The sequence below is a fragment of the Thiosulfatihalobacter marinus genome (assembly GCF_016019955.1).
GTDB classification, from domain to species: domain Bacteria; phylum Pseudomonadota; class Alphaproteobacteria; order Rhodobacterales; family Rhodobacteraceae; genus Shimia; species Shimia marinus_A.
Genome location: NZ_JAECRZ010000001.1, coordinates 228,476 through 341,193, shown reverse-complemented (window position 1 = coordinate 341,193; position 112,718 = coordinate 228,476). Strand labels below are relative to the sequence as shown.

116 protein-coding genes and 1 riboswitch (2 of these 117 running past the window's edge) are annotated in these 112,718 nt (G+C 63.7%); of the genes, 45 read left to right on the top strand and 71 right to left on the bottom strand.

The annotated features are described in order from the left end of the window. The 5 genes from lpdA to I3253_RS01635 all read right to left on the bottom strand — a co-directional run. Positions 1-1,297, bottom strand: partial view of a dihydrolipoyl dehydrogenase gene (gene lpdA, locus I3253_RS01655; RefSeq protein ID WP_197915879.1) — the 5' portion only. The gene continues 98 nt to the left of window position 1, outside the view; only the first 1,297 of its 1,395 coding nucleotides appear in the window; its start codon is at positions 1,295-1,297; its stop codon lies beyond the left edge, outside the window. Between the two features lie 279 nt (positions 1,298-1,576). Further along, positions 1,577-2,158 (bottom strand): DUF924 family protein, encoded by a 582-nt coding sequence (locus I3253_RS01650; protein ID WP_197915878.1) that lies wholly within the window; start codon positions 2,156-2,158, stop codon positions 1,577-1,579. Between the two features lie 113 nt (positions 2,159-2,271). Next, positions 2,272-3,531, bottom strand: a complete 1,260-nt coding sequence (locus I3253_RS01645) for an MFS transporter (RefSeq protein ID WP_197915877.1) — start codon at positions 3,529-3,531, stop codon at positions 2,272-2,274. 176 nt (positions 3,532-3,707) lie between these two features. Next, entirely contained in the window at positions 3,708-4,754 is a 1,047-nt protein-coding gene (gene queA / locus I3253_RS01640; protein ID WP_197915876.1) for a tRNA preQ1(34) S-adenosylmethionine ribosyltransferase-isomerase QueA, read from the bottom strand. 7 nt (positions 4,755-4,761) lie between these two features. Then, the gene (locus I3253_RS01635; protein WP_197915875.1) at positions 4,762-7,968 is read right to left on the bottom strand and encodes a YhdP family protein; all 3,207 of its coding nucleotides are present in this window, start codon (positions 7,966-7,968) and stop codon (positions 4,762-4,764) included. 175 nt (positions 7,969-8,143) lie between these two features. Here I3253_RS01635 and I3253_RS01630 point away from each other — a divergent pair, with 175 nt between their 5' ends. The 4 genes from I3253_RS01630 to I3253_RS01615 all read left to right on the top strand — a co-directional run bounded on the left by I3253_RS01630 (position 8,144) and on the right by I3253_RS01615 (position 11,426). Then, entirely contained in the window at positions 8,144-8,605 is a 462-nt protein-coding gene (locus I3253_RS01630) for a peroxiredoxin (RefSeq protein ID WP_197915874.1), read from the top strand. Positions 8,606-8,625: 20 nt separating this feature from the next. Continuing rightward, positions 8,626-9,435, top strand: coding sequence for a ferritin-like domain-containing protein (locus I3253_RS01625; RefSeq protein ID WP_197916159.1), 810 nt, complete (start codon positions 8,626-8,628; stop codon positions 9,433-9,435). Positions 9,436-9,613: 178 nt separating this feature from the next. Further along, the gene (locus I3253_RS01620) at positions 9,614-10,927 is read left to right on the top strand and encodes a DUF5930 domain-containing protein (protein ID WP_197915873.1); all 1,314 of its coding nucleotides are present in this window, start codon (positions 9,614-9,616) and stop codon (positions 10,925-10,927) included. Continuing rightward, entirely contained in the window at positions 10,917-11,426 is a 510-nt protein-coding gene (locus I3253_RS01615) for a bactofilin family protein (RefSeq protein WP_197915872.1), read from the top strand. Before I3253_RS01620 ends, I3253_RS01615 begins: the two co-directional genes overlap by 11 nt. Before the next feature lie 66 nt (positions 11,427-11,492). Here the strand turns inward: I3253_RS01615 and I3253_RS01610 are convergent, their stop codons facing one another. The 4 genes from I3253_RS01610 to I3253_RS01595 all read right to left on the bottom strand — a co-directional run bounded on the left by I3253_RS01610 (position 11,493) and on the right by I3253_RS01595 (position 14,933). Then, a complete protein-coding gene (locus I3253_RS01610) occupies positions 11,493-12,476 on the bottom strand; it encodes a Hint domain-containing protein (RefSeq protein ID WP_197915871.1) in 984 nt (327 codons plus the stop codon). A 146-nt stretch (positions 12,477-12,622) separates the two neighbouring features. Next, positions 12,623-13,591, bottom strand: coding sequence for a DUF3179 domain-containing protein (locus I3253_RS01605; protein ID WP_197915870.1), 969 nt, complete (start codon positions 13,589-13,591; stop codon positions 12,623-12,625). A gap of 288 nt (positions 13,592-13,879) precedes the next feature. After that, entirely contained in the window at positions 13,880-14,428 is a 549-nt protein-coding gene (locus tag I3253_RS01600; protein ID WP_197916158.1) for a peptidylprolyl isomerase, read from the bottom strand. After that, complete coding sequence (locus I3253_RS01595; RefSeq protein ID WP_197915869.1) at positions 14,421-14,933, bottom strand: peptidylprolyl isomerase; 513 nt, start codon at positions 14,931-14,933, stop codon at positions 14,421-14,423. The genes I3253_RS01600 and I3253_RS01595 overlap by 8 nt, the downstream gene beginning before the upstream one ends. Before the next feature lie 129 nt (positions 14,934-15,062). Here I3253_RS01595 and I3253_RS01590 point away from each other — a divergent pair, with 129 nt between their 5' ends. Both I3253_RS01590 and I3253_RS01585 read left to right on the top strand, forming a co-directional pair. Then, positions 15,063-16,253, top strand: a complete 1,191-nt coding sequence (locus tag I3253_RS01590; RefSeq protein ID WP_197915868.1) for a phosphoglycerate kinase — start codon at positions 15,063-15,065, stop codon at positions 16,251-16,253. A 214-nt stretch (positions 16,254-16,467) separates the two neighbouring features. After that, positions 16,468-17,361: a fructose bisphosphate aldolase gene (locus I3253_RS01585; protein ID WP_197915867.1), complete on the top strand. Its 894-nt coding sequence runs from the start codon at positions 16,468-16,470 to the stop codon at positions 17,359-17,361. Positions 17,362-17,585: 224 nt separating this feature from the next. On the opposite strand, the gene I3253_RS01580 is transcribed toward I3253_RS01585, so the two are convergent. After that, positions 17,586-19,226 carry an acyl-CoA dehydrogenase family protein gene (locus I3253_RS01580; protein ID WP_197915866.1) on the bottom strand — a complete coding sequence of 547 codons (1,641 nt, stop codon included), beginning with the start codon at positions 19,224-19,226 and terminating at the stop codon, positions 17,586-17,588. A 163-nt stretch (positions 19,227-19,389) separates the two neighbouring features. Here I3253_RS01580 and I3253_RS01575 point away from each other — a divergent pair, with 163 nt between their 5' ends. From I3253_RS01575 to I3253_RS01550, 6 genes are all read left to right on the top strand, one after another. Continuing rightward, complete coding sequence (locus tag I3253_RS01575; protein WP_197915865.1) at positions 19,390-19,692, top strand: FtsB family cell division protein; 303 nt, start codon at positions 19,390-19,392, stop codon at positions 19,690-19,692. Between the two features lie 119 nt (positions 19,693-19,811). Then, complete coding sequence (pdhA, locus tag I3253_RS01570; protein WP_197915864.1) at positions 19,812-20,810, top strand: pyruvate dehydrogenase (acetyl-transferring) E1 component subunit alpha; 999 nt, start codon at positions 19,812-19,814, stop codon at positions 20,808-20,810. A gap of 1 nt (position 20,811) precedes the next feature. After that, on the top strand, positions 20,812-21,201 hold the full coding sequence (locus tag I3253_RS01565) for a VOC family protein (protein WP_232272101.1): 390 nt from the start codon (positions 20,812-20,814) through the stop codon (positions 21,199-21,201). A gap of 1 nt (position 21,202) precedes the next feature. Next, a complete protein-coding gene (locus I3253_RS01560; RefSeq protein WP_197915862.1) occupies positions 21,203-22,567 on the top strand; it encodes a pyruvate dehydrogenase complex E1 component subunit beta in 1,365 nt (454 codons plus the stop codon). Positions 22,568-22,579: 12 nt separating this feature from the next. Next, positions 22,580-23,881, top strand: a complete 1,302-nt coding sequence (locus tag I3253_RS01555; protein WP_197915861.1) for a pyruvate dehydrogenase complex dihydrolipoamide acetyltransferase — start codon at positions 22,580-22,582, stop codon at positions 23,879-23,881. A 93-nt stretch (positions 23,882-23,974) separates the two neighbouring features. Continuing rightward, positions 23,975-24,490, top strand: coding sequence for a potassium channel family protein (locus I3253_RS01550; RefSeq protein WP_197915860.1), 516 nt, complete (start codon positions 23,975-23,977; stop codon positions 24,488-24,490). Between the two features lie 224 nt (positions 24,491-24,714). Here the strand turns inward: I3253_RS01550 and cysE are convergent, their stop codons facing one another. Then, positions 24,715-25,518, bottom strand: coding sequence for a serine O-acetyltransferase (gene cysE / locus I3253_RS01545; protein ID WP_197915859.1), 804 nt, complete (start codon positions 25,516-25,518; stop codon positions 24,715-24,717). A gap of 82 nt (positions 25,519-25,600) precedes the next feature. Between cysE and I3253_RS01540 the strand changes: the two genes are divergently transcribed. Continuing rightward, on the top strand, positions 25,601-25,930 hold the full coding sequence (locus I3253_RS01540; RefSeq protein ID WP_197915858.1) for a TraR/DksA family transcriptional regulator: 330 nt from the start codon (positions 25,601-25,603) through the stop codon (positions 25,928-25,930). Here I3253_RS01540 and I3253_RS01535 read toward each other — a convergent pair. The 24 genes from I3253_RS01535 to I3253_RS01420 all read right to left on the bottom strand — a co-directional run bounded on the left by I3253_RS01535 (position 25,920) and on the right by I3253_RS01420 (position 46,855). Next, positions 25,920-26,216, bottom strand: coding sequence for a DUF7742 family protein (locus I3253_RS01535; protein ID WP_197915857.1), 297 nt, complete (start codon positions 26,214-26,216; stop codon positions 25,920-25,922). The two genes, I3253_RS01540 and I3253_RS01535, sit on opposite strands and share 11 nt — an antisense overlap. Further along, positions 26,216-30,136, bottom strand: coding sequence for a baseplate multidomain protein megatron (locus I3253_RS01530; RefSeq protein WP_197915856.1), 3,921 nt, complete (start codon positions 30,134-30,136; stop codon positions 26,216-26,218). The genes I3253_RS01535 and I3253_RS01530 overlap by 1 nt, the downstream gene beginning before the upstream one ends. 3 nt (positions 30,137-30,139) lie before the next feature. Continuing rightward, positions 30,140-30,580, bottom strand: a complete 441-nt coding sequence (locus I3253_RS01525; protein ID WP_197915855.1) for an NlpC/P60 family protein — start codon at positions 30,578-30,580, stop codon at positions 30,140-30,142. Beyond that, positions 30,580-31,467 carry a DUF2163 domain-containing protein gene (locus I3253_RS01520; RefSeq protein WP_197915854.1) on the bottom strand — a complete coding sequence of 296 codons (888 nt, stop codon included), beginning with the start codon at positions 31,465-31,467 and terminating at the stop codon, positions 30,580-30,582. Before I3253_RS01520 ends, I3253_RS01525 begins: the two co-directional genes overlap by 1 nt. Beyond that, positions 31,467-32,099, bottom strand: coding sequence for a DUF2460 domain-containing protein (locus I3253_RS01515; RefSeq protein WP_197915853.1), 633 nt, complete (start codon positions 32,097-32,099; stop codon positions 31,467-31,469). Before I3253_RS01515 ends, I3253_RS01520 begins: the two co-directional genes overlap by 1 nt. Positions 32,100-32,112: 13 nt before the next feature. Further along, on the bottom strand, positions 32,113-32,772 hold the full coding sequence (locus I3253_RS01510) for a phage tail tape measure protein (RefSeq protein ID WP_197915852.1): 660 nt from the start codon (positions 32,770-32,772) through the stop codon (positions 32,113-32,115). After that, on the bottom strand, positions 32,759-32,968 hold the full coding sequence (locus I3253_RS01505) for a rcc01693 family protein (protein WP_197915851.1): 210 nt from the start codon (positions 32,966-32,968) through the stop codon (positions 32,759-32,761). The genes I3253_RS01510 and I3253_RS01505 overlap by 14 nt, the downstream gene beginning before the upstream one ends. Further along, entirely contained in the window at positions 32,955-33,290 is a 336-nt protein-coding gene (locus I3253_RS01500) for a gene transfer agent family protein (protein WP_197915850.1), read from the bottom strand. The genes I3253_RS01505 and I3253_RS01500 overlap by 14 nt, the downstream gene beginning before the upstream one ends. A gap of 1 nt (position 33,291) precedes the next feature. After that, on the bottom strand, positions 33,292-33,705 hold the full coding sequence (locus tag I3253_RS01495) for a phage major tail protein, TP901-1 family (RefSeq protein ID WP_197915849.1): 414 nt from the start codon (positions 33,703-33,705) through the stop codon (positions 33,292-33,294). A 16-nt stretch (positions 33,706-33,721) separates the two neighbouring features. Further along, positions 33,722-34,138 carry a DUF3168 domain-containing protein gene (locus I3253_RS01490; protein WP_197915848.1) on the bottom strand — a complete coding sequence of 139 codons (417 nt, stop codon included), beginning with the start codon at positions 34,136-34,138 and terminating at the stop codon, positions 33,722-33,724. Continuing rightward, the gene (locus I3253_RS01485) at positions 34,135-34,473 is read right to left on the bottom strand and encodes a head-tail adaptor protein (RefSeq protein ID WP_197915847.1); all 339 of its coding nucleotides are present in this window, start codon (positions 34,471-34,473) and stop codon (positions 34,135-34,137) included. Before I3253_RS01485 ends, I3253_RS01490 begins: the two co-directional genes overlap by 4 nt. Next, the gene (locus tag I3253_RS01480; protein ID WP_197915846.1) at positions 34,470-35,069 is read right to left on the bottom strand and encodes a head-tail connector protein; all 600 of its coding nucleotides are present in this window, start codon (positions 35,067-35,069) and stop codon (positions 34,470-34,472) included. The genes I3253_RS01485 and I3253_RS01480 overlap by 4 nt, the downstream gene beginning before the upstream one ends. 140 nt (positions 35,070-35,209) lie before the next feature. After that, positions 35,210-36,391 carry a phage major capsid protein gene (locus I3253_RS01475; protein ID WP_197915845.1) on the bottom strand — a complete coding sequence of 394 codons (1,182 nt, stop codon included), beginning with the start codon at positions 36,389-36,391 and terminating at the stop codon, positions 35,210-35,212. Between the two features lie 31 nt (positions 36,392-36,422). After that, complete coding sequence (locus tag I3253_RS01470; RefSeq protein ID WP_197915844.1) at positions 36,423-36,980, bottom strand: HK97 family phage prohead protease; 558 nt, start codon at positions 36,978-36,980, stop codon at positions 36,423-36,425. Between the two features lie 22 nt (positions 36,981-37,002). Continuing rightward, positions 37,003-37,230, bottom strand: a complete 228-nt coding sequence (locus I3253_RS01465; RefSeq protein WP_197915843.1) for a GTA head formation protein, RCAP_rcc01685 family — start codon at positions 37,228-37,230, stop codon at positions 37,003-37,005. Beyond that, positions 37,223-38,404 carry a phage portal protein gene (locus I3253_RS01460; RefSeq protein WP_197915842.1) on the bottom strand — a complete coding sequence of 394 codons (1,182 nt, stop codon included), beginning with the start codon at positions 38,402-38,404 and terminating at the stop codon, positions 37,223-37,225. The genes I3253_RS01465 and I3253_RS01460 overlap by 8 nt, the downstream gene beginning before the upstream one ends. A gap of 140 nt (positions 38,405-38,544) precedes the next feature. Then, the gene (locus I3253_RS01455; protein ID WP_456300818.1) at positions 38,545-39,867 is read right to left on the bottom strand and encodes a DNA-packaging protein; all 1,323 of its coding nucleotides are present in this window, start codon (positions 39,865-39,867) and stop codon (positions 38,545-38,547) included. A gap of 503 nt (positions 39,868-40,370) precedes the next feature. After that, entirely contained in the window at positions 40,371-41,522 is a 1,152-nt protein-coding gene (gene mltG, locus I3253_RS01450) for an endolytic transglycosylase MltG (protein ID WP_197915841.1), read from the bottom strand. Continuing rightward, on the bottom strand, positions 41,522-42,787 hold the full coding sequence (gene fabF / locus I3253_RS01445; RefSeq protein WP_197915840.1) for a beta-ketoacyl-ACP synthase II: 1,266 nt from the start codon (positions 42,785-42,787) through the stop codon (positions 41,522-41,524). Before fabF ends, mltG begins: the two co-directional genes overlap by 1 nt. 163 nt (positions 42,788-42,950) lie before the next feature. Further along, on the bottom strand, positions 42,951-43,697 hold the full coding sequence (locus tag I3253_RS01440; protein ID WP_197915839.1) for a 1-(5-phosphoribosyl)-5-[(5-phosphoribosylamino)methylideneamino]imidazole-4-carboxamide isomerase: 747 nt from the start codon (positions 43,695-43,697) through the stop codon (positions 42,951-42,953). 240 nt (positions 43,698-43,937) lie between these two features. Next, on the bottom strand, positions 43,938-44,171 hold the full coding sequence (locus I3253_RS01435) for an acyl carrier protein (protein ID WP_093094441.1): 234 nt from the start codon (positions 44,169-44,171) through the stop codon (positions 43,938-43,940). A gap of 227 nt (positions 44,172-44,398) precedes the next feature. After that, on the bottom strand, positions 44,399-45,136 hold the full coding sequence (fabG, locus tag I3253_RS01430; RefSeq protein ID WP_197915838.1) for a 3-oxoacyl-[acyl-carrier-protein] reductase: 738 nt from the start codon (positions 45,134-45,136) through the stop codon (positions 44,399-44,401). Positions 45,137-45,213: 77 nt separating this feature from the next. Further along, positions 45,214-46,155 carry an ACP S-malonyltransferase gene (gene fabD, locus I3253_RS01425; RefSeq protein ID WP_197915837.1) on the bottom strand — a complete coding sequence of 314 codons (942 nt, stop codon included), beginning with the start codon at positions 46,153-46,155 and terminating at the stop codon, positions 45,214-45,216. 154 nt (positions 46,156-46,309) lie between these two features. Further along, positions 46,310-46,855: a hypothetical protein gene (locus I3253_RS01420; protein ID WP_197915836.1), complete on the bottom strand. Its 546-nt coding sequence runs from the start codon at positions 46,853-46,855 to the stop codon at positions 46,310-46,312. Between the two features lie 226 nt (positions 46,856-47,081). On the opposite strand from I3253_RS01420, the gene rpsF reads away from it, so the two are divergent. The 5 genes from rpsF to I3253_RS01395 all read left to right on the top strand — a co-directional run bounded on the left by rpsF (position 47,082) and on the right by I3253_RS01395 (position 49,938). Then, on the top strand, positions 47,082-47,435 hold the full coding sequence (rpsF, locus tag I3253_RS01415) for a 30S ribosomal protein S6 (RefSeq protein WP_197915835.1): 354 nt from the start codon (positions 47,082-47,084) through the stop codon (positions 47,433-47,435). A 26-nt stretch (positions 47,436-47,461) separates the two neighbouring features. Next, complete coding sequence (gene rpsR / locus I3253_RS01410; RefSeq protein ID WP_197915834.1) at positions 47,462-47,689, top strand: 30S ribosomal protein S18; 228 nt, start codon at positions 47,462-47,464, stop codon at positions 47,687-47,689. A 13-nt stretch (positions 47,690-47,702) separates the two neighbouring features. Beyond that, positions 47,703-48,338, top strand: coding sequence for a 50S ribosomal protein L9 (gene rplI, locus I3253_RS01405; RefSeq protein ID WP_197915833.1), 636 nt, complete (start codon positions 47,703-47,705; stop codon positions 48,336-48,338). A 132-nt stretch (positions 48,339-48,470) separates the two neighbouring features. Then, on the top strand, positions 48,471-49,466 hold the full coding sequence (locus tag I3253_RS01400) for a hypothetical protein (RefSeq protein WP_197915832.1): 996 nt from the start codon (positions 48,471-48,473) through the stop codon (positions 49,464-49,466). Then, the gene (locus tag I3253_RS01395) at positions 49,459-49,938 is read left to right on the top strand and encodes a lytic transglycosylase domain-containing protein (RefSeq protein ID WP_197915831.1); all 480 of its coding nucleotides are present in this window, start codon (positions 49,459-49,461) and stop codon (positions 49,936-49,938) included. Before I3253_RS01400 ends, I3253_RS01395 begins: the two co-directional genes overlap by 8 nt. 377 nt (positions 49,939-50,315) lie before the next feature. Here I3253_RS01395 and tig read toward each other — a convergent pair whose 3' ends face one another. From tig to ychF, 7 genes are all read right to left on the bottom strand, one after another. Next, positions 50,316-51,650, bottom strand: coding sequence for a trigger factor (gene tig, locus I3253_RS01390; protein ID WP_197915830.1), 1,335 nt, complete (start codon positions 51,648-51,650; stop codon positions 50,316-50,318). A gap of 141 nt (positions 51,651-51,791) precedes the next feature. Further along, positions 51,792-52,892 (bottom strand): porin family protein, encoded by a 1,101-nt coding sequence (locus I3253_RS01385; protein WP_197915829.1) that lies wholly within the window; start codon positions 52,890-52,892, stop codon positions 51,792-51,794. Positions 52,893-53,127: 235 nt separating this feature from the next. After that, positions 53,128-53,817 (bottom strand): ABC transporter ATP-binding protein, encoded by a 690-nt coding sequence (locus I3253_RS01380; protein WP_197915828.1) that lies wholly within the window; start codon positions 53,815-53,817, stop codon positions 53,128-53,130. Continuing rightward, complete coding sequence (locus tag I3253_RS01375; protein ID WP_197915827.1) at positions 53,814-54,569, bottom strand: ABC transporter ATP-binding protein; 756 nt, start codon at positions 54,567-54,569, stop codon at positions 53,814-53,816. The genes I3253_RS01380 and I3253_RS01375 overlap by 4 nt, the downstream gene beginning before the upstream one ends. Next, a complete protein-coding gene (locus I3253_RS01370; RefSeq protein ID WP_197915826.1) occupies positions 54,562-55,545 on the bottom strand; it encodes a branched-chain amino acid ABC transporter permease in 984 nt (327 codons plus the stop codon). Before I3253_RS01370 ends, I3253_RS01375 begins: the two co-directional genes overlap by 8 nt. Then, positions 55,535-56,464, bottom strand: a complete 930-nt coding sequence (locus tag I3253_RS01365; protein ID WP_197915825.1) for a branched-chain amino acid ABC transporter permease — start codon at positions 56,462-56,464, stop codon at positions 55,535-55,537. Before I3253_RS01365 ends, I3253_RS01370 begins: the two co-directional genes overlap by 11 nt. Before the next feature lie 179 nt (positions 56,465-56,643). Further along, positions 56,644-57,741 carry a redox-regulated ATPase YchF gene (ychF, locus tag I3253_RS01360; protein ID WP_197915824.1) on the bottom strand — a complete coding sequence of 366 codons (1,098 nt, stop codon included), beginning with the start codon at positions 57,739-57,741 and terminating at the stop codon, positions 56,644-56,646. 92 nt (positions 57,742-57,833) lie between these two features. Between ychF and I3253_RS01355 the strand changes: the two genes are divergently transcribed. The 7 genes from I3253_RS01355 to I3253_RS01325 all read left to right on the top strand — a co-directional run bounded on the left by I3253_RS01355 (position 57,834) and on the right by I3253_RS01325 (position 64,338). Further along, entirely contained in the window at positions 57,834-58,238 is a 405-nt protein-coding gene (locus tag I3253_RS01355) for a VOC family protein (RefSeq protein WP_197915823.1), read from the top strand. 99 nt (positions 58,239-58,337) lie between these two features. Next, positions 58,338-58,835, top strand: coding sequence for an acyloxyacyl hydrolase (locus tag I3253_RS01350; RefSeq protein ID WP_197915822.1), 498 nt, complete (start codon positions 58,338-58,340; stop codon positions 58,833-58,835). An 84-nt stretch (positions 58,836-58,919) separates the two neighbouring features. Beyond that, on the top strand, positions 58,920-59,711 hold the full coding sequence (trpA, locus tag I3253_RS01345) for a tryptophan synthase subunit alpha (RefSeq protein ID WP_197915821.1): 792 nt from the start codon (positions 58,920-58,922) through the stop codon (positions 59,709-59,711). A gap of 299 nt (positions 59,712-60,010) precedes the next feature. Then, positions 60,011-61,582 carry a trimethylamine methyltransferase family protein gene (locus I3253_RS01340; protein ID WP_197915820.1) on the top strand — a complete coding sequence of 524 codons (1,572 nt, stop codon included), beginning with the start codon at positions 60,011-60,013 and terminating at the stop codon, positions 61,580-61,582. Positions 61,583-61,709: 127 nt separating this feature from the next. Then, the gene (locus I3253_RS01335) at positions 61,710-62,873 is read left to right on the top strand and encodes an alpha-hydroxy acid oxidase (protein WP_197915819.1); all 1,164 of its coding nucleotides are present in this window, start codon (positions 61,710-61,712) and stop codon (positions 62,871-62,873) included. A 73-nt stretch (positions 62,874-62,946) separates the two neighbouring features. Continuing rightward, entirely contained in the window at positions 62,947-63,570 is a 624-nt protein-coding gene (locus tag I3253_RS01330; RefSeq protein ID WP_197915818.1) for a hypothetical protein, read from the top strand. A gap of 126 nt (positions 63,571-63,696) precedes the next feature. Continuing rightward, on the top strand, positions 63,697-64,338 hold the full coding sequence (locus I3253_RS01325; RefSeq protein ID WP_197915817.1) for a 50S ribosomal protein L25/general stress protein Ctc: 642 nt from the start codon (positions 63,697-63,699) through the stop codon (positions 64,336-64,338). Between the two features lie 259 nt (positions 64,339-64,597). Here I3253_RS01325 and I3253_RS01320 read toward each other — a convergent pair whose 3' ends face one another. Next, entirely contained in the window at positions 64,598-65,287 is a 690-nt protein-coding gene (locus I3253_RS01320; protein WP_197915816.1) for an FkbM family methyltransferase, read from the bottom strand. A gap of 87 nt (positions 65,288-65,374) precedes the next feature. On the opposite strand from I3253_RS01320, the gene pth reads away from it, so the two are divergent. From pth to I3253_RS01305, 3 genes are all read left to right on the top strand, one after another. Further along, positions 65,375-66,061, top strand: coding sequence for an aminoacyl-tRNA hydrolase (gene pth, locus I3253_RS01315; RefSeq protein WP_197915815.1), 687 nt, complete (start codon positions 65,375-65,377; stop codon positions 66,059-66,061). Then, complete coding sequence (locus I3253_RS01310; protein WP_197915814.1) at positions 66,058-67,101, top strand: DUF2332 domain-containing protein; 1,044 nt, start codon at positions 66,058-66,060, stop codon at positions 67,099-67,101. Before pth ends, I3253_RS01310 begins: the two co-directional genes overlap by 4 nt. 66 nt (positions 67,102-67,167) lie before the next feature. Further along, the gene (locus I3253_RS01305) at positions 67,168-68,334 is read left to right on the top strand and encodes a serine hydrolase domain-containing protein (RefSeq protein WP_197915813.1); all 1,167 of its coding nucleotides are present in this window, start codon (positions 67,168-67,170) and stop codon (positions 68,332-68,334) included. A gap of 51 nt (positions 68,335-68,385) precedes the next feature. Here the strand turns inward: I3253_RS01305 and I3253_RS01300 are convergent, their stop codons facing one another. Beyond that, positions 68,386-69,750 (bottom strand): FAD-dependent oxidoreductase, encoded by a 1,365-nt coding sequence (locus tag I3253_RS01300; RefSeq protein WP_197915812.1) that lies wholly within the window; start codon positions 69,748-69,750, stop codon positions 68,386-68,388. Positions 69,751-69,913: 163 nt separating this feature from the next. On the opposite strand from I3253_RS01300, the gene I3253_RS01295 reads away from it, so the two are divergent. Next, positions 69,914-70,330 carry a VOC family protein gene (locus I3253_RS01295; RefSeq protein WP_197915811.1) on the top strand — a complete coding sequence of 139 codons (417 nt, stop codon included), beginning with the start codon at positions 69,914-69,916 and terminating at the stop codon, positions 70,328-70,330. A 132-nt stretch (positions 70,331-70,462) separates the two neighbouring features. After that, a complete protein-coding gene (locus I3253_RS01290; RefSeq protein WP_197915810.1) occupies positions 70,463-70,846 on the top strand; it encodes a DUF2237 family protein in 384 nt (127 codons plus the stop codon). Here I3253_RS01290 and I3253_RS01285 read toward each other — a convergent pair. The 7 genes from I3253_RS01285 to ihfB all read right to left on the bottom strand — a co-directional run bounded on the left by I3253_RS01285 (position 70,843) and on the right by ihfB (position 75,569). Further along, positions 70,843-71,355 (bottom strand): helix-turn-helix transcriptional regulator, encoded by a 513-nt coding sequence (locus tag I3253_RS01285; protein WP_332255656.1) that lies wholly within the window; start codon positions 71,353-71,355, stop codon positions 70,843-70,845. The two genes, I3253_RS01290 and I3253_RS01285, sit on opposite strands and share 4 nt — an antisense overlap. A 30-nt stretch (positions 71,356-71,385) precedes the next feature. Further along, positions 71,386-71,922, bottom strand: a complete 537-nt coding sequence (locus I3253_RS01280) for a PepSY domain-containing protein (RefSeq protein ID WP_197915809.1) — start codon at positions 71,920-71,922, stop codon at positions 71,386-71,388. Between the two features lie 134 nt (positions 71,923-72,056). After that, the gene (locus I3253_RS01275; protein WP_197915808.1) at positions 72,057-72,578 is read right to left on the bottom strand and encodes a PepSY domain-containing protein; all 522 of its coding nucleotides are present in this window, start codon (positions 72,576-72,578) and stop codon (positions 72,057-72,059) included. A 247-nt stretch (positions 72,579-72,825) separates the two neighbouring features. After that, positions 72,826-74,079, bottom strand: coding sequence for a tryptophan synthase subunit beta (gene trpB / locus I3253_RS01270; protein ID WP_197915807.1), 1,254 nt, complete (start codon positions 74,077-74,079; stop codon positions 72,826-72,828). A gap of 117 nt (positions 74,080-74,196) precedes the next feature. Continuing rightward, a complete protein-coding gene (locus I3253_RS01265; protein WP_197915806.1) occupies positions 74,197-74,856 on the bottom strand; it encodes a phosphoribosylanthranilate isomerase in 660 nt (219 codons plus the stop codon). A 77-nt stretch (positions 74,857-74,933) separates the two neighbouring features. Beyond that, complete coding sequence (locus I3253_RS01260; protein WP_197915805.1) at positions 74,934-75,284, bottom strand: lipopolysaccharide assembly protein LapA domain-containing protein; 351 nt, start codon at positions 75,282-75,284, stop codon at positions 74,934-74,936. A 3-nt stretch (positions 75,285-75,287) separates the two neighbouring features. Further along, entirely contained in the window at positions 75,288-75,569 is a 282-nt protein-coding gene (gene ihfB / locus I3253_RS01255; RefSeq protein ID WP_114511370.1) for an integration host factor subunit beta, read from the bottom strand. A 360-nt stretch (positions 75,570-75,929) separates the two neighbouring features. On the opposite strand from ihfB, the gene I3253_RS01250 reads away from it, so the two are divergent. Beyond that, a complete protein-coding gene (locus I3253_RS01250; RefSeq protein WP_197915804.1) occupies positions 75,930-76,259 on the top strand; it encodes a hypothetical protein in 330 nt (109 codons plus the stop codon). A 92-nt stretch (positions 76,260-76,351) separates the two neighbouring features. On the opposite strand, the gene rpsA is transcribed toward I3253_RS01250, so the two are convergent. Beyond that, complete coding sequence (gene rpsA, locus I3253_RS01245) at positions 76,352-78,043, bottom strand: 30S ribosomal protein S1 (protein ID WP_197915803.1); 1,692 nt, start codon at positions 78,041-78,043, stop codon at positions 76,352-76,354. A 408-nt stretch (positions 78,044-78,451) separates the two neighbouring features. Between rpsA and I3253_RS01240 the strand changes: the two genes are divergently transcribed. Continuing rightward, positions 78,452-80,005: an AMP-binding protein gene (locus tag I3253_RS01240; RefSeq protein ID WP_197915802.1), complete on the top strand. Its 1,554-nt coding sequence runs from the start codon at positions 78,452-78,454 to the stop codon at positions 80,003-80,005. 159 nt (positions 80,006-80,164) lie between these two features. Here the strand turns inward: I3253_RS01240 and I3253_RS01235 are convergent, their stop codons facing one another. From I3253_RS01235 to ybeY, 12 genes are all read right to left on the bottom strand, one after another. Further along, complete coding sequence (locus I3253_RS01235) at positions 80,165-81,163, bottom strand: aldo/keto reductase (protein WP_197915801.1); 999 nt, start codon at positions 81,161-81,163, stop codon at positions 80,165-80,167. Then, entirely contained in the window at positions 81,160-81,780 is a 621-nt protein-coding gene (locus I3253_RS01230; RefSeq protein ID WP_197915800.1) for a (d)CMP kinase, read from the bottom strand. Before I3253_RS01230 ends, I3253_RS01235 begins: the two co-directional genes overlap by 4 nt. A gap of 59 nt (positions 81,781-81,839) precedes the next feature. Then, complete coding sequence (locus I3253_RS01225; protein ID WP_197915799.1) at positions 81,840-82,343, bottom strand: hypothetical protein; 504 nt, start codon at positions 82,341-82,343, stop codon at positions 81,840-81,842. A 20-nt stretch (positions 82,344-82,363) separates the two neighbouring features. Further along, on the bottom strand, positions 82,364-82,897 hold the full coding sequence (locus tag I3253_RS01220) for a hypothetical protein (RefSeq protein ID WP_197915798.1): 534 nt from the start codon (positions 82,895-82,897) through the stop codon (positions 82,364-82,366). Continuing rightward, a complete protein-coding gene (gene aroA, locus I3253_RS01215) occupies positions 82,894-84,246 on the bottom strand; it encodes a 3-phosphoshikimate 1-carboxyvinyltransferase (RefSeq protein WP_197915797.1) in 1,353 nt (450 codons plus the stop codon). The genes I3253_RS01220 and aroA overlap by 4 nt, the downstream gene beginning before the upstream one ends. Positions 84,247-84,331: 85 nt before the next feature. Beyond that, the gene (locus tag I3253_RS01210; RefSeq protein WP_197915796.1) at positions 84,332-85,396 is read right to left on the bottom strand and encodes an amidohydrolase family protein; all 1,065 of its coding nucleotides are present in this window, start codon (positions 85,394-85,396) and stop codon (positions 84,332-84,334) included. Positions 85,397-85,452: 56 nt separating this feature from the next. Then, positions 85,453-86,178 (bottom strand): tRNA (guanine(46)-N(7))-methyltransferase TrmB, encoded by a 726-nt coding sequence (gene trmB / locus I3253_RS01205; protein ID WP_197915795.1) that lies wholly within the window; start codon positions 86,176-86,178, stop codon positions 85,453-85,455. A 51-nt stretch (positions 86,179-86,229) separates the two neighbouring features. Beyond that, positions 86,230-87,090 (bottom strand): bile acid:sodium symporter family protein, encoded by an 861-nt coding sequence (locus I3253_RS01200; protein WP_197915794.1) that lies wholly within the window; start codon positions 87,088-87,090, stop codon positions 86,230-86,232. Positions 87,091-87,217: 127 nt separating this feature from the next. Further along, positions 87,218-88,399, bottom strand: coding sequence for a methionine adenosyltransferase (gene metK / locus I3253_RS01195; protein ID WP_197915793.1), 1,182 nt, complete (start codon positions 88,397-88,399; stop codon positions 87,218-87,220). A 4-nt stretch (positions 88,400-88,403) separates the two neighbouring features. Next, positions 88,404-88,453, bottom strand: a riboswitch (SAM-SAH riboswitch). Positions 88,454-88,489: 36 nt separating this feature from the next. Further along, complete coding sequence (gene lnt / locus I3253_RS01190) at positions 88,490-90,007, bottom strand: apolipoprotein N-acyltransferase (RefSeq protein WP_197915792.1); 1,518 nt, start codon at positions 90,005-90,007, stop codon at positions 88,490-88,492. Further along, on the bottom strand, positions 90,000-90,887 hold the full coding sequence (locus tag I3253_RS01185) for a hemolysin family protein (protein WP_197915791.1): 888 nt from the start codon (positions 90,885-90,887) through the stop codon (positions 90,000-90,002). The genes lnt and I3253_RS01185 overlap by 8 nt, the downstream gene beginning before the upstream one ends. A gap of 32 nt (positions 90,888-90,919) precedes the next feature. Continuing rightward, a complete protein-coding gene (ybeY, locus tag I3253_RS01180; RefSeq protein ID WP_197915790.1) occupies positions 90,920-91,420 on the bottom strand; it encodes an rRNA maturation RNase YbeY in 501 nt (166 codons plus the stop codon). Between the two features lie 109 nt (positions 91,421-91,529). On the opposite strand from ybeY, the gene I3253_RS01175 reads away from it, so the two are divergent. Then, positions 91,530-92,348 carry a hypothetical protein gene (locus I3253_RS01175; RefSeq protein ID WP_197915789.1) on the top strand — a complete coding sequence of 273 codons (819 nt, stop codon included), beginning with the start codon at positions 91,530-91,532 and terminating at the stop codon, positions 92,346-92,348. After that, positions 92,348-92,992, top strand: coding sequence for a Fe2+-dependent dioxygenase (locus tag I3253_RS01170; protein ID WP_197915788.1), 645 nt, complete (start codon positions 92,348-92,350; stop codon positions 92,990-92,992). Before I3253_RS01175 ends, I3253_RS01170 begins: the two co-directional genes overlap by 1 nt. Before the next feature lie 87 nt (positions 92,993-93,079). Here the strand turns inward: I3253_RS01170 and I3253_RS01165 are convergent, their stop codons facing one another. From I3253_RS01165 to miaB, 4 genes are all read right to left on the bottom strand, one after another. Then, positions 93,080-94,120: a PhoH family protein gene (locus I3253_RS01165; RefSeq protein WP_197915787.1), complete on the bottom strand. Its 1,041-nt coding sequence runs from the start codon at positions 94,118-94,120 to the stop codon at positions 93,080-93,082. Between the two features lie 157 nt (positions 94,121-94,277). Beyond that, on the bottom strand, positions 94,278-94,574 hold the full coding sequence (locus I3253_RS01160) for a hypothetical protein (RefSeq protein WP_197915786.1): 297 nt from the start codon (positions 94,572-94,574) through the stop codon (positions 94,278-94,280). Positions 94,575-94,585: 11 nt separating this feature from the next. Continuing rightward, on the bottom strand, positions 94,586-95,101 hold the full coding sequence (locus I3253_RS01155; protein WP_197915785.1) for an OmpA family protein: 516 nt from the start codon (positions 95,099-95,101) through the stop codon (positions 94,586-94,588). Between the two features lie 291 nt (positions 95,102-95,392). Beyond that, positions 95,393-96,718, bottom strand: coding sequence for a tRNA (N6-isopentenyl adenosine(37)-C2)-methylthiotransferase MiaB (gene miaB / locus I3253_RS01150; RefSeq protein WP_197915784.1), 1,326 nt, complete (start codon positions 96,716-96,718; stop codon positions 95,393-95,395). A gap of 111 nt (positions 96,719-96,829) precedes the next feature. On the opposite strand from miaB, the gene I3253_RS01145 reads away from it, so the two are divergent. Beyond that, positions 96,830-97,699: a hypothetical protein gene (locus tag I3253_RS01145; protein ID WP_197915783.1), complete on the top strand. Its 870-nt coding sequence runs from the start codon at positions 96,830-96,832 to the stop codon at positions 97,697-97,699. 69 nt (positions 97,700-97,768) lie between these two features. Here I3253_RS01145 and I3253_RS01140 read toward each other — a convergent pair whose 3' ends face one another. Then, a complete protein-coding gene (locus I3253_RS01140) occupies positions 97,769-98,755 on the bottom strand; it encodes an NADPH:quinone reductase (protein WP_197915782.1) in 987 nt (328 codons plus the stop codon). A 57-nt stretch (positions 98,756-98,812) separates the two neighbouring features. Continuing rightward, positions 98,813-99,229 (bottom strand): iron response transcriptional regulator IrrA, encoded by a 417-nt coding sequence (irrA, locus tag I3253_RS01135; protein ID WP_197916155.1) that lies wholly within the window; start codon positions 99,227-99,229, stop codon positions 98,813-98,815. A gap of 169 nt (positions 99,230-99,398) precedes the next feature. On the opposite strand from irrA, the gene fabA reads away from it, so the two are divergent. Continuing rightward, complete coding sequence (gene fabA, locus I3253_RS01130; protein WP_197915781.1) at positions 99,399-99,908, top strand: bifunctional 3-hydroxydecanoyl-ACP dehydratase/trans-2-decenoyl-ACP isomerase; 510 nt, start codon at positions 99,399-99,401, stop codon at positions 99,906-99,908. Between the two features lie 150 nt (positions 99,909-100,058). Here the strand turns inward: fabA and I3253_RS01125 are convergent, their stop codons facing one another. After that, positions 100,059-100,775, bottom strand: coding sequence for a response regulator transcription factor (locus I3253_RS01125; protein ID WP_197915780.1), 717 nt, complete (start codon positions 100,773-100,775; stop codon positions 100,059-100,061). 67 nt (positions 100,776-100,842) lie between these two features. Between I3253_RS01125 and I3253_RS01120 the strand changes: the two genes are divergently transcribed. From I3253_RS01120 to fabB, 9 genes are all read left to right on the top strand, one after another. After that, positions 100,843-103,047 (top strand): hybrid sensor histidine kinase/response regulator, encoded by a 2,205-nt coding sequence (locus I3253_RS01120; protein WP_197915779.1) that lies wholly within the window; start codon positions 100,843-100,845, stop codon positions 103,045-103,047. A 102-nt stretch (positions 103,048-103,149) separates the two neighbouring features. Continuing rightward, positions 103,150-103,494, top strand: a complete 345-nt coding sequence (locus tag I3253_RS01115) for a hypothetical protein (RefSeq protein WP_197915778.1) — start codon at positions 103,150-103,152, stop codon at positions 103,492-103,494. Further along, on the top strand, positions 103,491-104,567 hold the full coding sequence (locus tag I3253_RS01110; RefSeq protein ID WP_232236855.1) for a cytochrome-c peroxidase: 1,077 nt from the start codon (positions 103,491-103,493) through the stop codon (positions 104,565-104,567). Before I3253_RS01115 ends, I3253_RS01110 begins: the two co-directional genes overlap by 4 nt. A gap of 14 nt (positions 104,568-104,581) precedes the next feature. Continuing rightward, a complete protein-coding gene (locus I3253_RS01105; RefSeq protein WP_197915777.1) occupies positions 104,582-105,703 on the top strand; it encodes a cytochrome-c peroxidase in 1,122 nt (373 codons plus the stop codon). A gap of 14 nt (positions 105,704-105,717) precedes the next feature. Further along, positions 105,718-106,305 (top strand): arsenate reductase (azurin) small subunit, encoded by a 588-nt coding sequence (locus I3253_RS01100; protein ID WP_197915776.1) that lies wholly within the window; start codon positions 105,718-105,720, stop codon positions 106,303-106,305. 12 nt (positions 106,306-106,317) lie between these two features. After that, a complete protein-coding gene (locus tag I3253_RS01095; protein ID WP_197915775.1) occupies positions 106,318-108,993 on the top strand; it encodes an arsenate reductase (azurin) large subunit in 2,676 nt (891 codons plus the stop codon). Positions 108,994-109,062: 69 nt separating this feature from the next. Further along, on the top strand, positions 109,063-111,201 hold the full coding sequence (locus I3253_RS01090; RefSeq protein ID WP_197915774.1) for a HEAT repeat domain-containing protein: 2,139 nt from the start codon (positions 109,063-109,065) through the stop codon (positions 111,199-111,201). Positions 111,202-111,220: 19 nt separating this feature from the next. Further along, the gene (locus tag I3253_RS01085; RefSeq protein ID WP_197915773.1) at positions 111,221-111,739 is read left to right on the top strand and encodes a DUF2478 domain-containing protein; all 519 of its coding nucleotides are present in this window, start codon (positions 111,221-111,223) and stop codon (positions 111,737-111,739) included. Between the two features lie 161 nt (positions 111,740-111,900). Beyond that, positions 111,901-112,718, top strand: partial view of a beta-ketoacyl-ACP synthase I gene (gene fabB, locus I3253_RS01080; RefSeq protein WP_197915772.1) — the 5' portion only. Its footprint extends 412 nt past the window's final position; the window shows 818 of its 1,230 coding nt (coding positions 1-818); its start codon is at positions 111,901-111,903; its stop codon lies off the right edge, out of view.

The following is a 112,718-nucleotide window of genomic DNA, read 5'->3' as shown; positions in this document are numbered from 1 at the left end:
CCGTGGTTTCCAACTGCCGCCCGATCACATAGCCCTGGATCATCTCCGTTACTTCGGCGCCCACCATATGCGCGCCCAGCAACGCGCCGGTCTTGGCGTCAAACACCGTCTTGACCAGCCCCTCCGGCTCGCCCAGCGCAATCGCCTTGCCATTGCCGATGAACGGAAAGCGGCCAACCTTGATGTCATGGCCCAGCTCTCTGGCCCTGGCCTCGCTATAGCCCACCGACGCCACCTGCGGATGACAATAGGTGCAGCCCGCGATGCTTTCGGGCCTGACCGGATGCACCTTCCTGCCTGCGATCAACTCGGCCACCATCACGCCTTCATGGCTTGCCTTGTGCGCCAGCCAGGGCGCGCCCGCGATATCACCAATGGCAAACAGCCCGTCCACGCCGGTGCGGCAAAACTCATCCGTCACCACATGCGTCCGCTCCACCTTCACGCCCAGATTTTCCAACCCCAGCCCCTCGACATTGCCAACGATCCCGACAGCGGAAATCACCGTGTCAAATTCGGCCTTCGTCACCTTGCCGCCAGTCTCGATATGGGCCGTCACCTTGTCCTTGCCGCGGTCAAGCTGCCTGACCATGGCCTTTTCCATGATCGTCATGCCCTGTTTCTGAAACGCCTTGCGGGCAAAGGCGCTGATCTCGGCATCCTCCACCGGCAGAATACGGTCCATCACTTCCACAACCGTCGTGTCCGCGCCCAACGTGTTGTAAAAACTCGCGAACTCGATCCCGATAGCACCAGACCCGATCACCAGCAGCTTTTGCGGCATATGCGGCGGCACCAGCGCGTGCTTGTAGGTCCACACCCGCTTGCCATCCGCCTCCAGCCCCGGCAATTCGCGTGCCCGCGCGCCGGTCGCCAGAACGATATGCCGGGCGCTGAGATCTTCGCTGCCCTTGTCGGTCTTGACCTGCACCTTGCCCCTGGCGGGCAGCGTGGCCTCGCCCATGAACACCGTGACCTTGTTCTTTTTCATCAGGTGCCCGATGCCGGCGTTAAGCTGTTTGGCCACCCCGCGCGACCGTTTCACCACCGCGTCCAGATCATAGCCGATCTTCTCGGCCTTCAGGCCAAACTCCCCGGCCCGCTCCATCAGATGAAACACCTCCGAACTGCGCAACAGCGCCTTGGTCGGAATACAGCCCCAGTTCAGGCAGATACCCCCCATATGCTCGCGCTCGACAATCGCAACCTTCAGCCCCAGCTGGGCACCCCGGATCGCCGCGACATAGCCCCCCGGCCCCGCCCCGATCACGATCATGTCAAAGCCTTGCGCCGCCATGGCATCCCTCCTCCAACGCATTTTTCCCGAGCCTAGTGGAACTCTCCCGACCCCGCAACGCGCCAGAATCCGGGTGTCAGGCCACCATTTCCCTGGCATTCTCCGGCTGTTTCAAGGCGCCCGCCCCATCCCGGACTCAGCCTGCCCGCGCAAACCCCGGACCGGCTGATGACCGTGGCCATCAACCAATCGTCCACCCGCATCATGAACGGAATCTATCGGCTGCGCGGCTGCACCGCGCCGTCGGAACCGGTTTCCCCGGATCTGCCCAGGGGCTGATCAGCCCGCCGCCGCCTGCAATTCGCGCACGGTCTCGCCATAGCCGCCATCCGCCACATAGGCGATTTCCGGCTGGGTGGAACTGCGCGCCAACGCGGCGTTGCGATAGGGGAAACGGCCAAACCTGCGGATAATTTCGCGATGCGCCCGCGCATGAAGCAGATTGCCGGCGCCGCTTTCGGGCATCCGCTCCAGGAACATGCGAATGCACCGTTCCTGATCGCACAGGTTTTCCGAATGCATCAGCGGCATGTAGAAAAACTGCCGTGCCGGTTCGTCGATCTTCGTATCCCACGCCTTGTCGATGGCAATCTTGGCCACCGCCAGCGCCAGCCGGTCCGACCGAAACGCCTTGTGGCTGCCCCGGAACATGTTGCGGGAGAACTGATCGTTCAACACTATATAGGCCAGCGCGCCGCTGGGATAGGTCAGCCACTGGGCGAAACTTCCCTCTTGCGCACGGTCCCAAGTCTCTTCGAACCGGTCGCGGATCGTCTGATCCAGTTCCTCTGAAACGTCATACCACCCGGATGGACCTACCTCGTCCAGCCAGAACTCAAGAATTTCATCGGGCCCCACCATTGCCCCAATCTCCTCGTTTCAAAACTCCCCCCCGGGAGGCGCTTCATTCAAAAAGGTTACACTCAAATTGATCTATTTCCACAGTAACAAATTACAACAAAAGGACACATAAGTCACTGTTGTCCTTCCTCTTCTTCCTGTTGCGTTTCGATGGCGTATTCCTGGGCCACCTCTACCGCGACGGGCGACGCCGTGGGCATGACGGGTGCGTAGACGCTGGTGTCCTCGACCGATGGCGAGGCCCGCCGCGTCGTGCGATAGGCCGCATAGCCGCCCGTCGCCACCAGGATCAACGTCAGGAACCCGAAATAGCCCGGTGGTCCGAAGACCTCCATCATCCAACCGGTCGCCACCGGCCCCGCAATCGCGCCAAGCCCGTTCACGAACACCAGCCCGCCCGAGGCCGCGGCCATGTCGTCGGTCTCCAGAAAGTCATTCGTATGGGCGATCAGCAGGGAATATAGCGGGTTGGTCGTGCCCCCGACGATCACTGCCGCCAACAGCAACATCGGATAGCTGTCCCCGAATATCCAGCCGATCACCGCGCCCGCGCCGCCGCCCACGGCGACGAACATGATCAACACACGTCGATCCATCCGGTCGGAAATCCAGCCCAGCGGGTATTGGAATACCGTAGCACCCACGTAAAAGCTGGCCACGAAAATCGCCAATTCGCGCAGGCTCAGCCCGGCCTTGCTCGCATAGACCGCCGACATGCCGAACTGCGCCGCAAAGATCCCGCCCAGCAGCACCATGCCCACCATGCCCAAAGGCGAAATATGATACAGTTCGCGCAGGCTCATGGGTTTGGTTGTTTCAAAGGCCGGTGTGGGCGAAATCGACAAGAGGATCGGTGCAAAGGAAATCGACACCAGAACCGACGGGATCACAAACAGGACATATCCCGACGGGTCCGCCACCATCAACAGCCCCTGTGCCGACACGATGCCGATCATCTGCACCATCATGTACAACGACAGCGCCTGTCCGCGGCTCTCGTTCGTGGCCGCATTGTTCAGCCAGCTTTCCGCCGTCACATACACGCCCGAGAAACAGAACCCGATCAACACCCGCCCCAGCACCCAGGCCCAGGGTTCCGCCAGCGTCGGGTACAGGATCAGCACCGCCGAAATGAAACTGGCCAACGCCGCGAAAACCCGCACATGGCCAACCCTGCGGATCATTTCAGGAGCCAGACGCGACCCGCCCAGGAAACCCACGAAATAGGCCGACATCACGAACGACATTTCGTAGGTCGAAAACCCCTCGATCTCGCCGCGAATACCAAGCAACGTGCCCTGCATCCCATTGCCGACCATCAACAACATCATGCCCAACAAAAGGGCCCAGGCACTTTTCAGAAAATGAAACATTTCAGGACTTTCGCACGTTTCTCCCTGAATGCGAAACCATGATCTTCCCTGCCAGTCCGTTTGCGGCAAAGACAGGCAGGTTTACGCCCTCGTGCCAGGATGGCGTCTTACCGCAAGGAAAACGCCCGCAAAAGGCGCCTTTTGCGGGCCGGAATGCGTGTCGCATTCCGGTACCCTCACGGAATCAGCAGCGAGGCATCCCCATAGGAAAAGAATCGGTACCGCGCACGCACGGCATGACCATAGATCTCGCGCACCCGATCCTGGCCCATCAGCGCCGAAACCAGCATCATCAGCGTCGATTTCGGCAGGTGGAAATTGGTCATCAGGGCATCCGTCACCCGGAATTTGTACCCCGGGTAGATGAAAATGTCGGTCGGGCCTTCCCAGGGCGCGATCGCCCCGCCGGCCGCCGCGCTCTCGATCAGGCGCAGCGCGGTCGTGCCCACCGGAATCACCCGCCCGCCAGCCGCGCGCGTCCCGGCGATTTCCGCTGCCGCCTGCGGCGTCACGCGGCCCCATTCGGCGTGCATCCTGTGCTCTTTGACATTCTCCACCTTGACCGGCAGGAACGTGCCCGCGCCCACATGCAGCGTGACATGGGTAAATGCCACCCCCCGTTCCGCCAGCATCGCCAGCAACGGTGCGTCGAAATGCAACGAGGCCGTGGGCGCCGCAACCGCGCCGGAATGGCGCGCCCAGACAGTCTGGTAATCGGTCTTGTCGCGGTCATCCGCCGCGCGTTTTGCGGCGATATAAGGCGGCAGCGGCATCGCGCCGGCCTCGGCCAGCGCCGCATCGAAATCCGCCCCCTCCAGATCGAACGCCAGCACGCCCTGCCCGGCTTCGCGCGCCTCCAGAACCGCCGTCAGACCGGCGCCAAAGACAATCCGTTCGCCGTCGCGGATCTTCTTGAGCGGTTTGACCAGCGCCGCCCAGCGCCCGCCGGCGCGCGGCTCCAAAAGCGTCACCTCGATCCGCGCCCGGGTCTCGCCCCCGGGCCCTGACCGCGCACGATAGCCCGCAAGCCGCGCCGGGATCACCCTTGTGTCGTTCAGAACCAACCGGTCGCCCGGGCGCAGCCAGTCCACCAGATCGGTCACATGCGCATCGGTAATCCGGTCCGGCCCGGCCACCAGCAGGCGCGCGCTGCTGCGTGGCTCTGCGGGACGGGTGGCAATCAGGTCGTCGGGCAGATCGAAATCGAAATCGGAAAGCTGCATCAGAGGCTCAGTTGTTCAGGTCCGGGGGACGGCGGCGGAAAATCTCCCGGAAAAACCCCGGCGTCAAGGCCGATAGCGGGTTTACACTGAACTCCGGGCGCTCTGTCGTGCCGCGCATCGTGTAATTGAACCCGATCAGCCCCTCGCCCCGTTTTGAAATCGGACGCCCGATGAAGTTCACCGCATAAATCGGCGACACCGCCCCCTGGATATCGAACCGCGCCCCGTCATAGGTATAAGTGCCATCCGCCGAGATCCCCAGCGACGGTCCCACCGCGCTGGCCTCGCCAATCAACATCTGCTCCGGCGTCAGGCGAAACCGCGAATAGACTTCCGTAAACAGGATGCCCGGCCCGTCCAACTGCTCGATCAGCCCGATCACGGAAATCGCGTTCAGCAATTCCGCAATCACCGGCACGCGTTGTACCTTGATATTGGCGATCTTGAGCACCCCGTCATACACACCGCGTGTCTTGTGCGGCACCAGCGACAACTCCAGCTCGCCCCGTGTCGCCGCCCTGACCACCCCCATCGCCGCCGCCAGTTGTCCGCCCCTGGGCGAGGTCACTTCCACGGCGGTGCCGTTCTCATGCGGGATCAACCTGCCACTGACCGGCGCCACCCCCTTGAGCGCGCCGGCAAACTGGCCCGACATGCCCAGCCCCTGATCGGTCATTTCCGCCTGAACCCCGGTCAGGTAAAGGCTGTCCGTCACCTGCACCCGGTCCAGCCGCGCGGTGATCGGCCCCGAGTCGCCCCCCGCGCCCGGCCTGTCCAACGATCGCGGCATGTGACGCATGTCGAACCAGCCTGAATACATCTCGACGGCAGGCGCGCGTCCCGGCCCGCGCCCCCGCAACGCCCCAGTACCCTGCAACCACTCCCCCACGGCAAAGGAGCTCAGCCGCATCACGTCCAGCCCCCCCTCCGGGCTCAGCGAGATGTCGCCCTCGGCCGTCAGCCCATCCGCCTTCAGGCGCAGGCCGTCCACCACCGGCGGGCTGGTCAGATCGGCCGTCAACCCCAGCGCCCCCGTGGTCGCTGCGCGCTTGCGCCAGCCAAGCGGGGCGGCCGTCAATTCCACGCCCCGCAAGTCGGAAGACAGGGTCAGGCGCGGCGGCCGGTCCCGGGCCAGCGCGATTTCGAACCGCGCCGTCCCCCGCCCCGAAACCGATCCATCCGGCAGCCCGATATCGAACTCGTCCACCGCCCGCTGGCTCAGCTCCGCGGTGCCCTCGATCCAGCTTTCACCCGCGGTCTTCTGACCCAAAGGCGCGTGCCAGCGCCCCTCGACCGGCAAGGCGCCCACCGTGGCCGCGCCGGAAATCTCCACCTGCGCATTGTCGGCCGTCACGTGCAGGCTGTCTGCGCGAATCTCCTTGCCCTCGATGAACTGCGTCGTGCGCACATCCAACAGATGACCGGCAGCGTCGAACCGCACCTCCTCTGGCAACAGTTTCGGCTTCATCCTGAAACGCACATTGCCCTGAGCCTCAACCCGACCGTCGGCCAGGTCCACCGGCAGCCGGGCCTTGGTGAACACCCGCAGCGGCTCGCGATCCAGCAACGACGCCGCCGCGGTCGCCGTGCCGCTCAGCCTGACCCTGGCCAGCGCCGGGGATTGCTTCTGCGTCGTATCCAGTGCGATGAAACCGGTCCCGGACACATCCACGTCGCCGCCCTGATCGGCGGTGATGCGCCCACTTTCCGCCGCCACGCGGAACTGGTTTCGGATCAGACTGGCATAGCCGCTGGCCCCGCGCACCGGCGGCATGGTCTTCAGCACCTTCAGATCCGCATCGCGATACTGGAAATCCACATAAACATCGGGCGGCCCGCCCCCCGTACTGCGTACCGCGAGGTTGATGTCGTCCAGCGTAATCCGCTGGATATTCTCGTCGATCCATTTGCGCAGATTGGGTTTGAGCGCATCCGGCCAGATATCCAGCACCTGCCCCACATCCAACCCGTCCGAGCGCCCGTCGATCGCATAATCCCATCGCGGCCCCCTGGTGCGCAACGCGCCGCTCAGCTGCATCCGGTTGCCTTGCAGGCGGATCACCATCTGGCCCAGATCCAACTCGAACGGGTCCAGCTTCAGCCGAAAATCCGCAAACGAGCGGTCCAGCACCATCGGCACATCGTCCAGTTCCTTGGGATTCACTTCGAACCGGCTCAGCTCAAGCTGCCCAAGCAACGTGTTTGGCAGGCCCCGCTCCAGATCCCGCAACAAGGCCTGCCCCGAGGCCGACGCCTTGATCCACTTGCTGTCCAGCGACAGGTCGGCAAAGGTGATCACCTGGCGCGCCGGATCAAAGGTCAAATGGCTGCTCAGCCCGTCAAACGGCACCGGTTGCACATCATCATCCGGTTGCAACAGCCCCTCCGCCACCCGCAGCGCCACATTGACCGGGCCCAATCCTCCGCTGGCGTCGGTTTGCCCGCGCATCGACCCAGAGATCGGCGCGCGCAGGATGTCCAGCCAGGCCAGCGCCGCCGATTGCGAGGCGATGTCGCCTGACGGCATGTCTTCAAAGCGCACCCCGAATTCGGTTTCCGACGTGCCGAACCGCGTCTTCAGGAAGGCTTCGATACTGGTCACGTAATCGCGTCCACCCAACAACGACATCTGGGTCGAGATCGTCACGTCGTCGCCATTGCGCGCCAGCCGCATCTGCCCGCTGTCCACTGTCCAGCCACGGCGCGCGCGCACATCCTCGTAGCGCAGCGTCACATCCACCAGCCGGAACACATCAAGCCGCGCCAGCAACGGCAGGTCCAGATAGCCTTCCACCTGATCGCCCAGCCGGGTCAGTTCCGTGGCCTGTCCGAACGCGCCCGCACCCGCGCCATCCCCAACAGAAATATTGAACGTGCCGTCGCCCTGCCGGATGATCCGCATAAATACCCCGGCCACGCGAATCTCGCGGGGCGCCACCTGTCCTTCGAGCAACGCGCCGAACGCCAGGCGCGCGTCCACCCGCGCGAGTGTCACGCTGCCGGTGTTGTCGGGCGCGCGCAGCACAAGGTTGCGCACCCGCAGACGCGGGTCCCAATTGTCCTCGACGATCAGCGAAACTTCGCCCATCGTCACGTCCAAACCCTTCAGCTGACGGTTCAATTCCGCTTCCAGCCGGTCATGCAGCCAGCCTGGCGCCACCAGCGGCTTGCCCACCGCCATCACCACGGCCCCCGCCAACAGCGCGGCCGGCAAGACCAGGCTGATCAGCGCAAAAAGCCCAATGCGCCTTGCCCTTCGGGGCCTGCGCCTTTGGTCTGGCGCCATGTCGGGCTGGTCACTCAGGGTTGATGCCTCGGATTGATCTGTTATCGGTTGCCCGCCCGTGCCAACTATACACCCAACCCGTTGCCGACCCAAGGAGTCTGACATGCTTGCCGCCCAGGATATGGCCCCCGATTTCACCCTGCCCTCGACCCGGGGCGGCCCTGTCACCCTGTCCGCCCTGCGCCCGGCCCCGGTTGTGCTGTTTTTCTACCCGCGCGACAACACTTCGGGATGCACCAGGGAAAACCAGCAATTCTCTGCCCTCCTGCCAGAGTTCAGCGCTGCGGGCGCGCAGGTGTTCGGCATCTCCAGGGATGACATGAAAAGCCACGCCAGGTTCATCGAGAAACAGGGCCTGACCGTGCCGCTCCTGTCGGACGCACAAGGCGATGCCTGCGAACGGTTCGGCGTCTGGGCCGAGAAAAAGATGTATGGCAAGACCTTTATGGGCATCGTGCGGTCCACTTTCCTGATCGACGGCACGGGGCGCATCGCGCGCGCCTGGCCCAAGGTCAGGGTAGACGGCCACGCCGCCCAAGTGCTGGACGCGGTGAAGGCCCTGTGAGCGCGCGCGACCTTGCCCAAATGGCGGTCGAGGTGCTGACCACCGCCGATGGCCACGCCAAAACCGCCTTGTCACGGCGCAACGCCGCCGCCTGGTTCGCCGCGCGCGACGCCGGCGCCCCCCTGCCGATTGGCCACGCCACCCCGCCCGATCGCCCCGCCCGCCCGCAGAAACCGGACCTGCTTGATCCGCGCGACGTGCCCCGCCGCCGCCCCGGCAGCGAACAGGGGCGGCTGGCAATGCTGCACGCCGTCGCCCATATCGAACTGAACGCCGTCGATCTGCACTGGGACATCATCGCCCGCTTTACCGACACCGACATGCCGCTGGGCTTTTATGACGACTGGGTGAAATCCGCTGACGAGGAATCCCGCCATTTCAACATGATCTGCGACAGTCTTGAGGCAAAGCACAGCTTTTATGGCGCCCTGCCCGCCCATGCCGGAATGTGGCGCGCCGCCGAAGATACCGCCGACAACCTGCTGGGCCGCCTCGCGGTGGTGCCCATGGTGCTCGAAGCGCGCGGGCTGGATGTCACACCCGGCATGATCGCGCTGTTTGAAAAGGCCGGCGACATGCAAACGGTCGAGGCGCTCAGGGTGATCTATGCCGAAGAGGTCGGCCATGTCGCCTATGGCGCCAAATGGTTCAACTTCCTCTGCGGCCGGGACGCGCTGGATCCCAAGGCCACGTTTCATGCACAGGTGCGCCGCTATTTCCACGGCGCCCTCAAACCCCCTTTCAACGAGGAAAAACGTGCAGAGGCCGGACTGCCCCCGGATTTCTACTGGCCCTTGTCCGACCAGACACCGCCGCCCTATGCGCGCTGACCAGCCGCCACCGGGGGCGGATCGGCAATTCCCCGCCCAAATCCGGCCTTCACGCCAGACAGAAGCGTATGGAAATGGGTCAATTTCCTTGCCCGATCAGTAACCTGTCGTTAAGACCATGCCGCGAGGCGCCCCCGACCGGGGCGCCGACCATGGGGATGAGACAAGGAACGGCAAGGTGAGATCACGGTTCGCAATTCGAATTCACACGCTGCTGGAACGGTTTTTTCCGGAACGGCGGCTGTTTCTCAGGTCCGATACCGACACCCGCTTCATCCGCCTCAAACCCTCGACCCAGCTGTTTGCCTTTGTCGGCGCCACCGGGATCGTGGCCTGGACAATCGTCGCCACCGCGATCCTGCTGATGGATTCCATCGGCGCGGGCAATTTCCGCGAACAGGCCCGGCGCGACCAGCAAACCTACGAACAACGCCTTAACGAAATGTCCGCCGAACGCGATGCCCGCACAGAAGAGGCGCTGGCGGCGCAAAAACGGTTCAACACGGCGCTGCAACAGGTCTCGGTCATGCAGTCACAGCTGTTGGAAAGCGAAACCCGACGGCGCGAACTGGAAACCGGGATCGAGGTGATCCAGGCGACCTTGCGCCGCACCATGCAGGAACGCGAGACCGCGCTGGCCGAACTGGATCGCCTGAATGACGGCCAGAAAGACCCCAACACAAGACTTGCGGCGAATTCATCCTTGGGCAAAGAAATGCTTGGCGCCTTGTCCCGGGCACTGGCCGAAACGGCCGAAGAGCGCGACACGATCATCGCCAATGCGCGCACGGCCCTGAAAGAGGCCGAAGAGGCGCGGCTGGACCTGGCCCTGATGGCCGAAAAGAACGATCAGATTTTCAGCCAGCTCGAAGACGCCATGACAGTGTCCGTCGAACCGTTGACCAAGATGTTCGAGGCGGCCGGCCTGGATACCAAGAAACTGATGGAAGAGGTGCGCCGCGGCTATAGCGGCCAGGGTGGCCCGCTGATGCCGATCAGCCTGTCCACGAAGGGCGACGAAAGCATTCCCGAAGCAGCGCGCGCCAACGCCCTGTTGGACAAGATGGACCAGATCAACATCTATCGCATTGCCGCCGAAACCCTGCCTTTTGACAATCCGCTCAAGTCCGCCTACCGCCTGACTTCAAGCTACGGGCCGCGCTGGGGCCGGACGCACAAGGGCACCGATATGGCCGCCCCCAACGGTACGGCGATCTATGCGCCGGCCGACGGAGTCGTCACATATGCCGGGTGGTCTTCGGGCTATGGCCGCCTGACCAAGATCAAACATGCGTCCGGGATCGAGACCCGATATGCCCATCAGGCGAAAATCCGCGTAAAAGTCGGGCAAAGGGTCTCGCGCGGCGATCGGATTGGTGATATTGGCAACTCCGGACGTTCGACCGGCCCGCACCTGCACTATGAAATCCGTGTGGGTGACCGGGCGGTGAACGCGATGACATTTATCAAGGCTGGAAGAGATGTTTTCTAAGAGCAAAATCAACGAACCTGCGCCGAAATCCACCGATCCGGCCAAGCCCGCCGCGCCAGACGCCTCCGCCATTCCGGCGGCACCTGCCAAAGGCAGCGAATTCAAGGCATCGGCCCCAAAGGCCAAACCACCCGCCTCGGTTCTGTCCTCGGACCTGCACATCACCGGCAACCTCAAGACCACGGGCGATATCCAGGTCGAAGGTACCGTCGAAGGCGATATTCGCGCCCATCTTCTGACCGTCGGCGAAAGCGCCACCATCAAGGGCGAAGTGATTGCCGATGATGTCGTGGTCAACGGCCGCATCGTGGGCCGCGTGCGGGGCCTGAAAGTCCGCCTCACATCGACGGCCCGTGTCGAAGGCGACATTATCCACAAGACCATCGCCATCGAGAGCGGCGCGCATTTCGAAGGCTCGGTTCAGCGGCAGGATGATCCGCTGACCAAGAAAGGCGATGCCCCGGCTCTCAAGAAACCGGCCCCTGCGCCGCAAGCCTGAACCGACCGAACCTGCTGATTGACGAACGCCGCCCGGAAGGGTGGCGTTTTTCTTTCAGCCCCGGGTCTAGGCAACCATCAACTTGCACAGCAGATCGGCCTCGTGCGGCTTCAGACACACCCGCGCCGCCTGTGAAAATGCGTGCTCCTGCGCCGCCGCCAGTTCCGGAAACAGGTTCAGGACTTCGGCCCGTGTCGCCTCTTCCAGAACGTTCATCGCCTGTGGTCCGGGCAAGAAGCTTTCGCTGGGCGCGCCATTGGCGAAAAGAATCTCGTGGCGGTCGAACAGGACATGCACATAGGTCACCCGGCCGGGACGGACCCGACGCACCCCTTTCATGCGCAGCAACCCCTTCGCCGTCACCAGCACTTCGGGTTCCTGGAAATACATCTCCGAACTGGGCGGACGGATCAACATCCGGTGGTTTGGCGACACCATCAACGCCCCGTGCGTGCCCAAAACATTCTCGCCGATCAGGATCGGCGCGGTTTTCCGGGTGGCCTGTACCGTCTTCTGCCCGATCCAGCGCACCGGCTGAAATCCGTTGTCGCGCGTCAGAACCTTGTCGCCCTTGCGCAGGGTCTCGATCTGTTTCTGCCCCTGGTCGGTCACGATCAGCGTCCCGGCGGTGAAACACACCACCAGATCGTCATAGTCCACGGCGCCGTCGGTGTTGAACGTGCCGAACGTATAGGTCACGCCCGGATCCAGCGGGAAATCGGAAACGATCAGCGGGCCGTAATTCGATTGCCCGTTTGTCGCCAGGAAATACACCGTGCCGCTGGACCCGTCCGATCCGGTCACGGTGTATTTGTAGCGCAGATCCACCCGGTCCCCGACGCTGATCCCCGCAACATCCGACGCCACCACATCCTGGTCCGGCACATCCGATCCGCCGGTATGGGTATAGTCGCCGAACTCAGCGTCGCGAAACCCGTTTGAATCATCTATGGAAATCTGGCCGGCATCGCCGATGGTGAAATTGCCGAAATGGGGATATGTACTGTCCCCTCCCGTGATCCGGTAAACCTGTACTGTCTCGATCGCCATGAACCCGCCTTGAAAAATCACACACGTCCCCGCGCCCGTGGCGGGGTTAACCAGGGTTCAGGCTAAACAGACATTCTGTCGAAAATTGGAACGGTTCGGGGCGGTTTGCGGGTCCGTCCGCATTGCCGCCCCGTCAGGGCCGGCGCCTATCGCGCGTCCAGCATCCATTCCCCGTCGGGCCAGAAGGCGTGAAACGCAAAGGCAAACAACAGGTCATGCGGCACATCCTGCCCCTGGGCGTCGCGCACGCGGATGGTGCCCACATCCCTGCCGCGCCCGATCGTGCTTGTGTCCAGCGCCGAGGCCTGCCCCGACTGCCAGCTGATCTCGACACCCGCCTCCGTCAATGTCCCGACCCGGGCCAAACGCTCCAGCGGCCAGGCCCGATCGCCCACGCGCACCACCCGCGCCAGCGGCGAAATACCATGTGGCGGCATCTCGCCATTATAAAGGAAAGGGCGCTGTGCGCTGTCATATTGCCTGTAGGGATTGCTGCCATAGCTGCGCCCATAGGCCGGCTCCGCCATCACCAGCCCATCCGGGTTGCGCGCCTTGAACTGCGCCCAGCCTTCCATCCAGGTCGGCAAGACCTCCAGCTCAACCCCCGTCATCTCGCCCACGATGCCCGTGCCAAGCGCCTGCTGCCACCAGCTTTCGGTTTCACGGTCATACATCACAAGACCGGAATTGCGCAGCTTGCCTGTCACGCCAAATGTCAGCGTTCGCCCCCCGATCCGCCGATCAAACGTGATCGCGGAATTGCACAACGGACAATATGTCACCGCGATCGGTATCCCGCCCACCGTGTCATTCACGATTTCATGCCAGATCAGGTAGCGGATCGGATAGGCACGCGGTTCGGCCCCCTTGATCTGTACGGTCATGACAGGTTCGGTTGGCAGGATATCCGTATCATCCACGGCGCGAATGAACTGCGGATCGCTCAGCGCGGGGATGCCGTCCCTTGGCGGTCCACCCGACAGGATCTCGACCCAGTTCGAAATCGATGTCTTGCTGAAATCCGTGTTGGGCCATTCATATTTCCAGAAGTCCGGGTTGGCCGATACCGGCGCGGCCAGCGCAATCAGCGCGGTGGCGGAAAGTGCTTTGATCATGGCGTGGTCCTCCCGATTTGATCCTGCGCCGCCGCTCGCCCCGCGCAAAACCAAACCTGATCACAAGCCCGTCACTCCCGTTTCAGAACCGCCACAAACGCCGCGCCAACGCGCTCGATCCGCGCACCATGGGCAGGGATCACCCGCCGCCGCGCAATTGCAGACCCGTGGCGCGGGGGAAAACGCCAGCCCCCAAAACCAAGTTCGCCGGGCCATCGACAATCAATGGCCCGGCGCAATCTGTCCTGGCATGTTCACCGGCTCATGTGCGGTGGCACGCGCCACGGCTCAGTCAATCACGGTGACTTTTTTCATCAGGTCGGGCTGGCCGATCACCTCGCCATTGCGGCCCTTGCCGCGCTTGATCGCGTCCACCACATCTTGCCCGGACGTGACCTTGCCCACCACGGTATATTGCCCGTTCAGATGCGGGGCCGGGCCGAACATGATGAAGAACTGCGAATTGGCAGAGTTCGGATTCTGTGACCGCGCCATGCCGACAACGCCTTTTTCAAAGTCGATATCGGAAAACTCCGCCGGCAGGTCCGGGCGCGAGGAACCGCCCATTCCGGCCCGGCGCATATCCGCCCCCATCCTGCCGAACTGAACGTCGCCCGTCTGTGCCATGAACCCGTCGATCACCCGATGAAACACCACCCCGTCATAGGCGCCTTCGGCGGCCAGCGCGGTGATCTGTTCCACATGCCTGGGCGCGACATCCTCGAACAGGTCGATGGTGACGGTGCCATTGGCGCCCTCGCCTTCGATCTCGATCTCCAGCCCCGTTGCCCAGGCCGGCGCGGCCAGCAACGCAAAGGCGGCGGCAAACTTAAGCATCGACATCGGCGGCCACCTTCACGCTGATCATCCGGTCCGGCTCGGCGGGCGGTTCGCCGCGCGTGATGGCGTCCACATGCTCCAGGCCACCGATCACCCGGCCATAAACCGTGTACTGGCCATTCAGGAAATGGTTGTCCTTGAAGTTGATGAAGAACTGGCTGTTCGCGCTGTCAGGCATCTGGCTGCGCGCCGCGCCCAACGTGCCGCGATCATGCGGAATGCGGCTGAACTCGGCTTTCAGGTCCGGCAGATCGCTGCCGCCCGTGCCGGCCATGCGCAGGTTGAAATCCTTCTCCATGTTGCCGTTGGACACGTCACCCGTCTGGGCCATGAACCCGTCGATCACCCGATGGAAACACACGTTGTCATAGGCGCCGGCCCGCGCCAGCTCTTTCATGCGGTCGCTGTGGCCCGGTGCGATATCGGGCATCAGCTCGATCACGACGGTGCCGCCCTTCAGCTCCATCAGGATGGTGTTCTCGGGATCTTTGATCTCGGCCATGGGGCCCTCCTCTGAAATACGTTCCGCGCTAGTTAATCATCCCGCCCCGGAAAGCCAATAGAGCGCATTGACCGCGCCGGACATTCCGCTAGGAAAGGCGCAACGGATTTGCATATGGAGATTGGGAACATGGCCTGGAAAACCCTCGACCAGATGGACCTGGCAGGAAAGCGCGTCCTGACACGTGTGGACATCAACGTACCCGTGGTTGACGGCGCCGTCACCGACGCCACCCGCATCACCCGCATCGTACCCACCGTGCGCGATATCCTTGCCGCCGGGGGCAAGCCGATCCTGCTGGCGCATTTCGGCCGTCCCGGGGGCAAGCGGGTGGACAACCTGTCGCTGCAACAGCTTGTGCCCACGCTGGAACAGGCCCTCGGCGCGCCGGTGCTGTTTGCCGCCGATTGCGTCGGCCCGGCCGCGCAGGCCGCCGTGGACGCGTTGCAGGACGGGCAGGTGCTGCTTCTTGAAAACACCCGCTTTCACAAGGGCGAAACCAAAAACGATCCCGATCTGACCGCGCAAATGGCCGCCTTGGGCGACGTGTTCTGCTCCGACGCCTTCTCCGCCGCACACCGCGCGCATTGCTCCACCACCGGGCTCGCCGCGCTCCTGCCCTCCTGCGCGGGGCGCCTGATGCAGGCCGAACTGTCCGCGCTGGAAAGTGCCCTGGGCAATCCCCGCCGCCCGGTCACGGCGGTCGTGGGCGGCGCCAAGGTCTCGACCAAGCTCGAACTGCTCTCCAACCTCGTCGAAAAAGTCGATACGCTGGTGATCGGTGGCGGCATGGCCAACACCTTCCTTGCCGCGCAGGGCAAGCCGATCGGCACATCGCTGGCCGAACGGCTGATGATCGACACCGCGAACGGGATCATGACCAAGGCCGAAGGACTGAACTGCACCATCCTTCTGCCGCGCGACGTTGTCGTGGCGCGCAGGTTCGAGGCCAATGCCCCCCACGAAACCGTGCCGGCCGATCAATGCCCCGAGGATGCGATGATTCTGGATGCCGGTCCCGAAAGCGTGGCCGCCATCGATGCCGTGTTCCAGGACAGCAAGACCCTGATCTGGAACGGCCCGCTGGGCGCTTTTGAAATCGAGCCCTTCGATGCCGCCACCAACGCCGCCGCCCTCAAGGCCGCCGCGCGCACCGCGTCGGGCGACCTGATCTCGGTGGCCGGCGGGGGCGATACCGTGGCAGCGCTCAACGCCTCCGGTGCCGCCAGGGACTTTACCTATATTTCCACCGCCGGCGGCGCGTTCCTGGAATGGATGGAAGGCAAGACCCTGCCCGGCGTGGCGGCACTCGAAGCCTGACCCGGCCGGATTTCGGCGCGAAATCCGCTCCCAAATCCGACGCGGATTTGATCCACCCTTTTTCCGCGTCGGAAAAATCCGCGAATTGCGCGCCGCAATTCGCCCCTTCCCGGCGTTAGCGCCACCAACATTGCAAGGCGCCCCACTGTGAACTAGAAGCACCCCAACGGGCGCGCGCCTTCCTCAATCTCTTCATTTTCAAGCGGAAACCGATATGTCGAAACAATCTCAAGCCGAAAGAATTTCCTCCGGTCAGGGCTTTATCGCCGCGCTCGATCAATCCGGCGGCTCCACCCCCAAGGCGCTGCGCCTTTACGGGATCGAGGAAGACGCCTATGGCAACGACGCCGAAATGTTCGACCTGATCCATGACATGCGCGCCCGCATCGCCAGGGCCCCCGCCTTTGCCGGTGACAAGGTGGTCGGCGCCATCCTGTTCGAGATGACCATGGACCGCGACATCGACGGCACCCCTTCCGCCACCTACCTGTGGGAAAACCGGGGCGTGGTCCCCTTTCTCAAGGTCGACAAGGGGCTGGAGGCCGAGGCCAAGGGCGTGCAACTGATGAAACCGATGCCCGACCTGGACACGCTGTGCGAACGCGCCGTGGCCAAGGGCGTCTTCGGCACCAAGATGCGCTCGGTCGTCAATTCCGCCAATCCCGACGGCATCACCGCCATCGTCGCCCAGCAATTCATGATCGGTGAACAGATCCTGCGCCACGGGCTGGTGCCGATCATCGAACCCGAGGTGAATATCAACGCCCCCGACAAGGCCCAGGCCGAAGACCTGCTGCTGGCCGAACTCCAGGCCGCGCTCGATGCCCTGCCCGCCGATCAGCAGGTCATGCTGAAACTCACCCTGCCCGAGGCCGACAACCTCTATCTGCCGCTGGTCCGGCATCCGCGCGTGATGAAGGTGGTCGCCCTGTCCGGCGGCTATACCCGGGACGAGGCCAATGCCCGTCTGTCGCGCCAATCCGGCATGATCGCCAGCTTCTCGCGCGCCCTGACCGAAGGTCTCAGCGCGCAACAGGACGACACCGCCTTCAATGCCAGGATCGCGGACTCGATCGAAAGCATCTACCAGGCGTCCGTCGCCGGCTGATCCTCTCTCGCTTCGCCAGACAAGGGGCGTCCAACCGGGCGCCCTTTTGCGTGTCCTGCCCCGGCCCCAAGGCTGGTCCGGCAACGTGAACGCTCTGTTCGCAATCCTTGCCAAACCCTTGCGCGCGCTGCCGTAACACCCGGCCGCGCCCACGCCCCCACCGACGCAATACCGACATTATACCGACGCGCCGCCGAGGCCCATTTCCCCGCAAATAAAGGCCGTTAACCAGAATCGCCCGTTTCCGGCGCCAACCGGTGCAGAATCGCATCCACATCAATGCCGGAAATCGCACCATGCACCGACCCGCGCGCGCCCTCCACGCGCGAAGTCACATAGCCATCCGCCACTGCCTCCGGTGCACTGCGGATCAACGCCGCCGCCGTCAGCAACGTCGCCAGGCTCTCGGTAAACCACCGCGCCTCCGCCTCCGGCGGCACCCCCGGCCAGCGCGCCAGATGCGCCTTCAGCGCCGCATCATAGCGCCGGTCCGCCCCGCTCACGCCATGCAGCACCGCCAACAGCGCCTCGCCTGTCTTCGGCTCGCGCAGCAGTGCCCGCATCACGTCCAGGCAGATCACATTGCCCGATCCTTCCCAGATCGAATTCAACGGCGCCTCGCGATACAGCATCGGCATCGGCGTTTCCTCGACATAGCCAACCCCGCCCAGCACTTCCATCGCTTCGCCGACCACGGCGATACAACGCTTGTTGTTCAGATACTTGGCCAGCGCCACCCCGATCCGTGCAAAGGCCCGGCTCTCGTCGTCGTCCCGGTCAAACGCGCCCGCCACGAACATCCCCGCCGCCAGCGCGCCCTCCGCATCCAGCGCCAGATCCGCCAGCACGGTGCGCATCAGCGGCTGGTCGATCAGCCGCCTCTGAAACGCCGAGCGCCCGCTGACCCACCACTGTGCCTCGCTCAATGCCGCCCGCATCAGCCCCGCCGGCGCCATGGCCGTGTCCAGCCGCGTATGGTGCACCATCTCGATAATGGTCTTCACCCCGGCGCCTTCCTCGCCCAGCCGGAAGGCCAGCGCGTTTACATATTCGATCTCCGAACTGGCATTGGCCTGATTGCCCAGCTTGTCTTTCAGCCGCTGGATACGGAACCCGTTGCGCTCGCCCTCCAACCAGCGCGGCACCAGGAAACAGGTCAGCCCGCCCCCGGCCTGGGCCAACGTCAGAAACCCGTCACACATCGGCGCCGAGCAAAACCATTTATGCCCGTTCAACCGGTAGGCATCGCCGTCCCGCACCGCCCGCGTGGTGTTGGCCCGCACGTCTGATCCGCCTTGTTTCTCGGTCATCGCCATACCCATCGTCGCCCCGCGCTTTTGCGCAACCGGAGTTGTCGACGGATCGTAAATACCTGACGTCAAACGCGAAACCCATGTCTCCTCCAGCCCCGGATCAGCCCGAAGCGCAGGCACGGCGGCATAGGTCATGGTCATCGGACAGGCCACCCCCGGCTCGACCTGTGCCTGGTAATAAACCAGCGCCGCGTGGCTTGCATGTCCCCCCGGCGCCCCGTCCCAGGCACAGGCGGCATAGCCTTCCTCCAGCCCGGCCTGCATCAGCGCGTGATACCCCGGATGGAACTCCACCTCGTCCACGCGACGACCGGCCCGGTCAAACATTTTCAGCCTTGGAAGATCGCGTCGCGCATCCTCACCGGCCTGCAACATCTCTGCCGCGCCCAACCGCACCCCGGCTCGCGCCAATGCCCGCTCGCGGGCGCCGGACGCGCGCGCATGATCCCGCAACGCCCTGTCCGTTGCCCACAAATCGCGCCCCCCGCGCGGCTGTGGCTGGTTGAATACCTCATGTGTGCCCAACAGGCTGACCGGATGCGATTGCGTCATGGTGGCTCCTCCCGCCTCCAGCCTGCCGCAGCCCGCGCGCCACGCCAACCGGGCCGTTGCGTCACAAATTCAGGGACCGAACGCCGGTTTAGGGGATTCACATGGCGAATCAGGTATGTCATACTGACCGAACACGCCCCGGCAGAGGGCGGCAGAGGCAGACATGACGACACAAAAGGCAAAACCGGCAATGGGCGCGCTCGTATTTTTCGGGCTGGCCTTCGCACTGTCTTCCTATTTCACCTTTGCCGCCGTACAGGGCGACTATGGGCTGTTTCGCCGGGTCGAAATTCTGGACGAGAAAGAGCGGCTGGAGACAGAGCTGGCCGCCGTTCAGCGCGATCTGGAACGTATGGAAAACCTGACATTGCGGCTCAGCGACGACTTTCTGGATCTGGACCTTCTGGACCAACAGGCGCGCGATGTGTTGGGGATGATCCGTTCTGACGAAATCGTCATTCGCTGACCTTCCTAAACTACTGAAATTATTGCCATTTTTACGCTCGCCTCAGCGGCGTGTCTGGGCTACGATTTCTCTCAGCATAGTTTAACACTAAACTACCCAAACTTTCGGGAGGAAGTGCAATGGCGGCACGGCGCAGCACGAAGAAGACAAACGTCTCCGGCGATGAACTGAAGCAATACTACAGCGACATGTTGTTGATCCGCCGGTTCGAGGAAAAGGCCGGCCAGCTTTACGGCATGGGTCTGATCGGGGGGTTCTGCCATCTCTATATCGGACAAGAGGCCGTCGTGGTGGGGCTGGAAGCCGCCGCCGAGGAGGGCGACAAGCGCATCACCTCCTACCGCGATCACGGTCACATGCTGGCCTGTGGCATGGACCCTAACGGGGTTATGGCCGAACTCACCGGCCGCATCGGGGGCTACTCCAAGGGCAAGGGCGGCTCGATGCACATGTTCTCCAAGGAGAAGCATTTTTACGGCGGTCACGGCATCGTCGCCGCCCAGGTTCCACTGGGCGCCGGGCTGGCCTTTGCCGACAAATACAAGGGCAATGGCCGCGTTACCTTCACCTATTTCGGCGATGGCGCCGCCAATCAGGGACAGGTCTACGAGACTTTCAACATGGCCGCACTTTGGGAGCTGCCGGTGATTTTTGTCATTGAAAACAACCAATACGCCATGGGCACCGCGCAGCGACGCTCGACCTCGACACCGGATATCCACACCCGTGGCGCGGCGTTCGGCATTCCCGGAGAGGCTGTTGACGGAATGGATGTCCTTGCCGTCAAGGACGCCGGCGAACGCGCGGTGGCGCATTGCCGCAAGGGCAAGGGGCCGTATATCCTGGAAGTGAAAACCTATCGTTATCGCGGCCATTCGATGTCGGACCCGGCCAAATACCGCACCCGCGAGGAAGTCCAGAAAATGCGCGAAGAACGCGACGCCATCGAACATGTCCGCCACCTGCTTCTGGACGGCAAACACGCCACCGAGGACGATCTCAAGGCCATCGACAAGAACATCAAGGCCGTGGTGAATGCCAGCGCGGAGTTTGCCAAGGAAAGCCCCCTGCCAGATCCGTCCGAACTGTGGACCGACATCTATGCGGAGGCCAACTGACATGCCGCATTTCGAGATACACGCAACCGACGTTGACCGCGCCAAGGCGTTTTATTCCGGCCTGTTCGGATGGCGGTTCCAACCGATGCCGGGCGGAGAGGATGTTGGATATCACCTGATCGAAGGCCGTGACATCGGCATGGACCACGGGCTGACCGGCGGTCTGATGCAACGCATGGACGCCGCGCCCCCATCGGGATCGCCGATCCGGGGCGGTACGATGACATTCGACGTGACCGATTGCGACGAACGCTATGCCTGGGCGCTGGCCAATGGCGGGGCCGAGGCCCTGCCCCCCACGGATTTCCCGGGCGTGGGCCGATGTGCCTATGTCGAGGACGGGCAAGGCAATGTCGTTGGGATGATCGCGTCCGCAGAAGGGGAGCAATAACATGGCAAGCGAAATCCTGATGCCCGCCCTCTCGCCGACAATGGAAGAGGGCACGCTGGCCAAATGGCTGGTGAAAGAAGGCGATACCGTCGCTTCAGGTGACATCATCGCCGAGATCGAGACCGACAAGGCCACGATGGAATTCGAGGCCGTGGACGAAGGCGTGATCGGCAGGATCCTGATCCGGGAAGGCACCGAAGGGGTCAAGGTGAACACCGCCATCGCCATTCTGGTCGAAGATGGCGAGGATGTGCCGGAGGCGTCCGCCGACGCGGGCGCAAAGGCGGCTCCTGCAAGGAGCCCCGAGGCGACCGCCCCCGCCCCGGCAGTCCCCGTCGTCTCCCCGAGGCCCGACAGCAGCCCCGACTGGCCCGACGGGACGGCGATGAAACAACAAACCGTGCGCGAAGCCCTGCGCGACGCCATGGCCGAGGAAATGCGGCGCGACGAAAGCGTTTTCCTCATGGGCGAGGAGGTCGCCGAATACCAGGGCGCCTACAAGGTCAGCCAGGGGCTACTGGACGAGTTCGGTTCGAAACGCGTGATCGACACGCCGATCACCGAGCATGGTTTTGCCGGGATCGGCGTTGGCGCCGCCTTTGGCGGTTTGCGCCCGATCGTTGAATTCATGACATTCAACTTTGCCATGCAAGCTGTTGACCAGATTATCAATTCCGCGGCCAAAACGCTTTATATGTCCGGCGGTCAGATGGGCGCGCCGATGGTGTTCCGCGGCCCAAACGGCGCCGCGGCCCGCGTGGGCGCGCAACACTCTCAGGATTATGCCGCCTGGTATGCGATGATCCCTGGCCTGAAGGTCGCGATGCCCTATTCGGCCTCCGATTACAAAGGCTTGATGAAAACCGCGATCCGCGACCCCAACCCGGTGATCTTTCTGGAAAACGAAATCCTCTATGGGCGGTCCTTCGATGTGCCGGATCTGGAGGATTTCACCATTCCCTTCGGCAAGGCCCGCATCTGGCGCCAGGGAGAGGACGTGACCATCGTAAGCTTTGGCATCGGGATGCAATACGCGCTGGAAGCCGCTGAAAAACTTGCAGAAGATGGCATCAATGCCGAAGTGATTGACCTGCGCACCCTGCGTCCGATCGATTATGACACGGTATTGGCCTCGGTGATGAAGACCAACCGCTGCGTGACCGTGGAAGAGGGGTTCCCGGTCGGCGCGATCGGCAATCACCTGTCCGCGACAATCATGGAACGGGCCTTCGATTACCTCGACGCGCCGGTGATCAACTGCACCGGCAAGGATGTTCCGATGCCCTACGCGGCAAATCTCGAAAAACTGGCGCTGACCACCACCGACGAGGTGATCGCAGCCGTCAAACACGTCACCTATCGCTGAGGAGGACCAGACATGCCCACAGAAATCCTCATGCCCGCCCTGTCCCCCACGATGGAGGAAGGCACGCTGGCCAAATGGCTTGTGAAAGAAGGCGACACGGTGGCCTCTGGCGACATCATCGCCGAGATCGAAACCGACAAGGCCACGATGGAATTCGAGGCCGTCGACGAGGGCGTGATCGGCAAGATCCTGATCGGGGAAGGCAGCGAAGGGGTCAAGGTCAACACGCCCATCGCCGTGTTGCTGGAGGATGGCGAAACCGCTGACGACATCCCCATGCCGCCCCAACCGGCACCAGATGCCGCCTCTGCGGCCGACACGGGCAAGGAAGCCGCACCTGCAAGGCGCTCTGACGCGCCCGCCGCCCCGCCTGCACCGATAGCCGCGACAGGCGACCGGATATTCGCGTCGCCCCTTGCCCGCCGGATCGCGGCCTCCAAGGGTATTGATCTGGCGTCCCTGAAAGGCTCCGGCCCGCGTGGTCGGATCGTCAAGGCCGATGTGGAAACGGCCCTGGCGGGCGGGCCAATAGCGCCACAGGCCGAACCGGAGGCCCCGAAATCGTCGCCAGTCCCCACGCCTTCGGCGGATGCCGGAGCAGTCGCCAGGATGTATCAGGATCGCGAATACGCAGAAATCCCGCTGGACGGGATGCGCAAGACCATCGCGGCCCGGCTGACCGAAGCGAAACAGCAGATTCCGCATTTTTATCTGCGCCGCGATATTCGGCTGGATGCCTTGCTCAAATTCCGCAGCGAGTTGAACGCGCAATTGGCGGATCGCGGCATCAAGCTCTCGGTCAATGATTTCATCATCAAGGCCTGTGCGAACGCGCTGCAACAGGTGCCCGATGCTAACGCGGTCTGGGCCGGAGATCGGATTTTGAGGCTGAAACCCTCGGATGTCGCGGTGGCGGTTGCAATCGAAGGAGGGTTGTTCACGCCCGTGCTCAGAGACAGCGACAAGAAATCCCTGTCGACACTGTCCGCCGAGATGAAAGACCTCGCTACCCGCGCCCGCGACCGCAAGCTGGCACCGCACGAATATCAGGGCGGCAGCTTTGCAATTTCCAACCTTGGCATGTTCGGCATCGACAACTTTGACGCCGTCATCAACCCCCCCCATGGGGCCATCCTCGCGGTCGGCGCGGGAGTCAGAAAACCCGTGGTCGGCAAGGATGGCGACCTGACGGTGGCCACTGTGATGTCCGTCACGCTATCGGTGGATCACCGGGTAATCGACGGCGCGCTGGGGGCAGAATTGTTGCAGGCCATCGTCGACAATCTGGAAAATCCCCTGACGATGCTGGCATAAGGGACAGGGACGCCGCAGCACCATATCTGGCCGACAATCGTCAACTGTCTGGCGCCGGCCTGTTTCCTGTGTCTGGCGGCGCTGTTTGCGGGATTGGGGGCGGAATACATCCTGTCCAACCGGATTCTGGGTGTTCCGGCGATCTACCTCGGGCTTGCGCTGATCTGCGTTGCGTTGTTCTCGATCTTCCGGTCGCATTTCAACCATTGGGTGGACGACAGGCTGGTCTGGCTGGCGATCTTTGTCAGCGGCATCGCATTGATCCTGTTTTTTGCGCTTCTGTACCGGACCGAGGGCATTTTGTGCACCGCCCCGCTGTGTCCGGGAACCAGCACGGTGATGCTGTCGGACCCAAGGTTCCTGACACCGATCGGAACGGCGCATTCCGGCGACTGGCTGCCCGTGACGCCCGGATCAGGGGGCGTGCAACTGGATCAGGGCTTTGTCAGCGGCCTTTATTACTCGACCGTCACCTTCACCACGCTCGGTTATGGGGATTTCCAGCCGGTCGTGCGCATGCGGACCATCGCCGGAATCGAGGCGCTGATCGGATACGGGTTTCTCGGGATGGTGGTCGGCTTGCTGATTGATCTGGGCAACAGGCGCTAAGGGGCGCCCTGCCTTCAGCCCAGAATGGCCGCTTGGGCCAGCACCAGAAGGCCAAGGAAAGAGATACCGGTCAGAGCGGCATTCACTTTGTACTTCTGAATGGCTTGGCGAAAACTCATGGTATCCTCCTTTCTTCGTCCACCGATATATAGCGGGGATGTGAAGCATTTGCAAATGATGCATAGGATGTGATCAGGCGGAACAAATGTCCGCCTGACGGGGGTTTACCCCTTGAACCGCTGATCCATATTGACCGAGGGCTGGTCACACCCCGCCTCGCCCACGATCCTCGCCGGCACTCCGGCCACGGTCTTGCAGGGGGGAACGTCTTCCAACACTACCGATCCGGCGGCAATGCGGCTGCAATGGCCCACGCGGATATTGCCCAGCACCTTGGCACCGGCCCCGATCAACACGCCATCCTCGATCTTGGGATGGCGGTCTTCCTCTTCCTTGCCAGTTCCGCCCAGCGTCACCGAATGCAACATCGAGACATTGTCGCCCACCACCGCCGTTTCCCCGATCACGATGGAATGGGCATGGTCGATCATGATCCCCTTGCCGATCCGGGCGGCGGGATGGATGTCGATGCCGAAAATCTCTGACGTGCGCATCTGCACGAAATAGGCCAGATCATAGCGTCCCTGATTCCACAGCCAGTGGCCGATCCGATAGGCCTGCACCGCCTGATAGCCCTTGAAATAAAGGATGGGCTGCAAAAGCCGGTGGCAGGCCGGGTCGCGTTCATAGACCGCCACAAGATCCGCCCGCGCGGCTTCCAAAAGGGACGGATCGGCGGCAAAGGCCTCATCCGCGATCTCGCGCAGGATGACCATCGACATCTCGTTCGAATTCAGCTTGGCCGCAAAGCGGTAGGACAACGCCCGTTCCATCGTCTTGTGATGCAGCACACAGGCGTGAACAAGCCCGCCCATCAAGGGCTCTTCCCTCACCGCCTCTTCGGCCTCGGTGGAAATCCGTTGCCAGACGGGATCAACTTGCGTCAGTTTCGCGCGTGTTTCTGCCATGGGGTCATCCTCTCTTGCCCGGAACTGTACTACATAGTCAGATACAGGCCAATTCAAACCCTTTGAAGGGACCATCACGAAAATGAATGCGGACAGGTTTCAGGAGTTGATCGCGCAAATGCTCGCCGAACTTGACCGCGAGGATGCGCGCGGTCAGGACGGGCAGTCGGTCGTGACGCTGGATCAACAGGCGGTCGGGCGCCTCAGCCGTATGGACGCGCTGCAATCACAGGCCATGGCCAAAGCACAGCAATCCAGACGGGACGCGCGCCGAACCGCCCTGAAATCAGCCTTGCGCCGGATCGACGATGGCGAATTCGGCTGGTGCGAAGATTGCGGGGACGCGATGGATGAACAACGGCTGTTGCTCAATCCTACGGTTGTCAGATGCGTCAGCTGCATCAAGGGCTAAAGCCACGCCGCCGCCAGGCATCCAGAGACAGCAGCACAATAGCAGTTGCCCGGCAATACTCGGTATTGCCATATCCCGGCTCAGCTCCCAGCCTTACCCGCGAAAAGACCGCCTGAAGCGAGCCATTTCCCCATCGCCCGTGGGCGCGGCCGAACCGCTTGAAATATTTGTGGGCGGCATGTGCCCGCTCGAACGTCACCATGCAATAATCGGCACGCGCACCGCCTGGAACGTCAAGCAACGCGCAAGCCAGCGCGACGATATCTCCGGGCAGTACGCGACGCATCACACGATTTCGATCGCGCGATAGTCTCCCGGCCCGAAACGTGCCGAAACTTGTGCAATCTCCACGCTGAAGGGTAACTCGACTGCATCGTCTTCCTGATCTGACGCCTGATAAATCCATTCGGGCGACGTAACCGTGACTTCGCGAAGAACTTTCCCCTGTTCAAGAACGCGAATTTGATAGGTTTCGCTTTCTTCCCCCAACGGCACCTCGGCCAGATCCCACCCATCGCCCTCGATACGCGTGCGGCGCACCCAGTCAAACCGGATATCTCCATTGCCCAGCGTTTCGGCACCAAGGTGAACCGGCGCATAGGGCTTGAGACCCACGCCGGGAAACGCGCTGATCAGGTGGCGATAGGAACTGTCCTCCAGCCCCCGTCGCGCCGGGCCGATCCGATAGTGGCGGGCGACATTGCGAGTACTGGCCGGCAGGTCGACCTGCTCGACATTGCTGTCCAAAATCACCACCCAGCTTCCCGCCGGCCAGGCATCCGGGATCACCGTGTCAGAGCCAAGCTGCCCGCGCAGCCGGGTTTTCAGAAGGTAGGTAGACTCGTCCACCAAATCCGCCTGCTGGAACTGGAACAATTCCCACCGGTCGGCAGCGCCGTCGCCAATAGCCGCAAGGTTGCCACCGGCCAAAAGCCGCTCCCACGAGATACTTTGCAGGTTTCCGGCCACAAGCTTGACCTGCAAACCGTCTCCCCGATCAACCAAACCCGGACGCGCCCTGAACAAGGGTGTTTGAGTGACACCCACCGTTGCACGCCCGCCCATCAGCTTATTCAGCGTATAGTCCTCGTCCTGGGGCGCGTCATACACGGCCACGGATCCCGGCCAAGGGCGACCGGTCACAGCCAGGTGCGGCGCGTGCGCAATCTCGTCGCCCGTCAACAACGGCAAGTCCAGGAAAAGCGGTTGCACCGGCACAGGCGCGGCAAAGCTCTTGTAGGTGGGCAGTTGGTCAATGGTAAGGCTGGCGTCATAGGCCGACGGTTCCACGGCGACGCCTTCCAGAAGCTGCATCTCCCCCTGCTCGACCCGCTCAACACGGATCGTACGCGGTTCTACCGCCTCCTCCTGCAACAACACGACATCCCCCGCCCCGACCCAAAGCCGGGACGGCGGAAGCGCAAAACGCACCCCGTTTCGGGCCTCACGCGCTTCGGCCAGCCACCGTTGCGCAACATGGCGGCCTTCGCCGCGCAGCAGGGCCAGCGGCATTTCACTTTGCGCCACCGAATGTGTGCTCTGCGTGGGATGAATGGCCTCTTCGGCAACCATCTCGAAATCCGCTCCGGCCTCGACGAAATTCAGCCGGATACGCCCGGCTATCTCGGCATTCGGCTCCCGGGATTTTTCCAGAATGTTGTCCGTTTCACTGGAAACCGCGCAGGTTTCCAACGCCAGTTCGACGGTTTTCTGCCCCTTGCGCATCCGAAATTCAAGCGTGCCGTCGCGCTCCAGCGCATCGAACCCATAGGCCACCATCAATGGCTGAAGCGCGGCCCTCCCGTCAGACACATCCTCCTGAACATAGCCGCGCACCACGCCTTCCAGCCCCGATACGTCGAAATGCGCCACACCCGAGCGCGCACAAATCTCCGCCACCACAGATTGCAATGACCGGTTCGAACTGCGCCCGTTGATCCAATGACCGGTGACATAATTTTCACCGTCGCTCCAGACATCCTGACTGTTGGGAAATGCCGGAAACGGGCGGGCATCCCATGCCCAGACATACATCTGCGACACATCGATCATGCGTCCGTCATAGTCCGCCGCCACCGGATTGTTGTCCGCGTCGCCCCAATAGTCCTGCAACGTTTGCAGATATCTCTGCTGAATGAAGTCGTCGCGCGCGCCCGAGGAGAAGTGAGGCACCGCTGATTCACTGGATTTCGGATCGCGAAACTTGTTGGGCTGATTGGTGCCCTTGTCGATCGCGCCACATCCGATTTCAGTGAACCAGATCGGCTTGCTGCCCGGCACCCAGGCGGTGGGTGTTTCCGAACGCACGCCCGCGACACGTTCGTGGTGGGAATTGGACCACCAGCCCCGCACATCCTTGTACCGGAAAACCCATGGCTCCTGATGCGCGCCGTCAGTGATCGGTGTTCGTATCTGTGCCGCGCGTGCCTCCGGTGAATAGTAATACCAATCAAACCCCTCTCCACCCTCGACATTGGCGGCAAGGTAGTCCCGGTCATAGATCGAAGCGGCAATTTTCCCGTCCAGGTGATCCGGGTCATCGCGCCAATCGGACAAGGGCATGTAATTGTCGATCCCGACAAAATCGATATTGGCATCCGCCCACAATGGGTCGAGGTGGAAATACACATCCCCCGATCCGTCCTGCGGATGAAATCCGAAATACTCGCTCCAGTCCGCGGCATATCCCAGCCTGGTTTCTGCCCCCAAAAGCTGGCGCACCTCCCGGGCCAGATCGATCAGCGCCTGAACGGCAGGAAATCCGTTTTCACCCTTGATTTGCGTCAGGCCACGCATTTCCGAGCCAATGCAAAACGCATCGACCCCACCCGCCGCCGCGCACAGGGCCGCATAATGCAGAACGAACCGGCGATAGCCCCAGTCTTGCGGACCCGTATATGTGACCTCCCCGTTCTGAACGCTGAAATCAGCCGCCGAAGCCGTTCCAAAGAACGCCGCCACTTCCTGATCGGCCAGGACGGTCCCGGAAGGAGAGCCTTCCTGCCCCAATGCCCTGGACAGGGTAATCCGGCCGCGCCACGGCAATACCGGCTGATCTTCCGCGTCGCTCCAGGGATCCGCCAATCCGTTCCCGGCCATCTGTTCCATCAGAATGAACGGGTAGAACGTGACGCGTTTGTCACGTGCCCGCAATTCCGTGATCGCTTCTATCACCGACGCGTCGCAAGGCGTGCCGCCATAAACCGGTCTGTCATCCAGCCTGGCCACCGCTTCTGCCGCCCCCCGGGCAACGCCGCTCACCACCCAGGGCATGGTGTCACCGTCCAGTTCGGTTTGCTCCACCTTGGGGCGCAATTCGCATTGTGCGGCGCGCAGATCATTGCCAAACCAGCTGACGACAAGCGAGGCGGAACCGCAATTGGGCAGTTCCGCCTCGATCGCATCGACAGAGGTTACAAAATCGGTCTTGCCGGACGGGGTGTGTTCGTTGGTGGCCTGAAAATGTCCCGGCCCCACCTGCAAGCGCACCGGGGTCGTGGCCAGCGCGTATTCACCCGTCCCGGGCATCAGGGCGACAGCCTGTACGCTGCGGCCCATGTCCGATCCGGCATCCACGACGCCTTCGGGCGTCCCGCGCACAATCTCGAAATTGAACCGGGGTACCCTGTTGCCAAATGGCTCCAGCGCCAGATCCTCGAACACGACATAGGCCGTGCCGCGATGGGCGGGTACGTTCCCCGCCCCCTCGATGGCCTCCATCTTGGGGTCCGGCAACTGATCCGCGCTGCCGGTATAGACCCGCATGTTCAAATCGGATCTGGACAGCTCGATCCCATCCGCCCAGACACGCCCCACGTCCCGGATCTCACCTTCACACAAGGCAATCGCAAGCGAAACGGAATAGCTGTAGGATCGCGTCTTGGGCTGGGTCGGCGCCCCCTTGCCACCACCCGAAACCGAGACAGTCTCCATGAACTGCGAGGCCCATATCACCTGCCCGGCAACCCGCATCCGGCCATAAACCCGCGACACGGCGGCGCCCTCGGCGGATCCCGTCAGGCGAAACCGGTCAATCCTGCCGGTTTCCACCACATTCGAGCCGTTGCCCAGAATGGCCTGATCGATCAACCGGCCGGCCGTTGCGCCCACAAGCCGCCCGATCGCAACCGACGAGACCCCGGCAATTCCGCCGCCCAGCCCGCCGCCAATCGCGGCGCCAGCCGCCGCCAAAACTACAGTTGCCATTGTTCAACTCCTTGGAAATTCGAAACAGGCGACCACGCGCCGACGCCACGGCGCGCTCATTGGGCTTTCCACCACTCCGTGGCCCGAATAGGCGTGCACAAAGCTCGCATTGGCGCCGGTCTGCGCCACCACACCCAGGTGTTTGGCCACGCAACCGGCCTTCATGCGGAACAACACCACGCCTCCCGGCGCCAGCGTGTCCAATGGGCGCGCCAGCAAATGCCGCCGCGCCGCGGCCCAAAGCCGTTCGTCACCCTGCGGCTCCGACCAGTCCCGACTATAGGCCGGAGCCCGCTCGGGTTCTTCGCCGTAAAGATGCCGCCACACGCCCCGTATCAGGCCAAGGCAATCCGTGCCCGCCCCCTTTCGGGCGGCCTGATGCACATAGGGCGTTCCGATCCAGCTGCGCGCCTCGGCCACCACACGCGCGGAAAATTCATCCATCAGCGGCGACTCCCGCCTGAATTGTCGCCCGCCCGCACCGGGTAGCTGGTCAACCAATCCTCCCCGGGGATATCCGGGAATCCCTGAAAGTTCAGCGCATTGGAAAACTTCAACCGGCAGGTTTCGAACCGCTTGTCACACCCGGCCACCAGGTGGACCCTGTCGCCGGGCTGCACCGCGGCGCGGATCGGTTCCCACAATTCCAGGATCCGCCTGCCCTCGCCATCCACATAGTCGCGCTTGACGGTTCCCGACAGCCCCTGCGCCGCGCCGGTTTCGATGGTCGTGAACCCGTTGGTGAACCAGCCCGGCTCAAAATCGCCCAGCCCGACCCAGCGAAAGATCCGGTTGTCCTCCAACTCTGCGACATCCAGCCGCGCAAAATACCCGCCCTGCGCCGTGTCGAACCGGCACTGTGCATCCCCCAGAACCGCCGTACACGGCTTTTGGTAAACCCGGCCCATGGGCTGGTTCAAGGCTTCCGACAGCCCGCGCAATTCGGCACGAAACGCCCCGCCCGACCGCCGGATTTCACCGATGCCGCCGCGAAAAAGCAAGCTGCGCTCGCGCACATCGGCCCAGTTCACCAGCCAGGCCACCACCTGCGCGCCGTCATACCGGCCCGCATCGATATCTTCTTCCCTGATCGACAAATCGCTCAGCACGCCCAGCGCCTCGGTATTGTCGATCGACAGGCCAGAGCTTTGCTCCAGCGCGCCGGCCGACAATCCGCTTTGCGCGCGAAATGTCAGCCCCTCAAAGGTCAGATCCCGATCATGGTCGGTAAACCCGAACGCCTCGCCGTCCGCGCGCGTGATCCCCCAGGCGCGCGCCACCGTGGTCAGCCCGGTCTCCAGATGGGTGCGCAATGCGTCTTGGAAAGCCATCAGACACGCACCTCCACCACCGGCACATTCGGCACGTCCCCGGCCCGGAAGCTGGCAACGCTGGTCTGAATGCGATCCGTGTCAAACCGCACCGGCACGTCAAATTCGAATCCGGCGGTGATCTGGGTTTCGGCCCCGGCCGGCTCCGCCAGGGTGATGATCCCGTTTTCGGCATTCACCTCATAGTGCACACCCTCCTGCAACGGGTCCCCCGACAGCCCGAGCCGGACCGATCCGGCCACGGGTTTCACGATGGGACGCTCATAGGTGAACGCGCCAGAGCGATAGGTCTTGACCAAAGGATACTGCGTGGTCGTATCGTCGCCGGTTCCGATAACCTGGTCGCGATATCCCACCTCGCCGGTGGCGCGGCAGGATTTGTAATCGGACCAGTCCTTCCAGCGGAACGCGTACATCTGCCCGCGCCGCGCCTCGAAAAACGCGATCAGCGTTTCAATATCGTCCAATGACCGCATCCCGATACCCGCGTCATAACGGCGGCGCGAATGCGCCCAGGGGGTGTTGCGCTCTTCAAAACCGTTGGCCAGCGTCACCACATCCGTGCGCCGCTCGGGTCCGCCGATCGAGCCGAAACTCAAGTTGGCGGGAAACCTGACTTCATGAAATCCCATTGCTTTCCCTCCGTTACCGGTTGCGTTGTCCACGCGCGATCACGCGGCTCATCTGGGCGGCGATCTGGCCCTGGGACCGGCGAAACCCGTCCGCATCCGGGGTCGAGATATTCATCACGACATTGACCGATCCACCGCCATTGCCGCGCACGCCCAGCTTGCCATCCGCGCCTCGCGCCAGCGGCATGATCGCCTCTGGCCCGGCCTCGCCCATCAACCCGGTGCCGCCGCGCATCGGAAAGGTCACTGGACCCGATACAACGCCACCATTGGCAAAAGGCATCACCCGCCCCTGCGCGAACCCGGCGCCATCCGCAAAGGGCAACAACCCCTCGACCAGCCCGCCAACTCCGTTTGCAAGCGCACCGCCCAGCTGATCCGCCACCGGGTTCAGCGCAGCGCGGTAGGTGGCATCGATCATCGAACGCGCCACCGTTTCAAGCGCATCCGACAGCTTCATCCCGTCAAAGATCACGCCATCAAACGCCTTGCGCAGCCCCCGGCTCATGCCCTTTTCCAGCGTGGCCACATCCTGACCCGTCGCCGAAAGCGACTCGCGCATCCGGGCCAGTTCGCTGTCAAACCCGGCCGCCACGGCCACCGTCTGACCCAGGCTCACTTCCAGCGCATCCACCTGGGTTTCCAGGTCGTCCAAACCTTCAATCTCTGTCATCTCGCACTCCATTGCGTTCATCGGGATACATGCGCAGCAGATCGTCCAGCCCGCCGCGGGTCAGGGGCGCCGCCGACGCCCCCTCGCCCAGCATCAGCGCGAATTCCGCCGGGGTCAGGGCCCAGAATGCCTCGGGTGACAGGCGCAGCCCCTGAAACGCGGCGCGCATCAACACCGGCCAGTCAAAGCTGCGCATCCGCCCCCCGCCCCGGCACGACAAAGGCCCGCGCCAGCAATTGCGCCGCAACCTGAGCGGCCTGCATCGGGCCGCCCTCGATATCGGCCTGCATCAGGTCGTTCGCGCGCCCCTGCCATCCGCCGCCGCGCAGCCCGGCCACGATCAGGGCCAGCACGTCGCGCGACGAAAACCCACCGGCCTCGAACCGCTCGACCAGAGCCACCAGCGTGTCGGCCCCTAGCCCGGCTTCCAGCTCGGCCAGCGCCCCAAGCGTCAGCTTGAGCCTGCGGCGCTCGCCGTCGATCACCAGTTCGGCCTCGCCTGCCCAGGGATTGGCCATCTCAAAGCGCCGAGAAGGTCAACGCGCCCGCCGACGCCATCGACAGCTCATAGGTTGCCTCGCCGTTATGCGTGCCCGCATAGTCGATCGACGTCACCTGAAAGCCGCCTTCCACGGTCCCGAAATCCGGGATGATCACCTGGAAATCCGGCGTTTCGCCATCAAAGAAGATCTGGCGCGCGCGTTCGTCGGTGCTTGCGTCCTTGAACACGCCCGACCCCGAAATCGCCGCCGATTTCACCCCGGCGCCACTCAGCAACTCGCGCCATCCGCCCTGGCTCTCCAGCGACGTGACATCCACACTCTCCGCGTTAAAGCTGATCCGCGTGGCACGCAGCCCCGCGATTGTCTCGAACTGACCGTCGCCGGTCAGGTCCACCTTGATCAAAAGATCCTTGCCGTTCTGAGCACCCATGTCGTGCCTCCAATGGTTAGGGTTGGTCGTTTTCCACGCGCGCGCGGAATCGCAGGTCGATACGGCGCTGGCCGGCGGTTGTGTCCCGCTTGGCCACGGCCCGTTCGAAATTCAGATAGATCAGCCGCCCCTGACTGAGCGGCAGATCGGCGTGATGCAGCGCGGCGCTCACCGCCACGGCGGCGCGTTTGGCATTGGCAAAGCCGCTGGCCGAGGAGTGCACCGACACTACGAAACGGTGTTCCGCCCCCTCGCCATCCATGTCCGAGCGGTCAATCACGGTTTCCGGCCCCAGCATCACATAGGTTTCAGGCAAGGCCCCGGCGGGTAACGCATCATGCACCGCCCCCTGGACCACGGCATTCAGGCCGGCATCTCCCGACAGGCGTGCAAAGACCGCCGCCTGCAACGCATCCGCAAGCGCATAGCTCATGTCACATGCTCCTCTGTCGCCCGGCACAACAGGTAGCGCCCCGCCGCGTCTGCCTCGGCCACGTGCTCTATCCGAAAAACCCGGCTGCCCTCGACCAGGCGCTGCCCGGCCTTCGGGCGCGACGGGGCACCAACCGGAGCGCCGCGAACCACGATCCGATAGCCCACCGAACTCACCGCCGTTTCTCCCACGCGCCGCGACCGCGCCGTGCGGCGTGTCACTTCGGCCCATATCGTTCCCAGCTCCTGCCAGCCGGTTGTCCTCCCGCCCAGCCCGTCATCAGACGTGACCGGCGCCTCCAGCACCAGTTTTCGGGTCAGGTTATGTGTCTTCACAGCCCCGCCCCCATATGCAGCCGCACCGGGCGATAGCGTTCCAACAGGCTGGTCACGCCGAACGGCATACAGCCGCTGCTCAACGAGGTTTCATGCCGGTACTCATAGTAATGCGCCGCCAGCATCAGCACCGCCTGGCGCAGATCGGCGGGCACGTCGCTCCACGCCGCACCAAAGCCCGCGACAAACCCGATCACGACACTGCCCTGATCGGGAACGCCCGGCAGGCAACTGCCAAGCGGGCGCAGCGCCGGGCGCTGGTGATCCTGCACCAGCCGGTAGGCGCTGGGGGCAACGGTCACGGCATCTCCCTGCCGATCCACCAGCGTCACGCCCGTCACCTGTGTCACCGGCGCCACCGGCAACCCCTGCATCTGCGCATTGCGCCAATGGGACAGGGTCCAGGAAAACGCGCGCTCGATCAGGACTTTCCCGGTACGGGCTTCGATGGCGCTCATCGCCGCCAGCAAAAAGCTTTCCAGAACGCCGTCCTGAAGGCTTTCATCGGAAAATCCGCTGCCCAATCTCAAATGGGCCTTGAATTCATCGACCGGCAGGGCCGATGGCGGCACCGAGGTCTCTTCGACTAACATCATGGAAAAACTCCAAAATCTGCCCCTCTTGGGGATTGGCGCGCGCCCCTGCGTCGCTCTGTCGGAGGGGAACGGCTGGACAACGCAAGGCTTGTGGCGCGCGCCTGGACACGGGCGGTTTCCCGCCCGGTCCGCCCGGCCCCTTACGAGACCGAGAAGCGCAAGAACTTGATCGCGGCAAAGTCGCTCACGTCGCCGCCGATACGCTTGGTGGCATAAAACAGCACATGCGGTTTGGCGCTGAACGGATCGCGCAGCACCCGCAGGTCCGGGCGTTCCACCACCGTGTAACCGGTGTTGAAATCGCCAAAGGCAATCGCATCCGCACCCGAAGCAATGTCCGGCATGTCCTCGGCAATCAGCACCGGATAGCCCAGCAGGCGCGCAGGTTCGCCCGCCGCCAGACCGTCCGACCACAGGAAACGGCCATCCGCGTCCTTGAGCTTGCGCACCGCGCCTGCGGTCTTCGAATTCATCACGAAGGTACCGTTCGCGCGATATTGAGCCCCCAGCGCATAGACCAGGTCGATCAGCGCCTCGCCGCCGTCGAAATCGCCGTCCACACCGGTGGCCACATAGCCGATATTGCCCCAGCTCCAGGCCGCGTCATCCACGGTCGGGTGAGTCATGATACCGGTCGGCTTGTCCACGCCGTCGCCATTGATAAAGGCCGCCGCCTCGGCGCGGGCAAACTTGTCGGCAATGCGGCCCGCCAGCCAGGCTTCGATGTCAAATGCGCTGTCATCCAACAGCCGCTGCGAGGCCTTGGGCAGCGCCGACAGCTCGTGCAGCGCGATGGTGATCCGCTCGATCGTGGGCGTGCCGGTCTCGCCGCGCGCAGAGGTCTCATCCGCCCAGCCGGCGCCCGCCTCGGTCGAGTCGATCAGAACGTCATAGGATCCCGCCTCGACATTCACCACATTGGCGATCGCCCGGATCGACGCCGTCGCGTTGAGCACCGATTTGATGCTGTCGGCGGTCTGCGGATCCACCAGATAGCCACCATCGCTGTTCACTGCGCTCGACATGGACTTGCCGTCAAGTTCCAGGCCGCGCAGCCCGTCATCCTCGCCCGACCGCAGATAGGCGTTGAACGCCTTCTGATGGGGGGCGTCAAAATCGGCGCTCGCGGCCAGAACCGGGCGCGCGGTGGTCAGAGATTTACGTTCAAGCTTGGTCATACGCTCTTCCTGTTTCTTCAGTCGGTCATCAACATCGTTCGAAAAGTTTTTGAAATCGGTCATGAAACCCGCCACGGCAGACTTCACATCGGCCACCGGAGACAGATCTCCCCCGGTCCGAGCCTTCGTCTCGGTCTTACTCATCCATTGATCCTTGTTTGAGTTTCTGCCGGCGCTAGTCGCGCGCCAGCTCCCGGCGGGCGTCCTCAAAGGCCGCCGCCAATTCACGCAAGACGGCATCGGTTTCCGGGGTCTCCCCCTTGGCCGCCACCCGCGCACTGGGCAGCATCGGGAATGTCACCAGCGACACTTCCCACAGCTCCAGTTCCTTCAAGAGCCGCTGGCCCTTGTCATTCTTTGCCGCCTTCACCGTGCGATAGCCGATGGACAAGCCGTCAATCGCACCGGCCTCGATCAGCCGGGCGGCCTCGCGCCCCTTCTCGACATCGGTCAGCAGCCGCCCCTTCACCCACAGCCCCCTGGCATCCTCGCGCACTTCGTCCCAGATGCCGATGGGCTGCGCAGGGTCATGCTGCCACAGCATCTTCACCCGCCGCCCCTGGGCCTTCAACGTGCCCAGCGATCCGGCATAGGCGCCCTTCTGCACCACGTCGCCACCCTGATCGACCGCGCCAAACACCGAGGCATAGCCCGCGATCACCGCGCCATCCTGCACGCTCAGCGCGTCGCCAAATCGCGCGAATTTCCGTTCCAGTCCGGTATCCATATCCATATCCGATCCTTTCCCGTGCCGCTCAGGGCACCGCGTTCAACAAGCTCTGAAACGCTTGCGCCAGAATTACACCCACCACGCCGTAAACCGTCAGCCACAGCCGCCGCTCCAGCCGCTCCATCAACTCTTCGAACTTGTCCAGCCGCCGGTTCAGGCTGTCGAATTGCAGCTTCGTGACCCGCTCCTGCGCCTCCAGCCGAAGCGCGGGGGCACAATCGAACGGTTCAAAGCCCATTCGCTGATCAATCATGCGCATCACCGTCCGCCTGCGCCGGCAACCCCAGCAAGGCGCGCTTCTCGCCCGTGCTCAGGAAATCCGCCGAGACCACCCGCGCCCATTGCGCATCGCGTTCGGCGGCCAGCGCGGGCACCTGATCCAGATCCGGCTTCAGCGTCACCTTCTCACCCGCGAACCCGCTCAGCCAAGTGCCAATGGCGGCCGCGACCCGCGTCGCCAGCGGCAGCACCGTCAGCCGGTAAAAGGCCCGGTTGGCCTCCTGGTAATTGGCATAGGTCGCATCCCCCTGAATGCCGATCAGCATCGGCGGCACCCCGAAGGCCAGCGCAATCTCGCGCGCGGCGGCTTCCTTGGTTTTCTGGAATTCCATGTCGCTGGGGCTGAACCCCATGGGCTTCCAGTCCAGCCCGCCTTCCAGCAGCATCGGCCGCCCGGCATTGCGCGCGCCCTGATGCTGGCTTTCCATCTCGCTTACCAGCCGATCATACTGATCCGGGCTCAGACTGGCCTGCCCCTCGCCCCCGCTGTAAACAATCGCCCCCGACGGGCGCGCCGCGTTGTCCAGCAGCGCCTTGGACCAGCGCGAGGCACTGTTGTGCACGTCCAGCGCCATGGCCGCCGCCTGCATCGGCGAAAACCCGTAATGATCGTCCTGCGGATGGAAATTCCTCACATGGCAGATTGGCGACAGCCCGCTGGCGTCAAACCGGTGCTTGCGCCCGCCCACCGCGTATTCATAGCCCACCGGCCAGCCATCGGCGCCCGGCACCACGCTCATCCGGTCCGAGCGCAGCACATGCAGCTCCAGCGGCAGGCCACGATCGGCCCCCACCGCCTCGACATAGCCGTTACCGGTCAGCAATAGCTGCCCATAGAGCGCCTCGAACAGCTCTGCCCGTCCCTGCGCCGCATTCGGCGCGCTGACCAGCGACAGCATTGGATGCGTGTCATAACGCTGCTCGGTATCCTGCAACACCAATGGCAGCGCGGCTGCGGCCTCGGCGATCAGCTTGACCGACCGATACCCCACCGGATTGCCCGCAAAGCCTGTCCGCGTCAGAGACACGGTATCGCGCGGGCTCCAGGCCACGCGGCCCGCGCTGTGCCAGGCCACGACCGGTCCGGTCGCGCTTGCCTTTTGCTCGGGCACCTCTGCCGCTCCCCGCCGAAAGAAATCAAATACCATCGTCTGAAGCTCCTACGTTCTGCGATACCGGTCCGGCCCTTGCCGCCCCGGCCTGTTGCCTTGCCCGCCTTGGACAAGACCCGTTATCGCGGGATTGTCTTAAATCGTCGCAAGCCCACCGCGCGGTGGGTGTTGCGCCTCTAAAGCGCGCGAAATCGGGGGCGGCGCCACTTGGCGGCCGGTTCCACGATCAGCTCGGTCAACGCCCAGACCAGCGCGTCCACCCGGTCCGGGCTGCCGGTGCCTTCGAACCCCTGCATGGTCATGGCGCACATCTGGTCTTCCAGCACGTCCAGCCCGGCCATGTGGCGTACCCGGCCCTGCTCGTACAGCGCCGCCACCGGCTCGGCCCGCGCCACTTTCCCGCGCGAGGCCCGCACCGCCTTGAACGGCACCAGCGGGTCGACCTGCCGCAACACCGCCTGAACCATGTCGCCGCCCTGGTTAACCTCGGCCACCAGCTTGTCCGCCCCCCAGCTTTCCATGGCGGCTATGGCCACGCGCGCCCAGTTGTCCGGGCTGGCCGCCCGTACCGACACGTCGTCCAGCACCACCGCCGTCCAGTCCCTGACTGCGCCCTGCATGCACACGCCCACAACCACGATGCCGCATTCGTCCGATCCCGCGTGGCCCGTCACCGGCGGATCCACCGCCACCACGATACGATCCAGATCCGGCGCCTTCTTCAACCGCCGCGCATCCAGATGCTCGCGTTTCCACAATGCCCCTTCCAGATCATCCAGCAGCACCCCGTCCAGTTCCTGCCGCCCCAGATGCGATCCCGCATAGCGCGCGCGCACCTCTTCCAGAAAACTTCCGGCCAGGTTGGCGCGGTTGGCTTCGGTCGGCGCCGAGGTCTGCACCGTGCTGGGCGCCTTCAGCAGATCCTTGAGCACCGCCACATTGCGCGGCGTCGTGGTCACGCATTGGCGCGGATTCTCCCCCAGCCGCAGCCCGAACTGCAACATGTCCCAGGTCGCCTGCGCATTGCGCCACTTGGCCAGCTCATCCACCCAGGCCGCATCGAATTGCGGCCCGCGCAACCCTTCCGGATCATGCGCCGAAAACGCCTGCGCGATGGCGCCGTTGGGCCAGACCAGCCGCTTGCGCCCGGCCTCCCAGACCGGCGTGCGGTCGGGTGGCGAGCAGGCAATGATGCCGCTTTCGCCCATCACCATCACCTCGCGCACCTGATCGATGGTTTCCCCCACCAGCGCCACGCGCCGCGCCTGCCCTGCGTCCAGCGGCCCCGATCCCTCGACCATCATGCGCACCCATTCCGCCCCGGCGCGGGTCTTGCCCGCGCCGCGCCCGCCCAGGATCACCCAGGTCTTCCAGTCTCCCTCGGGCGGAAGCTGGTGCGGCAGCGCCCAGAAGTCGAACAGAAAAGGGAGAGCCAGAAGCTCTCCCTCACTCAGACTGTCCAGGAAATCCGCCTGCACCCCGGCAGGTTCGGAGGCGATCCAGTCGGCACCGGATCGAAGCGCGTGCCCCTTCAAGATCAAGGGCTGTGGCGCGGGTACATCCCGCTTGCGTTCGGGTTCTGTTGTCAAAGCGTGTCTCCGTTTCAATGGCCAGCCGGACACAGGCACGCACCTGGTCCAGCAAATGTTTCGCCTCGGCCAGCGCCCGGTGTTCCGGGCGCAAGACCGTTTCGTCACATTGCACGAGGTTTGTGCAAACCACCTGCAACGCGTCGCGCAGCTCTTCGATCCGTCGGGTCAGTTCCGTGGCGCCCTCAGGCGGGGAAGTCAGGGTCATATGTGCTCATTGCCTCTCATGCGCGGTTGCCCCCTCCGCACAAGCAACACATGAAAAAGGCCCGCGGGGGCGCTTGCCCCGGGGCCTGTTCACATGTCTGCCAGCATGACACAATCTCTACCCGAAAGCGTACGCCGGGTCAAGTTTTACCGTATTATCATAAGGTTAACGCACAGATCGCCCATATTGCCTCCGCCGGGCACGCCTATTGGTTGGCGCGCTCGGCTTCGATCTGGCGCCACTTGGCGACATTGCGGTTATGCTCGGCCAGAGTGGCCGCAAAGGCATGTCCGCCGGTGCCATCCGCCACAAAGAATATCAGATCCGTGGTCTCGGGATTGGCCGCCGCCTCCAGGCTGGCCCGGCCCGGATTGGCAATCGGCGTGGGCGGTAATCCGGAAATCACATAGGTATTCCACGGCGTTTCCCGCCGCAATTCGCTCTGGCGCAACCCGCGCCCCAGCACGCCCTCGCCCTTGGTGACACCATAAATCACCGTCGGGTCGGTTTGCAGCCGCATCCCGCGCTTGAGCCGGTTGACGAACACGCTGGCCACCGTTCCGCGTTCTTCCGGCACACCGGTTTCCTTCTCGATGATCGAGGCAAGGATCAACAACTCCTGCGGCGTTGAGAGCGGCACCGCATCCGACCGCCCTTCCCAGGCCGCTTCCAGCAACACGCGCTGCGCGTCCTGCATCCGCTCGATAACGCTGGCCCGTGTATCCCCGGCGCGCACCTCATAGCTGTCCGGCGCCAGCGATCCTTCCTCGGGCCGCTCAATCTCGCCCGTCAGCAGATCGATGCCGTGCAAGGCATCCATCACCTGCCAGCTGGTCACACCCTCGGCCACGGAAATCCGATAGCGCGTATCGGGCTGCCCGCGCACTTGCGTATAGCTCTGCGGGAATTCTTCCGCCTTGGGATCAAACGCCGCCACCTCGACAAATTTTGTCGTCGCCGGATCCAGTTCGCGCACCTGCACCGATTGTTGCGTTACCCCGATGCGATACACCACCTCGGTGCCGCATGTGCTGGCGCCGCCACGGGTCACGATATCGGTGATATCGGCCATCGTGGCCCCGGCGGGGATCAGGAAACTGCCGGCCTTGAGCGCCCCGGACTTGTCCGAATACTCGGCCCCCAGCCGGAACAGCGTGCCATTGGTAATCGCGCCCTTCCCCTCAAGATCGCGGGAAACCCGGCTCATGTTCGAACCGCGCTCCACCCGCAAACAGATCGCCTCTTCCAGCGGTCCCTCGGCCTTGTACTGCGACTGGCCGAACAGAACGATACCACCCAACAGGAAAAGCCCCACGATCAACAGCGTGATCGCGTTCGAGGCAATCGCGCGCCACATCAGTCAACCTTTCCGAAGATCACCGATGCGTTGGTGCCGCCAAAGCCAAAGGAATTCGACAAGGCCACGTTTATGTCGCGTTCACGCTTGGCATTCGGGGCCAGGTCCACAGGCGATTCCACCGCCGGATTGTCCAGGTTGATGGTGGGCGGCGCCACCTGATCGCGGATCGCCAGGATCGAGAATATCGCCTCGATTGCCCCGGCCGCGCCCAGCAGGTGGCCGGTCATCGACTTGGTCGAAGACATAGTGATCTTGCCCGCCGCATCGCCCATCAGCCGCTCTACCGCGCCAAGCTCGATCGTGTCCGCCATGGTCGATGTGCCATGCGCGTTCACATAATCCAGATCCGCAGGTTCCAGCCCGGCATTGCGCAGCGCCGCCCGCATCGAGCGTTCGGCCCCGTCGCCATCCTCGGACGGCGCGGTAATGTGATAAGCGTCGCCCGACAGGCCATAGCCCAGCACCTCGGCATAGATTTTCGCCCCGCGCGCCTTGGCGTGCTCATAGTCTTCCAGCACCACAACGCCCGCGCCTTCGCCCATCACGAACCCGTCGCGATCACCGTCATAGGGACGGCTCGCCGCCTGTGGATTGTCGGCATATTTTGTCGACAGCGCCTTGCAGGCGTTGAACCCGGCAATGCCGATCTCGCAGATACAGGCTTCGCCCCCGCCCGCGATCATCACATCCGCATCGCCCGATTTGATCATCCGGCTGGCATCGCCAATCGCATGGGCGCCGGTGGAACAGGCCGTCACCACCGAATGGTTCGGCCCCTTGAAGCCGAACCGGATCGACACCTGCCCCGAGGCCAGGTTGATCAGCGCCCCCGGAATAAAGAACGGCGACACCCGGCGCGGCCCGCGCTCCTTGATCAGGTTCGCGGTTTGCGCAATCGAGCCAAGACCACCGATGCCCGACCCGATCATCACGCCGGTGCGAAGGCGCGCCTCTTCGTCTTCGGGCAACCAGTCCGCATCGCGACAGGCCATCTCGGCCGCGGCGATGGAATAAAGGATGAAATCCTCGATCTTGCGCTGTTCCTTGGGCGGCATCCAGTCATCGGGATTGAACGTGCCATTGCTGCCGTCACCGCGCGGCACTTCACAGGCATAGGTCGTGGCCACGCCCGATGCCTCGGCATCGAACCGCGTAATCGGCCCGGCCCCCGATTGCCCATCCAAAATCCGCGACCAGCTTTCTTCGACACCGCTGGCAAGCGGCGTAACGAGCCCCAGCCCAGTAACAACAACACGACGCATGATGATGTGCCCTTCCTCAGAAGTCTTTTTTTGCTCATACCCCGCATCACCCCCGATGGGCAAGAGCACGGGGCAGGAAACCGCGCAGCAAAAGACGCGGCCCCCAGCCGCGTTACCTGCCATCGCGGCGGCGGCGGCCCGGTTGTGGCAACCGGTTTCGCGTTCAGATGAACTCTGCCTTTGCGCCTGTGTCGGGCCGGGCCAGCTTCAGCGCGTCTTCCAAAGTCACGTCACGTGAAAACAGCGCCCGGCCAATGATCGTTCCGGCGATTCCCGGCACGTAATTCAGCCGCGATACGTCGTCGGGCCCGCGCACGGTGCCCCGCGCGATCACCGGATGGCGCGTGTGGTCCGCCAGCCCGGCAATCACCCCGATCTGCCCGTCACCATCCATGATGTCGCTGTCGATATCGGTCACGATCACCCCGGCCAGCGGCGCGCCGTCAAAGGCGCTCAGCACGTCTTCGGGGCGCATCGCGCTGGCTTCCTGCCAGCCATGGGTCATCAGCTGCCCCTGGAAAATATCGATCGCCAGCACAATCTGGTCGGGGTGATACTTGGCCAGTTCCAGCACCAGTGACGGATCGCGAATCGCCGCCGTTCCGATCACCACGCGCCCGGCGCCCTTGTCGATCCATTGCTCGACCCGCTCGCGCGCCCGGAATCCGCCGCCCAGCTGTACCGGGATACCCGCCGCACGAATGATTTCCTCGATCAGCGGACCGTTGTCATGGTCACTCCCCGCCACCCCGTCCAGATCGGTGACATGCATCCAGCTGGCCCCGGCCTGAGCGAATCCCCGCGCTGTCTCTACCGGGTCGACATGCCAGATCGACGGCTCGCTCAGCCTCCCGCGCGTCAGCGAAACGCATTTCCCGCCCATCAGCTCGATTGTTGGATAGATGATCATGGCTGTCCTCCCAACTGCCGTTCGACCAGGCTCTGGTCAAATGGATCCTTCACCGTTCCGCCACACGGGGATATCGCCAAATCGGCAAATCCACGGCGGAAACCGTCATGTCGGTCACGAACACTCTATCACAACACCCCCCCAATCGGCGCGGGAATCGAAAACGCCCGCCGCGCAAGGCGCAGGCGGGCGTTTCAATCTCTCAGGCGCCCCGCTTGACCGCAGGGCAACCCGGTACGCTCAGGCGGCTTCCGAGATGAACTTGACCGCGTCGCCGAAGGTCTGGATGGTTTCGGCCGCGTCATCCGGGATCTCGATGCCGAACTCTTCTTCAAAGGCCATCACCAGCTCCACGGTGTCCAGGCTGTCTGCACCCAGATCGTCAATGAACGAGGCGTTCTCGACAACCTTGTCCTCTTCCACACCCAGGTGCTCTACAACGATCTTTTTCACGCGGTCTGCGACGTCGCTCATGTCATTTCCTCATCTTCATGGCCAGCTGGCCCGTTGAATTCCCACCCTGACGGCAGGCTCTGGTTTTTGCCCCACGAGGGCGGTTCTTGTCCGGCTGCCCGGTCTGCCCCAAGCCTGCCCTGTAGGCACCCCGGGAAAATCTTCGCCGCCTATAGCACATCCACCCAACAAGGCAAACGCTTTCGGCACGTGATCCGCGACCCACCCGGTTACGGGCGGTGACAGGTTCACAACATGGCCATGCCGCCATTCACATGCAAGGTGGTCCCCGTCACATACCCGGCCTCGGCACTGGCCAGATACAGCACGGCGGCCGCAATCTCTTCCGGCGTGCCCATTCGGTTGGCCGGGATCTGGGCGTTGATCTTGCCCTTCTGGTCGTCGGTCAGCTTGTCGGTCATCGCCGTGGCAATGAACCCCGGCGCCACCGCGTTCACGGTGATGTTGCGGCTGGCCACCTCATAGGCGATGGATTTGGTCAACCCCACCATCCCGGCCTTGGAGGCCGCATAATTCGCCTGCCCGGCATTGCCCGTGGCGCCCACGATCGAGCTGATATTCACGATACGCCCCCAGCGCGCCTTCATCATCGGGCGCATCACGCCCCGGCACAGACGCATGGTCGAGGTCAGGTTCACGTCCAGAACACTCTGCCATTCCTCATCCGACATGCGCATGAAAATCTGGTCGCGGGTGATCCCCGCATTGTTGACCAGGATATCCACCGCGCCCATCGCCGCGATGGCCTGCTTTGGCAGCGCATCCACGGCCGCGCCGTCGCCAAGATCGCACGGCATGACATGCGCCCTCTCACCCAGCTCCGCCGCCAACGCTTCCAGCGGCTCGACACGCGTGCCCGACAGGCCCACTGTCGCGCCCGCACCATGCAACGCCTTGGCAATCGCCCCGCCAATACCGCCAGACGCGCCTGTCACCAACGCCGCTTTTCCAGTCAGATCAAACATTTCCCTATCCTTTGTTCACCGCACCATTTTCTTGCAAAGAAAATGCGCAAGAATTTTCCAAAATTCTTGACCCCGCCTCAGCCGTTCAGGCTGCCCGCGGCGGCCTTCACATCCTCGGGCGTGCCCACAGACCTGCACGTGATCGACCGGTCAATCCGCCGGATCATGCCTGACAGCGCCTTGCCTGCCCCAATCTCCCAGGCTTCGCTGACCCCGTGCTGCGCCATCCAAAGAACCGATTCGCGCCACCGCACCGATCCCGTCACCTGATCCACCAGCAGCGACCGGATTGTCGCCGGATCATTGATCGCCTCGGCCACCACATTGGCCACCACCGGCACGGCAGGGCGCTCGATATTCACATGGCTCAGCGCCTCGGCCATGGCCTCTGCCGCCGGACGCATCAGGGCGCAATGGAACGGCGCACTCACCGGCAGCAACACCGCGCGCTTGGCGCCATGTTCCCGTGCCAGCTCCACCGCGCGCTCAACCGCACCCTTGTGGCCCGACACAACCACCTGCCCCGGATCGTTATCATTTGCCGCCTGGCAGATCTCGCCCTCCGCCGCCACCTTGGCCACATCACGCGCTTTTTCGAAATCCAGCCCCAGCAGGGCCGCCATGGCGCCTTGCCCAACGGGAACGGCCTTCTGCATCGCCTCGCCGCGCTTGCGCAACAGCCTCGCTGCATCCGTGATCGTCAGCGCCCCCGCCGCCGCCAGTGCCGAATACTCACCCAGCGAATGTCCCGCTACATAAGAGGCCGCTGCAATCGTGACACCCTCGGCCTCCAGCGCCTTCATCGCCGCCAGAGAGGTCGCCATCAACGCAGGCTGCGCATTATGCGTCAGCGTCAGATCGTCCTGCGAGCCCTCCCAGATCAGCGTGCTCAGCTTTTCACCCAAAGCGTCGTCCACTTCATCAAACACGGCCCGCGCCGCCGGATAGGCCTCGGCCAATGCCTTGCCCATACCGATGGTCTGTGCGCCCTGCCCGGGAAAAACGAATGCGCGGCTCATGGACCGTCCTCCTTGTTCATCTTTTGCCGGGAATACCGCGCCCGGACCAGAGGCGCAACGACCTTGGGTCAAGCTGTTCAACAAACATGTGCGGAAAGACCGACGGATCTCCGTCGGCCTTTTTCATGATTGATGACCTGGCCGTGCCCCCGGATCAGCCGGGAAAGATGGCCTGGCTGCGCAGTTGCGCAATGGCGTCCAGCCGCGCATGTGGCCCGTCCAGCGTCATCGCCACCAGTTCCCGTCCGGAATCATCATGCACCTGCAACAACGTGTCCGTTACGTTGACACGCGCAATGTCCTCGTAATTGATTGCCCGCGTCACATGCTTTCGACCGCGCGGCAGCGATTCATAAACCAGAAGCTGACGGTTGCGCGCATCGAAATGCAGTTCCATGCGCGGCTTTTCCGTGGCGATCTGGGTCATGCCCACACCGGCTGTCACCATCAGGATCGACAGGCCCATCTTGGCCAGCAGGACGCCGGGCGTCATGTCCAGCCCCGGCACCAGCCAAAGCCCGGTTCCGGCCCAGATGAACCCGAACCCGAAAATCACCGAGGCCGCGCGCACCGGCATCGAATGGCCCTTGCCTTCGACCGTCGCCACCCGCGAGCGCGCCTCTTCCATGAAATTGGTCAGCGCAACCATGTCCTGATCTCCTTGCTGGCCCGATGTCATTTGCGTTGCCACCATCCTCATTGCGAATTCCGGCAAGAATGGGGCATCAGTTGGGAAATCGCCGCTGGCCGCGCCCCATTTCGGGGGTTTTCCGCGCATGTTTTCCACGGGGTTGCACACCGCCGGATTTCGGCTATACAGCGCCATCCTTTCGCAAAGATATGAACCGCGCAGTCTCTCGTGGGTGGGGCGCGAAAGGCCGGATGCCCCACGCTTTGAAATGCGCCTGAAAATGAATGGAGAGCACATGCCGCTTTACGAGCATGTTTTCATCTCGCGCCAGGATCTGTCCAACGCGCAAGCAGAAAGCCTCATCGAACATTTTGGCACCGTTCTGGCTGACAATGGCGGCAACGTCATCGACAGCGAGTACTGGGGCGTCAAGACGATGGCCTACAAGATCAACAAGAACCGCAAGGGCCACTATGCCTTCCTGAAATCCGACGCCCCCGCGCCGGCTGTTCAGGAAATGGAACGCCTGATGCGCCTGCATGACGACGTGATGCGCGTCCTGACCATCAAGGTCGACGAGCACGCCGAGGGTCCCTCGATCCAGATGCAGAAACGTGACGACCGCGACACCCGTCGCGAGCGCCGCTGATCAGCTTGAAGAAAGGACACTAAGTCATGGCTGCAAAACCGTTTTTCCGCCGCCGCAAGGTCTGCCCCTTCTCGGGCGACAACGCACCCAGGATCGACTACAAAGACACGAAACTGCTTCAGCGCTACATCTCCGAGCGCGGCAAGATCGTGCCGTCCCGCATCACCGCCGTATCGGCCAAGAAGCAGCGTGAACTGGCCCGTGCCATCAAACGCGCCCGCTTCCTCGCCCTGCTGCCCTACGCCGTGAAATAAGGAGACCTGACAGATGCAAGTTATCCTTCTTGAACGCGTTGCCAAGCTGGGCCAGATGGGCGACGTTGTCGACGTCAAGGCCGGCTTCGCGCGCAACTTCCTGCTGCCCCAGGGCAAGGCTCTCACCGCGTCGGATGCCAACATCGCGTCCTTCGAGGCCCAGAAAGCGCAGTTCGAAGCGCGCAACCTGGAAACCAGGAAAGAGGCCGAAGCTCTGGGCGAACGCCTGTCCGGTCAGCAGTTCATCGTGATTCGCTCCGCCTCCGACGCGGGCGCGCTCTACGGCTCCGTCACCCCGCGTGACGCCGCCGATGCCGCCACCGCCGGTGGGTTCTCGGTCGACAAGAAACAGGTCGCACTGGCCAAGCCGATCAAGGAACTGGGCCTGCATGACGTGCACGTGCTGCTGCACCCCGAGGTCGATGTCACGATCCAGTTGAACGTCGCCCGCTCGGAAGAAGAAGCCGAGCTTCAGGCGTCGGGCAAGTCGATCCAGGAACTGGCCGCCGAGGCCGAGGCCGAGGCAGAATTCGAAATCGCCGAACTGTTCGACGATATCGGGGCCGCCGCCGCGGATGACGACGACATGATCCCGGCATCCGATGACGGTGCCACGGACAACACCGAAGAGACCGCCGAAGAGAAATAGGCCTCTCTCAGGCAAGTTTTCGCAGGCCGCGCCCGGCAATTCCGGGCGCGGCCTTTCTTATTGCACGCGCCGCTGCCATACTCGCGTCAACCGCCCGTACAGGGGCAAAGAGCAACCAGATCGGGGCCATGTATGAGCGGGCTGGTCATTCTTCATAAAGTCAGCCCCCATATCGGCTGGGCACCCATCAACCACTTGATATCCCTGGCTTGTTCAGAGCTGGACGCCACCGCCATGCGCGCGCCCGGCGACGGGTCCGGCTTCGCCCGCCACCTCGCCCGCCTGCGCCGCCGCCGGCCCGTTGCGGGCAAGCCGCATGTGCTGTTCATCGCCATGACAGCCGCCGATCTGCGCTTTGCGCTGACCACGCCGGGCTGGCGTGACGGCTATGACCGCGCCGCCGCCTGGATCATCGACAGTTTCCACACCGATCACGCCAACCGGCGCGATCTTGCCGGGCAGTTCGACCACCTCTTTGTCACCCGGCCCAACGATGCCGCCGCCTTTGCCGCCATCTCCGGCCTGCCCACCACCATCCTGCCCTGGGGCAGCGACGTGCTGACCCTGGGCAGCGGCACGCCCGAGCGCGATCTTGATCTTCTGCGGGTCGGGCGCCAGCCGCCCGTGTGGGAAGACGACGCCGCCGCCGCCGCCGATTGTGCCGCGCGCGGCATCCTCTTTCACGGCCGCCCGCCCATGGGCAAGGCCGACGACGAGATGGCGCATCTGTTTTCCTGGTACAAACGTGCGAGATTCGTGCTGGCCTCATCCAACCTCGTGTCCCCCGCGCCCTATGTCCACAAGACCGAAGAATATATCACCGCCCGCTGGACCGATTCTCTGGCCGCCGGCGCCGTGGTTGCCGGTGTCCCGCCCCGTGGGGACGCATCCTTCGCCAGCCTGCTCTGGCCCGAGGCCGTGCTCGACATCCCGCTCTTTTCGCGGGCCGAAGGGCTCGACGTGATCCGCGAAGCGTTGGACCGCTGGACACCGGACCTCGCCCATCACAACCACGTGCAGGCACGCAAACGGCTTGACTGGCGCCACCGCCTCACGCTGATCGCCGAACATTTCTCGCTGTCCGCGCCCCGGCTCGAAGCGTCCCTGCAAAGGCTTTCGCATGACTGACCACCGCCCGCTGCCCCGCCGCCGCCTGGTTGCGTTCCTGCTCTCGGCACCGCTGCTCTCGGCCTGTGGGTCGCGCCGGGAACCTGACCGTAACGCGCCGCCGCTCTACCCCAATGAAACCCCCGAACTGCGCCGCCTGATCAACCAATACGCCGATCTTTACGACGTGCCCCGATCGCTCGTGCACCGCGTGATCATCCGCGAAAGCACCCACCGCCCGCGCGCGCGCAACGGCCCCAATCTGGGCCTGATGCAGATCCAGCTGCCCACCGCCCGCACCATGGGCTATCGCGGCGATGCCGCCGGGTTGCTGGATGCCGAAACCAATCTCAAATACGCGGTCAAATACCTGCGTGGCGCTAATCTCGTGGCCGGCGGCGATCCCGACAAGGCGGTGCAATGGTATGCGCGCGGCTATTATTACGAGGCCAAGCGGCTGGGATTGTTGCAGGAAACCGGCCTGCGCCCCTGACCCGCACCTATGCCCCGAAATCCCCGCTGGCCTTCATAGGCATCATGCGGATCAGGCGGCTGTCTTCCACTGCGGCCTGCCTCAGCGTTTCGCGCGCTCCGCCAAGATCCGCCGGGTCAGGTTTTCGCGGAACGCTTCAGGTTCAGCATCCGGATCGGGCCGTCCCGATCATTGGCGCGGAACGCATCATGGGCCTGCTTGCCGAATGCCTTGAAATCCATGGCAACCCCTTCGGCTGGCGCCAAATCCAACCAGCCCAAAGATGGCACCCAAACAGCACGGCACGACACGAAACCGATACGCATGACGCGCCCAAGAAAAAGGCCCAGAGCCTCATGGGCTCCGGGCCAATCCCGGTCAGGCATTACGCCCGATCTTTATTCTTCGTCCAGCTCTTCGATCGCTTTTTGCAGATCGTCCTTGGACACGTCCTTGTCGGTCACCGTGGCCAGTTCGAACACATAATCGACAACCTTGTCTTCAAAGATCGGCGCGCGCAGCTGTTGCTGCATCTGGGCGTTCTGCTGCACGAATTCAAAGAACTGGCGCTCCTGGCCCGGATACTGGCGTGCCTGGTTCATGATCGCCTGCGTCATTTCCGCGTCAGACACCTCCACCTCGGCCTTCTGGCCCAGTTCGGCCAGCAGCAGCCCCAGACGCACACGGCGCTCTGCCAGCTTGGTGTGCTCTTCGGTCGGCTCGACTTCGGGGTGATCATGGCCTTCCACGTCCGGGTTTTCGTCATGCCACAGCTGATGGGCGATCTGGCCGGCTTCCGCCTCCACCAGCGTCGGCGGCAGATCGAACGACACCATTTCGTCCAGCTTGTCCAGCAACGCGCGCTTCATCACCGCGCGGGCGGCTCCGGCATATTCCGATTCCAGACGCTCGGTGATCTGGGCCTTCAGCCCGGCCAGATCCTCGGCCCCGAATTTCTGGGCCAGATCGTCATTGATTTCGGCGGCGGTCGGTTCTTTCACCTCTTTGATGGTGCACGAGAACACGGCCTCTTTCCCGGCCAGATGCTCGGCCTGGTACTCTTCCGGGAAGGTGACGGTCACGTCTTTTTCTTCCTCGGCCTTCACACCCACAAGCTGTTCTTCAAAGCCGGGGATGAACTGGTTCGAGCCAAGCACCAGCGGGAAATCTTCCGCCGATCCGCCCTCAAACGCCTCGCCGTCAACCTTGCCGACAAAATCCATCACCACCTGGTCGCCGTCCTTGGCCTTGGACCCCTTGCGGCGCGCCTTGAAATCCTGCGCGCTCTCGGCCAGGTTGCCCAGCGCCTCTTCCACGGCGGCCTCATCGGCCTTGACCACCATTTTCTCCAGGCTGACCGATTTCAGATCGACCTCGGGAATTTCAGGCAGCGCCTCATAAGACATCTCGACTTCCACGTCGGCGCCCGGCTTCCACTCTTCGCCGTTCTTCATCTCGACCTTGGGCTGAAGCGCCGGCTTTTCGCCCGACTCTTCGAAATGCCGGGTCATGGCGCCATCGATCGCTTCCTGCATGGCTTCGCCCAGCAGGCGCTCGCCGAACTGCTTTCTCAACAGCGGCATCGGCACCTTGCCCTTGCGGAACCCCTTCATCTCGATTTCGGGCTGCGCTTCGACCAGCTTTTCGTTGACTTTCTCGTCCAGTTCCGCGGCGGACACGACAATATTGTAGCCGCGCTTCAGACCTTCGTTCAGCGTTTCGGTGACCTGCATCAGGATTCCCCATAAGTAGCAGCGCGCGGGACGACCCCCGCGCGCAATCAAAAAAATCTGGCTTCTTCTAGAGTCCCTCACCGCCCGGTGCAAGGGGCATCTGCCCAGTTTCGCGCCCACCGGGCAGCGAATTGCGCAAGGTCAGAACCGGAACCGCGCACCAAGCATGTAGTGCTCGGCATCGCGATAGGCCACCGCCCCCGTGGTGTCGGTCAGACTGTAGGTCCGATATCCGAAATAGGCTTCAATGTTCTGCTTGTCGAACTTCTGCACAATCCCGAATCCAACCGCATCCCCACGTTCACCAACGACGAAATCGCTGCTCTCGTAATAATCGACAGATACAGCCGTCGATCCGACCGAAAGCCAGTTCCGGATGACGCCGACCTTGGCATAAAGGTAGTCGCCGCCGCCATCCACGGCACCGGCGGAAAACGCGCCGTTCAGGCCGCTATCCTTGTGCAACACGGCCACCGATCCTGTGGTCTGACGGCTTGTGCCCGTCGTCGCGTCCGTCCAGGCCGTGCCAAGCGCGGCGCTCACCGCCACCGCGTCGCTGCCCCCGGAATAGGTGGCCGCAATGTCGTAATAGGTATTGTCGTTGCCCGTTGCCAGAACCTCTTCACCAATCGCCGCCGACAGCTTGAACCCCGAGAATTCCGGCGTGTCATAGCGCAGGCGTGCACGCCGCGCACCGTCCAGATCCTTGAAATTGTCCTTCACCTGACGCGTCGTCAGCACCCCGGCGGCATTGCGGAACATGAAAGACCCGGCGGAATCGGGGATCGCCGAATAATTGACAAGCGTGGTCCCCGACATGTCCTTCTGGGACGCGCCATCGGTCGCCATGCTGCCCTGACCCACATAAACCTTGCCCCAGCTGCCGCCATAAGACAGATCGACCTTCCGAAGCTTGGTTTCGTCCCATGTCCAGTCCGGCGTGTTGGTCTGCGAAGTCGCGCTGGACGACGGCAGGCCAAGCGCGGTTTCAAAGTTGAAATCCAGCCCCTCGACACCCAGAATCCCCCGCGCCCACATGCCGATCCGCGTATTGGAATGATCGTTGTCCGTCAGGATGTCGGTGCTGCTCACGCCATCGTCAAACGACAGGAACGTGGGGTTGATCTGGCCATAGAAATCCACAGCGGCACTTTCCTGCGCCGCTGCCGTCGTTGCCAGCAGCCCCGCAACCCCGGCCAATGCTGCCTTGGTGCCAATACGATTGATGCGACGGACTTTCATGTTCTCACTCCAGGGATTTACAGTGCCTCGGGCTGGATATCAGCCGACTCGGCACAATCATTACACGAACAATGATGCCACATCCCGCGCGTCTCGTCACGGCAAGCCACGAAAAAACATCAGGAAAAATTCCATCTGTAGCGCAATGGCCATGACCCCACGTCACCCGTCCCGCCGCCACGCCCAACCTGCGCGATACCGCGCAAGTCAGGCGGGCACGCCCGCGCCGCCGGCCCTACACACCCAGATACCGGTCCGTCACATCCGGCGTCAGCGCCGCCAGCGGCCCGGTCCAGACACTCACACCCTTTTCCAGGATCACCGCCCGGTCGGCGACCGCCGCCAGTTCCCGGATCGACTTGTCGATCACCAGGATCGCCATCCCGGATTCCGCCTTCAGCCGCCCGATTGCCGCCCAGATTTCCTGGCGCACCACCGGCGCCAGCCCCTCTGTGGCCTCGTCCAGGATCAGCAGGCGCGGGTTGGTCATCAGCGCCCGCCCGATCGCCAGCATCTGCTGTTCGCCGCCGGAAAGCGAGGCCGCCCCCTGGTCGCGCCGCTCGCCCAGGCGCGGGAAAAGATCGCTCACCGCCGCAAAATCCCACGGTCCCGGCCGCGCCGCCGCGATCAGGTTCTCGAACACGCTCAGTGTGGCGAAACAGCGCCGCCCCTCGGGCACCAGCCCGATCCCCGCCCTTGCGGCGCGAAACGCCGGCAACCGCCCGATGTCACGCCCGTCAAACGCGACCGTGCCGTCACGATGCTTCAACAGACGGCAGATCACTTTCACCGTGGTTGACTTGCCCATGCCATTGCGCCCCATCAGCGCCACCACCTCGCCGGGCTGCACCGTCAGCGACACATCAAACAGCGCCTGGCTCGGCCCGTAAAAGGCCGACACACCCGACAGGTCCAACAGGCTCATGGCGCGCCCTCCTCGCCCAGATAGGCCCGGCGCACCTCGGGATCGCCGCGCACCTCCTGCACGCTGCCGCTGGCGATGATCCCGCCATAAACCAGCACGCTGATCCGGTCGGCCAGCGCGAAAACCGCGTCCATGTCATGTTCCACCAGCAGGATCGGCGCCTGCGTCTTCAGCCTGCGCAGGAAAGCCGTCATCGCGCGCGTGCCCTCTGCGCCCAGCCCCGCCATCGGCTCGTCCATCAGAAAGGCGCGCGGGCGCAGCGTCAGCGCCACCGCCACTTCCAGCTGGCGCCGCTGCCCATGGCTCAACTCAGCGGTGCGCACCCGCTCCACTCCGGCCAGCCCAACCTGCTCCAGCGCCGCGCGCGCCGCTTTCAGCAAGGCCGCGTCCCGCATTACGGGACGGAAGAACCTGAACACGCCGCCCCGCCGCCCCAGCGCCCCCAGCACAGCGTTCTGCAACACCGTGTATTCCATCGCCAGCGACGAGATCTGGAACGTCCGCCCCAGCCCCAGCCGCGCCCGCGCCGCCGTGCTCAGCGCGGTCACGTCGCGCCCGTCAAACAGCACCCGCCCGCGATCCGGTGCCAGCCCCCCGGCAATCTGCTGGATCAGCGTCGATTTTCCGGCCCCGTTCGGCCCGATCAGCGCGTGGATCTCTCCGGGACGCAGGTCCAGCCAGATATCGCGGCTCGCCTCCAGCGCGCCAAACGCCTTGCTCAGCCCCTCCACCTTCAGGATCGGCTCAGTCATGCGCCACCTCCCGGCCCGCGATCAGCCCGTAAAGCCCGCCCCGCGCAAACAGCACCACCCCCAGCAGGATCGCCCCCAGATACACCAGCCAGAACTCGCTGACACCGCCCAGAAGATGCTCCAGCAAAATGAACAGCGCCGCCCCCGCAACCGGGCCAAAAACCCGCCCGACACCGCCCAGAATGACAAACACCATGATCTCGCCGCTGGTCTGCCAGCTGAACATCGTCGGGCTGACAAACCGGTTCAGATCGGCAAACAGCGCCCCGGCCAACCCGGTGATCGCGCCCGAAATGGTAAAGGCCACAAGATAAAGCCGATAGGGCACCTGCCCCACCGCCTGCACCCGCGCCGCGTTCTGGCGCGCCGCGCTCAGCGCCAGCCCGAACGGCGCGCGCGCCGCGCGCGACACCACGAACAGAACCACCACCAGCCAGCCATAGCTGATCGCATAAAACGTGATCGGATCCATCGTGTTCAGCCCGAACAGGCCATTGCGCACATAGATCGAAAGCCCGTCCTCGCCGCCATAACTGGGCCAGCTGATCGTGAAGAAATAGAACATCTGCGCAAAGGCCAGCGTGATCATGATGAAATACACACCCGTCGTGCGCAACGACAGCGCCCCGATGCCCAGCGCCGCCAGCCCCGAGGCCATGATCGCCACCGCCCAGATCACCGGCATCGCCTTGCTGCCCTCGATCAGCAGCGGCCATTCCATCAACGGCGTATAGGTTTGCGCGTGATAGGCCAGGATGCCCATCGCATAGCCCCCGATCCCGAAAAACGCCGCGTGGCCCAGGCTCACCAGCCCGCCCAGCCCCAGCGCGAAATTCAGCCCCACCCCGGCAATGGCAAAGATCACCGCCCGCGTGCTCAGCGTGATCAGAAACGGCTCATCCGCGCTCCACGCCCATAGCGGAAAGACCAGCAAAACCGCCATCAACGCCATGTTCAGACTGCGCTCACGCCGCATCCCGGGCCCTCCCGAACAGGCCCGAAGGCCGAAAGATCAGCACCCCGGCCATCAGGATATAGATCGCCATGGACGACAACGACGCCCCCACCGACATCGCCGCCGACGGCGCCATCACCAGCCCGAAAAGCTGCGGCAACAGCAACCGGCCCAGCGTGTCGGTCAGCCCCACCAGCAACGCGCCCACCAGCGCCCCCTTGATCGATCCGATACCCCCGATCACGATCACCACGAAGGCCAGGATCAGCACCGGCTCGCCCATGCCCACCTGCACCGACTGGATCGCGCCGATCATCGCGCCCGCAATCCCGGCCAGCGCCGCGCCCAGCGCAAAGACCAGCGTGTAAAGCCGCGCGATATTCACCCCCAGCGCCCCGATCATCTCGCGATCGTTCTCGCCGGCGCGGATCTGGATGCCGATCCGCGTGCGCGCGATCATCCAGAACAACCCGGCAGCCACCACCAGCCCCGCCCCGATGATCGACAGCCGGTACAGGGAATACTCGATGCCAAAAGGCAGCATCACCGTCCCCGCAAGCCAGTCAGGCCGGTCCAGGAACAGCGGGAACGAGCCGAATACCCAGCGCGTGCCTTCCGAAAAAATCAGGATCAGCGCGAATGTCGCCAGCACCTGATCCAGATGATCCCGGTCATACAGTCGCCGGATCACCGTCATCTCCACCACAACACCCGCAAGGGCCGCCGCCACAAGGCTCGCCGCCAGCGCCAACAGGAACGATCCCGTCGCCCCCGCCACCGCGGCGGCGGCAAAGGCGCCCACCATGTACAGCGATCCATGCGCCAGGTTGATCAGCCCCATGACCCCGAAGATCAGCGTCAGCCCCGCCGCCATCAGGAACAGCATCATCCCGAATTGCAGCCCGTTCAGCGTCTGTTCGATCAAAAGCACCGTGCTCACGGCTGTCCATCCCCCCCGGACCCGCGCGTCGCATCGCGCCCTGATATCAGTCTCTCCCGGTTCTGCGGGTTTTCGCGCGGATTTCAACTCTCCAGGCCGATCCCCGGCGCAAAAGCCCCGCAACCTGTGGCATTTTCAAACAAAAAGGGCGCCAACCGGCGCCCTCTTGACCGCGCGGTTCAGGTGTTGAACAGGAAATGCAGAACATCCCCGTCCTTCACCTCGTATCCCTTGCCCTCGGCGCGCATCCTGCCCGCTTCCTTGGCGCCCTGTTCGCCGTTGCAGGCGATAAAATCGTCATAGGCGATGGTCTCGGCCCGGATGAAACCCTTTTCGAAATCACCATGGATCACACCCGCCGCCTGCGGCGCCAGCGTGCCCTGCCGGATGGTCCAGGCGCGCGCCTCCTTGGGACCGACGGTGAAATAGGTCTCCAGGTGCAACAGCTCGTATCCGGCCCGGATCAACCGGTCCAGCCCGGCCTCCTCCAGCCCCATTTCCTCCAGGAACATCGCCGCCTCATCGTCTTCCAGCTGGCTGATCTCTTCCTCGATCTGGGCCGAGATGATCACATGGGAATTGCCCTGCGCCGCGGCCATTTCCGCCACCCTGGCGGAATATGCGTTGCCCTGCGCCGCCTCGGATTCACCGACATTGCAGACATACAGCACCGGCTTGGTGGTCAGCAGCTGCAACAGCTTCCACGCCTTGGCGTCTTCCGCGTTCACCTCGACAACCCGCGCGGGCTGGCCATCTTCCAGCACCGCCTGCGCCGCCGCCAGCAACCGGTCCTGCTGCTGGGCCTCCTTGTCATTGCCCTTCAGCTTGCGCACCAGATTGGCGCGCCGCTTCTCGATGCTTTCCAGATCGGCCAGCATCAGCTCGGTCTCGATCGTGTCCGCATCGGCCACCGGATCGACGCGCCCCTCCACATGGGTCACATCGCCATCCTCGAAACAGCGCAGCACATGGGCAATCGCGTCCACCTCGCGGATATTGGCCAGAAACTGGTTGCCCAGCCCCTCGCCCTTGCTGGCGCCCTTCACCAGCCCGGCGATATCCACGAATGTCATCCGCGTCGGGATCACCTGTTTGGACTTGGCAATCGCCGCCAGCCTGTCCAGCCGCGCATCAGGCACGCCCACTTCGCCCACATTCGGCTCGATCGTGCAGAACGGGAAATTCGCCGCCTGCGCCGCCGCCGTCCGCGTCAGCGCATTGAAAAGGGTCGACTTGCCCACATTGGGCAGCCCCACGATCCCCATCTTGAAACCCATCCCGGCCTCCTGTCACAAACTCGTCGTGGCAATAGGCAAAGTTTGGAGGGGGCGCAAGCCGCGTGTTACCCTGGTTTCAGGAGGACCAGCCCATGACATTCGCGCCCTTTCTTCGCTTTGACGGAAACGCCGCCGAGGCCATGACCTTTTATGCCGACCTGTTCGGCGCCGACGAAATCCAGATCCTGCGCTTCTCGGATGCCCCGCCCGAGGCAAACCTGCCCCCGTCGGACGCGGTGATGTATTCGCATATCATGCTGGGCGCGCACGCGCTCATGGCCTCGGACTCCATGCCGGGCCAGCCATTCCAGCCGCAAATGTCGGTTAGCGTGAATCATTCCGTCGCCACCCCCGAGGAAGGCCAGGCCATATTCGACCGTCTGGCCGAGGGCGGCGACGTGACCATGCCCTATGGGCCGGTCTTCTTTGCCCCGGCATTCGGCATGGTGCGTGACCGCTTTGGCACCAACTGGATGATCGGCGTCGCCCCCACCTAGGCCCACTTGACGCTTTGCCGCCTCCCTCTTGCCATACGCGCAATTCATGCGCATCCTTCCCGCCATGACATCGGTTTTGACAGGCAAGGGAGTCACACCATGAAGAATACCCTGCTCTGCGGTCTCGCCGCGCTCGGCCTTGCCGCCACCGCCGCCCCCGCCCCCGCCCAGGAGGTGATCGTCGGGCTGGGCTATTCCGACTTCTCGCTGGGCAACGCCATCGACAGCGCCGCCATCGAACTGGAATACCAAAGTGCCCCGTTCTACAGTGTCGGCAACCTGTCGGTCAGCTGGGGCGCGGTTCTGGGAACCGATCTTGAAGGCGATGCCTTTGTCGGGGCGGGGATCGTCAACAAGTACAATTTCGATGACCGCTGGTTTGCCGAGCTGAGCCTGATGCCCGGCGCCTATTTCGAAGGTCCGGCGGTGAACGATCTGGGCGACACGCTGGAATTCCGCACCCTGCTGGGGCTGGGCTATACCCTGAAGAACAACGCCGCCCTGTCGCTGGCCTTCGTGCATAAATCCAACGCCGGCATCTCCACCACCAATCCCGGGGTAAACACCGTGCTGCTGCGGTATCACTACCGGTTCTGAACCCTCCCGGTGCGAATGCGGGCGGGATTGATTTCCCCTGCCGGTTCCGGCACATGGGAACCGATCAGCAAAAGGGACCAGGTGATGACTCGCATCGACGCCAAATTCGCAGAGCTCCGGGCCGCCGGGAAAAAGGCTTTCGTGGCCTATGTCATGGCCGGCGATCCCGATTACGAAACCTCGCTGGACATCGTGCGGGGCCTGCCCGGCGCCGGGGTCGACGTGATCGAACTGGGCCTGCCCTTCACCGATCCCATGGCCGACGGCCCGACCATCCAACTGGCCGGTCAGCGCGCGCTCGACGCGGGCATGACCCTGCAAAAAACACTCGATCTGGCGACCGAGTTCCGCAAGACCGATACCACCACCCCGATCGTGCTGATGGGCTATTACAATCCGATCTATTCGCGCGGCGTCGAGAAGTTCCTGTCCGATGCCAGGGCGGCCGGGATCGACGGGCTGATCGTGGTCGATCTGCCCCCCGAGGAAGATGACGAACTGTGCATCCCGGCCCAGGCCGCCGGCATGAATTTCATCCGCCTGGCAACCCCAACCACCGATGACCGGCGCCTGCCCAAGGTGATGCAGAACACCTCCGGCTTTGTCTATTACGTGTCGATCACCGGCATCACCGGATCCGCCGAGGCCGAGGCGGGCGATGTCGGCCCCGAAGTGGCGCGTATCAAGGCGGCAACCGACCTGCCGGTGATCGTCGGTTTCGGCATCAACACGCCGGAAAAATCCCGCGCCATCGCCTCTGTCGCGGACGGTGCCGTGGTTGGCTCGGCCATCGTCGGCCAGATCGGCGCAGGCAAGCCTGTGTCCGAAGTGCTGGAGTTTGTAAAAACCCTCTCCGACGGCGCGCATTCGGCCTGAGGTTTGTGCCGGGCAGCGCCCGACCGGGGTGGGCGCAAACACCCTCTGAACGAAGCGCTTTATCCATCCAATATCTACCATGTTGGAGCCTGGCTCCAACCTCACAAAAGCGCCCGCCCATGGGGCGGTCGGGCGCTGCCCGGCGGCGTGCAGAGCACGCCTTTATTCCGGGCCTTCACTCCCACAAATCTCTTGATCCATTTCCCGCCCCTGCTACGCTTCGGTCGCTCAAGTCGGCAGGCAGTGAGCTTTAATCGGTGTGTGCCATTTCCGCGTTTTTCATCTCCGGAGGACCCGAAATGGAGCAGAACACCACCCCCCGCAAACGTCGCGGCCGCAAGAACCCACCCGTCAGCCGGGCCGGCGCCGATGCCTTTTCGCTGGATCACATCATCGCCCCGCGCGCAGGGTTCGGCTTTCTCGACGACACCCGCCTTGAAACACTGAAACAGCGTGTCCACACCCTGCTCGAAGATTACGGCATGACCATCGTGCACCCCGCCGCCCAGGAGGCGCTGCGCAAGGCCGGTGCCACCGAAGCCGCCGAGGCCGGGCGCTTCCGCCTGCCCCGCGCGCTGGTCAACGAGGCGCTCGCCGCCACGCCCAAATCCTGCACCCTCGCGGGCAAGACCCGTCCCTTCGACATGAACGTGCCGCGCGGCGACAAGGGCTTCATCCTGCGCACCGGCACCGGCGGGCATGGCTATGTCGATCCGCGCGATGCCTCATACCGCAACATGGATCTCACCGCCGCGGGCGAGATCGCCGCCGTGGCCGACACGCTTGATCAGGTCGGCTTCATCGCCCATCCCTTCGTGCATGGCGTGCCCGAAGTCACGTCCGACATCCATTCCTATGCCCGCATCACCAGCCACACCAACAAACATGTCTGGATGCAGCCCTACCAGAAGGAAAACGTCGACTACCTGCTGAAAATCGCCGCCATCGCCGCCGGGGGCGAAGACGCCCTGCGCGCATATCCGTCCACCAGCACCATCACCTGTTCCTTCTCGCCGCTGGAATTTAAACACATGGACACCGAGGTGATCATCGCCTGCGGCAAATACGGCGTCCCGGTCCATGCCTGCTCGCTGCCCAGCGCCGGCGGCACCGCGCCGCTGTCGCCCGCCGCGCTGGCGCTGATGGCCGTGGCCGAGATCGTCGGCATGGTGACAATGGCCCATGTGCTCTCGCCCGGCCTGCCGGTGATCGCCACGCCGCTGATGTTCGCGCTCGACATGCGCACCGGCTCGGCCCTGCAATCCAGCGTCGAGGCGCTTCAGGCCGCCGCCCTCTCGATCCAGATGGTCAAACAGGGCTATGGGCTCATGGCCCACACCTATGGCTCCGGCTCGGACACGCCCGACGCCGATCACCAGTCGATGGCCGAACGCGCGCTCCTGATGCAAACCGTGGCCCTGTCAGGCGCCGACATCCTTGGCGGCATCGGCCAGCTGGAATGCGCCACCGTGTTCAGCCCGGTGCAGGCCGTTCTGGACAACGAGATCGGCGCCATGACGCGCCGCTTCATCCGCACCCCCGACATCACTGACGAGGCGCTCAATTTCGATGAAATGATGCGCGTCGCCCAGGGCGGCCACTTCCTTGACAGCGACCACACCGTCGCCGGGTGCCGCGATCAGCACATCCCGCGCGTGTTTCAGCGCATGGGGCGCGACGATTACGAATCCTGCGGCCGCCGCGCGGCCTTTGATGTCGCCCGCGATCAGGCGCTGGCCGCGATCAGCGCCCAGCCCAAAGGCGGTGTGCTGTCGCAGGATCAGCGCCGCGAAATCGCCGCCCTTGCCAAAGCCGCCGACAAGCATATCGTCGAGGTTTATTCCGGCGCCGGCGCGGTCGACACGATCTGACCGACCCATTCGCGCGAACTCACGTCCCGCTATCGCAGTGCCGCCGCCCCTGCGGCCAATTTCCCGTTGCGTCAATCAGGCCTCATTGGTAAAGAACATTTACCAATATGAGGGAAAGTGAGCCATTATGCCCGTCATCACCTGCATCGACGATCTCAAACGCCTCTATCACCGCCGCGTGCCGCGCATGTTCTACGACTACGCCGAATCCGGCAGCTGGACGGAACAGACCTTTCGCGAGAACAGCTCGGATTTTGACAGGATCTACCTGAAACAGCGCGTCGCCGTGGACATGACCAACCGGTCCACCGCAACCCGGATGATCGGTCAGGACGTGGCCATGCCCGTCGCCCTTGCGCCCGTGGGCCTCACAGGGATGCAATGCGCCGATGGCGAGATCAAGGCCGCCCGCGCCGCCGAGAAATTCGGCGTGCCCTTCACGCTGTCCACCATGTCGATCAACTCGATCGAAGAGGTTGCCGAGGCCACCACCAAACCCTTCTGGTTTCAGCTCTATACCATGCGTGACACCGATTATGTCAGCCGCCTGATCCAGCGTGCCAGGGATGCCAAATGTTCGGCTCTGGTGATCACGCTGGATCTGCAAATTCTGGGCCAGCGCCACAAGGATCTGAAAAACGGCCTCTCCGCCCCGCCCAAACTGACGCCGTCGACCATTGCCAACCTGATGACGAAATGGTCCTGGGGCATCGAGATGCTGGGCGCCAAACGGCGCAATTTCGGCAATATCGTCGGCCATGTCGACGGCATCTCGGATGCGGCCGATCTGGGCGCCTGGACCCGCGAGAGCTTTGACCACTCGCTGGATTGGGACAAGGTGCGCAAGCTCAAGGAAGAATGGGGCGGCAAGGTCATCCTCAAGGGCATTCTGGATGCCGAGGATGCCAGGATGGCCCTGTCGGTGGGGGCCGACGCCATCATCGTGTCCAACCATGGCGGGCGCCAGCTTGACGGCGCGCTGTCCTCGATCCGCGCCCTGCCCGCGATCCTGGATGCGGTGGGCGACAAGATCGAAGTCCATCTCGACAGCGGCATCCGCTCGGGCCAGGACGTGCTCAAGGCCATGGCGATGGGCGCCAAGGGCACCTATATCGGGCGCGCCTTTGTCTACGGGCTTGGCGCCATGGGCCAGAAGGGTGTCGAAGAGGCGCTGCGCGTGATCCACAACGAGATGGACATCTCCATGGCGCTGTGCGGGCATCGCCGCATTGACGAGGTGAACCGCGACATCCTTCTGATCCCGGAAGATTTCGAAGGCCGCTGGCAATAGGCCACGCCCTGGCAACTGGACAGCCCCCGCCCGGCGCGCAATAGTGTCGCCGGGCATATCAGGGGCAGGTCATTTGCTGGTCTTTTTCAAACAGAATCTCGCGTTTCTTTCCGTGCCGAAAACCGGCACCACCGCCTACGAGCTTGCCCTGCGCCCCGCCGCCGACATCGTGTTCACCAAGGCCACCAAACACATGACCGTGGGCAAGTTCCACGCACGCTTTGCGCCCTTTCTCGAACAAACCTACGGTCTCAGGCCCGAACGTATCGCGGTGATGCGCGATCCCGTCGATGTGATCCGCAGCTGGTACAGATACCGCAGCCCGGATCGCATGGGCGACAACAAGCATTGCCACGGCGGGGTCAGCTTTGACGACTACGTGCTTGACGTGATCTCGGACAAGCCGTCCAGGCCCGCCGGGATCGGCAACCAGCACAGCTTTCTCACGCTTGCGGGGCGCGGCCTGCCGATCCACCACCTCTTTGCCTATGACCGCCAGCGCCTGCTGCGCGATTTCCTGGCCGAACGTTTCGGACGCGAAGTCGAACCCAGGCAAAAGAATGTCTCGCCCGAAATCCCCGCCCCCCTTTCGCCCGATGTCGAGGCGAAACTGCGCGCCGCCCGCGCCGCCGAATTCGCGCTTTATGACCGTATTCAACAGGCCGATGGCGTGCTGCGCGCCTATTGTGAGCGATAGCGCCGAAAAACCGCCGCTCCGGGGCCAAAACCCCCTTTGCAACCGGGCGAATCCGCGTTAAGGACGCGGCTTCACGCGGGGTGACAGCCTTGGAGGCACCCTGCCCTATCTATTGGAGTATTCAACATGGCTGGTCAGATTCCTGATCTTCACGCCGAAGCACGCACGGGGACAGGCAAGGGCGCCGCTCGTCAGGCGCGTCGCGACGGTTACGTTCCCGGTGTCGTCTATGGTGGCGAGGCCGATCCGCTGCCGATCAAGGTGCCGTTCAACGTCCTGCTCAAGCAACTGAAAGCAGGCCGCTTCCTGTCGACCCTGTTCAACCTCAAGGTTGAAGGCCAGGAAGACGTGCGCGTGATCTGCCGCAACGTCCAGCGTGACGTGGTCAAGGACCTTCCCACGCATCTCGATCTGCTGCGCCTGCGCCGCACCTCGAAAATCAGCCTCTTCATCCATGTCGATTTCATCAATGAAGACATCGCACCCGGCATCAAGAAGGGCGGCGTGCTGACGATCGTGCGTCCCGAAGTGGAACTGAACGTGACCGCGGGCGACATCCCCGAAAGCATCACGGTCGATCTGGCCAACCTGGATATCGGCGACATCGTGCACATCTCGGACGTGACCCTGCCCGAAGGCGCCAAGCCCACGATCGATCGTGACTTCGTGATCGCCAACATCTCCGCCCCGTCGAGCCTGCGCTCCTCGGATAACGAAGATGACGAGGCCGAAGGCGACGAGGCCGAGGCAGAAGCCACCGAAGAATAAGACCTGTTCGGGCTATCCCGACGGTTTTGAAAACGGCGCTCCATCGGGGCGCCGTTTTTTGTCGGGTGGCAGACATGGCCCGGACAGCCAACTCACGCCATGGCGCGGACCTGCCCGAACAAGCGGCACCACCTGCCCGGCACCGGGAACGGCCGGCCCCTGACAGGGCTGCGCGCCGTCGCGCGCAAAGCCAACCCCGACGGCAGGCACATCCGGCGCGCCATCATCGATCCAACGCGCCGAACCCGGCGATTGCGCCCTACCCCCGCCCCCTGGCCACCCGCATGAATCCCAACGTGCGCCCGTTGCTCATCACCGGGTCATAGGTCAGGCCCGATTTCGACATACAGTCCACCATCTTGCGGAGCACCCGGTTGCTCTCATACCGGCTGGGATGGATCTCCATCACCACATGTTTCACGCAGCGCGGCCAAGGCCGCTCGAACAATTGCGCCTCGGCCCCCTCGATATCCATCATCACGAATTTCGGCTCATAGATCGCCAACAGATGCGACATCGGCAGCGCGGGCACCTCGACCATGTCATCATGGTGCTTGCCCTCTGCCACGATCGACCCGCCCCAGAACAGCTTGCCCGCGCGGAACGTCACCGTTTCCCCGGTGTGATCATCCCCCACCACCGCGCCATGCAACAAGGTCACATCGCCAAACCCGTTGCGCTCCAGATTGGCGCGCACCGGGTCCAGCATCCGAGGATTGGCCTCTACGCTGATCACGTTTTCGGCCCCCACCACCGAGGCACAGACCGAGCTGACAAAGCCCAGCCCGGCGCCAAGCTCCAGCACAGTCCAGCCCTTGCGCAACCGCTTCAGCGCCGCGTCGCTTTCCTTGCTCTCATAGTCCCCGGCGCGGATCTTGTCCTCGATCGCGGTGCCCACCAGCCAATCGGGCAACCCGATCCCGACCCCTTTGAGTGTGTAAACCGTCACGCCGCCCGCTCTCCTGCCTTGCCCTGATTGATTCCTAAGCCCGCGCCACCTATAGAGCAACCACCACCTGCGAACGGGACTTGCGCCATGAAACTCTTTGTCGGCCTTGGAAATCCGGGTCCGAAATACGCCGCCAACCGCCACAATATCGGCTTCATGGCGCTGGACAGGATCGCCGCCGATCACGGCTTTTCACCGTGGAAGGGCAAATTCCAGGGCGCCATCGCCGAAGGCAGGCTGGGGCGCAACAAGATCCTGCTGCTCAAGCCCGAAACCTTCATGAATCTCTCCGGCCAGTCCGTGGGCGAGGCGATGCGCTTTTACAAGCTCGACAGCACCGACATCACCGTGTTCCACGACGAACTTGACCTCGCGCCGGGCAAATGCCGGGTGAAATCCGGCGGCGGCCATGCCGGGCATAATGGCCTGCGCTCGATCCATCAGCATATCGGCCCGCATTATGACCGCGTGCGCCTCGGGATCGGCCATCCGGGCCACAAGAACGCGGTCTCGGGCTATGTGCTGCGCGATTTTCCCAAGGCCGATGCCAACTGGCTGGACGACCTCTTGCGCGGCCTTTCCGACGGCGCGCCACATCTGGCGGACGGGGACAGCGGCAAGTTCATGAACGCGGTCGCGCTGCGCGTGAACCCGCCGCGCGCCTCGAACAAACCTGCCCCCAGGGCCGCCGATCCCGCGCCCGAACCGGCCCCGGACGCCGCTCCACAGGACGGCCGCTCCAAGCTGCAAAAGCTGATGGACAAGTTCAAATGACCGAGACCCTCAGCGCCGCCTTTCGCGATCAGGCCAGCCATTGCGAGGCGCTTGGCAGCCCCTTCATGGGCCGCCTGCTGCGCCTGCTGGCCACCCATTGGCCCACCGATACCGCCCTGGCCCGCAAATGCGCGGCCTGGCAGGGCGACATCGGCCCGCTGGGCGCCTCGCTGCCCCTGCGCATCTGCGGCGGGCTGCACGCACTTGTCCTGCAACAGCGCGACGCCGATCTGATCGCCGCCTATCCGCCCCACAACGTGCCCGACACGCGCCTGCGCGACGCGGTTCTGGCGGCGCTGCAAACCCACGACACCTTCCTGTCCGGCTGGATCGATCACGCACCCCAAACCAACGAGCCGCGCCGCGCCGCCGTGCTGATCGCCACCGCGCACCTGCTGCAAGACCGCTTCAGCCTGCCCATCCACCTCACCGAACTCGGTGCCTCTGCCGGTCTGAACCTGATGTTCGACCGCTTTCGGATGACGCTGGCCGGTACCGCCTACGGCCCTGACAGCAACGTGGCGCTGGCCCCCGACTGGTCCGGCCCCCTGCCCCCGCCCGGCCAACTGACGGTCGCGGCCCGCCACGGCGTCGATCTCAACCCGCTTGCCGCCACCGAACCCGCCGACCAGCTGCGCCTGCTGGCCTATCTCTGGCCGGATCAGTCCGAGCGCATGGCCCGCACCCGCGCCGCCTTTGCGCTTCAGGACGCCCCCGTCGACCGGGGCGACGCCATCGACTGGCTGGCACCGCGCCTGCGCATCCCGCGCCCCGGCGCGTTGCACCTGATCTATCACACCGTCGCCTGGCAATATTTCCCCGCCCACATCCAGACCCATGGTGAAGACCTCATTTCCGGCGCAGGCCGCGCCGCGCACGCGGACGCGCCCCTGGCCTGGCTGTCCTATGAATCCGACGGCCAAAGCCCCGGCGCGGCCCTGCGCCTGCGGCTCTGGCCCGGCGAACACGATCTGTTCCTTGGGCGCGCCGATTTCCATGGCCGCTGGGTCGATTGGCAGGCCCCCACCCGCCTGCCCTGACGTTACTCTTGCCCGAATGCCCCCTGATTTGCTCAACTGGCGCGCAAACACTGGGGGAAAATCACCATGCGCACCTTTGGAAAATGGCTGGGCCGCATCCTGCTGCTGCTCGTGCTGGCCGGCGTGGCCACCTATGTCTGGAAGCGCGAGGAAATCCACCGGCTGCTGGCGGTCAATTCACTCTTTGCCGAGGACAAGATCGTCTGGAACTTCTCCAACATGGACCGGCTCTTCCTCACCCGCCCGGTGCCGCGCGGGGACGGCCCCGTGTCGGACCTGCCCCGGGGCGATGACATCGCCCTGCCCGACGGCGCCGCGCAATGGATCGCCGAACGCAACGTCACGGCACTTGTCGTGCTCAGCGACGGGCAGATCGTGCATGAAAGCTACCACAAGGGCACCGGGCCCGAAGATCTGCGCATCTCCTGGTCGGTGGCAAAATCCTACCTGTCCGCCCTCTTTGGCGTGATCCTGGCCGAGGGCCAGATCGACAGCCTGGAGGATCCGGTCACGAAATACGCCCCCTCCCTGGCTGGCACCGCCTATGACGGGGCCTCGATCCGCAACGTGTTGCAGATGTCCTCGGGCGTCACCTTCAACGAGGATTATCTCGACTTCAATTCCGACATCAACCGCATGGGCCGCGTGATCGCCATGGGCGGCACGATGGACGGGTTCACCCGGGCGCTGTCGGACCGCTTCACCGCGCCGGGCAGCCAGTGGCAATACGTGTCCATCGACACCCATGTTCTGGGCATGGTGATCCGGGGCGCGACGGGGCGCGACATTGCCGATCTGCTGGCCGAAAAGATCATCGCCCCGCTGGGATACGAGGCCGCGCCCGCCTATATCACCGACGGCGAAGGGACCGCCTTCGTGCTGGGCGGGCTGAACATCCGCACCCGCGATTATGCCCGCTTTGGCCAGATGATCGCCCAGAACGGCATGTATGGCGGCACACAGGTGGTGCCCGCCGACTGGATCGCCCAAAGCACCCGCCCCAGCGCCAGAACCGCCCCCGGTGCGCTGCGCTATGGCTATCAGTGGTGGATGCCCAAGGATCCCCGCCCGGGCGAATTCTTCGGCATCGGGGTCTATGGCCAGTATATCTATATCGACCAGCGGCGCGGTGTCGTGATCGCCATGAACTCCGCCGACCGTCAGTTCAAGGAAAACGGCGTGACCGACGGCAATATCGCCATGTTCCGTCGCATCGCGGCGGCGACAGAGTAATTCCTCCCCGGCGCCCGGCCCCGGTCAAGGGCGGGGGCGGGGGCGGGGCGCTTACCAAACCCGCGCGCCCTGCCGCTCCAGCTCGGCCTGGATATCCCCGATGTCCACATTGTCCAGGTCACGCCCCTGCCTGACCGACAGCGCCGCCGCCACGCCCGCGCCCTGCCCGATCACCGCACAGCACGCCATGTTGCGCGTGGCCGCGTGGGCGATCCGCTCCGCCCCCGTCGCGCGCCCCGACACAAGCAGGTTCTTCACGCGCCCTGGCAACAGGTTGCGATACGGGATCTGGAAATACCGCCCCGTGGTGGGCAGGATCAGCACGCCATACCCATCAATGAATTCGGGAAAAATGCCGATACTGTCCTCGAACCGGCCCTGTTCGCGCACATCCGCCTCGCGCATGTGATACATCGTGTCCACCTTGCGCGTGTCCCGCACGCCCAGGCTCATCCCGAAATTCCTCAGCCGCGCGCCCTCGCAGCCCGGCGTGAACCGCCGCAGCGCCGCAATCGCCAGCATCGCCTGCCGGCGCCCCTCGATCTCGCCCCGCGTCAGGCTGTCCGGGTCCGTTCCGTCGATCCCGTCCAGATGCACAAGGTTCATATAGGTCAGCTCGCCCGTGTCGTGCACCGCCCCCCATGTCCCGGCAATGGTGTTGAGATGCGCCGGAATGATCCCGGCCCTGATCGCCTTCGCAAACGGCTTGCCCAGAAAGGGCGAGAACATCTCGTCCTCCTTGCCCGAGGTCTCGATATTCCACTCGCCCCCGCCGCCCCAATCGGCATAGGTCTGCGGATCGGCCCTGACCCCTTCCATGAACTTCTCCTTGTCCACCCCGGCCAGATGAAACATGACACTCGCCGCCATCATGTCCTCTCGCGGGGTCAGCCGCGTGGGCGCCCCGGCCCGGTGCGCCACATCCGCGTCCCCCGTCGCATCTATCACCCGCCGCGCCAGGATCGCTTCGCGCCCGGCCTTGGACTCGGTGATGATGCCGGTGATCGCATCGCCCTGCATGATTGGCGCCACGAACTGGCGGTGCAGCATCGGGTGGATCCCCGCCTTTTCCACCATCCGGTCCGCGACCAGCTTGAACCCCTCGCTGTCGATCTCATAGCTCAGCGACTGGCTCTCGGGCACCGCCGCGCCGGCCTCTTTCGCCGCGTCCTCGAACTCCTTGGGAATGCCCATGCTCTCGACCGTGTGCTCGTGGCGATACCAATGCATCCCCTCCACCCCGACCACGGTGATATTGCCGCCAAAACAGCCGAACCGCTCCACCAGCGTCACCGCAACCCCGGCCCGCGCCGCCGCCAGCGCCGCCGACAATCCGCCGGGGCCGGAGCCGACAACCAGCACATCGGTTTCATGGATCACGTCGATCTGGCGGGCGGGTTCACTGATCTGTTTCATGGCGCTCAGCCTTTGCCAAACCCGCCCCCTGCGTCAATCCGAAATGCGCCCCCGCCCACGTCACGGCGCAACGTATTGGCCCGAACAGGCAACTGGCCTATCATGGCCGCGCGCACGCGCCTTCCGCCTTCCGCCTTCCGCCTTCCAAAAAGGACTACGCAGCATGATTGCCTATGTCACCGTCGGCGCCAACGACATCGCGCGTGCAAAACGGTTTTACGCGGCCTTCCTGCCCGCGCTTGGCTATGAACTGACCGAAGGCCCCGAGGGCCTGAGCTACACGCTTCCCACAGCGCCGGGCCAGTCTCCGGTTCTGCCGGATTTCTACGTAAAACCTCCTTTCGACGGGCGCCCGGCCACGGCAGGCAACGGCGCCATGGTCGCCTTCGAGGCCCGCAGCCAGCAACAGGTGCGCGCCCTTCACGCCGCGGCCCTCGACGCAGGCGGTCTGGATGAGGGCCAGCCGGGTTTTCGCCCCTCCTATGGCCCGCAGTTTTACGTCGCCTACCTGCGCGACCCCCAGGGCAACAAGATCGCGCTGTTCGCCAGCAACCCCGACGAACCCGGTCGCGACGACTGACGCGAATTTCTCACCGTCCCGAACCCGGATCATCCACTGCAAGGCAAAACCCCGGCAATGGCCCGCCCCGAAACGCGGCGCGCGCGCCTATTGCCGCTTGGCGCGGCGCCGCGGCCATGCGAACATGCCCCCATGATCCACAAAGACCCCGGCTTCAACGTTCTGGGCACCAATCTCGCCCCCTGCTCCGGCGATCCCGTCACCGGGTTCTTCCGCGACGGACATTGCAACACCTGCCCCGAAGATCAGGGCAGCCACACCGTCTGCGCCGTGATGACGGCCGAATTTCTCGCCTTTTCCAAATATGTCGGCAACGATCTGTCCACCCCCCGGCCCGAGTTCAACTTTGCCGGGCTGCAACCGGGGGATCACTGGTGCCTGTGCGCCGCCCGCTTTCTCCAGGCCCATGACGAAGGCTGCGCCCCGCAGGTCGATCTTGCCGCCACACATCAACGCGCGCTCGACATCGTGCCTCTGCGCGTGCTGGCGCAACACGCCACCAAAACCGCCCCCTAGCCCGCGCGGTCCTGCAAGGCCGCCGCGCCGTCCTCTGCCAGCAAATCCTCCAGAAACAGGCTCATGAGCTGCGCCCGCCCGCTGACACCGGCCTTGCGGTAAATTGCATTGCTCTGCGCCTTGACCGTGCCCTCGGACGTATCGCGCAAGGCGGCAATCTCCTGAATTGACAGTCCCTTGACAGAGAAAAGCGCCACGTCATGTTCGGCCGGCGTCAACCCCCAGTCGCGAAACGTGGCCTCCAGATGGTCCCGGAACGCCCGTTGCACCTGGCGCAGGCTGGCTTCGGCCCGGGCCTTGCCCGCCATCGACTGACGCAGCGCCAGCCACCCCAGGACCACGCCCAGAACCAGCCCCAGCGCTGCGGCAATCTCAAGGATTTCCCGGGTTTGCCAGCTGATCGGGGTCGAGCGCACCCCCAGCACGGACATCGCGATGTCCGATACAAAGAACAAGGCCGCAACCCCCTGCAAAAGCACAAGCCCGCCAAGCAAACCGGCCCGTCTCACCGGCGCCGCCCCGGTTCAGCCCGCGACCGTTCAGTCATCGTCACCACCATCGTCCCCGCCGCCATCGTCCCCGCCGCCATCGTCGCCGCCGCCATCGTCACCGCCACCATCGTCGCCGCCACCATCGTCGCCGTCCCCGTCGCCGCCGTCCCCGTCGCCGCCGTCATTGCCATCGTCGCCGCCGCCGTCGTGCCCCCCATCGTCACTTCCGCTTTCATCCTGCCCATCGTCATCAGACGACTCATCGGGATCATTTGTCCGCCCGATCAGACCACCAAATGCCCCCTTCTGCCCGTCCCGGCCCTCCCCATCGTCCCAATAGTCGCGCAGGATTTCACCGGTGCGCGGGTTGACCACGATCTCGCGCTCCGCATTTCCCGATCTGGCCTCGATACGCACCCGTCCCAGCCAGGTGCGGCCAATGGCGATGTCGTCATAGCCCTGCGCCTGCAACTGCCGCACGATCGCATCAAGCCGCGGGTTCGCGCTGCTCTGCGCCAGAGCGGCGGTCCCCAGCATCGCCAGCGCAACGGCGGTTCGTACAATGTGTCCGATTGTCCTGGTCATAAAGTCCATCCGAAAAATGTTGGCTGGCCCCCGCATCATACGGGCGCCAGCCGGTCATGGAAAGGCTGCGCCTTCATCGCCAGGCGCAGTATGCCGCCCCGGACCGACAGGAACTGCCGATCCGTGCCGTGGCCTCAATCATGATCGCCGCTGTCGCCATCGCTGTCGCCATCGCCATCGCTGTCGCGACCGCCATCATCACCGCCATCGTCATCGCGCCCGTCATCGTCGCTGCCATCGTCATCGCCGCCGTCATCGTCATGGCCATCGTCATCATAGCCATCGTCATCATGGCCATCGTCATCGCGGCCATCATCGTCGTGACCATCATCATCGCGGCCATCATCGTCATCATGGCCATCGTCATCGCGGCCATCATCGTCATCATGGCCATCATCGTCCCGGCCATCGTCGTCCCCGATCGGGCCGACTTCATGCGAAACCACTTCTTCGGTATCCAGATCGTAAACGGTTTCCACCTGCATCCCGTCGCGCACGGCTTCGACTTTGGCCTGGCCATTGCCGCGCTTGATCTCGATCTTGGTAAATCCGTCCCGGGCAAAGGACCGCTCCAGGCGCGTTACAAAGTCCTGGGCAAATGCGGTCGATGCCAGACCGATGACAATGGCGGTGGAAGTGAGGAATATACGTGTCATGAGATTTCCTTGCTGCATGTGTCTGTAGATGATCAGGGGGATTCTTGTTTTCCGCCTGGTGTTTTCGGCGTATTCGCCTGCCCCCAGACTGACCCGGGCAAATCGGACGAACCATTGAACTGCGGTTTAATTCTCCCCGCCTGCACCCCGGGTTTAGCCGCCTAAACCCCGGTTTAGGACAGCCCCTGAAACCAAAAAGGGCGCCCGATTACGGGCGCCCGGTCACATCCGTTCAGGGAAAACGCGCTCAGTGCGCCGCACGCCCTTCGGTATCGCTCATGTCGAACCCCAGATAGCGCGCCACGGTCTGCACATCCTTGTCGCCCCGGCCACACATGTTCATCACGATGATATGGTCCTTTGGCAGATCGCCCGCGATCTTCATCACATGGGCCAGCGCATGGCTCGGCTCCAGCGCCGGAATGATTCCCTCCTGCGCACAGCAGAACTGAAACGCCTCCAGCGCCTCCTTGTCGGTCACGCTGACATACTGCGCGCGTCCCACCTCATGCAGCCAGCTATGCTCCGGCCCGATGCCCGGATAGTCCAGACCTGCCGAAATCGAATAGCCTTCAAGAATCTGCCCGTCATCGTCCTGCAACAGGTAGGTGCGGTTGCCATGCAGCACACCGGGGCGCCCGCCGGTCAGGCTGGCGCAATGCTCCACCTTTTCGTCCACACCCTTGCCGCCGGCCTCGACGCCAATGATGTTGACCTCCTTGTCATCCAGGAACGGGAAAAACAGCCCCATCGCGTTGGACCCGCCGCCGATCGCGGCAATCACCGTATCGGGCAGACGGCCCTCACCCTCCTGCTCGGCCAGCTGCCAGCGCACTTCCTTGCCGATGATCGACTGGAAATCGCGCACCATCGCCGGATAGGGATGCGGCCCGGCCACGGTGCCGATGCAATAGAACGTGTCGCGCACATTCGTGACCCAGTCGCGCAGCGCGTCATTCATCGCGTCCTTCAGCGTCCCCCGCCCGCTCGTCACCGGGATCACCTCGGCCCCCAAAAGGCGCATCCGGAACACGTTGGGCGCCTGGCGCTGCACGTCATGCGCGCCCATGTAAACCACGCATTTCAGCCCGAACTTGGCACAAACAGTGGCCGTCGCCACCCCATGCTGGCCCGCCCCGGTCTCGGCAATGATCCGGGTCTTTCCCATGCGCCGCGCCAGGATGATCTGACCCAGCACATTGTTGATCTTGTGCGCGCCCGTATGGTTCAGCTCGTCCCGCTTGAGATAGATCCTCGCCCCGCCCAGGCTTTGCGTCAGACGCGGCGCGAAATACAGCGGGCTCGGGCGGCCCACGTAATGCTTCCACAAATCGTCCATCTCGGCCCAGAACGCGGGATCGTCCTTGGCCTTCTCGTATTCCGCTTCCAGATCCAGGATCAGCGGCATCAGCGTTTCGCTGACAAACCGCCCGCCAAAAATGCCGAACCGGCCCTTTTCGTCGGGACCGGACATGAAGGAATTGAACAGATCGGTGGCCATGAGGGGGTATCCTTCGCTTGCGTCCGCCTTACCTAAAACGCACGCACCAACAGGGCAAGCGGGAAAGCGTTTCAGGCGCAACTCCGCACAGGCACTCCACGCGCCCGCCAACGGCGCCTAGCGCAACACCGGCACTGGCCGCACCTGTGCTGCCGAAACAAACCCCCGGATCAGCGCCGCATCCTTCACCCCCGGCGCGCGTTCCACACCAGAGCTTACATCCACCTGCCGCGCGCCCGTCATGCGCACCGCTTCGGCCACGTTTGCCGCCGTCAGCCCCCCGGCCAGCATCCACGGACAGGGCCAGTATTTGCGGTTCACCAACCGCCAGTCAAACGCCAGCCCGTTGCCGCCGGGCAACTGCGCCCCCCGGGGCGGCTTGGCATCCACCAGCAACTGGTCCGCCACCGCGCCATACCGGTCAATCTGCGCCACGTCCCCTGGCCCCGCGATGCCGATCGCCTTCATCACCGGCAATCCGTACCGCGCCCGAATGTCCGCCACCCGCTCCGGGCTTTCCGCCCCATGCAACTGCACCATGTCCACCGGCACCGTTCCGACAATTTCGTCCAGCGCCGCATCCTGCGCATCCACCACCAGCGCCACCTTGGCCACCCCCGGCGGCACCTCCAGCGCCAGCGCCCGCGCGGTCTCCACATCCACGCAACGCGGTGACCTGTCAAAGAACACGAACCCCACATAGGCCGCCCCGGCGCCAACCGCCGCCGCCACATCTTCGGGGGTTTTCAGCCCGCAAATCTTGACCCGGATGTCCATGCCACCTTACCCACACCGAAAAGAGGCGCAGCCCGCCCCTTTCATTGTTCCAAAAATACTCAAATGCGCAACGCGGCTCAGCTCGCCTCGTCCAACAGGGCCAGAACCTCGTCCTTGTTCCCGGCCTGCTTGCCCTTCAGACGGCGCATCTCGCGCCTGGTCTGGTGCAACTCACGCTCCGCCCGGCTCTTGTCGGCCCGGTGACGATGCTCGCGCATCCACTCCCACACGAACCCGATCAACAACCCGGCAACGATCGCGCCGAATATCACCACGAACAGCGGCAGCGAGATCGACATGTTCACCCCGATCAGATCGCCAAGCGCCTGGGGCAACAGGGTCAGGGTCACGATATCCCGGTTCGCCAGGGCAACGGCCACCAGCACGGCTCCCAGGGTGCCGAGAAAGGCATAGCGGATGTAACGCATTTCTTACTTTCCGTTCAGTCGGTCTCGCAGCAACTTGCCCGTCTTGAAGAAGGGCACGTGTTTCTCTTCCACTTCCACCGACTCTCCGGTACGCGGGTTGCGCCCGACACGGGCATCGCGCTTCTTCACCGAAAACGCGCCAAAGCCACGCAGCTCCACCCGATCGCCACGGGCCATCGCATCGGTGATCTCCTCAAAGATCGTGTTCACGATACGCTCCACGTCACGCTGGTAAAGGTGCGGGTTTTCATCGGCAATCTTCTGTATCAGTTCCGAACGGATCATCGGTTCACATCTCCCTGGGCGTGCTAGTCTTTGTCGCAAGCATCGCCCCGACTATAGGGAGAATCCCGCCAAACGGAAAACGGAATCGCTGCGCCAGATCGCCTTTTATACCCCATTTCCGGCGTTTTCGCCGGTTTTCCGGCAGGCCCCCGCCCGTCCACACGTCCCCCGCCATACCACAACCCGCGCCGCAGCGCGGAAAAGAAGCCATTGATTCGCAACGGAAAGCTTTCCCCTCAAGGGCCGGAACCCCAGCCTTGTTGTCCTGCGAACGGCACGGATTCATCCGGCGTTGTGCTTGCAGCCCCGGCCCGCTCGTGCAACGCTCGACACCCCAGTCAGCCTCAAGGGCAGTCCCCCATGACCTCGCGCGCGCCCTCTTCCCTGCTTGCATTGCTGATCTTTCTCGGCCTGTACGGCGTGCCCGCGCAATCCCAGGACCAAAGCTGGCGCGAGACAAAATGCACTCTCTACCAGCACGCCGTAATCGACGCGCTTGGCATGCTGGGACAAGACGGCATCCGCAAGGAATTTCTGGCAGAGAATGACGCCTTCATCGCATCCGGCTGCATCGACAACTACCGGATCTGCCCACAGACCGACAGGGAAACCGAATTGGCGAACCTGCTGACAATCATGACGATGAACGAAGGCATGGCCAGCACCTTCGTCCCCTTCGGCTGCCCCTGACCGCCCGACCGGTCCCGCCGCCACTCCAATAAAGAAAAACCCCGCCGTTTCCGGCGGGGTTCTCCATGTCTTTTGCGCAAAAGCGGAACGCTTTACTCGTCGCCACCCTTCAGGGCCGCGCCCAGGATGTCGCCCAGCGATGCGCCCGAGTCCGACGAACCATACTGTTCCACCGCCTCTTTCTCTTCGGCGATCTCGCGTGCCTTGATCGACAGGCCCAGACGGCGGGTCTTGCTGTCCACGTTGGTCACGCGCACATCCACCTTGTCACCGACCGAGAAACGCTCGGGGCGCTGCTCTGCGCGATCGCGGCTCAGGTCCGAACGGCGGATGAAGGATTTCATGCCTTCGTATTCCACCTCGATGCCGCCATCCTCGATCGCGGTCACGTTCACGGTCACGATCGAGCCACGCTTCACGCCGCCAACGGCTTCTGCGAACTTGTCACCGCCCAAAGCCTTGATCGACAACGAGATACGCTCCTTGTCGATGTCCACTTCCGACACGACCGCCTGAACAACGTCGCCCTTGCGGTAGTTCTGAATGGCCTCTTCGCCACGCTCGTCCCAGGACAGGTCCGACAGGTGCACCATGCCGTCGATCTCGCCTTCGAGACCGATGAACAGGCCGAACTCGGTGATGTTCTTGACTTCGCCTTCCACCTGCGTGCCCTCGGGATGGGTTTCTGCAAACACTTCCCACGGGTTGCGCATGGTCTGCTTGAGACCCAGCGAAACGCGGCGCTTGGCACCGTCGATTTCCAGCACCATGACATCCACTTCCTGGCTCGTCGAAACGATCTTGCCGGGGTGCACGTTCTTCTTGGTCCAGGACATTTCGCTGACGTGAACCAGGCCTTCGACACCGGGTTCCAGCTCCACGAAGGCGCCGTAATCGGTGATGTTGGTCACGCGGCCCTTGTGGACCGAGCTCAGCGGGTACTTGCCCGCCACCAGATCCCACGGATCGTCCTGCAACTGCTTCATGCCCAGCGAAATACGATGGGTTTCCTTGTTGATCTTGATGACCTGAACCTTGACGGTCTCGCCGATCGACAGGATCTCCGACGGGTGGTTCACACGGCGCCAGGCCATGTCGGTGACGTGCAACAGGCCGTCAACGCCGCCCAGGTCAACGAAGGCCCCGTATTCGGTGATGTTCTTGACCACACCGTCCACCGCCTGACCCTCGGTCAGGTTGCCGATGACTTCGGCGCGCTGCTCGGCGCGGCTCTCTTCCAGAATGGCGCGGCGCGACACAACGATGTTGCCACGGCGACGGTCCATCTTCAGGATCTGGAACGGCTGCTTCAGCCCCATCAGCGGGCCGGCGTCGCGCACGGGGCGCACGTCAACCTGGCTGCCCGGCAGAAAGGCCACGGCGCCACCCAGGTCAACCGTAAAGCCGCCCTTGACACGGCCAAAGATCGCGCCTTCGACGCGCTGGTCGTCGGCATATGCTTTTTCCAGGCGGTCCCAGGCTTCTTCACGGCGGGCCATCTCGCGCGAGATAACCGCTTCGCCGCGGGCGTTTTCAGCCGCGCGCAGGTAGACTTCCACCTCGTCGCCAACGGCGATTTCAGGGGCTTCACCGGGATTTGCGAATTCCTTGAGATCAACGCGGCCTTCCATCTTGTAGCCGACATCGATAATGGCCTGGCCCGCTTCGATCGCGATAACCTTGCCTTTGACAACCGAACCCTCGTTCGGGGTGTCCATTTCGAAGCTTTCATTCAGGAGGGCTTCGAATTCCTCCATGGTTGTATTAGCCATCTGGCGTTTCATTCCTTTACAAACATTTTTTCTGGCCGAGCGGTTGTCTCCGCCGGTCTTTATCTATGCCCTGCCGCTTCGCGGCATGAGGGCGGATTGAGTGCCCTGCCGCTTCGCTGCTTGAGGGCGAATTGAGTGCCCTACCGCTTCGCTGCTTGAGGGCGAATTGAGTGCCCTACCGCTTCGCTGCTTGAGGGCGGTCTTGATGCCCGTTGCCTGCGGGCGGTGTGCCAACCCGGCGAACCCTAAAACAAAGAGGGCCGGAGGCTCCGACCCTGCTCGTCTCTCTTGTTCTATGGCGTTGATCGCCTTGTCGACGGGCGCGATATATTCGCTTTGCGCCCTGCTGGCAAGCGCTTTGGGCGGTTTCGTTTGGGAATTCGCGCCCCGCGCGCTAGCCTTCGCCCAGGAGGAACGCCAATGTCAACCATCACCAGCCCCTTTCCGCCCGTCCCGATCAGCGACAAGACCATGACCCAACGTGTCTTCGACGGCATCGACCCGGACATGACCATCCTTGTCGACGGGCCTTCCGGGCGGCCCATGACCGGCGCGGAATTCATCGCCGCGGTCAAATCGCTGGCCGGCGGGCTGAACGCCGCCGGGCTTGGGGCCGGAAAATGTGTGGCGATCATGGCGCCCAACCTGCCCGAATATTGCGTCGTGGCGCATGGCGTCGCCTGGGCCGGCGGCACGATCACCACGATCAACCCCACCTATACCGCGCCCGAAGTCGCCTATCAGCTGGCCGATGCCGGGGCCGACCTGCTGATCACCGTGGCGCCCTTTGCCGACATCGCGACACAGGCGGCGCGCGGCACCGGCGTGCAGGATATCGTCGTGATCGGCGAGGCCCCGCCGGGCACAACCCCGCTCTCTGCGCTCATGGGCCCCGCTCAGGATACCCAGACCCCGGTGGATGCGGCCAATCACGTCGTCGCCCTGCCCTATTCCTCGGGCACCACCGGCCTGCCCAAAGGGGTGATGCTGACCCATCGCAACCTGGTCGTGAATATCAGCCAGATGCTGGCCCCGGCCGATGTCGACGCCGGTGAACTGACCCTGGCGTTCCTGCCCTTTTTCCACATCTACGGCCTTCAGGTTCTGATGAATGTCTATCTCGCGGCGGGCGGCGGGCTTGTCACCATGCCCCGGTTCGATCTGGAAATGTTCCTGGAGCTGGCCTGCAAATACCGCACCCGTCGGCTGTGGGTTGTGCCCCCGGTGGCGCTGGCCCTGGCCAAGCATCCGGTGGTCGATACCTACGATCTGTCGCATGTCGAACAGGTCTTTTCCGCCGCCGCGCCCCTGGGGGGCGACGTGGCCGAGGCGCTGGCCACACGGCTGGGCACCACCGTGGCACAGGGCTACGGCATGACCGAACTCAGCCCCGCCAGCCACATCTCGCCCGGCGGCAAGGGCAAACCGGGCGCTTCGGGCGTGACCGTGCCCAATACCGAATGCCGCATCATCAATCCCGATACCGGCGCATCGCTCGCGCCAACCGACACCGGCGAAGTGCTGGTGCGCGGGCCGCAGGTGATGAAGGGCTATCTCAACAATCCCGACGCCACCGCCGAAACCATCGATCCGGACGGCTGGCTGCATACCGGCGATATTGGCCGGTTCGACGAAGACGGTTTTCTCTATCTGACCGACCGGGTCAAGGAGCTGATCAAGGTCAAGGGGTTTCAGGTCGCCCCGGCGGAACTGGAGGCAACGCTGCTCGCCCACCCGGCCGTCACCGATGCCGCGGTGATCGGCGTGCCCGATGACGCTTCCGGCGAAGTGCCCATGGCCTTTGTCGCCGCCGCCGCCGGCAACGCGCCAAGCCTGCAAGACATTCAGGCGTTCTTCGAGGGCCGGTTGGCGCATTACAAACAGATCCGCCACCTGCGCGTGGTCGAGACAGTGCCCAAATCGCCGTCTGGCAAGATCCTGCGCCGTCAGTTGCGTGACGAAATCGGAATCTAGGGTCAGCTGCGCCGGGTGGCCTTTATCCCGGCGCGCGCCCTGTTAACGGCGCGTCCGGCCCGCCCGCGCGCCGATGCAATACCGACGCAATACCGACGTGCCGCCGAAGCAAAAAAACCTGCAAAACAAGGGCATTAACCCTCGAATCGCGCCCAGGCCTCAGCAGAACCGCTCCGGTCCCACCCATTGGCCCGCCGAATAGCGATCGCCATGCGCCCAGCCCGCCGGCAGCACCCGCGTGATCTCGGCCAGCTGCGCCGCGCTCAGCGCCACCCCGGCGCCCGTCACCAACTCTTCGAAATGCGCCACAGACCGCGTGCCGGGAATGGCAAACACATGCGCGCCCTGCGCCAGAACCCAGGCAATCGCCAGCGCCGCAGCGGGCAGGCCCATATCCGCCGCCAGCGCGCGAAACGCGTCTGTCGCCTTGATATTGTTGGAATAATTCGGCTCCTGAAAGCGCGGATTGACCTTCAGCCAGCCCAGATCGGGCACGCGGGACAGCGGGATCGGATCGTCTGTCAGGAACGAGCGGCCCACCGGCCCAAAGCCAACCAGCGCCGTGCCCAGATCCTTGCAAGCCTGCACCAGCCCCAGTTCGGGCGCGCGCACCCCCAGCGAATACTCCGACTGCACCGCATCCACCGGATGCTCGGCGGCGGCCCGGCGCAACGACGCGGGCGCGATCTCGGAAAAACCTATCCCCTTGATCTTGCCCTTCTTTTTCAACTCACCAAGCGCACCGGCCACGTCTTCAATCGGCATATCCGGGTCGCGCCGATGCACATAGAACAGGTCCACATGATCCGTGCCCATCCGCGCCAGGCTCTGATCCAGTTCCGCCTCCAGATGCGCCAGGTCATTGCGAAAACAGCGGTTTCCGGCGTCGTCCCGGGTGATCGCCGCCTTGGTCGCAATGAAGAACCGCGCCCGCGTCCCCGCCCCGCGCGCCTTCAGGAAAGAGCCGATCGCCGCCTCCGATCCGCCCATGCCATACACGTTGGCCGTGTCCACATGGGTGACACCGGCGGCCAGCGCGGCATCAAGGATGGCGTGGGAATTGGCCTCGGTGGTCGGCCCGTAGAAATTGCCGAACGACATCGCCCCGACACCCAGCGCCGACACCGGGCCGCACCCACCAAGCTGTTGCATTTTCATGGGTTTTTCCCTTCCATTCGCGCTTCTACGGCGGCAATCGCGGCCGCCACCGCGCTGTCGATATCCATCTGGGACGTGTCAATTTCCACCGCGTCGCGCGCCGCAACCAATGGCGCCTCGGCGCGCTCCCGGTCACGCCGGTCGCGCTCGATCACATCGGCCAGCACCTGCTCGCGGCTCACCTGCGCGCCCCCGGCCTCCAGCTCCAGATACCGTCGCCCGGCCCGCACCTCGGCGCTTGCGGTCACGAACAGCTTGGCCTCTGCCTCGGGGCAGATCACCGTCCCGATATCGCGCCCATCCAGCACCGCGCCGCCTGCGCGCCGGGCAAAGGCACGCTGGAAATCCACCAGCGCCGCACGCACCTCTGGCAGCACCGCCACCTTGCTGGCCGCCTGCGCCACTTCGGGCGCGCGCAGCCCCTCGGCCTCCAGATCCTCCGCCACCAGCGCCCGCGCCGCCGCCAATGGGTCCGCCCCGGCCAGAACTCGCGCGCCGACCGCACGATACAGCAGCCCGGTATCCAGATGGGCAAAGCCGAAATGTGCCGCAACCGCCCTGGAAATGGTTCCCTTCCCCGCCGCGGCGGGCCCGTCTATGGCAATGGTAAAGCTCATGAAATCCCCGTTCCTCTGCGCGCCCCTCTATCCCAATCCGGGCGCGTGGATGCAAGCGGCTAACGCCCCCAGCGGCGCAGAACCATCCAGCCGAACCCCAGCAAGAGAACCAGGAAACTGATCGTCGCCGACAGCGATTTGCTCACCGTCCAGAAGCTCGCCAGCGACACCAGCTTGTCCGCCACCGGCGCGTCGCTGGTCAGCATGACGGTGACAAGGTAATTCTCCAGGTAATCCGCCGCCACCCCAACCAGAGCGATCACCGAGAACACCATCGCCCAGGGACGCGGAAACAACAGCTGGAACCCAAGCACCAGCGCCAGCCCCAGCAGGGCAGGATAGAGGATGTCCAGCTTGTGCTGCACGTCGATGTAAAAGACCCGCCCCTCGTCGCTCAGCGCCGCCAGAAACGCGCGGGCCTGCTCGCCGGAATAGCCCAGGGGGCGCATGTCGAACGGCGCCAGCCCACCGGCGGCATCCGAAACGAAAGGCAGCGACCACAGCACCATGGTCAGGTACACCCCCGCCGCGCCCGCGAAACTGATCCAGAATGCCGCCCTCATGCGCTCTCCGCGCCGCCGGCTCAACCGCGCCAGCCGCGTCTTTTCTTGCCCACATTGAACACGATCATGACCGACAAAAGCGCAAAAGCAACAAAAAGCGTGAAGAACTTCGTCACGGTATAGCTGCTCGCCAGGGCGACAAGCTCGCCGCTGATCGCGCCCGGCCCATGGTGCAGCATCTCCGAGATCAGCGCGTTTTCCGCCAGATCCATGATCACATAACCGCCCGGCACCACCATCAGGATCACACGGCTCCAGGCGTGCACATTGCGCGTCAGCCCCCACAGCGCCCAGCCCAGCCAAAGGCCCATCAATGCCGGAAACACCGTATCCAGCGCCCGCAAGGGCCCCGCATACAGCGCAACGGCCCTGGCGGGCAGGTGTTCCAGGTAAAATGTGGCCTCAAAATAGGTATAGCCCAGCAGGCGCAGATCAAACGGCTGCATGGGCGGATCGCCCACCACGAGATTGCGCAGGCCAAGCGTCACCAACACCGCGTAAACCCCTGATGTGATCACGCTGAGTGCGGCGAATGACCTGGCATAGCGGCTCACCGATCGGCTCTCGCAACATTGGCCCCCAGCCCGGCCATGAGCGGCTCGAAGATCGGAAAAGAGGTGGCAATCGGGCCGCCGTCATCCACGCTTACCGGGTTTTGCGCGGCCATGCCCATCACCATGAACGACATGGCAATGCGGTGGTCCAGATGGCTTTCACAGGTCGCGCCACCCGGCACGTTGCCATGGCCCAGCCCGTGCACGATCCACCAGTCTTCGCCCTCGTCCACCGCGACCCCGTTCAGGCGCAGCCCGGTGGCCATGGCGTCGATCCGGTCGCTTTCCTTGACGCGCAATTCCCCGACGCCCTTCATCACCGTATCTCCCTGCGCAAAAGCCGCCACCACCGACAGGACCGGATACTCGTCGATCATGCTCGCGGCGCGCGCCGGGTCCACCTCGATACCCTTCAGGTCGGGCGAAAACCTGGCGCGCAGATCGGCCACCGGCTCGCCGCCCTCTTCGCGTTCGTTTTCATAGGTCAGGTCCGCGCCCATTTCGCGCAGCGTGGTGAACAGCCCGGCTCGGGTGGGGTTCAGCCCGATATTGGGCACCAGAACGTCCGAACCGGGCGTGATGATCGCGGCGCATACCGGAAACGCCGCCGAAGAGGGATCGCGCGGCACGGCGATGGTTTGCGGCTTCAGTTCGGGCTGACCTGTCAGCGTGATCACCCGTCCCGCATCGGAATTTTCGGTGGTGATCCGCGCGCCAAAGCCCCGCAGCATCCGCTCGGTATGGTCGCGCGTGGCCTCTTTTTCGATCACCACGGTCTGTCCCGGCGCGTTCAGCCCCGCCAGCAACACCGCCGATTTCACCTGGGCCGACGGCATCGGCACTTCGTAGCGCACCGGCACAGGATCGGCCGCGCCCACGATGGTCATCGGCAGCCGCCCGCCCGACCGGCCCACGGCCTGCGCCCCGAACAGCGCGATCGGATCCGTGACCCGCGCCATCGGGCGCTTGTTCAGGCTGGCATCGCCGGTAAAGGTGGCGGTGATACCGGTCGTGGCCATCGCCCCCATGATCAGCCGCACCCCGGTGCCCGAATTGCCGCAATCGATCACGTTCCGCGGTTCGGCAAAACCGCCCACGCCCACACCATGCACCGACCATTCGCCGCCGCCATGATCCGTCACCTCGGCCCCGAAGGCACGCATCGCGCGCGCCGTGTCCAGCACATCCTCGCCCTCCAGAAGGCCGCTGATCCGGGTTTCCCCCACCGCCATCGCGCCAAGGATCAGCGAGCGGTGCGAAATCGACTTGTCGCCGGGCACATGCGCCTGGCCCGTCAGCGGGCCGCAGGGGTGGGATGTCATCGGGATCGGTGTGCCGTGGCCGGACATGAATGCGCTTCCTATTGGGTCGTTTTTTTCGCTGTTAGCGCAACAACAGCCATCCGTCCATGGCGCGATTTGCCCCGGCAGGGCCCTAACCATGCCCCCCGGTCAGCCACAGCGTGGGATTGACCTCGGAAATCTCGCGAAACACGTCCGCCCCAAGCGCGTGGCGCAGCCGCATCGATACCGCCCGCTCGCTCAGGTCCTCTTGCTTGGTCATGTAGTAATCCGACCCGAACAGCACCTTCCTGCGCAGGCTCTCCTTTTCCAGGAACACCGCCAGAAACGGCATGTTCTCTTCGAAGTCGAACATCGTATAGGAAATATCGGTGTACAGGTTCGGATACTTGCCCGAATTGATCATGTCACGGATACATGTCACCCAGTTGCGCCGCCGCGCGGCCGGATCCAGCGGATCGATCCCGGCCACGTAATCCGCCCATTCCCGGCTGCCGCCGAAATGCGCCAGGTTGATACGCAGCTCGGGAAACGCCTCCAGCACCGGCACATAGCGCAACGGGGCGCCCATTTCCTCGCCGCGCCGGCTGTCCCAGCCCCTGGCATAGACCCCGCCGCGCGAACAATGGGTGATCACCGGCAGGTTGTTGTCCACGCAATAGGGGTAAACCTTGTCCATCAACAGCCGGTCGTCGGGCGCATGGCCCAGCTTGGGATACAGTTTCAGCCCCCTGAACCCGTACTCCTCGATACATTTGCGAAACTCGTCAAACGCCGCCTGCCCGCGCGCCGGGTGCACCTTGGCAAACGGCACCAGCAAATCCCGGAACTGCGGCTTGCTGGCCAGCCGATGCAAGTCGTAATGCTGCTGTTCCAGCGATATTTCAGGCGTGTCATAGCCCCCCGCCGCGATATCCATCGGCAACACCACAAACCGCGTGCCCGTCGAATACTGATGCAGGACGCTGCGCAACACCGCCTCCTGCGTGGGTTTGCGCCCCACCGCCGCCATCCGGCCAAGACGGCGCACCTGCCCGCCCTGATCCTTCCAGAAGGTTTTTTCCAACACCCAGGCAATGGCGTTGATCAGCCCCGGCTGACCGCGCAGAAACCCGACAATCGGCACCGGGAAATTCTGTGGCACATGGTCCAGCGTGAACAAATGGATATGGCAATTCGTCATTCGGTAATCGGGCATGAGGCACCCCTTTGATCTGAAATACTCGCCTCATGAGTGTTATCACACGCGCGGTTTCAAGTCTTTCTGAATGTCAGGTAATGCGGGGTGCGCCCTTCGCGAAATGCCTTCTGTTCATAGCGCGTGGATATCCAGTCGCCCCAGGGCGTGCGCCAGTCGGCGGGCCGCTCGGCCAGCCATTCGAATCCATGGCGGGGCACTTGCTCCAGCGTCTGACGCACATAATCGGGAATGTCCGTCGCCACCCGGAAAATCGCCCCCGGTCTGAGCACCCGCGCCAGCGGCTCCAGATGTTCAGGGGTCACAAACCGGCGCCGGTGGTGGCGTTTCTTGGGCCAGGGATCGGGATACAGCAGAAAGGCGCGCGCGATGCTGTCCGTGGGCAGCACGTCGAACATGTCGCGCACGTCACCGGGATGCACCCGCAGATTGCCGGCACCGGCATCGCGGATCTTGCCAAGCAACATCGCCACGCCGTTGATATAAGGCTCGCAGCCGATAAGGCCGACATCCGGGTTCTGCACCGCCTGGTGCACCATGTGCTCGCCCCCGCCAAAGCCGATCTCAAGCCACACGTCCCGCCCCCCGAACAGCGCGTCAAGCGCCAGCGGCGCGCGCTCGGGATTGGTCTCCCAATCCACCTTGCCGGGCGACAGCCTGGCCAGGTCCTCGTTCAGATAGGTCTCCTGGCTGGGGCGCAGGCCCTTGCCCTTGAAGCGGCCATAGAAATTGCGCCACGGGGCGCCAGAGGGGTGTTTGTCCGGGTGGTTATCGGCGGGCATGGCTCTCACTTTGCTTTGCGGGCCTGCCTTTGCCCAATGCGGCCCCCGCCGTCAAGCTTTGCCAAACAACATCCGCAACACGAACATGCCCGGAATCGTCACGATATACATCGTGATCCCATAAAGCGCCGCCGGCACCGCGTATTCGGGAATACCCCCGGTCTGCGCCACCAACCCGGCCACGGTGATGCCCAGCGCGGCGTTCTGCACCCCCATCTCGATCGAGATGCACAGCCCGTCACCCCCGCCCAGCCCAAGGACGCGCGCCATCACGATCCCCAGGATCAGCAGCACAAGGTTCAGCGCCACAAGAAGTGGCCCCAAACGGGCGATATTGGCAATGAACATGTCCCAGTTGGTGATCAGCGCCGCCAACACGATCACCACGAACAACACCAGCGCGACACCCGAAACCATCCGCTCGCGCCGCGCCGCGAAGTCCGGGGCGACAAAACGGATCAGCAGGCCGATCACCACAGGAACGGCCGTGATGGCAAACATCGAAAAACCAATCGCGGCCACGTTGATCTCGGGCGCGTCCCCGGTCAGGAACGCCCCCGCCGCCCAGCCCACCAGCGCCGGCACCGTCAGCACCGACAACAGGCTGACCACCGCCGTCAGCGTGATCGACAGCGCCACCGTGCCCCCCGCCAGCTTGGTCAGGATGTTGGATGTCACCCCACCCGGACAAAAGCTCAGCAACATCACCCCAAAGGCCAGCGCCGGCGGCAGGCTGGTGAATATCACCAGCAGATACGCCACCACCGGCACCAGCACCACCTGTCCCGCCATGCCCACCAGCACCGCGCGCGGCATGGTCAGAACCCGTCCGAAATCGGCAAATGTCAGCCCGAAACCAAGGGAAAACATGATGAAGGCCAGCGAAAGCGGCAAAGCAACGTCGATCAGCATGCGGAAATCCTCTCTGTTCGCAGCGCAAAGGTGGCACAAGACACGGCAAAGGCCAAAGCCTTCCGTCAGGGAAAAGCCTTGGCCTTGTCAGGTTTTTGCATCTTTGCGGTTTTGCAACCGCCTGCCGTCAGACCGCCCGCTTCAGCGCCTCCACCAGATCGGTGCGCTCCCAGCTGAACCCGCCATCCTCGCTGGGCTGACGCCCGAAATGGCCATAGGCCGCGGTGCGTTGGTAGATCGGCTTGTTCAGTTGCAGATGCTGGCGAATGCCGCGCGGGGTCAGGTTCATGATCTCGCCCACGGCCTTCTCGATCGCCGCATCCTCGACATTGCCGGACCCGTGCGTATCGGCATAGATCGACAGCGGCTCGCTGACACCGATGGCATAGCTCAGCTGGATCGTGCATTTGTCGGCCATGCCCGCCGCCACCACGTTCTTGGCCAGATAGCGCGCGGCATAGGCCGCCGAGCGGTCCACCTTGGTCGGATCCTTGCCCGAGAACGCCCCGCCCCCATGCGGCGCGGCGCCGCCATACGTGTCCACGATGATCTTGCGGCCGGTCAGCCCGGCATCGCCATCCGGTCCACCGATCACGAACTTGCCGGTCGGGTTCACATGCCACACGGTCTGATCGGTGATCCAGCCCTCGGGCAGGGTCTCGCGGATATAAGGCTCGACCACGGCGCGCACATCGGCGCTGGTCATGGTCTCGTCCATGTGCTGTGTCGACAGCACGATCGAACTTACCCCCACCGGCTTGCCGTCGCGATAAACAACCGACAGCTGCGATTTCGCGTCCGGGCCCAGCGTCGGCTCGGCGCCGGATTTGCGCACCTCGGCCAGACGCCGCAGAATGGCATGGGAATACTGGATCGGCGCCGGCATCAGCGCATCCGTTTCGTTGGTGGCGAAACCGAACATGATGCCCTGATCGCCCGCGCCTTCGTCCTTGTTGTCGGCAGCGTTCACGCCCTGGGCAATATGGGCGGATTGTTCGTGCAACAGGTTGGTCACTTCCACGGTCTCGTGGTGAAACTTTTCCTGCTCGTAGCCGATATCCTTGATGCAGTCGCGCGCAATCTCGTCGATCCGGCCCATGTATTCGGTCAGCTTGGCCTTGTCCGACAGCCCCACTTCGCCGCCAATCACCACACGGTTGGTGGTGGCAAAGGTCTCACATGCCACCCGCGCCTCGGGCTCTTCGGACAGGAACGCGTCCAACACCGCGTCGGAAATCCGGTCGCACACCTTGTCGGGATGCCCCTCTGAAACGCTTTCAGAGGTAAAGATATAGTTCTGTCTGGCCATGAAATGCTCCATTGGGGTTTGTATCGCCACGCCAGGAAGCCGTTGTGACGACAGATTTCCAATGCGCCATACGCCCCGCATGCGGGCGGGTCAATTGCTTTCCCGCCGCGCGCGCACCGCCAAGACCGCGGTAAGGATTGCCAGCAACACCGCCAGCGGCCAATCGCCGGTGCGCGGATACAACGTGGGGGCCAGCTTTGGCGGCAGGGCCACGTCCAGGAACCCGTCCTCGTTCAGCGGCAGGCTGGCCACCACGCGCCCGCGCGCGTCAATCGCCGCCGACACGCCGGTATTGGCCGCGCGCAACATCGGCAGCCCCTGTTCGATGGCCCGCATCCGCGCCTGCGCCAGGTGCTGATAAGGGCCCGAAAAATTGCCGAACCAGGCGTCATTGGTGATCTGCAACAACAGATCGGGACGTTCCGGCGCGCCGTTCACATCCTGCGGAAACACCGCCTCATAGCAGATCAGCGGCAGCGCCCGGCCAACCGGCCCCAGATCCATCAGTCGCGGCCCCGGCCCGGCGGAAAACCCGTTGCCATCGCGGCTGGCCAGCCCGCTCAGCCCGAACCGGCCCAGCAGATCTCCCAGCGGAATATATTCGCCAAAGGGCACAAGATGGTGCTTGTCATAGATATCCGTCACCACGCCCTGCCCGTCCATCCGTATGGCCGAGTTATAGGCCCGCTCGCCGTCCAGCCGGTTGATGCCCAGGACCACCTGCGCGCCCGCCGCCGCCTCGGCGATGACGGCCAGTGTCGTGTCCGCCCGGTTCAGCAGGATCGGCACCGAGGTTTCCGGCCACACGATCAGGTCCGGGCGCTGCGCGCCCATCCCGGTGAACGCCACCGAACGCTCAAAGAACATCCGCATATAGGCCGGATCCCATTTCTGATCCTGCGGGGCGTTCGGCTGGATCAGCCGCACCACCTGCGCCTCCGGCCCGGCCAGCGGTGCCTCGGGCACCGGCAGGGCGGATATCGCGATCCCCGCCGCCAGCACCACGCCGCCCGGCCATCGCGCCCGGCCCTGTCCGCCCAGCGCCAGCGCCCCGGCCAGCGCCAGCGCAAACATAATCACATTCACCCCGTGCGGCCCGATCCACGCCGCTACCTGCCCGGTCAGCCCGTTGACAAACACATAAGACGGCATCGCCCAGGGGAACCCGCCAAACAGGTAGGCGCGCGTCAGCTCGCCCAGCGCCAGCAGCGGCACAACCGGCCAGGTCGCCCGCCCCATCCGCCGCACGCCCCAGAACGCCACCGCCCAGAACAGCGCCATGCCCAGCGCCATCAGAACCAGCGCAAACGGCGCCATCCAGCCATAGCGCGGCGCATCCACCAGAAACGGCTCGACGATCCAGTGCAGCGCAACCGCGAAATACCCGGCGCCCAGCGCCAGCCCGGCGCGAAAGCCGGCCCCCGGCGTGGCGCACCGCCCCAGGAACCAGATCCCGACCGCCAGCCCCAGCGGCGTCAGGAACCACAGATCGAAAGGCGGATGCCCCAGCCCCGCCAGCGCCCCGGCGGCCAGCGGAACAGCCAATGGACCGGCCATCCCACGCCAGCGCGAAGCCGCCGCCCGGCGCCCCGATACCGTTTCAGTCATTTCCATTGCTCCCCGACAAGATCACCCGCAACCGCTTGATCCGGCGCGGATCGGCGTCCACCACCTCGAATTCCACACCGTCCGGCAGTTCCACGACTTCGCCGCGCGCGGGCACATGGCCGCACAGCATGAACACCAGCCCGCCCAGTGTTTCCACTTCCTCGACATCGACCTCGTCGTAATGGGTCAGCGACCGGCCAATCGCGGCCTCGAATTCCTCAAGCGGAGTCTTGGCCAGCGCCAGATAAGTGCCGGGCTTTTCCTCGGTCCACAACTCGGCCTCGTCGGCGTCATGCTCGTCCGCGATCTCGCCGATCACCTGCTCGATCAGATCCTCGATCGTCACCAGCCCGTCCACCCCGCCATATTCGTCGATCACCAGCGCCATGTGGCGGCGCTCGGTCTGCATCCGCGTCAGCAACACGCCGATCGACATCGATGGCGGCACGAACAACAGCGGGCGAAGTTCTTTCTTGATGGCAAACGCGCCCCCGGATCCGTTGAATCCGTGGCTCAGCGCGAAATCCTTGAGGTGAACGAACCCGATAGGCGTATCCAGCGTGCCCTCGTACACCGGCAGCCGGGTCAGCCCGCTTTCGCGAAACAGCCGCACCAGTTCGTCCTTGGTGATCGTCGTCGGCACGGCCACGATATCGGCCTTGGGAATCGCCACATCCTCAACCCGCATCCGGCGCAGGTTGATCATGCCATGGGTCTGCGGTGCCGGCACGACCGGCGTCTCCGCCTGCCCCGGCACAGTGTCGCTCTCGGCGTTGGAAGAAGAAAAAAGGCGGTGAAAAAATCCGCCCTTGCGAGATATCCGGCCTTCCGGCTGCGCGCGCTGCGCCGCCTCAGAAGACCCGTCGGTACTGTCGCCCATTGGTCCTTTCCATCGGGGAACATGCCCCATTTCTACCTATATGGGTCCGCGATCCCCATCTTGCCAAGTATGTCCGTTTCAAGCGCCTCCATCAAAGTGGCATCTTTGTCACGAACGTGATCATAGCCCAGCAGGTGCAAAAGCCCGTGCACCAGAAGATGGGTCACGTGGCTGGCCACGGGCTTGCCCGCCGATTCGGCCTCCCGCAGGCAGGTCTCAAAGGCAATCGCGATATCGCCCAGCTCGCGGGGCATCTCCGGCACCCCCGGTTCGGGTGGCGTGGGTCTCTCTCCGTCGAGTGCGGCCCCGCGCGCGTCGCTGGGCCAGCTCAATACATTCGTCGGCTGGGGCTTGTCGCGAAAATCCCCGTTCAGCGCCGCGATCCGCGCGTCGTCACAGGCCAGAAGCGCAATCTCGAACCCCTCGGGGGACAGGCCGAAAGCGGCGCAGACACCGGCTTCGGCCTGTTGCGCCAGCGCCGCCAGATCCAGCGCCGCCCACCGTTCATCTTCCAACACGATATCCATGGTCATGCCCTTCTTTAGCGCGGGAAAATCCCCGGCGACAGGGCAAAACCCGTTGACAGCCCAGGAACTCGATTTTATTCCTACAAAAATACTCAGTTATTGAAGGAATCATCCAATGACCTCACCCAAAACCCTCCGTAACGTCACCCCCCGCCGATGGACCCTGGCCGGCACCGTGGCCGCAACCGCCCTGGCCGCGGCTCATCCCGTTGTTGTCGGCGCCGTCAGCGTCGCCAGCACCCTGCCCGGCAGCGCGGCCCATGCCAGCGAGGGCGGAGAGGCCGGTGAATCCGGCGAGGCCGGCGTCGAACTGTCCGAAGGCCCGTCCGCGTTCCTGACGCAGCTGGGCTATTTCGAAGGCACCTACCGCATCATTGCCCAGCTGTACCTGGACGGCGAAAGAGATCTCGCCCGCGCCCATATGGAAGAAAGCCATCACGCGTTCTACGAAGACATCGAAGCGGCGCTGGCCGGCTATGATGCCCCCGGCTTTCGGGCCGAGGATGCCGCCTTTGTCGCCGCCGTGCGCGACGGGGCCGAGGATGCCGAGCTGCGTGCCGCGTTCGAGGCATTGTTGACCGCGCTGGCCCGGAACGCCGCCGCCCCGGGGGCAAGCCTGCGGGACCGGCTCATGTCCATCAAGGACATGGTGGCGCTGGCAGCGGCGGATTACGCGGGAGGTGTTGCCGGGGACGGAGCGGTCGACATCGCCATCGAATACCGCGACAGCTGGGGCTTTTACAACGTTGCCCGCGCCCGCGCACAGGCGCTGGCCGATGCCGGGGAACAGGCCGGGCGCGACGTGCTGGAGCAGCTTGACGGGCTGGAGGCGCTTTATCCCGGCCTTGCCTCCGACACGGCTGCCACAGACGCCTCGCAACTGTCGGTGGCCACCGGCTGGATCGAGATCATCGCCCTGCGGCAGGGGGTGTGATGCCTATCGTCCTCAGTGACCTGCTGAGTCAGGCAGAGGTGGCGGTCCTGTCCGCCGCCGCTGCCGATCTGCCGTTCGAGGATGGCAGCCGCACCGCGGGCACCGTCGCGCGGACCGTCAAGGACAACGAACAGGCCGCCGACAGCGCCCGGACCCGCGCCGTGCTGGACAAGGTGCAAGCCACGCTCCTGGCTCATCCCGGTTTCCGGGCCGTGGCCTATCCGCGCGTCGCGGCCCGCCTGATCGTCAGCCGAACGGCGGGGGGCGGGCAATACGGCGATCATGTCGACAATGCGCTGATCGCGGGGGCGCGGGCCGATGTGTCGTTTACCCTTTTCCTGTCCGACCCGGGCAGCTATGCGGGTGGCGAACTGGTGATCGGCGACCGGATCGAGGATCGGCCCTTCAAGCTGCCGCAAGGCGAGGCGATCGTCTATCCGTCCACCACGCTGCACCGGGTCAACCCGGTCACGCGCGGCGAGCGGCTGGTGGTGATCGGCTGGTTCCAAAGCTGGGTGCGCGATCCGGCCCGGCGCGAGATCCTGTTCGATCTGTGGCGCGCGATCGATGCAACAGAAGATCCGGACCCGCGCCGGTTGTTGTCAAAGTCCCGTTCCAACCTGATCCGCATGTGGGCCGGTTGAGCGTAGTGGCGGGGGGCCAGCCCCCCGCCTTGAAAATCTTGTGGATTTTCAAGGCCCCCCCCGGGATATTTGGGGCCAAAAGAAGGCTCAGGCGCCCTTGGACCTGTCGGCCATGGCGCGTTGGGCATCCGCGTCATAGGCTTCGATGATCGCCGCCACCAGCGGATGGCGCACCACGTCCCTGGCGGTGAAATAGTTGAAGCTGATACCGCCGACCTTGCCCAAAAGCCGTTCGGCATCGCGCAGCCCCGAAGGCACGCCGCGTGGCAGGTCGATCTGGCTGCGATCACCGGTGATCACCATGCGGCTGCCTTCGCCCAGACGGGTCAGGAACATTTTCATCTGCATCGTGGTCGCGTTCTGCGCCTCGTCGAGCACCACGAAGGCATTGGCCAGCGTGCGCCCGCGCATGAAGGCCAGCGGCGCGATCTCGATGCGTTTTTCCTCGATCAGCTTGGCCAGTTGCTTGCCCGGCAGGAAATCGTTCAGCGCATCATAAAGCGGCTGCATGTAAGGATCGACCTTGTCCTTCATGTCGCCCGGCAGATAGCCCAGCTTTTCCCCGGCCTCGACGGCGGGGCGCGACAGGATGATGCGATCCACGTGGCCCTGGATGAACATCGACACGCCAACAGCCACGGCCAGATAGGTCTTGCCCGTGCCAGCCGGACCGATGCCAAAGGCCAGTTCATTGTTGAACAGCGACAGCACATAGGCTTTTTGCGCCTCGGTGCGCGGCTCGACCAGCTTCTTGCGCGTCTTGATCTCGACCGTCCCGCCGCGGAACATCTCCAGCTGATCGCCATCCCGCGCGCCGGTGCCGGTTTCCGAACCGCCCATGCGAATCTCGCGGTCGATATCTCCGCTTTCCACGGATTTTCCGGTTTCCAGCCGCGCGTACAGCGCCGCCAGCACGTCTTGCGCCTCGGCCCGCGCGGCCTCTTCGCCATGAATGGCCAACTGGTTGCCGCGGCGCAGTATCTGAACACCCACCTTCTGCTCTATATCGGCCAGATTACGATCATATTCACCGCAAAGGTCTATCAGCAAACGATTATCCGGGAATTCAACCAGCGTTTCTGTGGTCGCTTCGGATGCGGGCGGTGGGGTCATCGCGCCAATGGCCAAGCATATCTCCTGGGTTTAAGAGAGTCGTTGTACCCTGATCGTGCCAAGATGCGTTGCCACACGCAAGCACCGGCTTGGTGAATTTTCCATGACCGCGCAGAAACCGCACAAAAAAACCGCGCCGGTTGAGGCGCGGTCTCTTGTCCTGTGGGCCGGATCAGATCTGATCCTTGACCGGCGAGCCTTTCTTGAACGGCCCTGTCGCCACACCCGGAGGGGCTGCCCCCGAGCAGACCGGTTTGCCATACGGGTCCAGCCGCTGCGACAGGTAACCTTCGAACCCGTCATCGATGATCCAGTGGTCGCACCCGTTCGGATCGACCCAGATTCCGGCCTTCAGCGTGCTCAGATGCTTGCTGTCCCAGCCGCGGTCCACTGTCTTGTCGACCTTGTTGTCACATGCCGCCACCAAGACGCCCAGCGCCAGAAGGAGCGTACCCATTTTCAGTTTCATGTCGTCCCTCCTCAGCGCAAACAGATGATTTCGACGCGACGGTTCTGGGCCATGCCGGCCGCCGTCTTGTTCGTCGCACGCGGCATCCGCTCGCCATATCCGCGCACATCGGCGATCCGCGCGCCGGTCTGCTTGGCCACCTTGGCCACCGCGTTGGCGCGGTTATAGCTCAGGCGCATGTTGTATTCGTCGCTGGCGCGGCTGTCGGTATGCCCGGCAATGATAAATGCCGAGGCAGTGGAATTCTGAAAGAATTCCATCAGGCGCTTTTTGTTGGCCGAGTTGATATTGTACTTGTCGGTGGCAAAGAACTGATCCGAGTTCATTACCCCGCACACGTTGCCCCGTCGACAGACCGGAATGCCCTGCCGGTTGACATGCGGGGTCATGTACCCCTCGGCGCCGTCATCCATGACCCAATGTTCGCACCCGTCCGGGTCCACCCAGATCGTTGGCACGTATTCCTGCCCCAGAACGGTGCGCTTGTTCTGAGCAGAGGCCGGTTGCAGGGTTGCCACAATTGCCATGCAAACAGCGGCGATCCCTCCCAGTATGGCCCGGATCGTCTTTCTCGAATTGTCCGCCACAGCTTGATCCTCTCAATATCCCCCGAAAGCCGATCCCGTGAATCGTTTTCGAAATCAAGACCTTCACTAATTCGAACAGCTTAGCGGAATTGGCCCACTTGTGAAGGATTAATCCAGCCAACTATTCGTGACCGGGAAAAAAAATGGCAAAAACATGGCACAAATGGGGCAGGCCCCGCTTTCGGCATTCACCAATTTCTCGGATTGCCGGGCATTGTTTCCCCTGCGAGATCAATCGCGCAACAGCTGTCCGGCCAGGGAATTGGCGCCGCTCTCAACGATTCTGACCTGCGCGATTTCACCGATTTCCGCGTCACACTCCGCAACATGCACGGCGTGCAGATATTCAGACTTGCCCACCATCTGCCCGGCCAGGCGGCCGGGTTTCTCGAACAGCACGTTCACCTCGCGCCCGATCATGGAATCCTGGATCTCGCGCTGTTGCTTCGTGATCAGCGCCTGCAAACGATACAGCCGGTCCGACGCTTCGCCGTCTTCCACCATCGCACGTTCCGCAGCCGGCGTGCCGGGGCGCGGCGAATACTTGAAGCTGAATGCCTGCCCGTACTTCACCTCTTCGATCAGGTCCATCGTGTCCTGAAAATCCGCCTCGGTCTCTTCGGGAAACCCGACAATGAAGTCACCCGACAACAGGATATCGGGGCGCGCGGCGCGAATGCGCTCGACCAGCCGCAAATAGCTGTCGCGGTCGTGGCTGCGGTTCATGCGCTTCAGGATCTTGTTGCTGCCCGATTGCACCGGCAAATGCAGATAGGGCATCAGTTTCTCGCAGGTACCATGCGCCTCGATCAGGTCGTCCATCATGTCGTTGGGATGGCTGGTGGTGAACCGGATGCGCGCCAGCCCGTCCACCTTGTCCAGTTCCCGGATCAGCCCGGCCAACGTCATGTCGCCGTGCGGCCCGGCCCCGTGATAGGCATTCACGTTCTGCCCCAGCAATGTGATTTCGCGCACGCCGCGCTCTACCAGGTCGCGCGCCTCGGTCAGGATGCGGTCCACCGGGCGGCTCACCTCGGCCCCGCGCGTATAGGGCACCACGCAAAAGGCGCAAAACTTGTCACATCCCTCCTGCACGGTCAGGAATGCCGTCGGCCCGCGCTTGGCCTTGGGGCGGCTTTTCAGCTTTTCAAACTTGTCTTCTTCCGGGAAATCCGTGTCCAGCGCCTTTTGCCCGGCCTGTGTTCTGGCCTCCATCTCGGGCAGGCGGTGATAGGCCTGCGGCCCCACCACCAGATCCACCAGCGGCTGACGCCGCATGATCTCTTCGCCCTCGGCCTGCGCCACGCACCCCGCCACGCCGATCTTCAGATCCGGCTTCCCGGCCTTCAGCCCCTTGAACCGACCCAGTTCGGAATACACCTTTTCGGCCGCCTTTTCGCGGATATGGCAGGTGTTCAGCAGGATCATGTCCGCGTCGTCCGGCCTGTCGGTCGTCTCATAGCCCGCCCCGCCCATCGCCTCGGCCATGCGCTCGCTGTCATAGACATTCATCTGACAGCCATATGTCTTGATATACAGCTTTTTGGTATCGGCCATGGTTTCGGTCCCGTCGCGGTTTCAGGGCGCCTGCCTACATCAAAACAGGGGCGGCTTGCAATGCACCCCGAATTAGCCGAATCTGGCGGCAAAACAACGGCGAGGACGGGTATGCAGTATACATCCGTTTCCCACTTTCTGCGGGCGGGCAAAAGCCATCTGGCCAAGGGGCCGGTGGCGCTGATCTTTGTCGAGGATGATGTCGAGATTGACACCACCCTGCGGCATCATCTGGATCTCGGCTTCAAATCGGTCATCGCCTTTCTGCCCGATGCCTTCTCCATCGCGCCGGACCTGGCCGAGCGATGCCCGCGCGTCCACATGGATCATCCGCGTGGTCAGACCATGCTGGATGCCGTCACCGCCGTGGCCGGGGCCGCGCCGGGATTGTGGTTCTATTACTGTTTCAACGCAGAATACCTGTTCTATCCGTTCTGCGAGACCCGCACGATCGGCGAGATGCTGACCTTCCACACCGAGGAACGGCGCGACGCAATGCTGACCTATGTGATCGATCTCTATGCGCCGGATCTGGCGGCGGTGCCCAACGCGGTCTCTCTGGAAGATGCCCAGATGGACCGGACCGGCTATTACGCGCTGGCCCGCGCAGACGCGGACAATCACAACCATCCCAGGGAACGTCAGCTCGATTTTTTCGGTGGCCTGCGCTGGCGGTTCGAGGAACACATTCCCCAATCCCGCCGCAAGATAGACCGCATCTCGATCTTTCGCGCCAAGGCTGGACTGCGCCTGCGCACCGGCTTCACCTTCAGCGACGAAGAATACAACACCTATGCCTGCCCCTGGCACAACAACCTGACGGCGGCAGTCTGTTCCTTTCGCACCGCCAAGGCGCTCAAGGCCAATCCGGGCAGCACTTTCGAAGTCCACGATTTCAAATGGCACAATTCCGTGCCATTCGAATGGCACTCGCGCCAATTGCTCGATCTCGGGCTGATGGAACCGGGGCAATGGTTCTGAGATACCCGGCACACGGCGTCAGAAAACGCCCTGTGCCAAACGGATTGGACTCCGCTTGCGCCGCGCGCCTCACATCCTGACCAGCACCGCCCCCGTGCGCCCGCCCCGCTCCACCATCTCATGGGCCTGCGCCGCCGCCTGCATGTCAAAGACGTTCGGCGCGGGCAGAACCAGCGCCCCGTCCCTCAGCGCCGCGTGCAATCGGCCGATCGCCGCCGCGCGCTCGGGCGCGGGCAGGATGTAGATCAGCACGATATCCAGCGTCAGCGCCTTGAACAGCATCGGCCCGAACGGCAATGTCGGCGCCATGTCCCGGGCAGAGCCATAGATCGACACATGGCCACAAGGCGCCATCACCTCGCCCAGCAAACCGGCATTGGCGCCAAACTCCACCTCAACACCCAGATCCACGCCATGCCCGCCGGTTGCCGCCATGATCTTTTGCGCCAGATCCGGGTCATCATAGGCAAACACCGCGTCCGCCCCGGCATCACGCACCCGCGCGATATCGCGCGCGCCGCAGGTCGCCAACACCCGCGCCCCGCCCCATTTGGCCAGCTGCACCGCCAGAAACCCGACCGAGCCAGCCCCGCCCGACACCAGCACCGTCTTGCCGGCCACCTCGCCGGCCCCGAACACACAGTGACAAGCCGTCAGCCCGGGAATGCCCAGCACCGCGCCGGTTTCCAGCGATACCCCCTCGGGCAATGCCACCGCCTGCGCTTCGGGCAGACAGATCACCTCGGCACAGGTGCCGAAGGGCCGCTGCCACTGGCCGTTCCAGATCCACACACGTTCGCCCACGCGCCCCGGATCCACCCCCGCGCCCACCGCCGCGATCACGCCGGCCCCGTCGCTATGGGGCACGATCACCTCAAAGGGCGGCTTGGTCACGCCGGGCCTTGCCCCGCCGCGCGCCTTCACATCCGACGGGTTCACCCCGGAAAATGCCACCCGCACCGCCACTTCGCCGATACCGGGCACCGGTGTTTCCATCTCTTGGATGCGCAATACATCCCGCGCCGCGCCAAAGGCGCGCCAGGTCACAGCTTTCATGAAATCCTCCCGCTCACTCTCGCGGCCCATGCTGACACAAGCCACAGGCGCAGGCAATCAGCTCCGGCGCAGCCGGATCACCACGTCAATCTTGGAAATCTCCGCCCCCTCGGGCGCCTGCGGCAAGCGCGTGATCTGCAAATCCTGCGCCGGCGCATCGGTCAGCACCCGGTCGTCTTCCCAGAAGAAATGCGGATGGTCCCCGGTATTGGTGTCAAAATAGCTCTTGGATCCGTCCACCGTGATTTCCTGCATCAAACCGGCCTCGCAAAAGGCCCGCAGCGTGTTGTAGACCGTGGCCAGAGAAACGCTCTCGCCCGCTTCACGCACGGCGGCAAACAGGCTCTCGGCCGTCACGTGCCGGTCCTGACCATCCCCCACCAGAAGCGACGCCAGCGCCACGCGCTGCCGTGTCGGGCGAAGCCCCTTGCTGGCCAGCCACCGTGTTCCATTGTCGTTTACCTGGGTAGTCATGCGCGTCATATCGGTTCCCTGACTGATCATATAACCCGTCCGGAGCAGGTTTTTCAAATGAAAATGAGTTGCAACTTGACGGCTGCGACCACACTCGCCTTGCAGGACCGCTTGGCACGGTGCTAGAGGGGGCAGGACTGACCACTGACATGACAGGGAACCCAACCGCATGGCCGACTATCCCACCAGCTTCGACAAAGCGGACCTGCTGAAATGCGCCCGCGGCGAACTCTTTGGCCCCGGCAATGCCCAGCTGCCCGCCCCGCCGATGCTGATGATGGACCGGATCACCGAGGTGTCGGCCGATGGCGGCGCCCATGGCAAGGGCCACATCCTTGCGGAATTCGACATTACGCCCGACCTGTGGTTCTTTGACTGCCACTTCCCCGGCAACCCGATCATGCCCGGTTGCCTTGGCCTGGACGGCCTTTGGCAGCTGACCGGCTTCAATCTGGGCTGGCGTGGCTGGACCGGGCGCGGCTATGCGCTGGGCGTGGGCGAAGTCAAGCTCAAAGGCATGGTGCGCCCCGACCGCAAGATGCTGACCTACAAGATCGACTTCACCAAGGCGATCCAGACCCGCCGCCTGACCATGGGCGTCGCCGACGGCATCGTCGAAGCGGATGGCGAAGTGATCTACGAAGTCAAGAACATGCGCGTGGCGCTCAGCGAAAGCTGAGGCTGCCTGTACATCGCCTGACCGGTACGTGACCGGAAACAGGGGCCTTCTGGCGCCTGTTTCACGCGCCCGCCACACAGACTTGTCCCATCCGGTGCGCCGCGTCCGTGCGCAGAACCGTCCCGCGGCCCTGTCCGCGCAGGGCGGCGCCTATTCGACTTGCGCTGTCAGCTTGTAACCGACACCGTGAATGGTGCGAATTATGTCACTGCGCGCATCGGCGGCGGACAGCTTCTTGCGCAGGCGCGCAACATGGGCGTCGATCGCCCGATCCGTGATCGTGATGGCATTGCCATAAACCGCGTCAAGGATCTCTTCGCGGCGAAGTACATCCCCACCGGCCTCCGACAGGACCCGAAGCAGCGCGAATTCCGTACTTGTAAGATCCAGAACCTGCCCGTCGGACCGGCGCGACACCGATGCCTTCAGGGTATCCAGCTCGAAATCGTCAAAACACATCACGCGCTGCGAATTCCGCTCGGGCGTTTCGCCGGTCTCATGCTTCGCGGTCCGGCGCAACACGGTGCGCACCCGCGCCAGCAATTCGCGCGGCTCATAGGGTTTGGTGACATAGTCATCCGCCCCCAGTTCCAGCCCCACGATCCGATCATAAATGTCGTCGCGGGCAGTCAGCATGATGATCGGGATCCCGGTGGTCTTGCGCAAGGTCTTGGCCACTTCCAACCCATCCTCATCAGGCAGGATCAAGTCCAGGATCACCAGATCGAACGCGCCATTTTCAAGCGCGGCAAAGGTCTGCGCCGCGGTTCCAACCGTTGTCGCCTGATAGCCGTGCTTTGCGAAGAATCGCCCAAGAAACGACGTAAGCTGTTGATCGTCATCAACAATTAGAATGCTGTGTTGCATGATTAACCGGCCCCCTATGATGCGTTATAGATTCGCGACTTTCGCGGCGCAATTGAAGGGGCCGAGAATGACACCGCAAGTACCGGAACTTTCGATTCGCCGTTTTCTGGCCATTGCCTCCGCCGCCGCAACCCTTCTGCTGGTCACTGTCGCGCTGGGTCTGACCCTGGGTTTTCAAACCCGCGCACAGTTTGAAGAGGTCGAGGCCAGCTGGTCGCAATATGCCAATGTCTCCGAGAAAAAAGGCATCTGGATCAGCACGATTCGCGGACATCTCGGGTATGGCGGGATCATTCACAATTTCAAGAATTTCGTGTTGCGCCAGGACCCGGCCTATCTGAAGGCGACCCGCGCCCAGGTCGCCCGGTTCAACGCGGTCATGTCGGATTTTCTCGCCTCCGACCTGCTGCCGGGCGAGGCCGACGCCCTTGACAGGATCGCACGGACGATTGCCGCCTACGAAGCAAAGATTCCGATTGCGGCCCGCGCGGCCCGGGAGGGCTGGGCGCCGGCCCGGACCGACGCGCTGGTTCGGGTGGACGACAGCGGCGCGATCAGGGCGCTGGCAGAGCTGGAAAGCATCTGGCACGATCATCAAAGCCGCAGCTCGGCGCGGATCGAGGCCGCGGTCCGGCAGGGCCGGCAACTCATCTGGATCGGGTTTCTGTCGCTGTTCGCGCTGGTTCTCGCAGCCTCTGTCATCGGAACATTGCTGGTGATTCTGGTGCGCAATCTGCGCGGCGCGGTGGCCCGTCTCGAGGCCGAACTCGTGGAAAGACGGCGCCTTGAACGCGCGCAAAGCCGTCTGGCCGCCGCGGTCGAACAAAGCCCGGCCACGATCGTGATGACGGATACCGACGCCCGCATCCAGTATGTGAACCGGAAATTCCAGGACATGACCGGCTGGACGCTGCCGGAAATCATCGGCAGAACGCCGGCGTTCCTGCAATCGGGCGATGCCGCGCCCGGCCTCTATTCGGAGCTTCGCAAAACACTGTCAAGGGGTGAAACCTGGCATGGCGTGTTCCGCAACCGATGTCGGGACGGCTCCAGCTACTGGGCCGAAACCACCATTCTTCCCCTGGTGAACCCGGCGGGCGAAATCACCAACTATATCGGCTTCGGAGAAGACATCACCGAAAAGCGGCAGGTACGCGAACAGATCGTCCGGGCCCAGAAACTGGAGGCCGTGGGGCAGCTGGCCGGGGGTGTCGCCCATGATTTCAACAATATCCTGACCACGATCGTCGGCGCTGCGCATCTTGCCGCGCTGGATGCCGAACCCGACAGCGATCTTGGAAAAGAGATCGGACAAATCGCGATTGCGGCGCGGCGCGCGCAAAGCCTGGTCCAGGAGCTGCTGACATTCGCGCGCCGCGAACCGGGCAGGCTCCAGCCGGTGATCCTGTCGCAAATCGTTGATGAGGTCGTCAATCTGCTGCGCGCATCCATACCGCCGACGGTGGCGCTGGAAGTGGCCACGGCGTCGGGGAATACCGCCGTGCTGGGCGATCCGACCCATCTGCACCAGGTGGTGATGAACCTGTGCCGAAACGCCGCCGAGGCCCTGGGGGGCGACGAAGGCACAATCCGGGTAAACCTGGACCATCACGACCGGCTGGACAATTGCGAATTGCGCGCCGATGGCTGGGTACGTCTAAGCGTTTCGGACGATGGGCCGGGAATGTCGGCCCAGACCAGGGCGCATCTCTTTGAACCCTTCTTTACCACCAAACCTCTGGGCAAGGGATCGGGGCTGGGATTGTCCGTCGTGTTCGGGCTTGTCGACGAAATGCACGGGCACATCTCCGTCGAAAGCACCCCGGGCCAGGGCAGTTGCTTCACGGTCGATATTCCGGCCACCAGCCTGTCGGCGCAATCGGTGGCCATGGCCGCCGCGGCGCCGCAGGGCGGGCACGAGGTGATCATGGTCATTGATGACGAGGCCGAGATCGCCGGAACATTCCGGCGGGTGTTGCTTCGGCTTGGATACCGGGTCGAGGCGTTCACATCTCCGCTGGTGGCGCTGGAGCGGTTCCGCGCCAAGCCGCAACGCTACGATCTGGTCATCTCGGACATGGTGATGCCCGGCATGAGCGGCGAAGACCTTGTCGCGCACATTCGCCAGATGCGCCCGACACTGCCGGTGATTTTTTGCAGCGCCTACTATCCCGACTCCGCCAATGAAGACGATACCGGCCCGATTCTGATGCGCAAACCCGTCGATCCGGTCCAGCTGGCCCACCGGATTCGCAACCTGCTCGATGCCTGACCAGGGTGCGCGGACGTTGAACGCACCGCAACATTTCGTCACAAAAAATCACATTTCATAACCCTGCCCGCAACAACACCGCCGCACCGGGACGCTAGGCTCATGTCGAAGACCGACGTGTATTCTCGGGTGCGGACGCCGCGTGCAGGATTGCCCCCGAACACGACTCCAACGTGCCAGGGGGGCATCGTGGCCAGACAGGACAGCAATGATTTTGCCGGCGCGAACGTGATCGCGTTCTGCGCAAACCCTTCAGATCCGGCGGCGGCGGACACCCCGGAATGGCTGCCCGAGGCCGCCGGCAAGATCGCCGCGGCCCTGTCTTCGGTCCGGGCGCCGGACCACAGGCCGGCATCCCCCCGCCACGCTCATATTCAGAATTCGCCGCAAAACCGTGTCGGCGCACATAACCCGGCCCGAACGGTCGTGAAAGGAGATAGCGCATGATCATGAGAACCCTGGCACTAACGGCGCTGTTAATGGGAAGCAGCGCCCTGGCCCAAGAGGCCGTAACACCGGAGCCACCGCTTGATGTCAATCCGGCACGCGCCGAACTGGGCAAGCGGTTGTTCTACGACACCCGCCTGTCCGGCGACGCCTCGCTGGCCTGTGCAAGCTGCCACCAACCCGGCAAGGCCTTTACCGATGGCCAGGCATTGAGCGACGCCTATACCGGCGCCGCCCATTTCCGCAATACGCCAACGCTGGCCAATACCGGCTATCGCGACGCCTGGCTGCACGATGGCCGGCTGGGCACCAACCTGAACGACGTGACCCGCGAGATGATCACCGAGACCTACCTGATGAACATGGACATGCGCATCATGCAGGACCGGCTGAAGCAGGATCCGGTATATGTCGAGATGTTCGCGGCAGCCGGTCTGGGAGAGCCATCCAATGGCGGCGCGCGCAATGCGCTGCAAGCCTTCCAGCAGACCATTCAATCGCGCAATGCCCCGATCGATACCGGCACGCTTTCGGCCGCCGCCCAGCGCGGCCAGGTCATTTTCGAAGGCAAGGCCAACTGCGCGTCGTGCCATTCCGGCTCCCGGTTCACCGATGACCAGCCCTACAATACCGGTGTGGCCAACAACCCGGACATCTGGTCCGATCCTCAACGGCATTCGGCCTTCGTGACCTATGCCAAGTTCATGGGCGTCGAGGATTACATGAACCTGCGCGAGGATCTGGGCGCCTACATTCGCACCCACCAACAGGACAAGCGCCGCACGTTCCTGACGCCGACATTGCGCGAGCTGACCTATACCGCGCCCTATATGCACAACGGCATCATGGCAACGCTGGAAGAGGTGGTCGATTTCTACGACGCCGGCGGCGGGGCGGACCCGCTCAAGGACAGCCGGTTGAAGCCCCTGGGGCTTGTGCCCAGCGAAAAGGCGGATCTGGTGGCGTTCCTCGAAAGCCTCTCGGGCGAGAGTTTCGACACCGACGCCTATGTCTGGCGCGAAGACGACTACGATTACCAACTGATCGAAAACTGGCGCGACGTGCCGAATTGATGGAGGGCGGAATTATGAAACGCACAACACTCATTGCCGCCGGAGTCGCCCTCGGGCTGGCCTCGACTGTCACTGCACAGGATCGCCCGGAAAACCTGGCGCCCCTCGGCCCGCCGCCCATCCCGGCGGACAACCCGATGACCCCGGAAAAGATCGCGCTGGGCGAAAAGCTGTTCTTTGATCCGATCCTGTCGGGCAATTACGGCATCTCCTGCGCGTCCTGCCACCTGCCCGAAGCGGGCTGGGCCGTGCAGGACAAGATCAGCTTCGGCTATCCGGGAACGACCCACTGGCGCAACAGCCAGACCATCATCAACTCGGCCTATTACGGCAAGCTGTTCTGGGCGGGCGCGTCCAAGTCGCTCGAAGGTCAGGCCCGGTCCGCCGCGCGCGGCGGCGTCGCGGGGAATGGCGAGGACGACATGATGGAGGCGCGTCTGGCCTTCGTCCCGGAATACCGTGCCGCGTTCAAGCAAGTGTTCGGCGACGACTGGCCGCTGGTGCGCAATGCCTACATGGCCATCGCAGCTTACGAGCGCACCTTGGTCCAGACCGACACGCCGTTCGACGAGTACATGCGAGGCGATGACGACGCGCTGAGCGCGCAGCAGAAACGCGGGCTGGATCTGTTTACCGGCAAGGCCAGCTGCGCCACCTGCCACAACGGCGCGCTGCTGACCAACGAGGCCTACTACAATATCGGCGTGCCACCTTTCGACGGCTGGGAAACCGATCCGGTTGCCCAGATCACCTTCCGCTTCGAACTGCTGGCCAAGGGATCGACCGAAAAGATGTACCGCTCCACCAAGGACGATCCGGGGCTGTATTTCCGCACCAAGCAGACCGCCGACAAGGGAAAGTTCCGCGTCCCCAGCCTGCGCTATACGAAATACACCTACCCCTACATGCATAACGGGATGCTGGAAACGCTGCGCGACGTGGTGGTGTTCTACAACGAAGGTGGCGGCACCAACGAGTTTGCGGACACCAAGAGCGATCTCATCCAGCCCCTGGGGCTGAACGACGGTGAAATCGACGATCTCGTGGCCTTCCTCGAAAGCCTGAGCGGCGACGAGATCCTGCCGCAACAGCCCGAGATCCCCGAAATGCAACCCCTGCCCGTGGCGCAGAACTGAAAAGGAGAGCCCAAATGACCAAGCTCGATCCCAAGATTGTTGCCGCCATCAACGGCGAAAACGGCGAGGCCGCCGAGGCAGGCACACGCAAATGCCTTATGAACAGGCGGCAGTTTCTCCTGACCGGCGGCATCGCCACAACGGTTGTCATGGTTGGCATCCCCGGAATGCCCCAGGCCCAGACTCCGGCGGTGATCTCGACCTATCCGCGCAAGTTCATTGCCAGGCTCAGCGACCTCAAGGTCGATGAACCCTTCGATTTCGAATACCCCGACGAAGGACAATATGCCGAATCCATTCTTGTGAAACTGGGCAAACTGGCCGGAGGCGGCCTTGGGCCGGACAAGGACGTGGTTGCCTTCAATTACACCTGCACCCACCAGGGCGGGCCGTTGCAGGGCACCTACCAGGCTGCCGACAAGGCGCTGGGACCGTGCCCGCTGCACCTGACCACATTCGATCTGACGCGCCACGGCATCTTCATCTCGGGCCAGGCGTATCAATCGCTGCCCCAGGTGCTGCTCGAACTCGACGGCGACGACATCTACGCCGTCGGCATGTTCGGCCTGATCTACGGCCGCTTTGACAATCTTCAGGGCTGAGGAGGAACCCCCATGTCCACACCATATTACGTGCCCGAACAGTCCATCCCCCTGCCGCCGCCAGATGCCGAGGTGATCCCGACAGCCTGTGACTATTGCGTTGTCGCCTGCGGCTACAAGGTCTACCGCTGGCCGGTCGCGGGCAACCGCAATGGCGGTCCCGCCGCCGACCAGAACGCCTTTGGCGAAGATTTCCCGGTCGCGCCGCTTGGCGCCTGGGTGGCGCCGAACCAGCACAACATCGTGCTGCATAACGGCGAACCGCATCATGTGGTGATCATCCCCGACAAGGACGCCGAATTCGTCAATTATTCCGGCAACTCGTCGATCCGCGGCGGCGCTCTGGCGCAAAAGGTCTACAACCCGCAAACCCCGACCCGCGACCGGCTGAAAAGCCCGATGGTGCGCATGTTCGGCGTGCTGATGCCCGTGACCTGGGATTTCGCGCTGGATATCGCGGCAGAGGTCGGCAACCACGTGCTGGAAAAGCACGGGACCAATGCCTATGGCGTCAGGACATTCTCTTATGGCTTCATGGAGAACACCTACGCGATCACGAAATATGCGCTGCGCAATGTCCGCACCGCGAATTTCACCTTCCACGACACGCCATCGGATGTCACCTCGACACCGGGCTTCCGCGATGCCGGGTTCGACAATTTCGGCCCCAGCTACGAAGACTGGGCCGCCGCCGATACCTTGCTGATCTGCGGCACCGATCCCTACGAAACCAAGACCATCCTGTTTACCGACTACATCATGCCCGCGATCCAGGGCGGGCAGAAGGCGATCTTCATGGTGCCGCGCCGCACCGCCGGTGTGGCATTCGCGGAAAAGAACGGCGGCCTGTTGCTGGACATCCAGCCCGGCACGGACCTGCCCGTTGTCCTGGCGATCGCCCGTGTTATCGTCGAAAACGGCTGGCAGGACGACGAATGGATCAAGAACTGGGTCAACAACAAATGGGAAAGCTCCTCGGGCTTCGGCCAGGGCACCCGGAACACGCCCTGGCAATGGCGCACGACCTGGGGCAAGTTTCAGACCAGCGGCTTTGACGACTGGAAGGAATGGCTGCTGGCCCAGGACTATGCCGAGCCGGAAAAAGCCGCCGAGATCGCCCAGATCGACGTGCAGAAGATCTATACCGCCGCCGAATGGATGGCCAAGCCCAGGTCCGACGGCACCCGGCCCAAGACCTCGATCATGATTGAAAAGGGGTTCTACTGGTCCAACAACACCGGCAACACCCAGGCGATTTCGGCGCTTGGCATTGTCGTCGGGGCCGGCGGGCGCCCCGGCCAGATGATCGGTCGCGCCGGCGGCCACCAGCGCGGCGGGCTGCGGGGCGGCGGGTATCCCCGCAACAAGTCACCCGAAAAACTTCCCGGCCGCCGTCGCCGCGCCATGGATACCGACCGGTACCTGATGAGCGGCCACACAAGGCTGGCGCATGTGATCGGAACAACCTGGGTCCAGGCCATGTGCGGCTCGCAAAGCCTGCAAGCCAAGTTCGACGAGCTGACCACGCGCAATCCGCATCAGGTGCAGAGCTTTGAAAAACAGGACATCATCGACACGCTGAAGCGGCGCGCCGACAGCGGCGGCATGGTGGTGTGGAACCAGGATATCTATCTGGTCGATCCGATTGGCGCGCGCTATGCCGACATCGTGTTTCCGGCCTCGGGCTGGGGCGAAGACACGTTCACCCGCGCCAATGGCGAACGGCGCCTGCGCCTGTACCCCAAGTTCTACGACGCGCCGGGCGAATCCAAGTCGGACTGGTGGATCATCGCCCAGCTGGCCAGGAAAATGGGCTTTGAAGGTTTCGACTGGCAAACCTCCAATGACGTGCTGGAAGAAGGGGCGCGCTATTCGCGCGGGTCTCGCAAGGACTTCAACATGGTCAATGTCGTTGCCAAGCGCGAGGGCAAGACCCTGCATGAAAAGATGGGCGAATTCGGCACTAACGGTATCCAGGGGCCTGTCCTGATGCTGGAAGACGGCTCGCTCGAAGGCACCAAGCGCCTGCATGATGTCAATCGCGTGCTGCCCGAAGAAGGCCCGGTGGGCAAGAACGTCTTCAACAAGAAACTGACCCATTTCAACAGCCAGACCGGCAAATGCAACATCCAGAAGGCGCCCTGGGATCTGTTCGCGGGCTACTGGGAGTGGCTCAAGCCGCGTGAAGACGAGATCTGGATCACGTCCGGCCGGATCAACGAGCGTTGGCAATCGGGATATGATGACCGCCGCCGCCCGTATATCGTACAGCGCTGGCCCGAGAACTGGATCGAGATCCACCCGGACATCGCCGCCGCCCGTGGCATCGAAAGCGGCGATTACGTCCAGGTCTATTCCGATCGCATCCCGGTGCAGAAAGACACCATCGTCGGTGTCGAAGGCGATGATTTCGAATTCACATCGCTGATGAAGAACGGCCATATCGAACTGACCAAGGCCTCGATCACCGCCGTCGCCATCGTCACGCCCGCGGTAAAGCAAAACGTGGGGTACATGGACTTCCTGCATACCGCTCAGCCGGCAAACGCCCTGTCCGGTCGCGTGGTCGACTGGATCAGCGGCAACTACAACTACAAGATGGGTGTCGGCAAGGTGCGCAAGATGGGTGAAAGCCCCTATAAATCGCAGTTCCGCTCGATGTCCTTTGCCCGCCGCGATATCGCGTAACGGCCTGACAACGCCGCCCGGCGCAGATCCACGTGCCGGGCGGCTCCTTTTGCTCAAGAGAGGGCTCCCATGATCGCCGACATTCCCCACCCCGCAACCCAGAAGATCGACGCCGTATCCGCGATCCTGCCCTTTTGCAGCCATGACAATGACGTTCTGCGCTGCGCCGCCATTCGCGCGCTTGCCGCGCAGGATGCGCAAGGCACCGGGATACGGGAGGCGTTGCTCAAGGCCATTCTGGATGAAGACCCGGATGTCCGCAGCGACGCGATGGAAGCACTCGCGGCGCACGCCCTGCCCGGCGATGCGCCCGATCTGCGGGCCTCGCTGGAAGGGGATCCGGTCCGCGAAGTGAAACTGGCCGCGATCCATACATTGGCAAACCTCAAGGACGACACCTCTGCCCGGTTGCTGCGCGACCTGATGCAATCGCGTTGCGAGGGCCGCGTTCATTGGGAAGACCAGCTGGGCGATTGGGAAGACTGGCTGGACATTCAGACAGCCTGCATCCAGGCGCTTGGCAAGATGGGCGCAACCGAAGCGATCGATGACATGTTCGCGGCCATGGCCGATGAATTCGGGCAAAATCTGGATACCCAGGTATTCGCCGCGCTCGCGGACATGGGCAGCGACGGCGTGCCGTGGTTGCTCGCCCAGATCGAAGTGGGCGACGCCCTGTCGCGCAAACGCGCGGCGCAGGCGCTTGTTCGGGTCGCGCCCGATGCAATCCTGGAATATGCGGATGTCATCGTGAGCTCTGCCGACACGCAGATCAGGCTCCTGGGCATGTCTGTATTGCCCGACACGGACACGCGCTTGTCCGCCCTGTTCCAGGACACCGATCCGGCCATTCGATCCGCGGCTCTCATGCGCCTGGCCGGGGATCACCCGTCCCTCGTCCATCAGGCCCTGGCAGATAACAGCCCGCAGGTGCAAGCCACCGCCCTGGCCTGTCTTGACCTGCCGGTCCCCGCCAACCTGCACGCTCCCCTTGTCGACAACGCCCTGGCATGGCTGCAATCCGCCAATACAGATCTTGCGGGGGCTGCGGCCGCACTTCTGCCAATGCTTGCTCCGGATCGTTGCGAAACGCCCCTGATCGAGTTGGCCGCGAACCCGCACCGCCCGCTGGACCTGCGTGTCGCCGCCGTTCGGGCGCTGGCGCATCGCCACGTCCCGAACAGATTGACGCACCTGACGGCCTTGCTGTCCAGCGCCGCCCAACAGGTCCGCGTCGCGGCCCTGCACGGTCTCAGGAGCATGGCCGACGACGGCGATGGCGAAGCAATCGGAATCCTTGCCCAGGCCATTGCCGGCTCGGTTCTGCCGCCCCGGGACCGGCTCCAGAAACGCCCGCCCGAAGAGGCGGCGGATCTGACGGCGCCCAGAGACGAAGAGGATCGCGCGCGCGCCAATCGGGTTCGGATCACCGCCGATGGCGACATCGTCCCCGATACCGCCGAAGCGGCGGACACCGCTTCCTCGACAGTCGCCTCCATCCAGTCCGAATTGTCGGCGGACCCGCCTGTTTCCCCGGCTCAGGACAAGGCCGCCCCGGACGGGCAAAGCGGAAAAAAGCGCAAACGCCGCGCCGTCGAAGGCCCGGAAACGGTAGCCGACGATCTGTCGCGCGTGGCCATGACGATTGCCGCCGACCTGCCGGATGCACGGCTCGAAACGGCCATTCTCTCCCGGCTCGACGATACGGATAACGGCCTGCGCACCACCGCATGGGAACAGCTGGCCCGCCTGGCCGAGGACGGGCGCGCAGGCCCGCAAGCCCGCACCGCGGCCCTGTCCGCGCTGGAGGAGACCGATCCGGTCATTCGCTTCGCCGCGTTTCGCATCCTGTGCGCACATGGCGCCACCGCGGATATCCAGGCCCGGGCCCTGGTGGATGAAGACGCCCTGATCAGGGCCGCCGCCGTGGCCATGCTGCCCCCGGGCGCGGCGCTGGATCATGTCACCGATCAAGCCTCTGCCGTGCGCGAATCCGCCCTTGGCAATGTGCTGAAGGCACCCGACGGACCCACGGTCATCGCCGCCGTCGACAGGTTGCTGCAATCCGACCACATCGCAACCCTGTCGGAGCTGCTTTCGCGTTCCCCGATTGCCGGGGAACATGCCGCGCGGGTGCTGACATCCGCCATGCCGGCGCGCAATGCCCTTGTCTTGCTGGAGGCATTCGCCCGGGCGCAGGCCGGATAGACAGAAGGGACGGGACCGTATGAAAATCGCCTATGTAACCTCAGCCGGACCTGCTCGCGACGACGGCCTTCTGGCCCGGGTGGCCAGGGATCTGGACGCCTCCGGCTGGCGCACCTGCGGTGTCGTCCAGACCAATCTCCGAACCGGCAAGGACCACCGTTGCGACATGGATCTCAAGATTCTGCCCGACGGACCCACGATCCGGATTTCCCAGTCGCTTGGCCCCGGCGCGCGCGGCTGCCGCCTGAACCCGTCGGCGCTGGAACAGGCCGTAGCGGCCTCCCAGCACCAGCTCGCCAGGGCCGCGGATGTCCTGATCGTCAACAAATTCGGCAAGCACGAGGCCGAAGGGCGCGGTTTTCGGGGATTGATCGCCGAAGCGGTCGCCGGGGGCGTTCCGGTCATCCTGGGCGTAAGCGCGCGGAACCTCGAAGCGTTTCTCGAATATACCCAGGGGCTGGCAACCTGTGTCGCACCAACCACACATGACATAGCGGCCTGGCTGCGCGATCCGGCAACGCAAAGCGATGCGGCCTGAGCGGCGCAATCCACTTTTGAATGGCCGCGCAAAGGCCCGCATTGCCCGCGCGGCCGGGCGCCGGTCTGATCTTGCGTGAAACGCATCCTGCCCTTCCAACCCACCTTGCACCGCTCCCGCGCAACGCCTAGTAAGGCTTAAGCAAACAAGGGAGTGCACGTATGCGTCGCGTCGTCGTCACCGGACTGGGCATCGTCTCGTCCATCGGAAACAACGCCGAAGAAGTCACCGCTTCGCTCAAGGCGGGCACCTCCGGCATCGTGGCCAGCCCCGAAATGGAAATGCACGGCTTTCGCAGCCGCATCGCGGGCGCCCTGAAGATCGACGTGAAAGAGTTCGTCGACAAACGCACCCTGCGGTTCATGGGGCCGGGCGCCGCCTATGCCCATATTGCCATGGGTCAGGCCATCGCCGATGCCGGGCTGACCGAGGATCACGTGGTCAACGAACGCACCGGCCTTGTCGCGGGGTCCGGCGGGCCGTCCACCTCGGCCATGCTCGCCGCCCACCAGACCGTGCTGAAATCCGGCGCGACCAAACGCATCGGCCCTTTCGCCGTTCCCAAATGCATGTCCTCGACGATCTCGGCCAACCTGGCGACCGCGTTCAGGATCAAAGGCATCAACTATTCCATCACCTCGGCCTGTTCCACGTCGCTGCATTGCATCGGCAACGCCGCCGAACAGATCATGATGGGCAAACAGGACGTGATGTTTGCCGGCGGGGGCGAGGAACTGGACTGGACGCTGTCCTGCCTGTTTGACGCGATGGGCGCCATGTCCTCGAAATACAATGACACGCCCGAAAGGGCATCCCGCGCCTTTGACGCGGATCGCGACGGCTTCGTGATCTCGGGCGGCGGCGGTATTGTGGTGCTGGAAGACCTGGACCACGCTCTTGCGCGCGGCGCGCAGATCTATGCCGAAGTCACCGGAATTGCCGCCACCTCGGACGGCCATGACATGGTGGCCCCCTCCGG

Bases quoted from the DNA above. Each gene is read 5' to 3' on its own strand.
- I3253_RS01385 (WP_197915829.1), bottom strand. From the start codon at position 52,892: ATGAAAGTCCGTCGCATCAATCGTATTGGCACCAAGGCAGCATTGGCC.
- fabF (WP_197915840.1), bottom strand. From the start codon at position 42,787: ATGCGTCGTGTTGTTGTTACTGGGCTGGGGCTCGTTACGCCGCTTGCC.
- I3253_RS01595 (WP_197915869.1), bottom strand. From the start codon at position 14,933: ATGGCCGAGATCAAAGATCCCGAGAACACCATCCTGATGGAGCTGAAG.
- I3253_RS01475 (WP_197915845.1), bottom strand. From the start codon at position 36,391: ATGAGTAAGACCGAGACGAAGGCTCGGACCGGGGGAGATCTGTCTCCG.
- I3253_RS01590 (WP_197915868.1), top strand. From the start codon at position 15,063: ATGGCCTGGAAAACCCTCGACCAGATGGACCTGGCAGGAAAGCGCGTC.
- I3253_RS01500 (WP_197915850.1), bottom strand. From the start codon at position 33,290: ATGGCCAATCCCTGGGCAGGCGAGGCCGAACTGGTGATCGACGGCGAG.
- queA (WP_197915876.1), bottom strand. From the start codon at position 4,754: ATGCAGCTTTCCGATTTCGATTTCGATCTGCCCGACGACCTGATTGCC.
- I3253_RS01305 (WP_197915813.1), top strand. From the start codon at position 67,168: ATGCGCACCTTTGGAAAATGGCTGGGCCGCATCCTGCTGCTGCTCGTG.
- I3253_RS01605 (WP_197915870.1), bottom strand. From the start codon at position 13,591: ATGATCAAAGCACTTTCCGCCACCGCGCTGATTGCGCTGGCCGCGCCG.
- I3253_RS01625 (WP_197916159.1), top strand. From the start codon at position 8,626: ATGGCGGTCGAGGTGCTGACCACCGCCGATGGCCACGCCAAAACCGCC.
- I3253_RS01140 (WP_197915782.1), bottom strand. From the start codon at position 98,755: ATGAAAGCTGTGACCTGGCGCGCCTTTGGCGCGGCGCGGGATGTATTG.
- I3253_RS01580 (WP_197915866.1), bottom strand. From the start codon at position 19,226: ATGACGCAATCGCATCCGGTCAGCCTGTTGGGCACACATGAGGTATTC.
- fabA (WP_197915781.1), top strand. From the start codon at position 99,399: ATGGCCGACTATCCCACCAGCTTCGACAAAGCGGACCTGCTGAAATGC.
- I3253_RS01575 (WP_197915865.1), top strand. From the start codon at position 19,390: ATGACGACACAAAAGGCAAAACCGGCAATGGGCGCGCTCGTATTTTTC.
- I3253_RS01380 (WP_197915828.1), bottom strand. From the start codon at position 53,817: ATGAGCCTGTTGGACCTGTCGGGTGTGTCGGCCTTTTACGGGCCGAGC.
- pdhA (WP_197915864.1), top strand. From the start codon at position 19,812: ATGGCGGCACGGCGCAGCACGAAGAAGACAAACGTCTCCGGCGATGAA.
- I3253_RS01465 (WP_197915843.1), bottom strand. From the start codon at position 37,230: ATGATTGATCAGCGAATGGGCTTTGAACCGTTCGATTGTGCCCCCGCG.
- I3253_RS01585 (WP_197915867.1), top strand. From the start codon at position 16,468: ATGTCGAAACAATCTCAAGCCGAAAGAATTTCCTCCGGTCAGGGCTTT.
- I3253_RS01565 (WP_232272101.1), top strand. From the start codon at position 20,812: ATGCCGCATTTCGAGATACACGCAACCGACGTTGACCGCGCCAAGGCG.
- ybeY (WP_197915790.1), bottom strand. From the start codon at position 91,420: ATGACCATGGATATCGTGTTGGAAGATGAACGGTGGGCGGCGCTGGAT.
- rpsA (WP_197915803.1), bottom strand. From the start codon at position 78,043: ATGAAACGCCAGATGGCTAATACAACCATGGAGGAATTCGAAGCCCTC.
- I3253_RS01395 (WP_197915831.1), top strand. From the start codon at position 49,459: ATGACTGACCACCGCCCGCTGCCCCGCCGCCGCCTGGTTGCGTTCCTG.
- I3253_RS01340 (WP_197915820.1), top strand. From the start codon at position 60,011: ATGGAGCAGAACACCACCCCCCGCAAACGTCGCGGCCGCAAGAACCCA.
- I3253_RS01230 (WP_197915800.1), bottom strand. From the start codon at position 81,780: ATGAGCTTTACCATTGCCATAGACGGGCCCGCCGCGGCGGGGAAGGGA.
- I3253_RS01300 (WP_197915812.1), bottom strand. From the start codon at position 69,750: ATGAAACAGATCAGTGAACCCGCCCGCCAGATCGACGTGATCCATGAA.
- fabG (WP_197915838.1), bottom strand. From the start codon at position 45,136: ATGTTTGATCTGACTGGAAAAGCGGCGTTGGTGACAGGCGCGTCTGGC.
- I3253_RS01520 (WP_197915854.1), bottom strand. From the start codon at position 31,467: ATGGCTTTCCAAGACGCATTGCGCACCCATCTGGAGACCGGGCTGACC.
- I3253_RS01645 (WP_197915877.1), bottom strand. From the start codon at position 3,531: ATGTTTCATTTTCTGAAAAGTGCCTGGGCCCTTTTGTTGGGCATGATG.
- I3253_RS01185 (WP_197915791.1), bottom strand. From the start codon at position 90,887: ATGGGCGACAGTACCGACGGGTCTTCTGAGGCGGCGCAGCGCGCGCAG.
- I3253_RS01510 (WP_197915852.1), bottom strand. From the start codon at position 32,772: ATGACAGAGATTGAAGGTTTGGACGACCTGGAAACCCAGGTGGATGCG.
- I3253_RS01100 (WP_197915776.1), top strand. From the start codon at position 105,718: ATGACCAAGCTCGATCCCAAGATTGTTGCCGCCATCAACGGCGAAAAC.
- I3253_RS01115 (WP_197915778.1), top strand. From the start codon at position 103,150: ATGTCGAAGACCGACGTGTATTCTCGGGTGCGGACGCCGCGTGCAGGA.
- I3253_RS01435 (WP_093094441.1), bottom strand. From the start codon at position 44,171: ATGAGCGACGTCGCAGACCGCGTGAAAAAGATCGTTGTAGAGCACCTG.
- I3253_RS01125 (WP_197915780.1), bottom strand. From the start codon at position 100,775: ATGCAACACAGCATTCTAATTGTTGATGACGATCAACAGCTTACGTCG.
- ihfB (WP_114511370.1), bottom strand. From the start codon at position 75,569: ATGATCCGTTCGGAACTGATACAGAAGATTGCCGATGAAAACCCGCAC.
- I3253_RS01120 (WP_197915779.1), top strand. From the start codon at position 100,843: ATGACACCGCAAGTACCGGAACTTTCGATTCGCCGTTTTCTGGCCATT.
- fabD (WP_197915837.1), bottom strand. From the start codon at position 46,155: ATGAGCCGCGCATTCGTTTTTCCCGGGCAGGGCGCACAGACCATCGGT.
- I3253_RS01515 (WP_197915853.1), bottom strand. From the start codon at position 32,099: ATGGGATTTCATGAAGTCAGGTTTCCCGCCAACTTGAGTTTCGGCTCG.
- rpsF (WP_197915835.1), top strand. From the start codon at position 47,082: ATGCCGCTTTACGAGCATGTTTTCATCTCGCGCCAGGATCTGTCCAAC.
- I3253_RS01420 (WP_197915836.1), bottom strand. From the start codon at position 46,855: ATGAGGATGGTGGCAACGCAAATGACATCGGGCCAGCAAGGAGATCAG.
- I3253_RS01495 (WP_197915849.1), bottom strand. From the start codon at position 33,705: ATGGGTGCTCAGAACGGCAAGGATCTTTTGATCAAGGTGGACCTGACC.
- I3253_RS01525 (WP_197915855.1), bottom strand. From the start codon at position 30,580: ATGGATGAATTTTCCGCGCGTGTGGTGGCCGAGGCGCGCAGCTGGATC.
- I3253_RS01225 (WP_197915799.1), bottom strand. From the start codon at position 82,343: ATGAGGGCGGCATTCTGGATCAGTTTCGCGGGCGCGGCGGGGGTGTAC.
- I3253_RS01200 (WP_197915794.1), bottom strand. From the start codon at position 87,090: ATGCTGATCGACGTTGCTTTGCCGCTTTCGCTGGCCTTCATCATGTTT.
- I3253_RS01615 (WP_197915872.1), top strand. From the start codon at position 10,917: ATGTTTTCTAAGAGCAAAATCAACGAACCTGCGCCGAAATCCACCGAT.
- I3253_RS01155 (WP_197915785.1), bottom strand. From the start codon at position 95,101: ATGGCAATTGTGGCAACCCTGCAACCGGCCTCTGCTCAGAACAAGCGC.
- I3253_RS01600 (WP_197916158.1), bottom strand. From the start codon at position 14,428: ATGCTTAAGTTTGCCGCCGCCTTTGCGTTGCTGGCCGCGCCGGCCTGG.
- I3253_RS01530 (WP_197915856.1), bottom strand. From the start codon at position 30,136: ATGGCAACTGTAGTTTTGGCGGCGGCTGGCGCCGCGATTGGCGGCGGG.
- I3253_RS01460 (WP_197915842.1), bottom strand. From the start codon at position 38,404: ATGGTATTTGATTTCTTTCGGCGGGGAGCGGCAGAGGTGCCCGAGCAA.
- I3253_RS01490 (WP_197915848.1), bottom strand. From the start codon at position 34,138: ATGAGCTATGCGCTTGCGGATGCGTTGCAGGCGGCGGTCTTTGCACGC.
- I3253_RS01105 (WP_197915777.1), top strand. From the start codon at position 104,582: ATGAAACGCACAACACTCATTGCCGCCGGAGTCGCCCTCGGGCTGGCC.
- I3253_RS01295 (WP_197915811.1), top strand. From the start codon at position 69,914: ATGATTGCCTATGTCACCGTCGGCGCCAACGACATCGCGCGTGCAAAA.
- I3253_RS01240 (WP_197915802.1), top strand. From the start codon at position 78,452: ATGTCAACCATCACCAGCCCCTTTCCGCCCGTCCCGATCAGCGACAAG.
- I3253_RS01280 (WP_197915809.1), bottom strand. From the start codon at position 71,922: ATGACCAGGACAATCGGACACATTGTACGAACCGCCGTTGCGCTGGCG.
- I3253_RS01355 (WP_197915823.1), top strand. From the start codon at position 57,834: ATGACATTCGCGCCCTTTCTTCGCTTTGACGGAAACGCCGCCGAGGCC.
- I3253_RS01175 (WP_197915789.1), top strand. From the start codon at position 91,530: ATGACCTCACCCAAAACCCTCCGTAACGTCACCCCCCGCCGATGGACC.
- rpsR (WP_197915834.1), top strand. From the start codon at position 47,462: ATGGCTGCAAAACCGTTTTTCCGCCGCCGCAAGGTCTGCCCCTTCTCG.
- I3253_RS01170 (WP_197915788.1), top strand. From the start codon at position 92,348: ATGCCTATCGTCCTCAGTGACCTGCTGAGTCAGGCAGAGGTGGCGGTC.
- I3253_RS01610 (WP_197915871.1), bottom strand. From the start codon at position 12,476: ATGGCGATCGAGACAGTACAGGTTTACCGGATCACGGGAGGGGACAGT.
- I3253_RS01250 (WP_197915804.1), top strand. From the start codon at position 75,930: ATGACCTCGCGCGCGCCCTCTTCCCTGCTTGCATTGCTGATCTTTCTC.
- metK (WP_197915793.1), bottom strand. From the start codon at position 88,399: ATGGCCAGACAGAACTATATCTTTACCTCTGAAAGCGTTTCAGAGGGG.
- I3253_RS01145 (WP_197915783.1), top strand. From the start codon at position 96,830: ATGCAGTATACATCCGTTTCCCACTTTCTGCGGGCGGGCAAAAGCCAT.
- I3253_RS01090 (WP_197915774.1), top strand. From the start codon at position 109,063: ATGATCGCCGACATTCCCCACCCCGCAACCCAGAAGATCGACGCCGTA.
- I3253_RS01275 (WP_197915808.1), bottom strand. From the start codon at position 72,578: ATGACACGTATATTCCTCACTTCCACCGCCATTGTCATCGGTCTGGCA.
- I3253_RS01160 (WP_197915786.1), bottom strand. From the start codon at position 94,574: ATGAAACTGAAAATGGGTACGCTCCTTCTGGCGCTGGGCGTCTTGGTG.
- I3253_RS01290 (WP_197915810.1), top strand. From the start codon at position 70,463: ATGATCCACAAAGACCCCGGCTTCAACGTTCTGGGCACCAATCTCGCC.
- I3253_RS01210 (WP_197915796.1), bottom strand. From the start codon at position 85,396: ATGCCCGATTACCGAATGACGAATTGCCATATCCATTTGTTCACGCTG.
- I3253_RS01370 (WP_197915826.1), bottom strand. From the start codon at position 55,545: ATGCGGCGTGAGCGCAGTCTGAACATGGCGTTGATGGCGGTTTTGCTG.
- I3253_RS01350 (WP_197915822.1), top strand. From the start codon at position 58,338: ATGAAGAATACCCTGCTCTGCGGTCTCGCCGCGCTCGGCCTTGCCGCC.
- aroA (WP_197915797.1), bottom strand. From the start codon at position 84,246: ATGTCCGGCCACGGCACACCGATCCCGATGACATCCCACCCCTGCGGC.
- I3253_RS01505 (WP_197915851.1), bottom strand. From the start codon at position 32,968: ATGCGCAGCTTTGACTGGCCGGTGTTGATGCGCGCCGCGTTTCAGGGG.
- I3253_RS01535 (WP_197915857.1), bottom strand. From the start codon at position 26,216: ATGCGTCGCGTACTGCCCGGAGATATCGTCGCGCTGGCTTGCGCGTTG.
- I3253_RS01650 (WP_197915878.1), bottom strand. From the start codon at position 2,158: ATGGTGGGGCCCGATGAAATTCTTGAGTTCTGGCTGGACGAGGTAGGT.
- I3253_RS01235 (WP_197915801.1), bottom strand. From the start codon at position 81,163: ATGAAAATGCAACAGCTTGGTGGGTGCGGCCCGGTGTCGGCGCTGGGT.
- I3253_RS01375 (WP_197915827.1), bottom strand. From the start codon at position 54,569: ATGACTGAGCCGATCCTGAAGGTGGAGGGGCTGAGCAAGGCGTTTGGC.
- I3253_RS01325 (WP_197915817.1), top strand. From the start codon at position 63,697: ATGGCTGGTCAGATTCCTGATCTTCACGCCGAAGCACGCACGGGGACA.
- I3253_RS01335 (WP_197915819.1), top strand. From the start codon at position 61,710: ATGCCCGTCATCACCTGCATCGACGATCTCAAACGCCTCTATCACCGC.
- I3253_RS01480 (WP_197915846.1), bottom strand. From the start codon at position 35,069: ATGATGTTAGTCGAAGAGACCTCGGTGCCGCCATCGGCCCTGCCGGTC.
- I3253_RS01110 (WP_232236855.1), top strand. From the start codon at position 103,491: ATGATCATGAGAACCCTGGCACTAACGGCGCTGTTAATGGGAAGCAGC.
- I3253_RS01540 (WP_197915858.1), top strand. From the start codon at position 25,601: ATGAATGCGGACAGGTTTCAGGAGTTGATCGCGCAAATGCTCGCCGAA.
- I3253_RS01260 (WP_197915805.1), bottom strand. From the start codon at position 75,284: ATGCGTTACATCCGCTATGCCTTTCTCGGCACCCTGGGAGCCGTGCTG.
- rplI (WP_197915833.1), top strand. From the start codon at position 47,703: ATGCAAGTTATCCTTCTTGAACGCGTTGCCAAGCTGGGCCAGATGGGC.
- ychF (WP_197915824.1), bottom strand. From the start codon at position 57,741: ATGGGTTTCAAGATGGGGATCGTGGGGCTGCCCAATGTGGGCAAGTCG.
- cysE (WP_197915859.1), bottom strand. From the start codon at position 25,518: ATGGCAGAAACACGCGCGAAACTGACGCAAGTTGATCCCGTCTGGCAA.
- I3253_RS01085 (WP_197915773.1), top strand. From the start codon at position 111,221: ATGAAAATCGCCTATGTAACCTCAGCCGGACCTGCTCGCGACGACGGC.
- I3253_RS01310 (WP_197915814.1), top strand. From the start codon at position 66,058: ATGACCGAGACCCTCAGCGCCGCCTTTCGCGATCAGGCCAGCCATTGC.
- I3253_RS01400 (WP_197915832.1), top strand. From the start codon at position 48,471: ATGAGCGGGCTGGTCATTCTTCATAAAGTCAGCCCCCATATCGGCTGG.
- irrA (WP_197916155.1), bottom strand. From the start codon at position 99,229: ATGACTACCCAGGTAAACGACAATGGAACACGGTGGCTGGCCAGCAAG.
- tig (WP_197915830.1), bottom strand. From the start codon at position 51,650: ATGCAGGTCACCGAAACGCTGAACGAAGGTCTGAAGCGCGGCTACAAT.
- miaB (WP_197915784.1), bottom strand. From the start codon at position 96,718: ATGGCCGATACCAAAAAGCTGTATATCAAGACATATGGCTGTCAGATG.
- I3253_RS01470 (WP_197915844.1), bottom strand. From the start codon at position 36,980: ATGGATATGGATACCGGACTGGAACGGAAATTCGCGCGATTTGGCGAC.
- I3253_RS01560 (WP_197915862.1), top strand. From the start codon at position 21,203: ATGGCAAGCGAAATCCTGATGCCCGCCCTCTCGCCGACAATGGAAGAG.
- I3253_RS01265 (WP_197915806.1), bottom strand. From the start codon at position 74,856: ATGGACATCCGGGTCAAGATTTGCGGGCTGAAAACCCCCGAAGATGTG.
- mltG (WP_197915841.1), bottom strand. From the start codon at position 41,522: ATGTGGCGCGCGATTGCCTCGAACGCGATCACGCTGTTGATCGTGGGG.
- trpA (WP_197915821.1), top strand. From the start codon at position 58,920: ATGACTCGCATCGACGCCAAATTCGCAGAGCTCCGGGCCGCCGGGAAA.
- pth (WP_197915815.1), top strand. From the start codon at position 65,375: ATGAAACTCTTTGTCGGCCTTGGAAATCCGGGTCCGAAATACGCCGCC.
- I3253_RS01095 (WP_197915775.1), top strand. From the start codon at position 106,318: ATGTCCACACCATATTACGTGCCCGAACAGTCCATCCCCCTGCCGCCG.
- trmB (WP_197915795.1), bottom strand. From the start codon at position 86,178: ATGCCCGCCGATAACCACCCGGACAAACACCCCTCTGGCGCCCCGTGG.
- I3253_RS01440 (WP_197915839.1), bottom strand. From the start codon at position 43,697: ATGATCATCTATCCAACAATCGAGCTGATGGGCGGGAAATGCGTTTCG.
- lnt (WP_197915792.1), bottom strand. From the start codon at position 90,007: ATGACTGAAACGGTATCGGGGCGCCGGGCGGCGGCTTCGCGCTGGCGT.
- I3253_RS01630 (WP_197915874.1), top strand. From the start codon at position 8,144: ATGCTTGCCGCCCAGGATATGGCCCCCGATTTCACCCTGCCCTCGACC.
- trpB (WP_197915807.1), bottom strand. From the start codon at position 74,079: ATGGCCACCGATCTGTTCAATTCCTTCATGTCCGGTCCCGACGAAAAG.
- I3253_RS01555 (WP_197915861.1), top strand. From the start codon at position 22,580: ATGCCCACAGAAATCCTCATGCCCGCCCTGTCCCCCACGATGGAGGAA.